At 53.5% G+C, this 88,934-nt stretch carries 80 protein-coding genes and 1 tRNA gene (1 of these 81 cut by a window edge); 34 read left to right on the top strand and 47 right to left on the bottom strand.

What is annotated here, in order from left to right:
• Window positions 1-254: 254 nt before the first annotated feature.
• Together LGT44_RS04620 and LGT44_RS04615 are read right to left on the bottom strand one after the other, a co-directional pair.
• Window positions 255-1,262, bottom strand: a complete 1,008-nt coding sequence (locus tag LGT44_RS04620) for a 2-dehydropantoate 2-reductase (protein ID WP_225693014.1) — start codon at window positions 1,260-1,262, stop codon at window positions 255-257.
• Between the two features lie 88 nt (window positions 1,263-1,350).
• Window positions 1,351-1,806 carry a YaiI/YqxD family protein gene (locus LGT44_RS04615; protein ID WP_145466465.1) on the bottom strand — a complete coding sequence of 152 codons (456 nt, stop codon included), beginning with the start codon at window positions 1,804-1,806 and terminating at the stop codon, window positions 1,351-1,353.
• 233 nt (window positions 1,807-2,039) lie between these two features.
• Between LGT44_RS04615 and LGT44_RS04610 the strand changes: the two genes are divergently transcribed.
• The 3 genes from LGT44_RS04610 (at window position 2,040) to LGT44_RS04600 (ending at window position 4,554) form a co-directional block, all read left to right on the top strand.
• Window positions 2,040-2,894: a metal-dependent hydrolase gene (locus tag LGT44_RS04610; RefSeq protein WP_145466464.1), complete on the top strand. Its 855-nt coding sequence runs from the start codon at window positions 2,040-2,042 to the stop codon at window positions 2,892-2,894.
• Between the two features lie 176 nt (window positions 2,895-3,070).
• The gene (locus tag LGT44_RS04605) at window positions 3,071-3,796 is read left to right on the top strand and encodes a substrate-binding periplasmic protein (protein WP_230331319.1); all 726 of its coding nucleotides are present in this window, start codon (window positions 3,071-3,073) and stop codon (window positions 3,794-3,796) included.
• A 104-nt stretch (window positions 3,797-3,900) separates the two neighbouring features.
• Window positions 3,901-4,554, top strand: a complete 654-nt coding sequence (locus LGT44_RS04600; RefSeq protein WP_230331318.1) for a DsbA family oxidoreductase — start codon at window positions 3,901-3,903, stop codon at window positions 4,552-4,554.
• A gap of 10 nt (window positions 4,555-4,564) precedes the next feature.
• Here the strand turns inward: LGT44_RS04600 and LGT44_RS04595 are convergent, their stop codons facing one another.
• A complete protein-coding gene (locus LGT44_RS04595) occupies window positions 4,565-5,425 on the bottom strand; it encodes an EamA family transporter (protein ID WP_230331317.1) in 861 nt (286 codons plus the stop codon).
• 37 nt (window positions 5,426-5,462) lie between these two features.
• Between LGT44_RS04595 and LGT44_RS04590 the strand changes: the two genes are divergently transcribed.
• Window positions 5,463-5,933, top strand: a complete 471-nt coding sequence (locus tag LGT44_RS04590; RefSeq protein WP_145466460.1) for a DUF6314 family protein — start codon at window positions 5,463-5,465, stop codon at window positions 5,931-5,933.
• An 85-nt stretch (window positions 5,934-6,018) separates the two neighbouring features.
• Window positions 6,019-7,650: a long-chain-fatty-acid--CoA ligase gene (locus tag LGT44_RS04585; protein ID WP_230331316.1), complete on the top strand. Its 1,632-nt coding sequence runs from the start codon at window positions 6,019-6,021 to the stop codon at window positions 7,648-7,650.
• Between the two features lie 72 nt (window positions 7,651-7,722).
• Here the strand turns inward: LGT44_RS04585 and LGT44_RS04580 are convergent, their stop codons facing one another.
• Entirely contained in the window at window positions 7,723-8,283 is a 561-nt protein-coding gene (locus LGT44_RS04580) for a CBS domain-containing protein (protein ID WP_145466458.1), read from the bottom strand.
• 61 nt (window positions 8,284-8,344) lie between these two features.
• A complete protein-coding gene (locus tag LGT44_RS04575) occupies window positions 8,345-8,632 on the bottom strand; it encodes a hypothetical protein (protein WP_230331315.1) in 288 nt (95 codons plus the stop codon).
• A gap of 195 nt (window positions 8,633-8,827) precedes the next feature.
• Between LGT44_RS04575 and LGT44_RS04570 the strand changes: the two genes are divergently transcribed.
• Both LGT44_RS04570 and LGT44_RS04565 read left to right on the top strand, forming a co-directional pair.
• Window positions 8,828-9,343, top strand: coding sequence for an MOSC domain-containing protein (locus LGT44_RS04570; protein ID WP_230331314.1), 516 nt, complete (start codon window positions 8,828-8,830; stop codon window positions 9,341-9,343).
• 130 nt (window positions 9,344-9,473) lie between these two features.
• Window positions 9,474-11,315: a GGDEF domain-containing protein gene (locus LGT44_RS04565; RefSeq protein ID WP_230331313.1), complete on the top strand. Its 1,842-nt coding sequence runs from the start codon at window positions 9,474-9,476 to the stop codon at window positions 11,313-11,315.
• 82 nt (window positions 11,316-11,397) lie between these two features.
• Here LGT44_RS04565 and LGT44_RS04560 read toward each other — a convergent pair whose 3' ends face one another.
• The 3 genes from LGT44_RS04560 to LGT44_RS04550 all read right to left on the bottom strand — a co-directional run bounded on the left by LGT44_RS04560 (window position 11,398) and on the right by LGT44_RS04550 (window position 13,811).
• On the bottom strand, window positions 11,398-12,459 hold the full coding sequence (locus LGT44_RS04560; protein WP_230331312.1) for a zinc-binding dehydrogenase: 1,062 nt from the start codon (window positions 12,457-12,459) through the stop codon (window positions 11,398-11,400).
• A 14-nt stretch (window positions 12,460-12,473) separates the two neighbouring features.
• Window positions 12,474-12,977, bottom strand: coding sequence for a 2,4'-dihydroxyacetophenone dioxygenase family protein (locus tag LGT44_RS04555; RefSeq protein WP_230331311.1), 504 nt, complete (start codon window positions 12,975-12,977; stop codon window positions 12,474-12,476).
• Between the two features lie 66 nt (window positions 12,978-13,043).
• Window positions 13,044-13,811 (bottom strand): SDR family NAD(P)-dependent oxidoreductase, encoded by a 768-nt coding sequence (locus LGT44_RS04550; protein ID WP_225693022.1) that lies wholly within the window; start codon window positions 13,809-13,811, stop codon window positions 13,044-13,046.
• Window positions 13,812-13,940: 129 nt separating this feature from the next.
• Here LGT44_RS04550 and LGT44_RS04545 point away from each other — a divergent pair, with 129 nt between their 5' ends.
• Window positions 13,941-14,942, top strand: a complete 1,002-nt coding sequence (locus LGT44_RS04545; RefSeq protein ID WP_230331310.1) for a helix-turn-helix transcriptional regulator — start codon at window positions 13,941-13,943, stop codon at window positions 14,940-14,942.
• Window positions 14,943-15,086: 144 nt separating this feature from the next.
• Here the strand turns inward: LGT44_RS04545 and LGT44_RS04540 are convergent, their stop codons facing one another.
• The 6 genes from LGT44_RS04540 to LGT44_RS04515 form a co-directional block, all read right to left on the bottom strand.
• Window positions 15,087-16,832, bottom strand: a complete 1,746-nt coding sequence (locus LGT44_RS04540; protein WP_230331309.1) for an AAA family ATPase — start codon at window positions 16,830-16,832, stop codon at window positions 15,087-15,089.
• A complete protein-coding gene (locus LGT44_RS04535) occupies window positions 16,825-17,901 on the bottom strand; it encodes a dsDNA nuclease domain-containing protein (RefSeq protein ID WP_230331308.1) in 1,077 nt (358 codons plus the stop codon). The genes LGT44_RS04540 and LGT44_RS04535 overlap by 8 nt, the downstream gene beginning before the upstream one ends.
• 500 nt (window positions 17,902-18,401) lie before the next feature.
• On the bottom strand, window positions 18,402-19,004 hold the full coding sequence (locus LGT44_RS04530) for a nucleotidyltransferase family protein (RefSeq protein WP_230331307.1): 603 nt from the start codon (window positions 19,002-19,004) through the stop codon (window positions 18,402-18,404).
• A gap of 71 nt (window positions 19,005-19,075) precedes the next feature.
• The gene (locus LGT44_RS04525) at window positions 19,076-20,044 is read right to left on the bottom strand and encodes an XdhC family protein (RefSeq protein WP_230331306.1); all 969 of its coding nucleotides are present in this window, start codon (window positions 20,042-20,044) and stop codon (window positions 19,076-19,078) included.
• Window positions 20,045-20,058: 14 nt separating this feature from the next.
• On the bottom strand, window positions 20,059-22,311 hold the full coding sequence (locus LGT44_RS04520; protein ID WP_230331305.1) for a xanthine dehydrogenase family protein molybdopterin-binding subunit: 2,253 nt from the start codon (window positions 22,309-22,311) through the stop codon (window positions 20,059-20,061).
• On the bottom strand, window positions 22,304-22,870 hold the full coding sequence (locus tag LGT44_RS04515) for a (2Fe-2S)-binding protein (protein ID WP_225693034.1): 567 nt from the start codon (window positions 22,868-22,870) through the stop codon (window positions 22,304-22,306). The genes LGT44_RS04520 and LGT44_RS04515 overlap by 8 nt, the downstream gene beginning before the upstream one ends.
• Window positions 22,871-23,042: 172 nt before the next feature.
• Here LGT44_RS04515 and LGT44_RS04510 point away from each other — a divergent pair, with 172 nt between their 5' ends.
• Window positions 23,043-23,744 carry a glutathione S-transferase family protein gene (locus tag LGT44_RS04510; protein ID WP_230331304.1) on the top strand — a complete coding sequence of 234 codons (702 nt, stop codon included), beginning with the start codon at window positions 23,043-23,045 and terminating at the stop codon, window positions 23,742-23,744.
• Between the two features lie 208 nt (window positions 23,745-23,952).
• Window positions 23,953-25,191 carry a phosphatidylinositol-specific phospholipase C domain-containing protein gene (locus LGT44_RS04505; RefSeq protein WP_230331303.1) on the top strand — a complete coding sequence of 413 codons (1,239 nt, stop codon included), beginning with the start codon at window positions 23,953-23,955 and terminating at the stop codon, window positions 25,189-25,191.
• 646 nt (window positions 25,192-25,837) lie between these two features.
• On the opposite strand, the gene LGT44_RS04500 is transcribed toward LGT44_RS04505, so the two are convergent.
• On the bottom strand, window positions 25,838-26,935 hold the full coding sequence (locus LGT44_RS04500; RefSeq protein WP_230331600.1) for a fatty acid desaturase: 1,098 nt from the start codon (window positions 26,933-26,935) through the stop codon (window positions 25,838-25,840).
• A gap of 194 nt (window positions 26,936-27,129) precedes the next feature.
• Between LGT44_RS04500 and LGT44_RS04495 the strand changes: the two genes are divergently transcribed.
• The gene (locus tag LGT44_RS04495) at window positions 27,130-28,149 is read left to right on the top strand and encodes an AraC family transcriptional regulator (RefSeq protein WP_230331601.1); all 1,020 of its coding nucleotides are present in this window, start codon (window positions 27,130-27,132) and stop codon (window positions 28,147-28,149) included.
• 25 nt (window positions 28,150-28,174) lie between these two features.
• Here the strand turns inward: LGT44_RS04495 and LGT44_RS04490 are convergent, their stop codons facing one another.
• The 5 genes from LGT44_RS04490 to LGT44_RS04470 form a co-directional block, all read right to left on the bottom strand.
• A complete protein-coding gene (locus tag LGT44_RS04490; RefSeq protein WP_225693039.1) occupies window positions 28,175-28,867 on the bottom strand; it encodes a response regulator in 693 nt (230 codons plus the stop codon).
• A complete protein-coding gene (locus LGT44_RS04485; RefSeq protein WP_230331602.1) occupies window positions 28,864-30,357 on the bottom strand; it encodes a sensor histidine kinase in 1,494 nt (497 codons plus the stop codon). Before LGT44_RS04485 ends, LGT44_RS04490 begins: the two co-directional genes overlap by 4 nt.
• Window positions 30,358-30,361: 4 nt before the next feature.
• Window positions 30,362-31,819: a TrkH family potassium uptake protein gene (locus LGT44_RS04480; RefSeq protein ID WP_408033926.1), complete on the bottom strand. Its 1,458-nt coding sequence runs from the start codon at window positions 31,817-31,819 to the stop codon at window positions 30,362-30,364.
• 239 nt (window positions 31,820-32,058) lie between these two features.
• Window positions 32,059-33,138, bottom strand: coding sequence for an ATP-binding protein (locus tag LGT44_RS04475; protein ID WP_230331604.1), 1,080 nt, complete (start codon window positions 33,136-33,138; stop codon window positions 32,059-32,061).
• Window positions 33,135-33,863, bottom strand: a complete 729-nt coding sequence (locus tag LGT44_RS04470; protein WP_145466438.1) for a response regulator — start codon at window positions 33,861-33,863, stop codon at window positions 33,135-33,137. Before LGT44_RS04470 ends, LGT44_RS04475 begins: the two co-directional genes overlap by 4 nt.
• Window positions 33,864-34,033: 170 nt before the next feature.
• Between LGT44_RS04470 and LGT44_RS04465 the strand changes: the two genes are divergently transcribed.
• Together LGT44_RS04465 and LGT44_RS04460 are read left to right on the top strand one after the other, a co-directional pair.
• The gene (locus tag LGT44_RS04465; RefSeq protein WP_230331605.1) at window positions 34,034-35,191 is read left to right on the top strand and encodes an efflux RND transporter periplasmic adaptor subunit; all 1,158 of its coding nucleotides are present in this window, start codon (window positions 34,034-34,036) and stop codon (window positions 35,189-35,191) included.
• Window positions 35,192-35,207: 16 nt separating this feature from the next.
• Window positions 35,208-38,345: a multidrug efflux RND transporter permease subunit gene (locus LGT44_RS04460; RefSeq protein WP_230331606.1), complete on the top strand. Its 3,138-nt coding sequence runs from the start codon at window positions 35,208-35,210 to the stop codon at window positions 38,343-38,345.
• 152 nt (window positions 38,346-38,497) lie between these two features.
• Here the strand turns inward: LGT44_RS04460 and LGT44_RS04455 are convergent.
• The 3 genes from LGT44_RS04455 to LGT44_RS04445 form a co-directional block, all read right to left on the bottom strand.
• A tRNA-Ile gene (locus tag LGT44_RS04455) sits at window positions 38,498-38,574 on the bottom strand.
• Window positions 38,575-38,807: 233 nt separating this feature from the next.
• Window positions 38,808-39,731 (bottom strand): AEC family transporter, encoded by a 924-nt coding sequence (locus LGT44_RS04450; protein ID WP_230331607.1) that lies wholly within the window; start codon window positions 39,729-39,731, stop codon window positions 38,808-38,810.
• A 156-nt stretch (window positions 39,732-39,887) separates the two neighbouring features.
• Window positions 39,888-40,775 carry a LysR family transcriptional regulator gene (locus LGT44_RS04445; protein WP_230331608.1) on the bottom strand — a complete coding sequence of 296 codons (888 nt, stop codon included), beginning with the start codon at window positions 40,773-40,775 and terminating at the stop codon, window positions 39,888-39,890.
• 88 nt (window positions 40,776-40,863) lie between these two features.
• Here LGT44_RS04445 and LGT44_RS04440 point away from each other — a divergent pair, with 88 nt between their 5' ends.
• The gene (locus tag LGT44_RS04440) at window positions 40,864-41,415 is read left to right on the top strand and encodes a multidrug/biocide efflux PACE transporter (RefSeq protein ID WP_230331609.1); all 552 of its coding nucleotides are present in this window, start codon (window positions 40,864-40,866) and stop codon (window positions 41,413-41,415) included.
• On the opposite strand, the gene rpoD is transcribed toward LGT44_RS04440, so the two are convergent.
• The 4 genes from rpoD to rpsU all read right to left on the bottom strand — a co-directional run bounded on the left by rpoD (window position 41,388) and on the right by rpsU (window position 46,281).
• On the bottom strand, window positions 41,388-43,220 hold the full coding sequence (gene rpoD, locus LGT44_RS04435; protein WP_230331610.1) for an RNA polymerase sigma factor RpoD: 1,833 nt from the start codon (window positions 43,218-43,220) through the stop codon (window positions 41,388-41,390). The two genes, LGT44_RS04440 and rpoD, sit on opposite strands and share 28 nt — an antisense overlap.
• Window positions 43,221-43,631: 411 nt before the next feature.
• The gene (gene dnaG, locus LGT44_RS04430; RefSeq protein ID WP_230331611.1) at window positions 43,632-45,485 is read right to left on the bottom strand and encodes a DNA primase; all 1,854 of its coding nucleotides are present in this window, start codon (window positions 45,483-45,485) and stop codon (window positions 43,632-43,634) included.
• 103 nt (window positions 45,486-45,588) lie between these two features.
• Complete coding sequence (locus tag LGT44_RS04425; RefSeq protein ID WP_145466430.1) at window positions 45,589-46,035, bottom strand: GatB/YqeY domain-containing protein; 447 nt, start codon at window positions 46,033-46,035, stop codon at window positions 45,589-45,591.
• 30 nt (window positions 46,036-46,065) lie between these two features.
• Window positions 46,066-46,281: a 30S ribosomal protein S21 gene (gene rpsU / locus LGT44_RS04420; RefSeq protein WP_145466429.1), complete on the bottom strand. Its 216-nt coding sequence runs from the start codon at window positions 46,279-46,281 to the stop codon at window positions 46,066-46,068.
• A gap of 295 nt (window positions 46,282-46,576) precedes the next feature.
• On the opposite strand from rpsU, the gene tsaD reads away from it, so the two are divergent.
• From tsaD to folK, 3 genes are read left to right on the top strand one after another with little or no spacing between them, the layout of a single operon-like run.
• On the top strand, window positions 46,577-47,650 hold the full coding sequence (gene tsaD, locus LGT44_RS04415; protein WP_145466428.1) for a tRNA (adenosine(37)-N6)-threonylcarbamoyltransferase complex transferase subunit TsaD: 1,074 nt from the start codon (window positions 46,577-46,579) through the stop codon (window positions 47,648-47,650).
• On the top strand, window positions 47,643-48,014 hold the full coding sequence (gene folB, locus LGT44_RS04410) for a dihydroneopterin aldolase (RefSeq protein ID WP_230331612.1): 372 nt from the start codon (window positions 47,643-47,645) through the stop codon (window positions 48,012-48,014). The genes tsaD and folB overlap by 8 nt, the downstream gene beginning before the upstream one ends.
• A complete protein-coding gene (gene folK / locus LGT44_RS04405; protein ID WP_230331613.1) occupies window positions 48,014-48,514 on the top strand; it encodes a 2-amino-4-hydroxy-6-hydroxymethyldihydropteridine diphosphokinase in 501 nt (166 codons plus the stop codon). Before folB ends, folK begins: the two co-directional genes overlap by 1 nt.
• A 20-nt stretch (window positions 48,515-48,534) precedes the next feature.
• Here the strand turns inward: folK and LGT44_RS04400 are convergent, their stop codons facing one another.
• Window positions 48,535-49,773 carry a multifunctional CCA addition/repair protein gene (locus LGT44_RS04400; RefSeq protein WP_230331614.1) on the bottom strand — a complete coding sequence of 413 codons (1,239 nt, stop codon included), beginning with the start codon at window positions 49,771-49,773 and terminating at the stop codon, window positions 48,535-48,537.
• Between the two features lie 107 nt (window positions 49,774-49,880).
• Window positions 49,881-51,533 carry a conjugal transfer protein TraF gene (gene traF / locus LGT44_RS04395; RefSeq protein WP_230331615.1) on the bottom strand — a complete coding sequence of 551 codons (1,653 nt, stop codon included), beginning with the start codon at window positions 51,531-51,533 and terminating at the stop codon, window positions 49,881-49,883.
• A gap of 449 nt (window positions 51,534-51,982) precedes the next feature.
• Between traF and LGT44_RS04390 the strand changes: the two genes are divergently transcribed.
• From LGT44_RS04390 to LGT44_RS04375, 4 genes are all read left to right on the top strand, one after another.
• On the top strand, window positions 51,983-52,897 hold the full coding sequence (locus LGT44_RS04390; protein ID WP_230331616.1) for a DMT family transporter: 915 nt from the start codon (window positions 51,983-51,985) through the stop codon (window positions 52,895-52,897).
• Between the two features lie 118 nt (window positions 52,898-53,015).
• Window positions 53,016-53,621, top strand: coding sequence for an LPP20 family lipoprotein (locus LGT44_RS04385; protein WP_145466422.1), 606 nt, complete (start codon window positions 53,016-53,018; stop codon window positions 53,619-53,621).
• Window positions 53,622-53,645: 24 nt separating this feature from the next.
• A complete protein-coding gene (locus LGT44_RS04380; RefSeq protein WP_225693052.1) occupies window positions 53,646-54,845 on the top strand; it encodes a flagellar assembly protein FlgT in 1,200 nt (399 codons plus the stop codon).
• Between the two features lie 100 nt (window positions 54,846-54,945).
• The gene (locus tag LGT44_RS04375) at window positions 54,946-55,809 is read left to right on the top strand and encodes a DMT family transporter (RefSeq protein WP_225693053.1); all 864 of its coding nucleotides are present in this window, start codon (window positions 54,946-54,948) and stop codon (window positions 55,807-55,809) included.
• Window positions 55,810-56,126: 317 nt separating this feature from the next.
• Here LGT44_RS04375 and LGT44_RS04370 read toward each other — a convergent pair whose 3' ends face one another.
• From LGT44_RS04370 to LGT44_RS04325, 10 genes are all read right to left on the bottom strand, one after another.
• Window positions 56,127-57,641 (bottom strand): SpoVR family protein, encoded by a 1,515-nt coding sequence (locus tag LGT44_RS04370; RefSeq protein WP_145466419.1) that lies wholly within the window; start codon window positions 57,639-57,641, stop codon window positions 56,127-56,129.
• Window positions 57,638-58,918 carry a YeaH/YhbH family protein gene (locus tag LGT44_RS04365; RefSeq protein WP_230331617.1) on the bottom strand — a complete coding sequence of 427 codons (1,281 nt, stop codon included), beginning with the start codon at window positions 58,916-58,918 and terminating at the stop codon, window positions 57,638-57,640. The genes LGT44_RS04370 and LGT44_RS04365 overlap by 4 nt, the downstream gene beginning before the upstream one ends.
• 42 nt (window positions 58,919-58,960) lie before the next feature.
• The gene (locus LGT44_RS04360) at window positions 58,961-60,883 is read right to left on the bottom strand and encodes a PrkA family serine protein kinase (protein WP_225693055.1); all 1,923 of its coding nucleotides are present in this window, start codon (window positions 60,881-60,883) and stop codon (window positions 58,961-58,963) included.
• Window positions 60,884-61,219: 336 nt separating this feature from the next.
• Window positions 61,220-61,543 carry a thiosulfate sulfurtransferase GlpE gene (glpE, locus tag LGT44_RS04355; RefSeq protein ID WP_230331618.1) on the bottom strand — a complete coding sequence of 108 codons (324 nt, stop codon included), beginning with the start codon at window positions 61,541-61,543 and terminating at the stop codon, window positions 61,220-61,222.
• A gap of 39 nt (window positions 61,544-61,582) precedes the next feature.
• Window positions 61,583-62,398 (bottom strand): symmetrical bis(5'-nucleosyl)-tetraphosphatase, encoded by an 816-nt coding sequence (locus LGT44_RS04350; RefSeq protein ID WP_230331619.1) that lies wholly within the window; start codon window positions 62,396-62,398, stop codon window positions 61,583-61,585.
• A 36-nt stretch (window positions 62,399-62,434) separates the two neighbouring features.
• Window positions 62,435-62,812 carry a Co2+/Mg2+ efflux protein ApaG gene (gene apaG, locus LGT44_RS04345; RefSeq protein ID WP_145466414.1) on the bottom strand — a complete coding sequence of 126 codons (378 nt, stop codon included), beginning with the start codon at window positions 62,810-62,812 and terminating at the stop codon, window positions 62,435-62,437.
• Entirely contained in the window at window positions 62,809-63,696 is an 888-nt protein-coding gene (gene rsmA, locus LGT44_RS04340; protein ID WP_230331620.1) for a 16S rRNA (adenine(1518)-N(6)/adenine(1519)-N(6))-dimethyltransferase RsmA, read from the bottom strand. The genes apaG and rsmA overlap by 4 nt, the downstream gene beginning before the upstream one ends.
• 1 nt (window position 63,697) lies before the next feature.
• The gene (gene pdxA / locus LGT44_RS04335; RefSeq protein ID WP_230331621.1) at window positions 63,698-64,672 is read right to left on the bottom strand and encodes a 4-hydroxythreonine-4-phosphate dehydrogenase PdxA; all 975 of its coding nucleotides are present in this window, start codon (window positions 64,670-64,672) and stop codon (window positions 63,698-63,700) included.
• A complete protein-coding gene (locus LGT44_RS04330) occupies window positions 64,669-65,949 on the bottom strand; it encodes a peptidylprolyl isomerase (protein WP_230331622.1) in 1,281 nt (426 codons plus the stop codon). The genes pdxA and LGT44_RS04330 overlap by 4 nt, the downstream gene beginning before the upstream one ends.
• Window positions 65,939-68,452, bottom strand: a complete 2,514-nt coding sequence (locus LGT44_RS04325) for an LPS-assembly protein LptD (protein ID WP_230331623.1) — start codon at window positions 68,450-68,452, stop codon at window positions 65,939-65,941. The genes LGT44_RS04330 and LGT44_RS04325 overlap by 11 nt, the downstream gene beginning before the upstream one ends.
• Window positions 68,453-68,569: 117 nt before the next feature.
• Here LGT44_RS04325 and LGT44_RS04320 point away from each other — a divergent pair, with 117 nt between their 5' ends.
• Genes LGT44_RS04320 through djlA form a run of 3 tightly spaced genes read left to right on the top strand, consistent with a single transcriptional unit; the run spans window position 68,570 to window position 71,135 of the window.
• The gene (locus tag LGT44_RS04320; RefSeq protein WP_230331624.1) at window positions 68,570-69,625 is read left to right on the top strand and encodes an aminoglycoside phosphotransferase family protein; all 1,056 of its coding nucleotides are present in this window, start codon (window positions 68,570-68,572) and stop codon (window positions 69,623-69,625) included.
• On the top strand, window positions 69,622-70,314 hold the full coding sequence (gene murU, locus LGT44_RS04315) for an N-acetylmuramate alpha-1-phosphate uridylyltransferase MurU (protein WP_225693063.1): 693 nt from the start codon (window positions 69,622-69,624) through the stop codon (window positions 70,312-70,314). Before LGT44_RS04320 ends, murU begins: the two co-directional genes overlap by 4 nt.
• Window positions 70,311-71,135 carry a co-chaperone DjlA gene (gene djlA / locus LGT44_RS04310; RefSeq protein WP_230331625.1) on the top strand — a complete coding sequence of 275 codons (825 nt, stop codon included), beginning with the start codon at window positions 70,311-70,313 and terminating at the stop codon, window positions 71,133-71,135. Before murU ends, djlA begins: the two co-directional genes overlap by 4 nt.
• Window positions 71,136-71,147: 12 nt before the next feature.
• On the opposite strand, the gene LGT44_RS04305 is transcribed toward djlA, so the two are convergent.
• The 3 genes from LGT44_RS04305 to trhA all read right to left on the bottom strand — a co-directional run bounded on the left by LGT44_RS04305 (window position 71,148) and on the right by trhA (window position 72,556).
• A complete protein-coding gene (locus tag LGT44_RS04305) occupies window positions 71,148-71,393 on the bottom strand; it encodes a hypothetical protein (protein ID WP_230331626.1) in 246 nt (81 codons plus the stop codon).
• A gap of 9 nt (window positions 71,394-71,402) precedes the next feature.
• Window positions 71,403-71,837, bottom strand: coding sequence for an alternative ribosome rescue aminoacyl-tRNA hydrolase ArfB (arfB, locus tag LGT44_RS04300; RefSeq protein WP_225693066.1), 435 nt, complete (start codon window positions 71,835-71,837; stop codon window positions 71,403-71,405).
• A gap of 65 nt (window positions 71,838-71,902) precedes the next feature.
• Complete coding sequence (gene trhA, locus LGT44_RS04295; RefSeq protein WP_145466404.1) at window positions 71,903-72,556, bottom strand: PAQR family membrane homeostasis protein TrhA; 654 nt, start codon at window positions 72,554-72,556, stop codon at window positions 71,903-71,905.
• A 106-nt stretch (window positions 72,557-72,662) separates the two neighbouring features.
• On the opposite strand from trhA, the gene LGT44_RS04290 reads away from it, so the two are divergent.
• Complete coding sequence (locus tag LGT44_RS04290; protein ID WP_230331627.1) at window positions 72,663-72,944, top strand: GIY-YIG nuclease family protein; 282 nt, start codon at window positions 72,663-72,665, stop codon at window positions 72,942-72,944.
• A 40-nt stretch (window positions 72,945-72,984) separates the two neighbouring features.
• On the opposite strand, the gene LGT44_RS04285 is transcribed toward LGT44_RS04290, so the two are convergent.
• Window positions 72,985-74,511 (bottom strand): hypothetical protein, encoded by a 1,527-nt coding sequence (locus LGT44_RS04285; protein ID WP_230331628.1) that lies wholly within the window; start codon window positions 74,509-74,511, stop codon window positions 72,985-72,987.
• A 229-nt stretch (window positions 74,512-74,740) separates the two neighbouring features.
• On the opposite strand from LGT44_RS04285, the gene LGT44_RS04280 reads away from it, so the two are divergent.
• The 4 genes from LGT44_RS04280 (at window position 74,741) to gspD (ending at window position 80,593) form a co-directional block, all read left to right on the top strand.
• Window positions 74,741-76,816, top strand: coding sequence for a neutral/alkaline non-lysosomal ceramidase N-terminal domain-containing protein (locus LGT44_RS04280; RefSeq protein WP_230331629.1), 2,076 nt, complete (start codon window positions 74,741-74,743; stop codon window positions 76,814-76,816).
• Window positions 76,817-76,999: 183 nt separating this feature from the next.
• Window positions 77,000-77,770, top strand: a complete 771-nt coding sequence (gene gspN, locus LGT44_RS04275) for a type II secretion system protein N (RefSeq protein ID WP_225693070.1) — start codon at window positions 77,000-77,002, stop codon at window positions 77,768-77,770.
• 33 nt (window positions 77,771-77,803) lie between these two features.
• Window positions 77,804-78,673, top strand: coding sequence for a type II secretion system protein N (locus LGT44_RS04270; RefSeq protein WP_230333526.1), 870 nt, complete (start codon window positions 77,804-77,806; stop codon window positions 78,671-78,673).
• Between the two features lie 12 nt (window positions 78,674-78,685).
• On the top strand, window positions 78,686-80,593 hold the full coding sequence (gene gspD / locus LGT44_RS04265) for a type II secretion system secretin GspD (protein WP_145466398.1): 1,908 nt from the start codon (window positions 78,686-78,688) through the stop codon (window positions 80,591-80,593).
• Between the two features lie 68 nt (window positions 80,594-80,661).
• On the opposite strand, the gene LGT44_RS04260 is transcribed toward gspD, so the two are convergent.
• Together LGT44_RS04260 and sodB are read right to left on the bottom strand one after the other, a co-directional pair.
• A complete protein-coding gene (locus LGT44_RS04260) occupies window positions 80,662-81,249 on the bottom strand; it encodes a Maf family protein (protein ID WP_230331630.1) in 588 nt (195 codons plus the stop codon).
• Window positions 81,250-81,327: 78 nt separating this feature from the next.
• Entirely contained in the window at window positions 81,328-81,909 is a 582-nt protein-coding gene (sodB, locus tag LGT44_RS04255; RefSeq protein WP_145466396.1) for a superoxide dismutase [Fe], read from the bottom strand.
• A gap of 311 nt (window positions 81,910-82,220) precedes the next feature.
• On the opposite strand from sodB, the gene LGT44_RS04250 reads away from it, so the two are divergent.
• Together LGT44_RS04250 and LGT44_RS04245 are read left to right on the top strand one after the other, a co-directional pair.
• Complete coding sequence (locus LGT44_RS04250) at window positions 82,221-83,039, top strand: hypothetical protein (protein WP_145466395.1); 819 nt, start codon at window positions 82,221-82,223, stop codon at window positions 83,037-83,039.
• Entirely contained in the window at window positions 83,039-83,911 is an 873-nt protein-coding gene (locus LGT44_RS04245; protein WP_230331631.1) for a hypothetical protein, read from the top strand. The genes LGT44_RS04250 and LGT44_RS04245 overlap by 1 nt, the downstream gene beginning before the upstream one ends.
• Here LGT44_RS04245 and LGT44_RS04240 read toward each other — a convergent pair.
• Together LGT44_RS04240 and LGT44_RS04235 are read right to left on the bottom strand one after the other, a co-directional pair.
• A complete protein-coding gene (locus LGT44_RS04240) occupies window positions 83,908-84,318 on the bottom strand; it encodes a hypothetical protein (protein WP_225693073.1) in 411 nt (136 codons plus the stop codon). The two genes, LGT44_RS04245 and LGT44_RS04240, sit on opposite strands and share 4 nt — an antisense overlap.
• Before the next feature lie 17 nt (window positions 84,319-84,335).
• Window positions 84,336-84,827 (bottom strand): hypothetical protein, encoded by a 492-nt coding sequence (locus LGT44_RS04235; RefSeq protein WP_145466393.1) that lies wholly within the window; start codon window positions 84,825-84,827, stop codon window positions 84,336-84,338.
• Window positions 84,828-85,020: 193 nt separating this feature from the next.
• Here LGT44_RS04235 and LGT44_RS04230 point away from each other — a divergent pair, with 193 nt between their 5' ends.
• The 3 genes from LGT44_RS04230 to LGT44_RS04220 all read left to right on the top strand — a co-directional run.
• Window positions 85,021-85,722, top strand: a complete 702-nt coding sequence (locus LGT44_RS04230; RefSeq protein WP_230331632.1) for a DUF2846 domain-containing protein — start codon at window positions 85,021-85,023, stop codon at window positions 85,720-85,722.
• Window positions 85,723-85,812: 90 nt separating this feature from the next.
• Entirely contained in the window at window positions 85,813-87,321 is a 1,509-nt protein-coding gene (locus tag LGT44_RS04225; protein ID WP_145466391.1) for a fumarate hydratase, read from the top strand.
• A gap of 320 nt (window positions 87,322-87,641) precedes the next feature.
• Window positions 87,642-88,934, top strand: partial view of an alkaline phosphatase gene (locus LGT44_RS04220; protein WP_230333524.1) — the 5' portion only. It continues 303 nt past the right edge of the window; the window shows 1,293 of its 1,596 coding nt (coding positions 1-1,293); the start codon lies at window positions 87,642-87,644; the stop codon falls past the right edge of the window.

Here is an 88,934-nt window from a genome sequence, read left to right as displayed (position 1 = left end):
TGCGCCTCTGGGGCCGCCGCAGAAACCGCTGATATGTCTGGTCTGTCCGCAGGGATGCGGACAAGCGGCTCCGGCCATGGATGGCCGATGAGGCGCGCGGCCAGTAAATATCAAGGTTTCGAGGGTGACGGCCCAGAAAGCGCGAAGCTGGGGTCGGCCCGCCGGCAAGGGGATAAGTTCCCCTGGGAGGCATTAGGCCTGGATGTTAAAAAATGCTGTTTTTGTTAGCTACGGTGCTGATCAAAAAAAACTCTTTACCCACCCCTGCGGATCTCCAGCTCCAGTTCGCGGGAGCTTAAGCCCTGCTGGCGTTTACCGCTTTCCACTTCGTGAATCAGGCGGCAAAGGGTGCGGTTTACCGGCGTAGACACGCCCAGCTTTTCACCTTCGGCGGCAACGGCGCCATTGAGGAAATAAATTTCGGTCAGACGCTTCTGCTGCAGGTCTTCCCACATCGATGAGCGCGCCTGAGGGTCAATTTCCAGCATCTTTTTCGCCAGCCGGTGAAAGATAAAATCCGGGCTGTTAATCAGGCCGGGTAATAATGCCGGTGGCAGTGCGGTCATGCGTGCCAGACGGATGCCTTTTTTGGCGGCGACGGCTGCCAGTTCTTTCATGGCACCACTCAGCACGCGGCGGTAACCACGCTGTTCCAGTTCCTGTTTCAGCGGAATATCGGCCAGCGCATTAATGGCATTGTTTAAATTAAGCTGCAGTTTGCCCCAGGCAACCGACTGGAAATCGCGTTCCAGCAGGCAGGGAATCTGCTGTTCGAGCAAGGCATCACGGATCGGCATAAAAGCATCGTCGTCGCTCAGATGAACTGCGCCGTCGGTACCGCGGTGAAAGTGGCCGTTGTCCTGATGCAGTACGTTGAAGCCAACAATCCCCTGAGACACCAGCAGTTGCGGACATTGTTCGCGCACCACGCGGTCGCTGCCGAGGCCATTCTGCAGACAGATAACCCGGGTACCGGGACGGCAATAGTGTGCCAGCGCGGCGGCGGCCTGTTCCATGGCCAGGCATTTGAGGGTAACCAGAACGATATCGGCCTGAGCCAGTGCCGCTTCTTTGTGCTCGAAGGAGATGCCGCTGACCAGCTGATCACCACCGATATAGTCGCTGATATGAATACCGCCGGCCTGTTTTATTTCTTCCTGAATACGGGGTCTGCCCAGCAGGGTAACCGACAGTCCTTCAAGATGCAGGGCTGCACCCAGATAGCAGCCGATGGAACCGGCACCATAAACAACAATGTGCATAAACGGATCTCTTCATCGCGGGAGTTGCAGTGTGCGTTGCTTTACTACTGTCTAACAAGTAATGAGTGTGTGAACTGGTTCGCACTTTTCAGGCTTTTTTCTGTTTTACCAGCCAGCGGTCGAGGGCATTGGCAAACTGGGCTTTATCGCGTTCGGAGAACGCTGCCGGGCCTCCGCTTTGTATGCCGCTGGAGCGCAGGGTTTCCATAAAATCGCGCATATTCAGGCGCTGGCGGATGGTTTCCGGAGTGTATGTTTCACCGCGGTTATTGAGAGCCAGTGCCTGTTTTTCAATAACCTCTGCGGCCAGTGGAATATCCTGGGTAATCACCAGATCGCCGGCACTGCAGCGCTGCACAATCAGGTTGTCGGCAACATCGAAACCGGCTTCTACCTGCACTGCTTTAAGAAAGGGAGATGGCGGCAGTGGCACGGCATGGTTGGCAACAAAATACGCCGTCATGCCGGTACGGACAGCGGCTTTGCAGATCACATCACGAACAGGGCGTGGTGTGGCGTCGGCATCAACCCAGATGGTGGGCATAAAGAGTGTCCTTTAGTCTGCGAATAGTCATTATTTTCTGATTGGGCCAATCATGCGGGAGTATTGTGCCAATCTGTGTGGGATCAGGCCAGGTTGGCGTTTATTCACCTGTGCGTTAAGCGGGTGAGGGCATAGTTTTAACCGCACACAACAAAACAGCAACGCGTAAATGCACCAGAGCTGCTTGTAAACATAACAATAAATGCTCTCACATTTCAGATGAGGATCCGCTGATGAATACATCTGTAACTACCCGTACTCCGGCCGATGTGGAAATTAAACCACGGCGCATGCATTTTCCTTTTGGCAATATCAAAGAGCGTTTTTTCTTTGCCGGAAACTCTCTCTTATCCGTATTTTTTGGTGCACTGTCTTCGACCTTTCCGCCGGGGGAGGCAGAATTTATTGCATCGGTGCGGCAGTATCGTGACCGTATTACCGATCCCTCATTAAAAGAACAGATCCGTGGATTTATCGGTCAGGAAGGCCACCACAGCCATCAGCACAAGCAGATTAATGAAGCGCTGCGGAACCTGGGGATTGAGGCGGTTAAGCTGGAGCATCATCTGGAGCGTGATCTTCAGCGTTTTACCCGGCGCAAATTCGCAACACCGAAATTCCGTTTGGCGATGACGGTGGGCATGGAACATATGACTGCGATTATGGCGGAATTCGTGCTGCAGAATCCGGAAGTACTGGAGCCACTGGAAGAGTCTGTACGAGATCTTCTGTACTGGCACGCCGTTGAAGAAATTGAACATAAAGCCGTGGCTTTTGATGTGTATATGCAGATGGAAGGCGACCGCAAATATCTGCGCCGTGTACTGAAACTGGCGACCTTTATGTTTAATGTGCGTATCGCGTTATACATGGTGGCATTGCTGTGGTGGGCGCGTAAATTTCCTTCATGGAGCGATATCAAAGGTTTCCGTCGCTTTATGTACGGTAACAAAGGAATGCTGACGAATATCCGCCAGCCATACCGTGATTTCTTTAAGGAAAGTTTTCACCCCTGGGATCACGACAACCGTGCTCTGATTGAAAAGTGGCAGAATGAACTGCGCCGCGAAGATCCTCAGCCGGCATAAGTTGCAGCCGGGGATTCTTTACAGGGCGTAATCACTTCAGGGTTACAAAATGGGTCATCGGGCGATAGTTTGACAGGCTACGCTGAGGGAGAACGGATCATGCCGTTCTCCTGCCTTCTCTCTGGCGGGTTGAATACGTGGTGCCGTGTTTTTTTTGGCTGCGCCGGAGGCCCGATATGAAATCTGCTTTTCTGCTGTTACTCAGTTTGTGCATTATCCCGACCGCTGCCGCCCGTGATTACGTGGTCGGCGTGGAGAACCTGGAATACAGCCCGATTTATGCCACCAATAATGGCAAATATGAGGGCTATGCCCGCGATCTTCTTGATGCGTTTGGCAAAGCTTCCGGGCATACCTTCAGCTATCGTCCGTTACCGGTAAAACGTCTTTTCGCTGATTTTTTAGGCGGTAAGCTCGACTTTAAATATCCGGATAACCCGCAATGGGCTGCGTCGGAACGCGGTGATAAAACGCTGTATTACAGCGATGTAACGCTGGTGGCCACTGATGGTGTCATGGTGGCTGCGGCACGCGAGCCGGGTAAAGCCCTGACCAGACTGGTCACCATACGTGGCTTTACACCCTGGGTGTATATGGATGCCATTGGTAAGGGCAGCATCGCCTTGCAGGAGGTTAATGATCTGGATGCAGCACTCAGCAGCGTGCTGGCTGGCCGTGCCGAAGGGGCTTATGGCAATGTGGTGGTTGCCGCCAAACGTCTGCAAGAAAATGGTCAGGCGGGGGCATTGGTGTTTGACCGTGAACTGCCTTATGCCGATGCCGATTTCAGTTTATCGACGATGGCCCATCCGCAGGTTATCGACGAATTTAACGCCTTTCTGCGTGACCAGGCGGATCTGGTCGCTGCGCTGAAAAAGCGTCATGGCGTCGATATTGATTAATGCCCGGAAAACAGCAGCCAGCAGGTAAAACTGTTGCACTGGCATGACTGGTCAGGCACAGAAGAGGCGGTCATACTGGCCGCTTTTCTGTGGCGGAATCCCGTATGAAAACCACTCTCCGTATTGATATTGTCTCCGATGTTATGTGTCCGTGGTGTGCGATTGGCTATGCCAGTCTGCGTCAGGCGCTGACGGCAATGGAGGACAAAATTGTCGCCGATATTCACTGGCAACCCTTTGAACTGAACCCGGATATGCCGGCCGAAGGGCAGAACCTGCGTGAACATCTGGCAGAAAAATACGGCAGCAGCGACGAGGAAAGCCGCGCTAACCGTGAGCGTATTACGCAGATGGGTGCCGGTTTGGGCTTTACCTTTAATTTCCGCGATGAACAGCGCATTCTCAACACTTTTGCCGCACATCAACTGTTGCACTGGGCGGCGGAGCAGGACAAACAAACCGAGCTGAAGATGGCGTTGTTTACGGCTTATTTCCGTGATGGACGCGATGTCAGTAACACTGAAGAATTATGTGCGATTGCGGCAGAAACCGGGCTGGATGCCGGAGAAGCGGCTGCCGTACTGGCGGAAGAGCGCTATGCCAACACCATCCGTGCCACCCAGCAGCAGTGGCAGGAGGTGGGTATCCGTTCGGTGCCGGCGGTTATTCTTAATCAGAAATATCTGATTTCCGGCGCTCAGCCACCGGAAAGTTACGTTAAAGCCTTAACCGAAATCCTGTTTGCCGCCGACGAATAGTCCGTCCGTGTCAGCCGTTATTTTTCTGATAACGGCTGACCAGCCACAGCGCCAGCATCATCACCGCAGCGCCCGCTGCCAGCCGTAATACATCGGTATCGCGGTTCCAGATCAGCAGATTAACAATCAAACCCGCCGGAATCAGCGCATTATTCATAATCGCCAGCTGACCGCTGCTGACTCTGGTCGCCCCCAGATTCCAGAAAAAATATCCCAGCCCCGAAGCGACAATTCCCAGCCATAACAGAATGCCCCACTGCAGTGGGCTGGCCGGATATTTATCCCCGCCCAGCAGCAGCCAGGCGGGCAGTACAACCAGCAATGCACCCAGATAAAACCAGCCAAAGCTCTGATGCTGAATCAGCGGTCGTGAAGAAGGCCAGGTTTCCAGCAGACGTTTGTACAGCACCTGACCGCTGGCAAAACAGAGGTTGGCGCCCTGCACCACAAAGAAACCCAGCCAGAAATCCTGACTGAGCTGGTTATAGCGCATGATCGCGGCGCCAAGAATGGCAATGATGGCACTGAACAGATAAGCCGCGCGGAAACGCCGCGCCAGCAGGTCATAAATCAGAGTCACGTACACCGGCGTAAAAATGGTGAAAACCAACACCTCGGGTACGCTGAGCAGCAGGAAAGACTGGTAATAAAACAGATACATCAGCCCCAGCTGGACGGCGCCGATTGCCATTAAACGCACGGCCAGAGCCGGGGCAACGGGATTTCTGACAAGCCAGGGAATAAATATCAGAGAAGCGAGCACAACCCGGGTTAATACGGCAAAATAACTGTCGACCTGACCGGCCAGATAAACCCCGATCAGCGAGAAGGAAAAGGCCCAAAGCAGGGTAACGGCCCACAGAATTGGCATACCCGAACATCCATACAGAAGCAGTAAAGGCGGCAGCATGCAGCAAACACCGGAGCGAATCCAGCACCTGTGGAACCGGTTGGCAACCATTGGTGGTTTTACATACGAATCCCGTCCCGGGCCACGCTCGCTGACCGGCTGGCAGGGAGAAGGGCGCGGTCAGGTGCAGATAGACGACAGCAACGCTGATGAGCGGCATTTTATCGAGCAGGGCGAGTTTCAGCTGCAGAATGGCCAGATTGTTGAGATGCATAATCGGTTTATCTGGCGTAAGACAACCAGCGGAATTGTCCTCTCTCATGGACGCCGTGGTGAGCCGGTCTTTTTGTTCGAACTCATTCCAACGACTGATGGATTATGGAAAAGTGCGCAAGATCACGTTTGTATTAATGACTTATATTCCGGAGAGTTGCGCGAAAGTGCTAATGGCTTTGAGCTGACCTGGCACATCACCGGCCCGAAAAAAGATGAACATCTGTTTTATCGTTATTTTCCTGACAATTCGTAACACGAAAGAACCTTGAGTCATTACTCTAATCCTCTTAATGTGTCGTATGTTGATATCCGATAAAAATAAATAACGAGGACTAATTATGCTTGGCCAGATTATGGATCGTCCGCTGCTGATTTCCGGTTTGCTGGAGCATGCCGAACAAACCCACCCCGGCAGCGAAATCGTCAGCCGTCGCTGTGAAGGCGATATTCACCGTTACACCATGCGCGATGCCGCACAGCGTGCACGTAAAGTGGCTAATTTATTAGCCCGTATGGGGATTCAGCAAGGTGACCGTGTTGCTACGCTGGCGTGGAATGGTTACCGCCATTTTGAACTGTATTTTGGTGTGTCGGGCTCAGGTGCCGTGCTGCATACAATCAACCCGCGGTTATTCGCCGAGCAGCTGTCATTTATTATTAATCATGCCGAAGACCGCTGGATTTTTGTTGATTTAACCTTTGTGCCACTGCTGGAAAGTATTAAAGACCAGATTACCGGCGTCGAAGGTTTTGTCGTGCTCTGTGATGAAGACAAAATGCCACAGACAGCACTGCCTAACGCGCAGTGTTATGAAACCCTGCTGGCGAAAGAATCGGATGTATTTACCTGGCCGGAGTTTGATGAGCGCAGTGCTGCGAGTATGTGTTACACCTCCGGCACCACCGGTAATCCGAAAGGTGTTGTGTACAGCCACCGTTCAACGGTTATTCATGCTATGGCATCCATCGGTGAAGAAGCGCTGGGTCTGGCTTCCACATCCTGCTTCCTGCCGGTTGTCCCAATGTTCCACGTTAACGCCTGGGGTACTCCGTATTCTGCTGCAATTACCGGTGCCAAACAGGTATTCCCGGGACCAGGTATGGATGGCGCATCCCTGTGGGAACTGATCGATGCAGAAAAACCGGATTTATTACTCGGCGTACCAACCGTGTGGCTGATGCTGCTGAATCATATGGACAGCATCGGTAAAAAACTCGAGTCGGTTAAAAACGTTGTTGTTGGTGGTTCTGCGGCACCACTGTCAATGATCCGTGCGTTCCAGGAAAAACACGATGCTTTCCTGATTCATGCCTGGGGCATGACCGAGATGAGCCCGATTGGTACCGTCAACGCGCATAACAACCATATGGAAAAGCTGCCGCTGGAAGAGCGCTATCTGCTGCAGGCCAAACAGGGCCGTCCTGTGTATGGTGTTGAGATGAAAATTGTTAACGACCAGAACGAAGAATTGCCACGGGATGGTGAAACTTTCGGTCGCCTGCTGGTGCGTGGTCCGTGGATTATCAGTGGTTATTATAAAAATGATGACCGCAGTAATTTCGTTGATGGCTGGTTTGATACCGGTGATGTGGCAACCATCAGTCCGGATAATTACCTCACCATTGTTGACCGCTCCAAAGACGTTATTAAATCCGGCGGTGAATGGATCAGCTCGATCGATCTGGAAAACGCCGCAGTTGGTCATCCGGAACTGGTTGAATGCTGTGTGATCGGCGCCCGTCATCCTAAGTGGGATGAGCGTCCGTTACTGCTGGCCATTCGTAAAGAGGGCAGCAACCTGACAGAACAGGATGTGATGGATTACCTCAGCGATAAAATTGCCAAATGGTGGATGCCGGATGCCATTATTTTCGTTGAATCCCTGCCACATACTGCGACCGGTAAATTACTGAAAGTGGATCTGCGCAAAGAGTATGAAAATCATCTTCTGACAACGGCAGATGTCTGATTCAGGTCCTGGCAGAACAATAAAAACCCCCGCATAGCGGGGTTTTTTATTATCTGCTGAACGGTCAAAGAATCAGGAGACTGCGTCAAATACCTTACTGAAGCTGGATTGCTCATTAATATCAATCGGCAACTGCAGTTTGCGTGAGATATCGCTGGCTGAAAAAATCCCGCGGATCTGATGCATCTGCTCATCCACCACCAGGCAATGCTGCTGGTGATTATCCTTCAGGAAGTTAACAACATCACTGATGCTGGCACGGTTAACCTCATCAATATTCAGTGCCAGTAAATCTTTTTTGCGGATCATCAGGTCGGTAACCTGAATATCTTCACGGCTGTGATGCAGTTGAGCGGCTTTGGCCATAATGTTCTGTTCCGATAACTCCCGTGAACTGATAACACCAACAAAGTGCTCATTCTCATCCACTACCAGCTTCATGCGCACATGGGTTTTAATCATCGTGTTGCGGGCTTCAATCGCTGATACGGTGGAATCAATTACCAGAGGTTCAATGGTATAAAAATCGGTAAAGAACTGCATGGCACGGCTTTCCAGTGTGTAGCGTGGGGACTGTTCCGGATATACCAGTTCATCCACACTGACAACCGGATAAAGAGTGAGTTTAGGCATAGTAATCTCCTGATCATTCAAGGGCAGCAAACGTGCGAAAATCTGAAAGGTTAAATTGCTATCAGGCTGTTGGTGGGGCACGTATGGGGGATAAAGGCAGGTAGTAAACATTGAATGACTGCCAGACCGGAGTCCGGCTGTAACCATCAGGGATAAATAATGCAGGTGAACCAGTGTGGGTCAGTTGTGGATCATCGCCGTGGCTGCTATCGGCGATGCTTTGCTGGCCGCTGCTGTCGATGTTCAGTAATGAATCCGGTGAACTGTTGCCGGCTGTTGCAGATACCCCGGCCAGCGGGCTGGAATCCGGGCTGAGCAACAGTAAACAACAGAGCAACGTACGCAACATCTGGGAGCCGTCTCCGGTACCTGACTGAGAAGATACTTTCAGTCTAGTTCGTATGATCCGTACCGGCCATGTGGGTTCCGTTAACTTATGTTATGAAATTGATGCCAGGCTTTTGTTTACGCAGGAATAATCCATGCTGCGGCGCAGACGTAGTACTATGCCCGCGTTCGGTCCTGTCATTTGTGAGTGATTTTTATGAGCCGTCAACACACATTATTTGATCGCTTCAGCGGCGCTCTGGATAAGGGCAGGCTTGACTGGATTGGTCTGCGCCCTGCGCGGCGAGCGGCACTGCTGAGTGTGGCGCAGACCTATGCTATTGCGGATCTCGGCCTTGAAGGCGACCGCCGTTGTCAGGGAACGCCGGGGTCGGCACGACAGGTAACACTGATTAATGCTGAGCATCTGGATGTTGTGGCAAAACTGCTTAAACGTGAGAGCATTGATCCGGCACTGCTACGGCGTAATCTGATGGTCAGTGGTATTAACCTGCAGGCCTTACGTTACCAGCAGTTCCGTATTGGTGATGCCATATTTCAGGCAACGGCATTGTGCCACCCCTGTTCGCGCATGGATGAAGTGCTTGGCCCTGGTGGTCATGCGGCGATGCTCGGGCACGGCGGTTTGTGCGCCAGAATATTACGTGCCGGAAAAATTCAGGTTGGTGATGAAGTGATCTGTCTGAGCGCGGACGAACAGCTGCCCGATTAACGTCCTCCTGTTCATCATCCTGTAACGGCTATACTGCCTGATATTTATTATCCGTGATTAAGAGCTTCAGCAGATCGTTGGCTGCGCGGCAATCTTGCGCGCCTGTCTCCTGAAAGAATGAGGAACATACTTGAATAACCATAAATCGCCGTTTGTTATGGCGTTCATCTTTTCTCTGCTGCTGTGTCTGTCGCAGACAGCGGCGGCGCTAACGGTAACAGACAATGATCAGGAAATTCTGCTTGATCAGCACAGCCGTTACCTGATTGATGAGGGAGCACAGGCAGGATTAGATGACATTCTGGCCCGCGCCGGCGGGTTTTCTGCCGTCAGTGACCGCCGTCAGCTGAATTTTGGTTATACCCATGATGCATATTGGCTGCATATTGAAATACAGCCACAGCTGCAGGAATCACAGGCGTGGATTCTGGAATTTGAATATGCCTATCTTGACGACGTTACCCTGTACATTGTCCGTGCAGATGGCCGCGAAACACTGCGTGCCGGGCGTTATATTCCTGTTGATCAATGGCCATTAGCCGGGCGTAAACCTGCTTTCCCGCTGCAGTTGAATCCAGGAGAAAAAACCGAACTTTATATACGCATTGTTAACCATGCGGGAATGGCACTTAATACCCGTTTATTATCAGCCCGTGAATATTCTCTGCATCATACCCAGACGGTCATTATTCTGGCGCTGTATTTTGGCATGCTGATCGCACTGGGTTGTTATAATTTTTTACTGTTTCTGGCGCTGCGTCAGAAAACCTTTATTTTATATTCGGCCTTTGTCTTTACCTTTGGCTTTGCCGCTTCCGGCATGAATGGCATAGGGTCGTTAATTTTCTGGCCGGATATGGCGCTGACAGGTTTGGCTGATCGTATTGTTCCGACCGGCTTCAGCGTGGCAACGGCACTGGCAATGATGTTTGCCCGCAGTTTTTTGCAGATGCAGACGCTGGCTCCGCGCTGGCATCGTTTTCTCGGTATGGCCATTCCGCTGTGGTGGGCCGGGGCGGCACTGACACTGATCAGCAGTGTTCAGCATGCCTTACAGATCATGTCGGTGATGGGCATTATGACAACCGTTACATTGCTGGTCACCGGAGGCGCGGCGGTGCGGCGTAAAATACCGGCGGCACGTATTTTTGTCACGGCCTGGGCATTATTGCTGATTGGCACGGCATTGTTATCGGTGCGCAACGCTGGCCTGATTCCGTCTAATTTTTTTACCGTGTATGGCATGCAGTTAGGTTCAGCAGCAGAAATGTTGCTGCTGTCGTTTGCACTTGCCGCACGCTTTAACGATTTAAAACGGCAAAAGGAAAAAGCTCAGCAGGCCTTGCTGGACACATTGCGGGAGCAGGAACGGATACTGGAAAGCCGGGTGTCGGAACGTACCGCTGAACTGGAAAAAGCCAAAAACCAGCTGGAGCGTCAGGCAACCGAAGATGCTTTAACCGGATTAAATAACCGTCATGGTCTGCGGCGTATTTTTGCGCAGATAAAAAAATACGCCCCGGATAATGAAAGTGCCGCGGTGATGCTGATTGATCTGGATGATTTCAAACCGGTAAATGATCGCTATGGGCATGGGGCTGGCGATGAGTTACTACAGGAAATTGCCCGTCGTCTTCGGGCTTCAATCAGCGAAAATGATGCAGCCGGGCGTTTAGGTGGTGATGAGTTTGTCGTTATTCTGCGCGATGTGAAAAGTTCGCAGGTGGTGTATGAGCATGCCAACCGGATACTGTTATCCGTCAGTGAACCTTTTCAGCTGAATAATGGTAAGACCGTTGCTGTCAGTGCCTGTATCGGCATTTGTCTGCGGCGCTTATCCGGCGAAACGATGAGTACACTGCTGCGTTGCGCGGATGAAGCTATGTATCAGGTTAAGCGTGGTGGTAAGCACGGTATCGCGCTGGACTATGATGGTGAACCTCATGTCGGCCAGTCACCGGGTATTCTCTAGCAGGTAGTTTAATTAGTGTTAACAGTCGCCTTTAAAGCGGGCAGTAGCTTATTAAAAATAAACCACCGCCATGGAACGATGCTCAGTGCGTGCTTTCCAGTGCACCGTTACGCCAGGGTTCAATCACCACTTTGATATGTGGGTTAGGCTGCAGTAATTGCTGGAATGCCTGCGCCACACCATCCATCCCAACCTTACCGGTCAGCAGCTTTTGCCAGGGCACTTTGCCTTCGGCAATAGTATTCAGGCATTCGCTGAATTCTTCCGGCTGGTAATAGTACGAGAAGCGCATATCCAGTTCTTTTACCGTGGCGTAAGCATAATTAATCGCCGACACCGCAGTATGCACGCCGGTAATAACCAGCGTGGCATTGGCCGGTGCGCGCTGCACAAAACCATCAATTAATGTGTGCAGGCCAACGCACTCAAAAATCACCAGACGCTGACCGGCGGCAATCTCTGTGGCCAGAGCCACTTCATCCTGCTGTGCCGGGTTGGCGCTGGCCGTGGCGCCAAATTCCTGCGCGATCTGCAGTTTGTCCTGCTGTAAATCGGCGGCAACAATATTTTTGATGCCACGTAATTTCAGCGCCGAAATAACCGCCAGACCAATAGGCCCGCAACCGACCACCAAAGCAGTATCCTCTGCGCCGATATTGCTGCGGTTAACCGAGTGCAAACCAACGGCAAGCGGTTCAGCCAGTGCGGCAGCTTCGGCCGGTACGTTATCGGGCACTGGGAGAAGCAGAGCTTCGTCGAGAATAAAATATTCAGAATAAGCACCGCTTAACCCCGGTGTTACACCAACACCGGCACCGTTCTGGCTGAGCAGAATCGGCACCGAGGTAACCCGGCTGCCGATGGGCAGATTCTTTTCCGTTGCCGGGCTGTAGCTGACGATTTCGGCACAGAATTCGTGGCCGAGTAACAGCGGGGTATGATTATCCAGACTGTCCGGCATCACACCGAGCTTGCGGTAAAAATCAAACACCTCACCGGTATGGCGGGTAATATGCAGATCAGAACCACAGATTCCACAGGCCAGACTGCGCACCAGTACCTGCCCGGCCTGCGGCTCGGGCAAAGGCATCTGCTGCACACTCAGCGCACCGTCCTGCATTACAACAGCATTCATGGTTGCCATAGTGTTGTTCCTGCTCAGTCGTTGCTGAAACCGGCAATCGCACCGGGTTTGATATAGCGCGGGGTTACACCCTGTGCTTTGGCGGCGGCAATAATCATCTGCTCGATCCAGCCGGCATCCATGATGTTCATGAAATTACCGTCGGCATCGAAATTAATATTGGCGCCGGAAATTACCATAAAGCCATCAGCACCACCGGATTCTTCCGGGCAATGGAAGGTATGAATCGAACCACCCGGCTCATATAAATAGCTGCCGGCGGTCTGTGGCTGATCGGGATATTCCAGATAATTCCAGCGGCCGCTCAATGTATAAAAATGCACTACGCCGGTATGGAAATGCTTAGGCAGGGTGACGCCGGCTTTGAATATTGCGCGGATAACCCAGGTGCCGTTTTCCGGATCGAGAAACAGCGGATACACATCAACACCGGGCAGGGCATCTTTAATTAAATTTTCTTCGTTGGTGTTCAGGGTCAGTAAAAAATTCTGATGCTGGATAACGTCGGGTAATGCCATGGTTAGTACCTCACGGTTTTATGTTTATTGTTGGTTACGGGGTTTTATGCCGGATTTTCCTGTTGCTTAAGCGGGGTCCAGCAGGGGGTATTTAAAGTTTTCGAAACCATCGGACGCGCTGATGGTGCAGCCGTTAATGCAGTTGGCTTCGTCGCTGGCGAGGAAGGCCACGACGTTGGCGATTTCGGCCGGTTGGGTAAAGGTCTGGCGCATCTGCTCTTTGCGGATATGGTCCCACAGGCCCAGTGCTTCGTACTGGCGCAGCATCGGCGTATCCACCCGTCCCGGTGCTACAGCACAGACGCGGATACCCAGGCCTGCAAGCTCCAGCGCTGCGCATTTGGTCATCATATCGACCGCAGCCTTGCTGACGTTGTAGGCAAAAGTCATTTCGGAGGCGATGCTGGCGTACACCGATGAGGTATTAATAATTACGCCATCGCTGCCCTGTGCCTGAAACTGACGGGCGGCGGCCAGAATGCCGTAATACACACCGTGCTGATTGACGCGCGTAACCGGGTCAAAATCGGTTTTCGGATCATGCTGCAGCAGAGGTTTGGCGAGGCCGATACCGGCGTTATTAATCACAATGTGCAGGCGGCCGAACTGCTCGGCGGCATGGCGCACCATCTTTTCAACCTGGGCGTAGTCGGTAACATCAACCGCCAGCGTACGTACGCGGTCGGTATTCAGATTTTTAAAAACCTCAAGGGCTTCGGCCGACAGATCCACAGCCAGAACCCGTGCACCTTCTTCCAGTAACTTGCTGACAATGGCCTGGCCAATGCCACCTGCGGCGCCGGTGACTACCGCGGTTTTACCTGTTAAGCGCATACGTTTTACCTTGCTTGTTATTGTTGTTAAGCACCAATGTAGGTGGTTAATTGCACAGGTTCTTGACCTTTTACGAGCTTAAGTTGATATATTGCGAGTATTGAAGGTGGGATAGCGGAAGGTCTGAGGATGTATCTGGTACGCAGTGGTGCAGCCGCCCAGTTCGAGCAACTGGTGCTGGAATACGGACAAAACCCGATAGAACTGATGCAGCAGGCAGGCCTGCGTCAGGCGCAGTTCCGCGATCCGAATACTTATATCGCCTATCCGCGCCTGGCCGGATTACTGGAAATAGCCGCCCAGCGCTGTGCCCAGCCGCTGTTTGGCGTTGTGCTGGCCCAGCGGCAGACGCTGCATGTGCTCGGCGACCTGCCGATGCTGGTATCGCGCGAGGCGACGGTGGCCGAAGCATTGGCGCGGGTGAATCAGAATCTGTATCTGCATGCGGCGGGCGTGGCGCTGGAGGTGCAGCCGCAGGGCGAGCAGGTGCGGCTGGCGCTGTCGATCAATGTGCAGTCCCCTCATGGAATGCAGCAACTGATGCAGCTGAGCGTGGCGCAGCTTGCGATGTTTGTCTGCAGCCTGCTCAATATCAGCAGCACCGCCCTGACGCTGCACCTGCGCCAGCCAGCCCCGGCCGGGCAGGCCGCAGATGCACGCAACAGTACGCTGCCAGCGCTGCGTTTTGCCGAACCTTTCGATGGTGTGGTGCTGAAAAGCTCCCAGCTGGCGAGCCGCAATCATCAGGACGAAGAAGCACTGAATCGCCATCTGCAGGAGCATCTGCACTATCTGCAAAGCCGCTATCCCGGCAATCTGGCCGATCAGGCACGGGACATCATTGGCCGCCTGCTGCCCACCGGCGAATGCTGTATCGAACGGGTGGCGACGGCGCTGGGCATGCATGAGCGCACGCTGCAAAGCCGGCTGCAGCAGAATGGTGAGAGTTACCGTGGCTTATTACAGCAGGTGCGACAGAGTCTGGCCGAGCAGCAACTGCGTTACGGCGCCCAGACCATCACCGAACTGGCGTTGCAGCTGGGCTATGCCGAGGTAGCGGTATTCAGCCGGCATTTCCGCCGCTGGACGGGAATATCGCCACGGGCGTGGCAGAAGCAACATCGGCCTTAGAGTTGGTGCCAGAAAGGTGTCAGGGGAGGTGCCTGGTTTTAAACGTATTTAAATACTGCCGGATCTTGACTGGCTGTTTAAATTGGAGCGTTGGACACCTGGTCAGTCTGACGTTGGTGTCCGTTAAAGCGCGGTAAGATTACATTAGACAACTTCCAACAAACTTATTGTATCGTTAATTAATTCACTATGTATAACAGCTGATTTGGATAGAAATGATCGTTTTGTTTTGCTATCCCCAATGCATATTAATTTTGTATCAGTAGTAAAATATTTGCTCTTAATGCCCTCGACATCAAAAAGTGGAGTTGATAAAGTTCCATCACCCTTGTATTCGGCGACAGAAAAAATAACCTGTCCACTAGTTTTGGTTTCATGGGAGAGGAAGTTGAATATATTACCTCGACTCTCTGTATCAATATCTTCTTTAAAAATAGCATCAAGAAGAAATGGAAAGCTATGAACACTCTGGTTTTTTATGACCATTTCATAAAACGAAAAATTATAAGCCATTAATAATTTATGAAGCTCAACACCTTGACAGGGAAATGCGTTTAAAGAATATAAGTGATGATATTTGTCTTCTTTTGGCAGTTGAGCGCCTAAAGCTAAGGCATTGCGTTTGAATATAGAAAAAAACTCTTTTTCCTTAGCTCTCCTCAGAACATCTATATCAACACCATTTCCAATTTGCTTTAGATCATCATCGATTTTATCAATTCTTTTTTGACAAAATGTCTTCTTGGTTGCGATGTTTTTTGACATTCGTAGATTTGTGTTATGATCCAGCCAAGAATCGAATGTAATATCGCTCGCTTTTAAATGCCGCAGCAAAGCATAATCGTTCGCTATTTTTTTTCTAAGCGTCGATATGGCATTTTCGATCGAATTTAATTTCGCAGCGATTTCTTTAATTTGTTCTTTTACCTTATTCTTTTCCTTTGTTGCGTCATTAATATCTTGGCTGTAGAGGTAGAATTCTTTCAAATCCCCAGGAAGGTTTTGATTGCATGTAGGGCATTGATCAATTTTTGGTTTTTGATTCTTTATATTGGATATTATTTGTGTTAATACCTTTTGCCGACCTCTCAGCATACTTAGCTTGTTGCATAATTTCGTATGATCAGATTCTTTTTCAGATAAGTCATTATTTAATAGTTGGTAGTCTTCTAAGTAGTTTTTAGCTTTGCCTTTAAAACGTTCATCAAGTAGTTTAGATACTCTAAAATCTTCATTTTTATCTTCATAAGCGTCAAGTTGACTCAGCTCAAATTTCAGCTCCCTTTTTTCTTTCTCAAGATTGTATTTGTTTATTCTTTTATGACCACTTGCAATGCCTAGATAATAATCCAAGTAATCGAATTTAAAATCCTTGTAAAACCTATAGTCTCCAATTGATTCGCGTATATAAACCCAGCCTACTGATTGAGATACATAATAGGGTAATAGCGCAGCTTCTAGTGGTGCGCTTATTAACTCTGATTGCTTTTGTAAGACCATATCAAAACCAATCAGTTTTGAAAAAATATCTTTATATCTGCCATATTCAAAAGAATTATTGCTATTGATACCATCAAACCTGATAGGTGGCTCAATACCTTTTTTTAAAACCAAGGTATCATCTGAACGAACAAGCACCAGATCAAAATATTCTTTGTTATTTTTTAGAACGCATTCAAGACGAAAAAAAACACCGTCACTATTAATGTCACTTAGATGATCTTTTGAATCATTTATCCCCATGGCATAAATAATTGACTGAATAAGAGTGCTTTTACCTGAAGTATTTCGACCATGAACGATATTTACTGATTCACTGAAGTCTGTGTAAAATCCTTTCTCATCATTTGGTGAGTAAACCAATAAATTTTTCAAAATTAAATTAGACATGCATCCCTCTTGTCTCAACATAAGCTGCAATTACTGCGAAAGAAACCATATGACTTTCTAGTCTAGGTTGAAATTCTTCTTGATAGAGGCGATATAAATCTACAATGCAATCAGCTTCACTCACATGTAACTCATCAATATCCGTTCTTTCTTCAACAAATTTATAAATTTTTCGATATTCAATTTGTTGGATGTCTTTAAAGTAATCAAAGCAATTTTCAAGTAATTCTTTGGCTCTTCGACGTATTGGGAGTTTCAAATTCAGTTGAGCTGAGATTTGCTCTGAATACTTTCTCCAAAAATCAAAAGATTTTCTACTTTCAGTGAACATTCTGAATGTTTCATTTAGTTTGTCTTTGGTGACTCTTTTGCTTCGATCAGACAAAAGAACTTTATTGTCATCATTATATGTTTGCGCTACATCTTCTAATAATTGCATTAATGTAGAAATCACAGCCTCGTGATCGTTCACCTCGTTACCAAAGTGCTCAATGGCCAAGCCTTTTAGTTCTCTTTGCCAGTTTTTGTGGCTTTGTGCAAAATCAATATATTGAAAATAAACGTGCTCTAGTTGAGTGGTTTCAAGTATCGATTGGCAAATACGAGGTTCAATGTTGCTCTTGATCTTATCCGATAAATCAGAATATTTTTTTCTTTTGTTTGAAACTTGGACTTTAATTTTATCTTGTTTCTCACCTTTTTCTTTCTTGCTTGTTAGCAATATGCTTCGATTGGTGAGAAAGTTCAGTGTGTGTCGATAATCATTAGATTTTTCAATAGGGTCGCTGACAAGCTCCTTTCCTACCATTGTCATTTTGCCAATAATTTCGCAAAGTTCGTCATCTGTTTTCCAGTCATCTCTTGACTTCTTTGCTTGGTATGTATCAACTTTCTTTAACTGTCCATTGTCATCCAGAAATGCGAATAAAAAATCTTCATGGTGTTCCAAGCATATAAAGTAATTATTTGAGTTGATATCTTCATAGTCTTCAAATAACAGAAAGACAACGCAGCAGCGCTGGAACGAATAGCCAGAGCCACCATCTACACCCGCATTACTATTTACCATAAATTACTTCCATGATTTTTTTCAATTTACCATGTTTTAAATATCGCGAAAGAAAGCTAAAAGCTTGTTAATGTGCATGCGCATTAATTCCGAAAAAGTCATTCGAGAACCCCATATAACTCGTTGACCAAGCGGAGAAATTTCCCACAATTCAACAATCCCTTCCAGAAAAACGCGCACACACAAATGCAAAACGTGCCGGATTTCGTATGGACTGAAAAATCTGCGCTTTGGGTGCTCAGCACCTCTTTACATCTGAGCGGGCAGACAACAGCGCTTGCCGTTTACCTTCACTCCCCGCCTTCACTGCTGCAGTCACCGCTGCCTTTACCCCAGTCTTCACCGGGCCAGATAGGCAGGTCGTATTAATAACAGAAAAATCAGCATTGCTGACTAGGTATAAAGTACTGGTTTTGCACGTAGGAGGCGGGGAGGGATTGAGATCGGGGGCCAGAGGTCGTGGGCCATAGCTCGTGGAATAGGAGGACAGAGATAGCAGCTCAGCAATCCTGCGGCCGATCAATATCCTGCACTATGCCTTTATCCGTCAGTGGCAGCAGGTATACATCCTGCGGGTTGTCGGTCAGCAGGCGGCGGGCGCCTTCGTCACCCTGACACTGAGTCAGTGCGCAGGCGTAGCTGCGGCTGAAGCCGACCGGGTGGCCGTTCAGGGTTTTGCCTGTGTCTGTGCGCTGCAGTATCGGGCGTACAATTTTGTGCTGGTTAAGGGCTGCGGCCACGCGCTGATAGGTGGCTGGCTGGATAAAGGGCATATCGGCCAGCGCAATCAGCCAGCCATTCCAGTGCTGGGTGGCGTGTACGCCAAAGGCCAGACTATGGCCCATGCCCTGTGCCGCTTCCGGGCAGATGCCCCAATCGATACTGAGTTTATCCAGAGCATCGCCCCATTGCTGGTCACCGGGGCGCAGCACCACAAACAGCGGTAAACCGCTGGCGCGGATCTGCTGTAATGTCGTGAGCAGCATCGGCTGCTGTGTACCCTGTGGCTGGCGGATTTCGGCCAGACGCTTGTCGCCGCCAAAGCGTTCGCTCTTACCGGCGGCTAACAGAATCACGCCAATCGGGGCATCGGTGTTGCTCATATTCAGACAGTGCTCCGCACAATCGAAGGCTGATGACAGTACCACAGCAGGCCCAAAGGGAATACGCCGTATTAGCTGCGCTGCGGACGTTCCGCCAGCAGGTGGGCAAGCACCGACAGGGCAATTTCGTACGGCGTTTTACTGCCGATATCCAGACCGATGGGCGCATGGAGGCGTTGCAGCTGAGCAGCGCTGACGCCCAGCCCGGTTAAGCGCTCACGGCGTTTAGCGGAGGTCGCCAGCGAGCCCATGGCGCCGATATAAAAGGCCTGGGTGTCGAAGGCGTCGAGCATGGCCATATCGTCGAGGCGCGGGTCGTGGGCCAGCGCGACAATAGCGCTGTGCGAATCGGCAAAGCGCTGGCTGATCAGGGTATCGGGCATGGCGCACAGCAGCTCGGCGCCGGGGGCGTCGAAGCCCTGCAGGAATTCCTCGCGGTGATCGCAGATGGTCACGGCAAAACCGGCCGGTTGTGCCAGTGCCGCCAGGTGACGGGCGACTTCGCCGGCACCGACAATCAACAGCTGATACGACGGCTGAAACGGTTGGATAAAGCATTCAGAGGTTAACCGACAGGTTTGCGGAGAATCATGTTGCAACAGTGTCAGGCGCTGCTCTGACGCATGCAAACTCACCTCGCGCACAAAGGGCGTGCGTGAACTCAGCCAGGCCAGCATCTGCTGAATACCGGCCAGATCGGCTTTACCCAAACGCTGCAGCAATATCTGCAGATGACCACCACAGGGCAGACGATAGCGCGCCTGCTCGGCGGCATTATCACCAAACAGCAGCAGCTGTGGCTGGCTGCCATCCACCTGACCGGCGCGCAGCCGGGCAATCAGATCTTCTTCGACGCAGCCACCGGACAGCGAACCGGCCATACCGAAGTCGGCCGACCAGGCCAGCAGCGAGCCCACCGGACGCGGGCTGCTGCCATAGGTGGCAACCACAGTGGCCAGCCAGACCGGGCTGCCGGCACTCAGCCATTGCGCGGCGGAGTGCAGTACATGCTGATCAGTGCCTGGAGCAGACGGCTGCATACGTGCTCTTAGCCTTACGCCAGCTGCAACGGCAGACGACGCAGACGCTGGCCGGTGGCGGCAAACAGCGCATTGGCCACCGCCGGTGCCAGTGGCGGCACGCCCGGTTCACCGACACCGGTCGGATCGTACTGGTTGTCGGCAATATCGACCACAATCTGCGGCGCTTCCGGCATACGCAGCAGGGCGTAGTCGTGGAAGTTGCTCTGCTGTACGGCGCCGTCTTTCAGCGTGATATTGCCGTACAGTGCGGCGGTGAGGGCAAAGTTAATGCCGCCTTCCATTTGCGCGCGGATCATATCCGGGTTAACCGCCTGACCGCAGTCGACGGCGCAGACCACACGCTTAACGCTGAAGGTTTTACCCTCAACCTGCACATCGGCAATCTGTGCGACCCAGGTGTTAAAGCTTTTATGAATCGCCACGCCCTGATGGCAGCCCGGCAGTGGCCGGCCCCAGTCGGCCAGTTGCGCAACGCGGCGCAGCAGGCTTTGCGCGCGCGGATGCTGTGCCAGCAGCTCAAGGCGGAAGTTCAGCGGGTCCTGCTTCTGCTGGTGGGCCAGTTCGTCGATAAAGCTCTCGGTCACAAAGCCATTGTGCGAGAAGCCCACCGAGCGCCAGTAACCAACGGGTACGCCGGGTTCGCTGTGGATAAAGCGCACGTCGATATTGCCCAGCGCGTAAGGTACGTCGTTGGCGCCTTCGTAGCCGGAGCTGTCTTTCGGCGCCAGAATGCCTTCGCCCAGCTTGCCGGCACCGGCCAGCATCGGGAACATCAGTTTCGGCATAAAGGGATACTGCGCCGGGGCGGCATCGCCGACAAACCACTCGAACACTTTCGGATGAGCAATGCGGTGCTGCCAGCCGCTGGCTTTGCCATCGGCGCCAATCGTTGCCTGCAGACGATGCAGGCTGGCCGGGCGATACCAGTCGTGGGCGGTGTCTTCTTCACGGTTCCAGATCAGCTTCACCGGCTGTTGCAGGCGGTCGGCAATCACTGCGCATTCGGCGACGTAATCCTGCAGGATACGGCGGCCAAAACCACCGCCAATCCAGGTGGTGTGAATCACAATGTCATCGAGGCTGTAGCGGCTGTGTTTACCGGCCGCGACCCGCGCCATGCTGGCCGACTGGGTTGGCGCCCAGACTTCCATACCATCGGCGTCGGCCTTCACCACGCAGTTCTGTGGTTCCAGCGTGGCGTGGGCCAGATAGGGCAGCTGATACTCGGCGGTTAAGGTGCTGGCGGCCTGTTCGGCGGCAGCGTCGAAGTCGCCGTCGTCGCGTACCTGTTCACCGTCTTCGTTATCCAGATCACGGGCGTACTGGGCAAAAATGGCGTCGCTGCTGGGCGCGACCTCCGGCGTTTGCCACTCGATCTGCAGTAACTGCTGTGCCTTACGGGCCTGCCAGTAAGAACGGGCAACCACGGCGACTCCTGAGCGCCCGGCGGCTTTCAGCGGGAATACATCAACCACACCGCTGGCGGCTTTGGCCGCGCTGCTGTCGAGGTTTTTTACCGTGCCACCAAAGGCCGGCGCGCGGCTGATTACGGCATAGAGCATGCCCGGCAGTTCAACGTCGACGCCATAGACAGCCTGGCCCGTTACTTTCTGCAGGGCATCCAGACGTTTGTTGTATTTACCGATATAGCGGTATTCATCCGGCGACTTCAGCGCGGTGTCTTCCGGTACGGCAAAGGTGGCGGCAATGCTCGCCAGTTCGCCGTAGCTGAGGGTTTTACCGTTGCTGTGAATCACCTGACCGTTGTCGCAGTGCAGGGTGCTGGTGTTCTCCAGCGCCCAGACCTGAGCGGCGGCCTGCTTCAGCATTTCACGCGCGCTGGCACCGGCCAGACGGATGCGTTTAAAGCTGCTGGCCACACTGGTGGAGCCACCGGTGATCTGCAGTTTGTACAGCGGGTTATCGTAGGCGCTGCCGACGCCGGCAAACTCGACCTGTACCAGCGCGGGGTCGACTTCCAGCTCTTCGGCCAGCAGGGTGACCAGACCGGTATAGGTGCCCTGACCCATTTCTACGCGGTCGAGGATAAAGGTAATGCGGTTATCGGTGTCGATGCGCAGCCAGGCATTGCTCTGCCATTCGCCGGCGCTGACCATGCCCTGATTTTTCATGCCGATGGCGGTACAGCCGGGCAGGGCAACACTGAGCAGCAGGCCACCGGATGACAGGGCGCTGGCTTTTAAGAAGGAGCGGCGGCTGAGACCGGTGTTGGTATAGGTGCTGGTGCGTAAGGACTTATCCATGGCTCAGCTCCTCTGAATTGGTCGCTTGCGGCAGAGTGACTTCACTGAACAGCTCGCCGTTGCGCGCTGCCTGCGGATGGCTGACGGCGGCGCTCATCATGCCCGCCGCTTTATGAATGGCAGAACGGATGCGCGGATAAGTACCGCAGCGGCAGATATTGCCGCTCATGGCGTTGTCTATATCGGCATCGCTGGGATTCGGGTTACTGGCCAGCAGGGCGGTGGCGGCCATGATCTGTCCGGACTGGCAGTAGCCACATTGCGGTACGTTCAGCTCCAGCCAGGCCTGTTGTACCGGCGTCAGCTGCTGTGGCGTGGCGTTGGCCGGGCTCAGCCCTTCGATGGTGGTGATGTTCTGCCCGGCAACCGCCGACAGCGGCATAATGCAGGTGCGGATTGGCTGACCATTCAGATGCATGGTACAGGCGCCACACAGGCCCGCACCGCAGCCGAACTTGCTGCCTTTTAAGCCCAGAACATCGCGTACCACCCACAACAGTGGGGTATCGCCCTCAACATCCAGTGTGTGTTCCACACCATTTACGGTCAGCCTGATCATGGTTGCCTGCCTGTCGCTTATTTTTCGGATGGGTAAAACTCTAAGTGACCCAAGGTTACCACTGAATTAAAATCAGTAAACAGTTGAAATGCACCGTTGCACTGACCAGCACTCAGCGCGCCGGATTGACGCGGCTGTGAGTCTCGCCATCGAATAAAAATAAGGTTAAGCCATGAACAATGCCGTGCTTTATCAGTACGAAATATCCCCATTCTGCGCCAAAGTCCGGCGCGTGCTGCAGCTCAAAGGGCTGGATTATCAGGTTCACAATATCGGCGCGCTGGGTTCACAACTGGGCGAGGTCAGGCGTCTGAGTCCGCAGGGTAAGTTGCCGGTACTGGAGCTGGATGGCGAGCGCATGGCGGATTCGAGCCTGATTGTGCGTGAACTGGAGCGGCGTTTTCCGGCGGTTGTGCCACTGATACCAGACGATGAACAGCAGCGTGCACAGGTGCATCTGTGGGAAGACTGGGCCGATGAGAGCCTGTATTTCCTTGAGGTGTACCTGCGCTTTGCGGTGAAAGAAAACCGCGGCTACTGGGCAGGGCGTGTCTGTGCCGCCGATCCGGCCTGGTTTGCCGCCATTGCCCGGCCGATAGTGCCGGCAACCATGATGAAACAGCTGAAAGCCCAGGGCATGGGGCGTAAATCATTGGCGCAGGTGTTAGCGGAACTCGATCAGCACCTGCAGATGCTGAATGCCCTGTTATATGGGCGCGACTGGCTGGTGGGGGAACAGCTAACGCTGGCCGACATTGCCGTGGCCGTACAGTTACAGGCGATAGCGGCGACGCCACAGGGGCAAAAGGCGCTGCAGGGCTATCCGCAAATCCAGCTGTGGCTGGCACGCAGCGGTGAGCCAGCCACTGAATAAACAGGACAGATCGGGTCATAACGGACCTGTGGTGGATCAATCCGGGCCAGTTGCGGCTCAGGCAGAGAAAGAGGGCTGACAGCAGAGAGCGACTGTTGTAAAAACAGGCCAGAAATATAGAACGATGGTTCTATATTGTTGGTAAAAATAATAATAACCTCTGACTTCTCTGAAGCGGAGGTCGCTCGTTCTCTGCACAGGTGACCCTATGAAAGCCCTTCTTAAAACACCCCTGAAAACACCCCTCGCATTCTCTTTTGGTCTGCTGGCTTCCGCCGGTGCGCTGGCCATGAGTTCAACCCCGCCAAGCGACCCTATTACCGATTTTCAGAACAGCTGGGCCGGCAAAGCACTGGCTCATCAGCGCAGTATCGATATGAATTCGCCGCTGGCGGATAACAGCATGCTTGGCTCGCACAATACCTATAATTCCTCGGTCTACAGCGACCCGACCCGTTATATTGATCCGCAGCAGAAGCACTCCATCTACGATCAGCTGCGTATCGGCGCGCGCTTTATCGAGCTGGATGCACACTGGACTGCGCATACCCACGGCTGGCCGTGGGAGTGGGGTACCGACCTGCTGCTGTGTCATTCCGGAATTGGTGCCGAATGGGGCGACCTGCATGTGGGTTGCAGCCTGACCGACCGCCGCGTCAGCGATGGTGTGCAGGAAGTGGCCAACTGGCTGAACGAAAACCCGCAGGAAGTGATCATTCTGTATTTTGAAGATCACACCGATGGTCATCATCAGGAACTGCTGAACATTCTGAACAGCAAACTGAACGGAAAAATCTACGCCAGCAATGGCTGTAAGAGCATCCCATCCAACCTGACCAAAGCTCAGGTACGTGCCGCCGGTAAACAGGTTGTGCTGTGGAAAGACGGTGGCTGCTCGGATAACAGCGGCATGAAAAACCTCGCCTTTACCGGGCTGGGTGACATTGGCCGTACCTGGGAAGACCGCACCGCCGTGGGTGCCATTGGTGCCTTCTTTACCGGTGGTGCTGTGAGCCGTATCGAAAGTGCCGACGTGGTGCAGGCGTTTAAAAACGGCGTGAATATCGTCAACCTCGACAAGCTGACCTATAACGACGGCCGTATGGCAGCCGGTGTCTGGTCATGGGATAACGGTGAGCCGAATAACTACAACGGCAATCAGGATTGCGCCGTGCAGTGGGGTAATGGCCGCTGGGATGACGCAGACTGTAACAGCAACCATCACTTTGCCTGTGAAGACAACAACGGCAACTGGGCGATCAGCGCCTGGGCTGGTCGCTGGACCGATGGTGCGCAAGCCTGTTCACAGTTAGGTGGCAGCTACCACTTTGCTGTACCGACCAACAGCAAGGCCAATGAAGCGCTGAAAGCGGTTAAAGGTGGTATGAGCCATGTGTGGCTGAATGCTTCTGACCGTGCGCAGGAAGGTAAGTGGGTGGCGAACTGAGTTTGCTGCCTGATTAAGTAAAAGCCCTGCAGAGGCAAAATACGGTTCACTAACCAGCCGGTTGATTGCATGTGAACAGCCTTTGCGGGGCAAGCCCCTGCGCCCCAATCCGGGGAACTTCTCCCCGGGCCCCTGCTTTGCGCTTTCTGGCCCGTGATCCTTATTCACTCGGTTTTTACTGACCACGCGTATATTGGCCATCCATGGCCACATACGCTTGTCTGGCATCCATGCCAGACAGATCTTAAAAACTATCGCTCATGGCGGCGGGCCCAGAGGCGCGGTTTATCTCAGCCGTAACGCCGTTTTTATCGAACAATAATGTCCGTTCTGAAAAGCCGCTTGGAGGAATAATCAATGCGCCTGCAGGACGCCGGAATGAAGAGCACTGAGCCGGTACGTCTCTGCATGGATGCAGAGCGAGCGGATAGGGCCATGGATGGCCCATTATCCGCGTTGCCGTGACCGAGGTGGTCTGAATGGAGGAAAAAGGCCTGCACAGCGCGAAGCTGGGGTCGGCCCGCCGGCAAGGGGATAAGTTCCCCTGGGAGGCATTGGGCGTTTCAAAATGATTTAAAACGTTGAGTGAACAGTATTACGTAAATGAAGATTTTTTATTGTTTGCAAGCTTCTCTAAAACTTGTTGTTAAACACCAGCATTAACCTGCTCGCCAACAACACGTTCAGCCGCTGGCTGATAACGGTTACGGCGTTTAAAGGTCGCCATATCATTAAACGGTACTCCATTCTCACGCATCACTTTATGCGCGGCTCTGGCCGTCAGCTGGCGGATATAAAAGGGCTCGCCAACCACAAAATGGTGAATGCCGTGGGTGCTGCCGAAATTAAAACAGAATACCTGCAGCGGCCAGAACAGCGGGTTGGTTAATACCTGTGTTTGCTGCAGTACGGAATTAACGTTGCCGTAGTAGTGCATATTCGAGCTGATAAAGTTAATGCTGAACGAGCGCAGATAAAACGGTGCAATTAATACCACCACCCATTTATCCAGCAGTTCAAAGCGTGTCAGGGTTTCGGCCGACCACGCCGGAATAACACCAAAATAAGGCGCAATCAGATTAATCGCATGGTAGCCCAGTACGCTGTACCAGATGCTGGCGGTGATCCATGGCAGGGGAAAGTTCGCGGCCAGCACACGGGCAGCGTGATACAGCTTTTTACCCTTCGGCGCTTCGACCAGCGCGCGGGTGAAATTACCAACAAAGGTATCCAGCATAATCAGCCAGCGCAGTGGTCCGAAGGTGCGGCCATTGCCGATACCGCGCTCTTCGATGTCGGCCTCGGTACCTGAGGTTTTATGATGGAGAAAATGCAGGTGGCGGCGAATCCAGGGGTTAATTGTTCCCGGACGGAAAATCCACACACCGGCCATCATTAAATGGTGAATCAGTTTGTTGTTTTTAAAGTATTGCCAGTGAATTAAATCGTGCTCCAGCTCATGCAGCAGCGAGGTTAAAAAGGCAACGGCGGGAATACACAGCCAAGCGCTGATCATGCCCTGCCAGTAAGCAAAGCCCGTCAGCAGAATAGCGCTGATGGCAAACAGAAAAACGCTCATACCAATAAGATTCTGATTAGCGAGAATCGGGTAGCGGCGGCGGGCATCATCACCGGCAGCACGGATAACGCTGCGGATGGTTTCAATACGCTGCGCATCGGACTGCTGCAGCGTATTTTTCCCGGACGCCGGTGAATCCGGGATATATTTTTTTATTATGCTCATAACCTGTTTCCTGTTGCGGATAATCCTGTCACTCCGGCGGCTGCGGTAAAACAGTGCAAATGGCCGCCGGTTCAGAATGTATTAGCCGCTAATCCGGTTGTTAAGGCTACCTTAAAAGCGTTAAATGGCCTTAAACCCTATGGTTTTTGTCCGAAAGACCCGGTTTATGGTCCGCACACCACTCAGGAAAGACGATGAGCCAGCTACAGCAACAGGCAATCTACCCCGGTGCAGAGTTGTTTCTGCTGAAGCAGTTTATGCGCCGCGAAGGTATTGTTCCGGCGCAGGCGCTGCTTGGTACCGGGCTGGATGAAGCACAGCTGAGCCGGGCCGGCTCGCTGGTATCGTCGGAGCAGTTCGACCGGATTTACCGCAATCTTTATCGCCTGGCGGCGCGTGCGGATTTTGGTCTGTCACTGGGGCAGGCGCTGAATCTGTCGCGCTGGGGGTTATTGTCGGCGGCGCTGTTCAGCAGTAAAACCCTGGGCGATGCACTGGCTACCGCCAATCAGCTGCGGGTGTTATTGCGCAGCCGTTTTACCCTGACGGCCGCGATGCGTGAGGGTAGTTATGATATTGAAGTGCGCAAACGCGAGGGCATGGAATATCCGCTGAATTCGGTGTTTGCCCATGAAATGCTGTTCACCAGCCTGCAGGTACAGATTGCTCAATTACTGGGCCGCGAATTTTATTTCACTGAAATTCGTCTGAATTATCCGCCACCACCTCACGCGGCAGACTATGAACGTTATTTTGCCGCTAAGGTGCAGTTTAATTCACCGGTCAGTGGTTTCTGCATCGACCGCGATACCATGCATCAGCCCCTGCCTCTGGCGAATCCGGCAGCCAAACAACAGGCCATGCTGGTGGCCGAGGCCGAACTGAAACGGGTGCTGCAGGTACAGAAGGGTGATATCGGCTGGCAGGTGCGGGCATTGATCCAGGGCAGCGAACAACGTCTGGCATTAGATGATGTTGCCGCCGGTTTAAATCTTTCGCCGCGCACATTAAGACGAAAATTACAGGAAGCGGGGCTGACCTTCCGCCAGATCAGCGATGAAGAATTACTGAAAAAATCCATGCTGCTGTTGGATGACCAGCAACAGAAAGTCAGCTCTGTGGCCAGGGCCTGTGGCTTTAAAGATCTGCTCAGTTTCCGCGAAGCCTTTAAACGCTGGAGCGGTATGACACCTCAGCAATACCGGCGGCGCTGATACGGCAGATTCAGCGTTGAGGTATTCAGAGGCTTTTTAATTCACCAATAAAACGATAGCCAACGCCGGCATCGGTTTCGATATAAGCAGGTCTGGTCGGGTCGTCACCGAGCTTATTTCGGATCTGGCGGATAAAAATACGCAGGTAATGGCTGTCTTCAATATGACTGTCACCCCAGTATTTGCGCAGCAGATATTGCTGCGTCAGTATTTGCCCCGGGTGCTGGATCAGCTCCAGCAATAATTCATATTCCCGCGGTGAAAAGCGGATGCGCTCACCATCAACGCTGACGGTGCGCGAGGGTAAATCCACTTTTAAATGACCGTCGTCGTAGCCCATGGGCGCCTGTTCTTTTCCACTGGTGCTGCGCAGTACCGCACGGATGCGGGCCAGTAATTCTTTTACGCCGAAGGGCTTTTCCACATAGTCGTTACAGCCGTTATCCAGTGCTTCGACTTTTTCCCGTTCGCTGTTGCGCACCGATAACACAATGACCGGCGTTTCGCAGAAAGTGCGTAATTCACGCAAAACCTGCTGGCCATCGATATCGGGTAAACCAAGATCAAGAATAATCAGATCCGGTTGCTCCAGCGCAATCTGTTCAAGCCCGCGGCGGCCGGTATCGGCTTCGCTCAGCTGATAGCCCTGCGATTCCAGACTGATGGTTAAAAAGCGGCGGATCTGCGGTTCATCATCAATGATCAGAATGCGCGTCATAGCGTTCCCCGGTTGGTGTTATCCATAGGCTCAGCATTGTTTCCAGGCACGGCATTATCCACAGGCAGGCTGAGGCGGAAACAGGTGCCCTGTTCTGCGGAGCTGTAAAGAATATTGGCGCTGCCACCATGGGCGGCGAGAATTCCCTGACAGATGGTCAGGCCGAGGCCGGTGCCGCCGGTCTGCTGATCGCCTTTGGCGAGGGTAAAAAACATATCAAAAATATGCGGCCAGTGTTCTGGCGGAATACCCGGCCCGGAGTCGGCAATATCAATCAGCAGACGGTTGCCGCTGGCATGGGCATTAATCTGAATATTTTTACCGGCCGGGGTGTAGCGCACGGCATTTTCCAGCACATTAAAGGTGGCCTGTTCCAGCAGTGCGGCATGGACGTAGAGCAGGGGTAATTCCGGGTCTATGTGGGTAATAATCTGCTGGCCGTCGAGTAATGGCTGCAGGCGTTTAAGAGAAACGCTGAGTATATCGTCGATGCCGGCCCAGTCGCGCTCCAGTTTTAATTCACCCTGACCGATCTTGGTCATATCCAGTAATTTCTGAATATAACGGTCGAGGCGGCGTGCTTCCGACAGTGTATTTTTTAACAGTTCATCCTGTTGTGCTTCGCTCAGGCTTGGGCGCAAATCACACAGGCTGCTGACCGATCCGATCATGGTGGCCAGTGGTGTGCGTAAATCGTGGGAAATGGATGACAACAGGGCCGAGCGTAATTGTTCGCGCTCTTTAATCACGGTTTCCTGCTGCAGATTTTCGACCAGTAATACCCGGCTCCAGGCGAGGCGCAGAATTTCGGCGGTGGCTTCAATACGGGTTTTCAGCCAGGCATTCACCGGCGTTTTCAGTGGTAACTGAATTTCGTGCAGATGCTGATCGTTGTCGCACAGCACGATATGAAAACAATGATTATTCCAGTGGCTGCTTAAACTGCCTTTCTTAACACCGTTGCGTTCGTTGCTGGCGCGGGTGTGGACAACGGACTGGGTGTCAGGTGCCAATAAATCGGGTCGGAACAGGGCCTGTACTTCCTGCAGAAAAATATTAATCAGTTCTCCGGCCTGCACACAGGAAGCCAGTGACTGTGCCAGCATCATCTGTTGTTTGGTCCAGCGTTCGCTGCTTTGCAGGGCATCGACTTTTTCCCGTAAACCCGCGGCCAGCTGGCCGGTAACCAGCGCGACCAGAATCAGCAAAGAGGCGGTGAGAATATCTTCGCGGTGCAGAATAAACAGGGTGAAATGGGGCGCGGTAAAAAAGAAGTTGTACGACAGAAAGGAGACAACCGCGCTCAGCAATGCCGGGCGGATGGCGGTGGAGACGGCCGTGAGCAGTACCGCTGCCAGATAAAATAAAGCAAGGCTGGCGGCCGGTAAAAGATCGGAAAAAAACCAGCATACCAGCGTGGCCAGTAACGGCGCCGCCAGCGCCAGTAGCCAGTGTGACCAGCGCCACCTGCTATTATCGTTCAGCAGCATACAATCATCCTCTCCAGAATACCGGGCTCAGCAGCACCATGACGGTAAGCAGCTCCAGACGTCCCAGAATCATGGCAAAACTGAGAATCCATTTTGCGCCATCCGTTACCTGAGCAAAGTTACCGGCCGGGCCAATCATATCACCTAAACCCGGGCCGACATTGCTCAGTGCGGTGGCGGCGCCGGTAAACGAGGTAACAAAATCCAGTCCGGTAGCCGCCAGCGCCAGACTGGTAATGGTCAGGGTCAGAAAGAATAAAAATGAGAACGCGACGGCCGACACCATAATATCGTCGGAGACGGTTTTCCCGTTGTAGCGGATAGAAAAGGTACCGCGCGGATGCACCAGTTTATTCATCTGATCACGCAGAAACAGCCATGACAGCTGAAAACGGAATATCTTCATGCCGCCACTGGTTGAACCAGAACAACCGCCAATAAAGGTGACAAAAAAGAACAGACAAACACTGAATACGCCCCACATGGTGTAATCCTGTGAGGCATAACCCGTGGTGGTAATTACCGACACAATATTAAAAGCTACATGGGTGAGCGTGGTAAAAAAATCACGTTCCTGTGTCAGCGATAATTGCAGGGTCAGCAAGGCAATCAGGGCGAATACGATCAGTAAAAATCCGTACACCTGCTGATCGCGCAGTGCGCTCAGACGCTTTTGTGACACAAAGCGGATAAACAGCGTAAACGGCATTCCCCCCAGCAACATAAACACCACCGAAATCCACAGAATGGTGCTGTTAAAACGTCCCATGGAACTGTCATCGGTGGCGTAACCACCGGTTGAAACGGTGGTCATGGCGTGGTTAATGGCATCAAAGGGAGTCATACCCGCCAGCCAGTAGCAAAATGCACAGAGCAGGGTAAAACCACAATAGACCGACAGCAGAGCCCGGGCGAGATCGTGGAAACGCGGCAGCGATTTATCCGACCAGTCGGAGGATTCAGTCTGGAACAGACGCATACCACCGACGCGCAGAAACGGCAGAATCGACACCGCCATACCAATCACACCAAAACCCCCAATCCACTGCAGCATTGAGCGCCACAACAGAATGGAGGGCGGCAGGGTATTAAGCTGCGACAACACCGTAGAACCCGTCGTGGTAATGCCTGACACCGCCTCAAATACGGCATCGGAAAAATTCAGCGGATGGTTGGCGAGAATCAGTGGCAGGGCGCTGTAAAGTGACAGCATCAGCCAGCTCAGGCTGGTCAGCAGATACAACTGGCGCGCGTTTAAGGCAAAGGGACGGTTCAGGCCCGGCACCACCAGCGTGCAGCCAATTAACGTAACGATGCAGGCAGCAAGAAAGAACGCGCGGTACTCACCGTCACCGCAGAATAAAGAATACAGGGCCGGTACCAGCAACAGAGCGGCTATCACAAAGGCCAGCAGACCACAGACAAATAAAACCGGACGAAAAAGCCTTAACACGCAGCACATCTCCCAGCGGACAGGCAACAACGCTATTGTCCGGCCGGAGGCTGTAAAAATTCGAGACAGCAAAGCGCGGGTTGCCGTAAAAATTCCGTAAGGGGAAATCCGTGAGCTAAGCCGAAGCGATGATGCGGCGGTAACCGGAGCAGGTTATCCGGATATTTATTTTTCAGAAGCGTTACTACAAAGCAGATGCGGTAACGCAGAGCATTTTGTTGCCCGTCATGGTAATAACTCTGTTTGAATTAGTGGCTCACCGGTGCGGCACTAACCGGCCAGGCAAGAGTGAAGGTTGTTCCTCCCTGAGCTGTGCGTTGGCAGAGCGCATGGCCGTTGTGGGCTTCTGTGATGGCTTTGACGACGGCAAGGCCAAGACCGCTGCCACCACTTTTCCGTGAGCGCGATGGTTCAACCCGGTGGAATGCTTCGAATATATGGTTTGCAGCGTCGTCGGGGATGCCCGGGCCTTCGTCTGTCACGCTCAGATAACATGTATTTTCTGCGTGATGAAGACGTATGGTCAGGGTTCCGGGGTCGGCATGCTGACAGGCATTTTCCAGCAGCGCCATGAGCGCCTGACGTATCCGTACGGCATCACACCAGACCTGCATTGTGCTATCGAGCAGCGGATTCAGCCTGAATCCTTTGGCGTGTAACTGGGGAGCGAAAGAATCAATAACCGCATTGATTTCCTCTGCCAGCTTCACTTCGGTCTGATGTAACTCCAGATGGCCGCTATCGTTGAGGCTCAGCACACGCAAATCTTCGATCAGGCGGTTCAGCCCTTCGACTTGCCGCAGCAGTCCCTGGAACAGGTCGCTGCTGGGAGTGAATACGCCTTCCGCCAAACCCTGCAGGCGACCACGCAGAATGGTAACCGGGGTGCGCAGCTCATGAGCCACGGCAGCATTCCAGAACTCGCGCTCGCGGGTCATATTCTGCAGGCGTTCGGCCATGGCATTGAAATCGCGCACCAGCTGAGCGGTTTCACCCATAGAATAACGCCCCATAAAAGCGCGGGCGTCCAGCTTGCCCTCCGCCAGTTCACGCAGACTTTCCGCCACCGAGTTCAGTGGCGTAAGAATCCGCCGTGACAAACGAACTGCGACGAACAACGCCATCACCAGAGCGGCAATGATGGTGCAGACGATCCAGATCATTTCCACCCGTGAAGGTACCCAGGTTTCGGAAATACTGTCCGGCAGGTAGGCCATTGCAATGGCATAGAATACGTAAGAACCAAACACCGACAGGAAAATGATGCCCAGTGCCATCAGCGCCAGCGACTGAATGATTTGTCTGCGTAACCCGGCCACTGGCTTCATACATCATCCCCCAGACGATAACCCACACCCCAGACACTGAGGGGAACTCCCTGAATCCCTGCGGCTTCAAGCTTCTTACGCAATTTGCTGATATGGCTGTCGACCGTGCGTTCCAGGCTGTCGCCTTCGGGCAGGCAGCTGACCAGCAGTTCTTCGCGGCTGAAAACACGTTTCGGCGCCCGCATCAGGCAGGCGAGCAGTTTGAATTCCGTGAGTGTCAGATCGAGTTTCTGCTGCTGATGATTAAGGAAGATGCTTGCTTCGTAGCTGTCCAGGTCGATCTGAAATTGCCCGACGCGCAACACCTGTGCCGTGGCAGGCGTATGATTCCGCGTACGCCGCAGCACGGCCTGTACTCTGGCGACCACTTCGGCCGGGTTGAATGGCTTAACCACATAGTCGTCTGCCCCTAGACGCAGTCCCATTAACTTATCGATATCCTGATCGAGGGCGGTGAGCATAATTACCGGTGTATCGCCCCGGGAGCGGATTTCGTTCAGAACATTCCAGCCATCCAGTTGCGGCATCTGCACATCAAGAAGCATGAGATCCGGCTTGCATGTCTGGTGCATGGCCAGCGCCTGATGACCATCGGTGGCGTGTTGCGTGCGCAGCCCGCTGCGTTGCAGATAAGCGATAAGGATATCGGCAATTTCGGTTTCATCTTCGGCAATCAACACGAGTGCCGGAGTTGCCGGGCCTGCAGGAGTATTAGTGTTGGACATGGATTGCTCTGACACTGAAACGGCCGAACATTATCACTCTCTCCATAAGTTCTCCACAAAGCCTCAAGTTCATCGCAACAGTTGCCCGTCATAATTCCGTTCTGGTTCTCAGGCGCGTGATAACGCGCCATTTGGGAGAGCGCTGTTCAGCGAGGCTGAGGAGAATATTTATGTATTTCAAGCAACGGCACTTAAGCATTGTGTCGGTAGCCGTAATTACCATGTGCGGACTGGCCGGTTGTGATGCGGCGGTACCGGCTCAGGAAACGCCTCCTCCGGTGGAGGTGTCGGTGATGACTCTGGAGCCCGGAGAACTGCTGCTATCCAAAGACCTGTCCGGCCGGGTAAAGGCTGTCCGTAATGCTGAAATACGGGCGCAGGTCAGCGGTATTGTACAACGTCGTCTGTTTGAACAGGGGGCTGAGGTTAAGGCGGGAGACGTACTGTTTCAAATCAACCCGGCGGTATTTCAGGCCGATGTTGATAGCGCAGCCGCTGCTTTAGAGCGTACCCGGGTCGTTCAGAAAAGGGCTCATCATGAAGTGAAGCGCCTTGCCCCGCTGATGCGTGCCGGTACGGTCAGCCGTCAGGTATATGATGATGCGGTGGCGCAACGTGATCAGGCTGTTGCTGACGTTTCCCAGGCTAAAGCAACGCTGGCACGGCATAAACTGAATTTGCAGTTTGCCCGTGTTGAAGCGCCTATCTCCGGGCGTATCGATCAGGCATTGGTCAGTGAAGGTGCTTTGGTTTCGCCGACGGACACCACCGCCATGGCAAGAATCCAGCAAATTGATCAGGTGTATGTGGACGTACGTCTGCCAGCTTCAATGCTGGAAGATATACGTCAGCAGGCTGCCTTTGACGGCCCGGAACCGGCCGTGGAAATCCTCAACAGCGATGGTAAGCCGCTTGGCATTCAGGGCCATATCCTGTTCTCCGGTATTGAAGTGGATGCCGGTACCGGCGACGTACTGCTGCGTGTGCTGGCCGAAAACCCGCAACATCGTTTACTGCCTGGTCTTTATGTCCGTGCCCGGGTTCCCCGTGCTTATTATCCTGCTGCGCTGACTGTTCCTCAGGAGGCCGTAACCCGTGCGGCGGGTGATGCCAGCGTGTGGGTGCTGGATGCTGAAGGACAGGTGCAGCCTGTCGCTATCGAGGTTGGCGAGCTGAGCGGGCGTTATTACCGCGTGGTATCCGGCTTGAGTGCAGGCCAGCAGGTGGTCATCGAGGGTATCGAACGCCTGAGCCCGGCCGCACAGGTTGTCGCACGCCCCTGGCAAAATGCCGCTGACAGTCAGCAGCTCAGCGCTGACGTGCACTGAATTTGGAGGCGTAGTTATGTCCCGGTTTTTTATTAATCGTCCGGTGTTTGCCTGGGTAATTGCCTTATTCATCATCCTGATTGGCGTGATCGCCATCCCGCAATTACCGGTCTCCCGCTATCCCCCGGTGGCGCCGGTGTCGGTCAGTATTTATGCCTCTTATCCGGGGGCTACACCGCGGACGCTCAACGACTCGGTAGTAAGCCTGATCGAGCGCGAGCTGTCGGGGGTAAAGAATCTGCTGTACTTCGAGTCATCCACTGATGCTTCAGGCAGTGCACAGATCACGGCAACGTTTAAACCGGGCACCGACGCCGAGCTGGCGCAGGTCGATGTGCAGAACCGCATCAAAGCTGTCGAGCCGCGACTGCCGCAAGCCGTGCGACAGAGTGGGCTGCAGGTCGAGTCGGCGTCTTCGGGCTTTCTGATGATGGTCGGCCTGACATCGCCCAGCGGCCAGTTCGATGAAGTCGCATTAAACGACTACATGGCGCGCAATATCGTCGAAGAGTTGCGCCGCATCGATGGTGTGGGGCGGGTACAGCTGTTCGGTGCCGAACAGGCCATGCGCGTCTGGGTCGACCCGGATAGGCTCAGCACCTATGGCCTGACCATGAACGAACTGGCTGCGGCCATTGAGCAGCAGAATGTGCAGATCGCTCCCGGACGCATTGGCGACGAACCCGCACTGCCGGGCCAGCGTCTGACCGTACCGCTGACCGTGCAGGGACAACTGACGGCCCCGGAGCAGTTCGCGGCTATTGTTCTGCGTGCCGGAAGCGATGGCTCAGCACTGCTGCTCGGTGACGTAGCACGGGTCGAGCTGGGGGCGCAGTCTTATGGGTTTTCTAACCGAGAAAACGGCGTAGTGGCGACCAGTGCGGCTATTCAGTTATCACCAGGTGCCAATGCCGTGCGTACCGCTGCAGCCGTGCGCGAACGTCTGGCTGAGCTGGCGCCGGGCATGCCGGCAGGCATGGCTTATTCGGTACCGTTCGATACTGCGCCTTTCGTCAAAGTGTCTATCGAAAAGGTGATCTATACCCTGTTCGAGGCCATGGTGCTGGTGTTTCTGGTGATGTTCCTGTTCCTGCAGAACCTGCGCTATACGCTGATTCCGGCCATCGTCGCGCCCATTGCGCTGCTCGGCACCTTCGCCGTGATGTTGCTGGCCGGGTTCTCGATCAACTCGCTGACCATGTTCGGTATGGTGCTGGCCATCGGCATCATCGTTGACGACGCCATCGTGGTGGTGGAGAACGTCGAGCGGCTGATGGCCACTCAGGGGCTGTCGCCGAAAGAGGCGACCATGCGGGCAATGAATGAAATCACCGGGGCAATCATCGGCATTACGCTGGTACTCACCGCTGTATTTATTCCCATGGCCTTCGGCAGCGGTTCGGTCGGCGTAATTTACCAGCAGTTCACCCTGTCGATGGCGGTGTCGATTCTGTTCTCGGCCTTCCTTGCACTGAGCCTAACACCAGCGTTATGCGCCACGCTATTGCGTCCGGTGAGCCCCGGCCACCATGAAAAACGCGGTTTCTTCGGCGCCTTTAACCGGGAATTCGGGCGTCTTACCGCAGGCTATGGTGCGCAGGTGGCGCGTCTGCTCGGGCGCAGCGGACGGATGATGGCGGCGTTCGCCGTGCTCTGTATGGTGTTGATTCTTGCCGCTCAGCAATTGCCCTCATCCTTTCTGCCGGATGAAGATCAGGGCTACTTCATGACCTCCATTCAGCTGCCCACCGGCGCTACCAGCGAACGTACGCTGGAGGTGGTGAAGGCCTATGAGGCACACGTCGCTTCACGTCCGGCGCTCGATGCCAACATGGTGGTGCTTGGTTTCAGCTTTGCCGGTTCCGGCCCCAATGCCGCGATGGCGTTCACCATGCTCAAAGACTGGGATCAGCGAGATGGTGCTGGCGCAGCGGAAGAAGCTGAACTGGCGCAGCAGGCTATGGCCGGTAGCGTCGAAGGTACGGTGATGAGCCTGATGCCACCGGCCATTGATGAGCTGGGTACCTCTTCCGGTTTCAGCCTGTTCCTGCAGGATCGGGCTAACCGTGGCGAGGCTGCCTTGCTGGCGGCGCAGGCACAGCTGCTGGAGCTGGCAGCACAGAGCGGGATCGTCAGTGACGTTTATCCGGATGGTCTGCCGCCCGGTGAAAGTATTCATCTTGAAATTGACCGGCAGAAAGCCGCGGCCATGGGTTTGTCTTTTATTGACGTGAGCAACACGCTGTCGGCGGCGATGGGCTCGCTGTACGTCAATGATTTCCCCAATGCCGGCCGTATGCAGCAGGTCATCCTGCAGGCTGATGCCCCGGCTCGTATGCAGCTGGACGATGTACTTGATCTGCGCGTGCGCAATACCAGTGGCGGTATGGTGGCGCTGCGCGAGGTGGTAACGCCGGTGTGGAGCGAGTCGGCGCAACAGTTGCTGCGCTTTCAGGGCTTTCCGGCAATGCGTATTTCAGGAGGTGCAGCGCCCGGTGTGTCCAGCGGTGCTGCGATGGCCGAAATGGAACGTCTGGTGGCGCAGCTGCCAAAAGGCTATGCCGCAGCCTGGACGGGGGCGTCATTGCAGGAACGCCAGTCGGCGGCGCAGGCTCCGCTGCTGATGCTGTTGTCGGCGCTGGTGGTTTTTCTGGTACTGGCGGCGCTGTACGAAAGCTGGTCGATTCCGTTGTCGGTGATGCTGGTGGTGCCGCTCGGCCTGCTGGGTGCCGTGGCCGCGGTGATGCTGCGTGGTATGCCCAACGACGTGTTCTTTAAGGTTGGCATGATCACCATCATCGGCCTGTCGGCGAAGAATGCGATCCTGATCGTCGAATTTGCCCGCCAGTTGCATGCAGAGGGAGCATCGCTGATCGAATCAGCGGTGACCGCCGCGCGCCTGCGCCTGCGTCCGATTCTGATGACCTCGCTGGCCTTTACCCTCGGTGTGCTGCCGCTGATGCTCGCCTCCGGCGCCAGTGCCGAAACCCAGCACGCCATCGGCACCGGAGTATTCGGTGGCATGCTCAGTGGCACTGTGCTGGCGGTGTTCTTTGTACCGGCTTTCTTTGTCTTTGTTATCGGTACACAGGAACGCTTCAGCGCCTGGCGCGTGCAACGCACTCAACGTGCGCAGACAGGGCGAAGCCTGTGATCTGTCGGTTGCTGATCCGGCCACTGTTTCAGGAATAAGTCTGGGATTTTCTGATCAGAGGCCTGCTCAGGTTATCTGGAAATGTGCTCATCAGGAGCATCACCGCACAATAGGGTGTATTAATCTTAAGTTTTTGATTGTAAAGGGAAAAATGGTGGGCCTTCCCGGGCTCGAACCGGGGACCTGGCGATTATGAGTCGCATGCTCTAACCAACTGAGCTAAAGGCCCTTGTGCGCTATCCGCTGCTTGTCTGCAGCAAATCCGGCAGTGGCTGCAGTCCTGCAGCTTTGAAAAGAGGCTGCATTATAAGCAGCTCTCAGTGTGAGTGCCACCTCTTTGATTTGCATAAGAAAAGTGTAGGGTGAGGCCACTGCTTGCCGGCTCTGGCCGGGTTGTTGTATTGATTGTTCTATTGATTGCTGTGCCGGCGGTTGTGTTGGTTGCTGTAGCCGCCGTCTGGCTTACAGCCAGATCAGCAGGGCGGATAACGTCAGTACGGAACCCAGGGTGCTGAGCAGAATGGTGCGCGACACCACCGCGGCATCCTGCTGATAAAACTCGGCCAGCATATAGGGGCCGGTACCCGTCGGCAGGGCGCTGAGCAATACTGCGGCACTGGCCCACAGCGGCGGCAGGGCAAACACGTAGGTGGCGAGCAGCCAGGTAAAAAGCGGATGAGCAATAAGCTTAATGCTGACCAGTGCGCCGGCGCCGCGGGTATTGCCGGGTTGTTTATGGGCGAGAAAAGCACCGAGTGAGATTAAGGCACAGGGCACAGTGGCGTCGCCGAGTAAGGTCAGCAGAGCACCGGCCACCGCCGGTACATCCAGATTCAGCAGGTTCCAGGCGATACCAATCAGTGGCGAAATCACCAGCGGGTTTTTCAGCAGGGCGATTCCTACTTTGAGCATCGCCTGACCGATTCCCCGGCCTTTCTGCAGGCTGACTTCGACACAGATAACGGCGATGGCAAACAACAGGCTGACCACCACCAGAGTGGCAATCAGGGCCGGTGCCAGGCCGTTGTCGCCGAGCACAAACAGGCATAGTGGAATACCAACGTAACCGGTGTTGGCATAGGAGGCGCCCAGTGCCTCCAGACTAGCGGCAGACAGCGGCGCACCTCGCCGGGAGCGCCACAGCAGGGTGAGTACAAAAGTGGCGAGGGTGGCGAGGGTAAAGGTGAGCACAAAACCGCTGTGCCAGATATCGGCCAGCTGAGCTTTGGCGGTGAGGTTAAACAGCAGCGCCGGCAGGCACAGCCAGACCACCAGACGGTTCAGTTCGGAAGCGGCACTTTCGCCCAGACGGTGAGTTTTGCGCAGAATAAAACCGAGCAGGATCAGGCCAAAAATAGGCGTCAGGGTATTGAGAATAAAAGACATTTTAGTGCTACGGCATTGAGTACGCTGTCAGCATAGTGGGGTGGCTGCGACGTCACAATCTGGATTTAGTCGTAGTCGCGCTGCACAGACTTGTTGTGCTGGGTTGATGTACAGAGTTGCTGTGCTGGGTTTATGTAGAGGTTGCTTTGTTGAGGTTCAGATTTTCCGCACCGGGTTCCGCTGCCCTTCGCGACGAACCTGCAGTTGTTCCAGCAGCCACTGCCCTGCTGGCCCAAGAGCTGTGCGGCGTGACCAGGCAACATCGATTTCCACGCCGCGCGGATAACCGCTGACAGACAGTTCCTGCAGCTGTTTGCCAAAGCGCTGCACCAGTGCTCTGGGCAATTCTGCCCAACCGAAACCGCGTTCAGCAAATTCCATTAAGGTCAGATAATCGGGGGCCGACCAGACCTGTCCATGGCTTGGCTGGCTGCCGGGAGCATAGGTACGGATCAGCAGCTGACGTTCATTTTCCAGATCCTGCCGGCGTGGGCTGGTCAGTCTGGCCAGCGGATGGTCGCGGTGCACATACAGGCTGAACTGTGCATTATCCGGCAGGCGGGCGGTGGCGACGTCGGCCGGGTACTGACTTTGCGCGGCGAGGATGCCCATATGCACCTGCCCCTTCTGAATCATATCGATGACATCGGCGCCTTCCGCCGGGCCACAGCGCAGCTCTGTGTGCGGAAAGCGTTCGGCAAAACTGGCCATCACTTCGCCATGAAAGACGACGCTGTAGATATCGGTCATCACCAGTGACAGTAAGGGTTCAATATTGGCTGCCAGCCGCTGGGCCAGGGCATCGAGTTGTTCGCTGGCGGCGAGAATGGCTTCCACCTGCACCAGCACCTGGCGTCCGGCTTCGTTCAGTTGCGGCTGACGGCCGCTGCGGTCGAACAGTGGGCAGCCAATATCCGTTTCCAGATTGGCAATGGCGATGCTGATGGTCGACTGGCTCTTGCCCAGACGCCGTGCGGCAGCGGAAAAGGAGCCGCTGGCGGCCGCTTCAACAAAGGCTTTCAGAGATTCCGGAGAGTAGCGCATGTATTGATAAAACCGATGGAAGCTATGTTTCAAGTATCTGTTTTATGAAAGATCATAGCAATCCGCTTTATTTGCCAGACAACAGATCATGAAGACCATCCTGAACAAAGAACGAATTATTCACGCCACCGGTTTCGAGGTGATTGCCATTCTGCTGTTTACTCCGTTAATGGCCTGGGTACTGAATGCTGAGGTCGCCACGACCGGTGCTCTGACGGTAATGATGTCGTTGCTGGCGATGCTGTGGAACATGGTTTACAACGGCCTGATTGACCGTTACTGGCCAACCGACCGGCAACAGTGGCGTTTCCGCGTGCGTTTGCTGCACGGCTTTGCGTTTGAAGCCGGATTGGTGGTGCTGTGTCTGCCGCTGGCCGCCTGGATGCTGGATCTGACACTGTGGCAGGCATTCTTTGTGGAGCTGGCATTCTTCGTCTTTATTCTGCCTTACACCGTGCTCTATAACTGGGTATTTGATAAGGCGTGGGGACGCTGGCAAAACAAAGCCGGCAGCTGTTGTTGTTTGATGTTCGGCTTTTGTTTGATGTGCGCCTGGCCAATAAAAGAACATAAAAAAACCCGCACGTGGCGGGTTTTTTTATGCGCGGACGATTACTCGTCGATAAAGCTGCGCAGGTGATCGGAGCGTGAAGGGTGACGCAGTTTGCGCAGAGCCTTGGCTTCGATCTGACGGATACGCTCACGGGTTACGTCGAACTGTTTGCCGACTTCTTCCAGCGTGTGGTCGGTATTCATGTCGATACCGAAGCGCATACGCAGTACTTTGGCTTCTCTTGCGGTCAGGCCGGCCAGCACGGAGCGGGTGGCTTCGGTCAGGCCGTCAGAGGTAGCAACATCGAGAGGAGACTCGGAGTGAGTATCTTCGATGAAGTCGCCCAGATGTGAATCTTCATCGTCACCAATCGGGGTTTCCATGGAGATTGGTTCTTTGGCGATCTTCAGTACTTTGCGGATTTTGTCTTCCGGCATTTCCATGCGCTCAGCCAGTTCTTCCGGCGTTGGCTCACGACCCATCTCCTGCAGCATCTGACGGGAGATGCGGTTCAGTTTGTTGATGGTTTCGATCATGTGCACCGGAATACGGATGGTGCGCGCCTGGTCAGCGATAGAACGGGTAATCGCCTGACGAATCCACCAGGTTGCATAGGTGGAGAATTTATAACCACGACGGTATTCGAATTTATCTACCGCTTTCATCAGACCAATGTTGCCTTCCTGAATCAGATCGAGGAACTGCAGGCCACGGTTGGTGTATTTTTTAGCGATGGAAATAACCAGACGCAGGTTAGCCTCAACCATTTCTTTCTTGGCACGACGGGCGCGGGCTTCACCGATGGATACGCGACGGTTAACTTCTTTAATTTCCGGAATGCTCAGACCAACGCGTTCTTCAACGGCGCGGATTTTCTTCTGCGAACGGAAAATTTCCAGACGGTAGGTGTCGAGTTTTTTCGAGTAGCTGTGACCGGCAGTGATCAGGCCGTCGATCCATTCGTTGCTGACTTCGTTACCCTGAAATTCTTTGATGAAGTCTTTACGGTCCATGCCGCACTTACGGGTCATCATCACCATGATCTGGCGTTCCTGGGTACGGATCAGATCCAGGGCATCGCGTGCACTGTTAACCAGTGAGTCGAAGTATTTTGGCGTCAGTTTAATGGGTGCGAACAGCTCGGCCAGTTTGGCGAGGGCTTCTTCAGTTTTCTTGTGCGCACGACCATTTTTGGCCAGGGATTTTTCCATGGCGTCATGGGCTGCACGGATTTCATCGAAACGACGGGTAACTTCGGCCATGTCGATGCCGCTGTCTTCGCTGTCATCGGTGCTGTCGTCGTCATCGGTGCTGTCATCGTCGGCTTCTTCTGCGGCAGCAGCGGCTTCCGGACCGGCTTGTGGGCCTGGCTCAGGATCAACATCGGACGGATCGATAAAGCCGGAGAAAATATCGCCAACGCGGTTCGGATCTTCTTCCGCTTCTCTGAATGCGTTCAGAATGGTTTCCGCAGCGCCCGGATAGTAAGCCAGGGCGGACATCACTTCGCGGATACCTTCTTCGATACGCTTGGCGATCACGATTTCGCCTTCGCGGGTCAGCAGTTCCACAGTACCCATTTCGCGCATATACATACGCACAGGGTCGGTGGTGCGGCCAACGTCGGATTCAACCAGAGCCAGGGCAGCGGCCGCTTCTTCTGCTGCGGCGTCATCGGCGGCATCAGACATAAACAGTGAGTCACCATCGGGCGCAACTTCAGATACCGGAATACCGATATCGTTGATCATGCGGATGATGTCTTCGACCTGATCCGGATTGGCAATATCGTCCGGCAGGTGGTCGTTTACCTGGGCATAAGTCAGGTAACCCTGCTCTTTGCCTTTGGCGATAAGTTCTTTAAGACGGGATTGTTGCGTGTTCGCTGACATAGAAGCCCTGTGTTCCGTTTTTTAAGGCGGAAGAAAAACGCCGAAGTATAACTTTTAACCGATCTTTAGGCCATAGGCACGACGTTAGGTTCCGCTGTTTTTGCGGATGCCGGTGCCTGTAACCGCAGGGTTCGGTTGCTTGCTTCACTATCTTCAGCAAGGTCAGTTAACGTGGGAAATCGGCCTGGCGAAAATATGCCCGGATGTGCCGATGCTGGCCTCTTGGCTCTGTCACGTTGGTTGCTGCGCTGCTGCAGTCGTTTATTGAATCCGGCAGCATTATAAAGCGGCTGTCGTCCGGATTCAGAAGTTCTTTGTATATAAGGGCTGTTGGTTAAATCTCAAGCCCCTGCGGCCGTTTTCTTTGCTGTTTTGCGGCCACTTTGTCTGTTTTTTGTTCAGTGTCTGTTTTCAGTGACGGGCGTAAATACGCGCACGCTTTTTGTTAATACTGTGCAGTTGCTGGTGCAGTTCGCGTTTACGGGCTTTTTCTTCGTCGCTGAGTTTCTCGCCGCGTTCAAATTTGCTGGTCAGAGTGCGCAGTTCGGCGCTGAGTTTGCGCGCGCTCATCTGTTTCAGCACCACGGCGATATCGGCCGCGGTCGGTTTCATCTGGCTGTTGGGGTTGTCGGCCAGTTGTTGCAGTTCTGTCTGATAGGGCGAGCCGATCCACTGAATAAGCAGACCAACACTGCTTTGCTGCGGTGCCTGTTTCAGTTTGCGCAGCACTTCAATCAGCAGACGTTCGTACTCACTCTCCGGCTCTGTGTCGGGGAGTTCGAGTTCGGCTGAAAGTGATGGCTGTTTGACCAGTGCGGTCAGCGCTTTATGCACCAGTGGCGCCAGGGTGTCGGCACTGTGATCCTGATGCGGCGGCTGCGGTTCGTGCCGCTCATCATCCAGATAAGAAGGCAGTTGCTCTTCGTATTGTGCCTGTTCCGCTACGGCGGCTGTTGCTGGTGGTGATGACTCAAGGCGGTCGAGGGCGACACTGTCGGCGCCCAGTTCGTCGCGCAGTTTATTGCGCATCAGACTGCGCAACATGCCTTTCGGCAGTTTATTAATTAATGGGGCGGCCAGCTGATCAAGGCGTGCTTTGCCGTCCAGGGTGTCGAAGTCGACCTGTTCTTTCAGGTGGTCGAACAGGAATTCCGGCAGATGCACGGCCTGATTCAGACGTTGTTCAAAGGCATCTTTGCCTTCCTGACGAACCAGTGTGTCCGGATCTTCGCCATCGGGCAGAAACAGAAAGCGTGCCTGCACGCCGTCTTCCAGTACCGGTAATACGGTTTCCATCGCCCGCGCTGCGGCGGTGCGTCCGGCCTGATCGCCGTCAAAGCAGAAAATGACTTCCGGCACGACTTTAAATAAGCGCCGCAGGTGGTGCTCGCTGGTAGCGGTGCCAAGGGTGGCCACGGCGTAATGAATGCCGAATTCGGCCAGTGCGACCACATCCATATAGCCTTCGACGATGACGATACGGGTCAGCTTCTGGCGGATTTTTCGTGCTTCGTACAGGCCATAAAGTTCGCGGCCTTTCTGGAAAATCGGGGTTTCCGGTGAGTTCAGGTATTTGGGTTTTTCGTCACCCAGTACGCGGCCGCCGAAAGCGATATAACGGCCGCGGGCGTCGCGTATCGGAAACATAATGCGGTCGCGGAAACGGTCGTATGTGCGGCCGTCTTCTTTTTCAATCAGCATACCGCAGCTGATCAGTTGCTTAATCAGCTCGCGCTCGCCATTGGCGGCGAGAAAATTCTGCAGGTTATCCCAGCCGGGCGGGGCGTAACCGATACCGAAGAATTTGGCTGCCTTGCCGGATAAACCACGGTTTTTTAAATAATCGACAGCTTTGCCGCGCTGTTCATGGCTGCGCAGCATTTTTTCAAAATAGTCACCGGCTTTCTGCATCAGGTCGAACAGTGGCTGGTGTTGTTGTTCCTGGCGGGCTTCGAAGCTGACTTGTTCTTTCGGTACTTCCATGCCGGCCTGGGTGGCCAGTTTCTCCACCGCATCGGGAAAACTCAGACCATCGAATTCCATCACGAATTTGAGCGCGCTGCCGGAAGCACCGCAGCCAAAGCAGTAATAAAACTGTTTGTCCGGGCTGACGGTAAACGACGGTGACTTTTCGTTATGGAAAGGGCAACAGGCGGAGTAGTTTTTGCCGGTCTTTTTCAGTTTGACACGACTGTCCACCACATCGATTACATCGACGCGGGCGAGCAGATCATCAATAAAAGACTGGGGTATGCGGCCTGCCATAAATGCGGTGCCTGTTGCTGAGCGTATATTTGATTAAGCCGTATAAACGACAAAAGCGCTACACACCGGGATGGGTAGCGCTTCTATTGCCTGCAGAGCAGAATCAGCCCAGTTGAGACTTCACCAGTTGACTGATCTGTGCCATATCGGCACGACCTTGCACTTGTGGTTTCAGGATGCCCATGACTTTGCCCATGTCCTGCATTGAAGCAGCACCGGACTGTGCAATCGCATCAGCCACCAGTTTGGCCAACTCTTCTTCGCTCAAGGCTTCCGGCAGAAATTCGCTCAGTACATCAATTTCGTACTGCTCGACCGCTGCCAGGTCGTCGCGTCCGGCGGCAGAATACTGCGCGATGGAGTCACGACGTTGTTTGGTCATTTTGTCGAGAATAGCCAGAGCACGCTCGTCGTCGATTTCAATTCGCTCATCGACTTCAACGCGTTTGAATTCTGCCTGCGCTAAACGCAGAGCATTCAGCCGCTCTTTTTCTTTGGCGCGCATTGCCGCTTTAACAGCGTCTTTAATGGTAGCAACCAGAGTACTCATGCGGTCTCCTTCCTTCCCGTAACCCGGCTCTTAGTAGAGGCGGGTCATTTTGCGCTGTTCGCGCTGCACTTTCTTCAAGTGACGCTTAACAGCGGCAGCCGCTTTGCGCTTACGGATCCAGGTTGGCTTCTCGTAGTGCTCACGACGACGTACTTCAGACAGTACGCCTGCTTTTTCGCAAGAACGCTTGAAGCGACGCAGTGCGACGTCAAACGGTTCGTTTTCTTTAACTTTTACAGCTGGCATCCAATCACCTACGTTTTAAATCAGTCTGTTTATGGGGAAACCACAGGCCCCAGTTAGAGGGCGGGCATTCTAAATCCTTTGTCCGTGGATTGCAAAGAGTAGTTTGCAGATTGACCCCGGGCAACCGGCAGCCCGCATATTTGCTGGGTTCTGGCCGATGAGTAGCGGAGATTATCCTGTCTTTCCTGCGCTCCCGGCGGGGCATCCTGGCCGATCGGGGAATTGCGGCTGGCGCAGGCTGGGGTGCGGCAGTATCATGCGCCCCTTCGTTAGATCGTGTGAGAAGAGATTATTTATGCGGGTTTTAGGTCTGGAAACATCCTGTGATGAAACCGGCATCGCCCTGTATGACAGCAAGCAGGGTTTGCTGGCGCACCGGGTTTACTCTCAGATTGCACTGCATGCCGAATATGGCGGCGTGGTGCCGGAACTGGCTTCCCGTGACCATGTGCGCAAAGCATTACCGCTGATCCGTGAAGTGATGGATGAAGCCGGCCTGACACTGAAAGATCTGGATGGTGTGGCCTACACCTCAGGCCCGGGTCTGGTGGGTGCTTTGCTGGTTGGTGCCTGTCTGGGCCGCAGCCTGGCCTGGGCACTCGATCTGCCGGCGATTGGTGTTCACCATATGGAAGGCCACCTGCTGGCACCCATGCTGGAAGATAATCCGCCACCATTCCCTTTTATTGCGTTGCTGGTTTCAGGTGGACACACTCAGCTGGTGCAGGTCGATGGTATTGGTCGTTACAGCCTGCTGGGCGAATCCCTTGACGATGCGGCCGGTGAAGCCTTCGATAAAGCTGCAAAAATGATGGGGCTGCCGTATCCCGGCGGTCCGGCGCTGAGTGCTCTGGCTGCTCAGGGCGATGATAAACGCTTTAAATTCCCGCGCCCGATGACCGACCGTCCTGGTCTGGATTTCAGCTTCAGTGGCTTAAAAACCCGGGTACGTACCACCATTCTTGAATGTGCGGTCGATGGTGTACTGGCTGATCAGGATAAAGCGGATATTTCTGCCTGTTTTCAGGCGGCGGTGGTCGATACGCTGGCGATTAAATGCAAACGGGCGATGCAGCAAACCGGTATTAACCGCCTGATTATTGCCGGTGGTGTCGGTGCTAATAAACGCCTGCGCGAAAAATTACGCACCACCGCAGAAGCTCTGGGCGGCGCGGTATTTTACCCGCGGCCGGAACTCTGTACCGACAACGGCGCCATGATTGCTTATGCCGGAACCCAGCGTTTAGTGGCTGGCGAGCAGTCGGATCTGGCGGTATCGGTGGTACCGCGCTGGCCGATGACCAGTCTGACGCCGGTTGATTGTGTTGCGCCTGACGCTAACGCAGAAAGTGGTGCTGAACATGGATAAGGTGTTTATCCGCGGTTTAAAAGTCGATGCCGTTATCGGCGTTTACGACTGGGAAAAACAGGTGCGCCAGCCGCTGATTTTCGATCTGGAAATGGCCTGGGATATTCGTCTGGCGGCTGCCACCGACGATTTAATGCACGCGTTAAATTATCAGGCCATCACCGAATTTATTGAGCGCTTTGTGCGCGAGCAGCATTTCCAGCTGCTGGAGTCATTGCTGGAGCGTCTGGCTGAGGCTCTGCGTAAAGAGTTTGGTATGCCCTGGCTGGGCATTCAGGTAGAAAAACCGGCGGTTGTGCCACAGGCACGTGCGGTTGGTCTGTATATCGAACGCGGTGACCAGCCGGCAGGAGACAAGCGCTGATGTCGCGGGTGTTCCTTGGTTTAGGTTCCAATATCGATGCTGAGCAGAATCTGGCGGCTGGTATTGCGCGCCTGAGTCTGGAGTATTCATTGCTGCGTGTGTCGCCCTGGTATCGTTCTCCGGCCATGGGGTTCGACGGCCCGGACTTTATTAATCTGGTGGTTGAAATTGAGTGCACCTGTTCTCTGGCGGAACTTGCGGCCGGTTTAAAACAGCTGGAATTTGATTTTGGCCGCAGCGCTGATGCTGTGAAATATTCATCCCGTGCGCTGGATATCGATATTTTATTGTTTGATGATCTGGCCGGCGAGTTTGCCGGGCTGCAATTGCCGCGCTCTGATATTCAGCAATTTGCTTTTGTTTTACGTCCGCTGCTGGATATTTTTCCTGACGGTGTTGATCCTGCCGACGGAACACCACTGACGCATTACTGGCCGGCATTAACCGACCAGCCGTTGTATCCGGTACGCGCCAGCCAGAATTCTGTTGCCCGCGGCTAGACGGGTTTTAACAGCGGTTTTTATTCAGCGCTTAGTTGCTGCTGTGTTTTCCAGTGTTGCAGATGTTTATCCCGCGCTTCGTTCAGTGCGGTTCTTATTGCCGCGCCCTGATGTCCCTGGGCGATCATATCCTGCGCATTGATACTCAGCGCTTCTTTGAGTGCCGCACGCATATAACCGGCCTGTGGATAAGGCTCATTTTCCAGCCCGGTACGGCCTTTGGCATCCGCCTCGCAGACCAGTAAAAACTGTTCAAAACGCTCACTTTTGCGCCAGGCATCAAGCTGATTAAAGACTTTATTCAGTGTGCTGCCTTTCAGTTCAAACGCACGGTGTACATGGGTATGAAATTCACTGCTGAGCACGGCTAATTCGGCTGCATCCCGTGGTGCTTTCAGGCGCTGATGCAGGGCTTTTAACGGCTTTTTACCGCGCGCTTCGTGGGCAATATGGCGTGGCCATTCTTCCTCTGGTGTCAGTGCTTTACCCAGATCATGACTTAAGGCTGCCCAGCGTACAGCCATGCTGTCGCTGAGTTGTGCTGCGGCTTTTAACGACAGTAATGCATGAATACCGCAATCAATTTCCGGATGATGTTTTTCCGGTTGCGGAATGCCGAACAGAGCATCGATCTCAGCGAACCAGACCTTTAATGCACCGCAGTCGCGCAGTACCTGAAAATACACTTCCGGCTGCTTTTCACCCAGTGCCCTTTGGGTCTCGTTCCAGACACGTTCAGCCACCAGATGGTCTAGTTCGCCAGCGTTTACCATATTACGCATCAGGGTCATTGTTTCGTCGGCAACACGGAACCCCAGAGGAGCAAAACGGGCGGCAAAACGGGCGACGCGTAACACCCGTAACGGGTCTTCAGCAAACGCCGGTGACACGTGGCGTAATAAGCGTTGTTGCAGATCGGACTGGCCATGGTAAGGGTCAATAATATTGCCATTATCGTCCTGTGCCATGGCATTAATGGTCAGGTCGCGGCGCAGTAAATCTTCTTCCAGCGTGATGTCCGGACTGAAGCGGCAGTCAAAACCCTGATAACCCTGACCGCTTTTCCGTTCGGTGCGGGCCAGGGCGTATTCTTCGTGGCTTTGCGGATGCAGAAATACCGGGAAGTCGGCACCGACCTGCTGAAAACCCTGAGCCAGCAGCTCGTCCGGTGTGCTGCCGACCACAACCCAGTCACGGTCTTTCAGCGGGAGATTCAGTAACTGGTCGCGTACTGCGCCGCCGACAAGGTAAATCTGCATAACGAATATTCCATCAATAAAAAAGCCGTCACAAAACTGTGACGGCTTTTAAGTTTAGCCTTTCGGGCATCAGAGCAGAACCTTTGCCGGGTTCTGCCTGACTGGAATCAGAAGTAGAAACCGGTTTCCAGCGCAACACCGGCTTCTTTTTCCGGATCGTTCGGATTGGCCATGGCGGCAATATCCAGATGCACACCAAAAGGTGACAGGCCAAAACCAACGGACACCATGTCTGCATCCGCCACGCTCATATTGGTGCGGTAACCCAGACGCAGCTGCAGAGTGCTGAAAATATCCAGCTCAGCACCGATAGCAGCGTATTGGGTTGGATTTTCGAAGGCGACAGGATCATTTTCTGTCAGGTCGATGTCGGCAGCGATATTGAACCAGTCGCTGTTGTAAGAAACACCGGCGCGGTATTGTGGATCCAGGGCAATGGAGCCACCTTTCAGATAAAGAGGAGTGGCAGGGGTGGCAGGGTTATTGTCGTAATCTCTTACCGGAGAACCTTTTACTTCGGCATCAGCGTAATCAAATTCGCCACCAAGCAGATTTTTACCCACCAGACCAATCATCCAGTTGCCTTCACTACCAAAACGATAGGATGCACCGATATCCAGGTTAACTTTGCTGTAGTCCTCGCGGGAGTCTTCGATATCGTCTGTTTCGATATCGTCTTCGTTATCCATCTCGGAGGCGTAGTGCAGGGTAGACACTTTCTGCAGTTTTGGTGTGATACCAATGGCAACGTTTTCGCCGTAAATTTCAAATTCGCGGGAGAAAGATAAGGCCAGCTCTGCAACGGCGACAGCAACAACCTGAACCTGAGAGTTAAGGTCGGCATCTTTAGCTTCTGCTGAAAGCTCACCATTGTTAAAAATCCGGATGTCCCCGGCTGCGGTTGTTACGGTATCCGGAGAGGTGTAATTGGCAACCTGATCGACACTGTTGGCAATCGCTGTAATCTGAGAGTTGTTGACCGGAGCACCATCTTCTACGTTTTGGGCAATCGTATTGATCTGATTGCTGATGTTCTCATCGAGCGCTGTCTGTACGTAGCCAGATGCTGCCTGTCCGTAAGCGTTGATCAGATTCTGATCTTCCTGGGTAAAGAAGGCCCGGCCAGAAAAAGTAACGTCACCACTCAGGCTCAATGCTGCGGCAAAAGACTTGCTTGGAATAGCCAGTGCGGCACCAATGCCAAGGCGGCCGCGTAATGGATCCCCGGAAATGCTGTTGAGTGATTTTGTCAGGTCGGAGGTTACGGTGTTTACTTCTGCCAGCCGGTCGTTCACAGCGTTCAGGTTTGTGTCAAAACTGTTGGCGGCAGCGCGCAGGTCTTCAGCTTTTTGCAGGGCTGTCCGTCCATCGTTGATGTTGGCGAGTTCTAAGGCCAGATCATCGGCGGCTTTTGCCAGGGCTTCTACATTGTCACTGAAGTTGTCAGCCTGGCTGTCATCAAACAAATCTTCGAACCGCGGCACGACATCGTCGTTAATATCCTGAGCACTGTCGACCAGCTCTTCTTCATCGGCCAAATTCACCCCGACCTGTGGAAAAATGAGGGCAAAGTCATCGTCCTCAGATGCCTGGGACAGCAGTGATGGGTTGTAGGCCGGAGCATGTGCGCGCTTGGCGCTGGCAACACCGGTGTTACCCATTGCCAGACCGCGTGCATCCATTGGCAGAAAAGGTGCTGCCTGGACTGACTGAATGCCGAGGGTTGCGATGGCGACTGCCAATAGTGAACGTTTGGTCATGGCTGGAATTCCTGAATTATTGTTAAACAGATGATCCTGGTTGGCTGCACATAAAAAATGCATTGCCGGGAATTATTCCCGATCTGTGATTGTCTTAGCAAATTTCACATGCAAGCCTGTTGATTGTCCACCAATGATAGTCATCTTTCGCCACGCTTGCATAACGAATATGGCAAGTCTATCCTGCCGATTGTGCTAGAGCCTGTTTGACTCGTATGAGCAGGCCCTGATTCATTAGCAGAATAAGTTGATCTGAATGTTAAACGTCATCTGTCCGAAACAAGCTTCCGCCATCATGGCCGCGCCGCAGCGAATCCGCCGCGCCATGGTTGTGCGTGCCCGTTTCCGACGGTCGTTTTAGTCAGTACATCTGTTCTGCATTAAAAGGCCGCTCCCGCGGCCTTTTTTGTGGGCCGCCGGCGGTGTTCTGCTTCTCCGGGGTCTGTGTTATGCCTGTTATTGTTGCTTATTTATTGGTGGTCTTTATCTGGTCCACCACACCGATCGCCATCCAGTTCAGTCAGGATGGTCTGGATTTTTTTACCGCGCTGACGCTGAGAATGTGGTTCAGCGCTCTGTTATCTTTGCCCATTCTTTTGCTATTACGTCAGCCTTTGCGCCTGAACCGGGCTGCATTAATGAGCTACCTGGCCGGCAGCCTTGGCGTATATGGCGCGATGATGTCGGTGTACTGGGGGTCACTCTATATTCCATCCGGGCTGATTTCTGTGCTCTACGGGCTTAGTCCGATGTTGTCCGGTGCATTAGCCTGGTTCTGGCTGAATGAGCGGGAGCTGACACCGGTTCGGGTGCTGGCTTTGCTGTTGGCTTTGCTGGGTCTGGCTTTTGTTGTGGCCGGCCGGCTGGCGCTGGATGCCGGTGCCTGGCGTGGCATTCTCGGTACGCTGGTGTCGGTACTTTGTTTCGCTGCCAGTGCGGTATGGGTAAAGCAGGTGAATGCCGGCCTGCATCCTATGGTTCAGACCAGCGGTACGCTGTGGCTGTCATCCTTTGCTTATCTGCTGACTCTGCCATTATTCGGGGTGCATTTGCCGGATGAATGGCCGCTGGTGAGCCAGCTGGGGTTGGGCTATCTGGTAGTGTTCGGTTCGCTGCTTGGGTTCATGCTGTATTATCTGGTGCTGCAGCATCTGCCAGCATCGCGAGTTACCCTGATTACGCTTATCGCACCTGTATTGGCGGTGTTCTGGGGATTCTGGCTTAAGGACGAACGACTCGCCGCGAGTTCGGTATTAGGCGCCGCGTTGTTGCTTGCAGGGCTTGCTTTGTATCAGTGGCATGTCTGGCCTGACTGTAAACTGCGTGGCTTACTGGCTTTCTCCCGGGGGATAAAAAAAGCTTAATTTTTTATTGCTGCGGCCGATAAGTGCATCAAGGGGAATCTCTGTCTGTAAACAATGCTGCTTAGCGTGGCAATGATTCAGAGCAGATTCCTGCGCCTCAGTTGTCCGGGAGATTGTTATGAAGTGGCCTTTTATTGTGGCAGGCACTGCCATTACGTCGTTGATGTTGCAGGGATGTTCCAGCGCCCTGATTGAAGACAGTAATCTGAACGAAGAACCCGAGGCTTATTTTCAGCCGGTAGAGCAGGAAATTGATCCGATTGCGCCGATGGTGCTGCGTGTAGTTGGTTATGGCGCTATGGACACGGACAAAAAGAAAAGCGACGTACAGCGCCGCCTGATGGCGATCCGCGCATCGAAGATGGATGCTTACCGCTCGATGGCTGAGCGGGTGTATGGCACCTCGATTCAGGGCAGTACCACGGTGCGCGATATGGTTGTGCTGAATGACCGTTTCCGCAGCTACGTCGAAACCTATATGCACGGTGCGCGGGTAGTGTCATCCGATGTTATGCCGGATGGCAGCGTGGAAACGGTGCTGGAAATGGTGATCGATCAAGGCTTCCGTAACTGTCTGCAGACCGCCGACAGTCAGCGCTTTAATGTTGATTGCCGCGCATCATTAGGCAGCCCTTCCGGCAGCAATAACTTTGCATCCAGCCAGCGCCAGCGTGTGCAGGGTGAAGCCAGTGTTCCGGAAACCGGCTTTTACTTTATTGAGTAACGGCCAGTCTGGCGAGGAGGCTGTATGCGTATCCTGAACATTTTAATGATGACTCTGTGTTCTCTGCCGGTTTCTGCTCTGACGGTGGAAGTAACCGGAGAAGCGCCACTGAGCGGTGCCATTTCCCACGCCCGTGAGCAGGCGCTGCAGGATGCTATGCGTCAGGCCAGTCTGCGCGCCGGTGCCCAGGTCAGCAGTACCCAGCTGATGAGTCAGGGGGTTGTGCAACAGGATGATGTGCAGGTGCGTTCGAACGCGCAGCTGAAAAATATTGAAGTGCTGTGGGAAGATCAGGCTGGTGGCTTATATCAGGTCGCGATACGCGCTGATGTTACCCCGCAGGCGATGTGTCCGGCCAGCACTCAGCGTTATCGTAAAGCGGTGGCGGTGGCTGGTTTTGGTCTGGCCCGTCCACAGCAGGCAACGCTTGGGCAGTTGCAGAATATCGAACAGGATCTGCCCCGCGTGCTGGTAAACACGCTCAACAACCGCGGTGCCATTCATGCACTGGATGCGACCCGTACCAGTCTGTATCAGGACCCACGCCGTGCGCCATCAATGGAAACCGCACAGCAGCGTTTAACCACCTCCGTGGCTCTGGCTACCCAGCTGGGGGCGCAGTATGTGGTGTCCGGTGTGGTGCGTGATCTTTCGATGATGGGTGAAGCCGGTAACGACAGTCGCCGTGCATCGGGTGCGGACAGCTGGCTGGATTTGCTAGGGCTGGAAGATAACAACCGTGACCGGCAGTTTGTAATGGATGTGTTTGTGCACGATGGGTTAAGCGGTGCCATGCTATTCCAGCGCAGTTATTCTGCTCATGGTGCCTGGGACCGTCCGGCGCGGGAGCGGGTGCCTTTTGCCTCGCCACATTTCTGGCAGACGCCGTATGGCGCGGAAGTGCGTGAGTTACTCAGTGGCGTGGTGGATGATGTGGATGAAGTTTTGCGCTGCCAGCCGTTTATGGCCCGTATTGTAAAAGCCAAAGGTAACCGTCTGCATATTGAAGCCAGCGCAGGAGCCGGTATTCGCCCGGGTGATAAGTTTCAGGTTTATCGTACCGGCACCTTCTATAACCTCGATCTTGAACCGCGCACCGAGCTCAGCGATATGGCCACTGAAGTGGTGATCAAACAGGTGCAGCCACAGTTTGTGGTTGCAGAGATGAAGCTGACGGCAGAGCATCTGGCGATTCAGCGTGACGATATGGTCATCGCCTGGTAGTTGTTTATAAGAGCGGGGCGAATTGTATTCGCCTTTGCTCTTATTTATACCTGTGTCAGCTGTGTTACCCTGCCGCCTTTCTCCCTGAGCGGAAATCTTCATGCTGACCAATCGTCACCCAGCCTTCCTCGCTGCACTCTGGATGTCGGGTGCGCTGCTCTCTTTTATGCTGATGGCTATATCCGGGCGTGAATTGTCACACTCGCTGACCACTTATCAGATCCTGTTCTTCCGCAGTGTGATTGGCGTGTTGGTTATCTCCATTCTGCTCAGTCGCAGTGGCTGGCAACAGATCCGTACCCAACGTCTCAAAACTCACTGGCTGAGAAATATTGCCCATTATGCTGGCCAGTACGGCTGGTTTTACGGACTGGCTTTTATTCCACTGGCAGAAGTGATCGCCATTGAATTTACCACGCCGGTCTGGACCGCGTTGCTGGCTTTTTTCCTGTTAAAAGAGCGTCTGACCGGAGCACGCCTGCAGGCGTTGGTATTGGGTATTGCCGGGCTGTTATTAATTCTTCGGCCCGGCGCCGGTGTTCTGCAGCCTGCGGCTTTTGCGGTACTGGGCGGCGCGCTGGGTTATGCCTTTTCTTATATTCAGACCAAGTCCCTGACCCGCACCGATACTCCACTGTGCATTCTGTTTTATATGACGCTGATGCAACTGCCGTTCGGGCTGGTGCCGTCAGTGCTGAACTGGACAACGCCTGCGGCTGAGACTCTGCCCTGGATTTTACTGGTGGGTATTACTGCAATGAGTGCGCACTTCTGCATGGCGCATGCATTCCGGCTGGCGGATGCAACCGTGGTTGTGCCCATGGATTTTCTGCGTTTGCCATTAATTGCTGTGGTGGGCTATCTGTTTTATCAGGAAAGTATTGATCTGTTTGTGCTGGCAGGTGCCGTCTTAATGTTCAGCGGCAACCTGCTGAACCTACGGGCGGAATACCGGCGTAACTGAGGTAAAAATACCTGCCAGTTACGCCGGATGGTAATTACTATAGGCACCTCTGAATAATTCAGTGCCCGCTTCGGCTTACTGAAAACGTTCAGATCAAGGCGCCACGTTGAAGGCATAGCGGGTTACGTCAAAACGTGGCAACACCGAGCTGGATTTTTTCAGCAAGCCCCGAAGGGCGTGGGCTGCAGAGCGTTTTGACGGTGTTGTCGATTTTATAAAGGACTCGCCATTCACTGCAATCGACGCCTTGTCAAAAGCACTCTGCAGCACTCACGCGAAGCTGTGCAGAATTATTCAGAGGTGCCTATACCTCTGGTTTATTCTTCGATAGCTACGGATGGGCAGCTCTGGCGCTTTACCATTCGTTCATCCTTGTAGGTTTCCAGATGAATATCAAAACCCCAGAGAAAATGCAGGTGTTTAAGCACTTCGTGAGTGTCGGTCGACAGCGGCGTACCATTTTGCATGGTATGACGCAGGGTCAGTGAGCGATCGCCTTCAAGATCAACCGACCAGATCTGAATATTCGGCTCACGCACCGACAGGTCATACTGGCGGGCCAGCATTTCCCGCAGAGTACGGTAGCCACGCTCATCATGGATGGCTTCAATCAGGTATTTATTTTTCTCGTCATCGTCATAAATGCTGAAAAGATGGAAGTCACGCATCATTTTCGGTGACAAAAACTGCTGGATAAAACTCTCATCCTTGAAGTTGTTCATGGCGAAGTGCAGGGTCTCCAGCCAGTCTGATCCGGCAATATCAGGAAACCACTCTCGGTCTTCATCCGTCGGATTTTCGCAAATACGTTTAATATCCTGAAACATATTGAAGCCAAGCGCGTAAGGGTTTATGCCACTGAAGTAAGGTGAGTCGAAGCCCGGCTGCAGAACAACGTTGGTATGTGAGGTGAGAAACTCCATCATAAAGCCATCGGTAACCTTGCCCTCATCATAAAGATGATTGAGCAGGGTGTAGTGCCAGAAGGTTGCCCAGCCTTCGTTCATTACCTGGGTCTGACGCTGTGGATAAAAGTACTGAGATATTTTACGTACAATACGGATAATTTCGCGCTGCCAGGGCGCGAGCAGCGGCGCATTTTTCTCCAGAAAATACAGAATGTTCTCCTGCGGCTCGCTGGGGAATTTCCGTTTCTTATTATTCTTCTCTGCTTTCAGTGAAGCTGGCAGTGTCCGCCAGAGATCGTTCACCTGCTGCTGCAGGATATTCTCCCGCTCCTTCTGCCGTGTTTTTTCTTCTGCCGCAGAAATAGGTTTTGGCCGGCGATAACGGTCGACGCCGTAATTCTGCAACGCGTGGCAGGCATCCAGCACCTGTTCAACTTCTTCCTGGCCATAGCGCTCTTCGCAATGGCGTACATAATTTTTGGCAAACAGCAGGTAATCGATAATTGAGCTGGCGTCTGTCCAGGTGCGGAATAAATAATTGCCTTTAAAAAAGGAATTATGGCCGTAGCAGGCATGGGCGATTACCAGTGCCTGCATCGGCATGGTGTTTTCTTCCATCAGGTAAGCAATGCAGGGGTCGGAATTAATAACGATTTCATAAGCCAGCCCCATCTGGCCGCGCTTATAACCCTTTTGCGTAGCCAGGAACTGTTTGCCGTAAGACCAGTGGTTGTAGCCGATGGGCATACCAACCGATGAGTAAGCATCCATCATCTGCTCGGCGCTGATGATTTCTATCTGATTCGGATAGGTATCCAGCTTATACAGTTTGGCGATGCGGGCGATTTCGCGGTCGTAAACTTCAAGCAGTTCGAACGTCCAGTCGGAGTCGGTCGACAGATATTCTCTGGCCTTTTCGCTCATACAGCCTCCTGGTAACGATCCTTGGCAAACAGCTCGCGGAACACCGGATAAATATCACCGGGATTACGGATCTGAGCCATGGCAAAGCGTGAAGCAAACTGACGGCTCAGGCCGGTATAGGCCTCCCAGAGTGCCTGATGCTGATTAGGCGTAATTTCGATATAGGCAAAGTACTGCACCATCGACAGCAGGGAGTCCCCGAGAATTTTGGCGCACAGCGGAGAGTCATCGTCCCAGTTATCACCGTCTGAAGCCTGGGCGGCATAAATATTCCAGTCGGTGTTCTGGTAGCGTTCTTCGACAATTTGCTGCATCAGTTTCAGGGCGCTGGAAACAATGGTGCCACCCGTTTCACGTGAGTAGAAAAAGTCTTCCTCACTGACTTCCCGCGCACTGGTGTGGTGGCGGATAAATACCAGTTCAATATGCTCATAGTTTTTCTGCAGAAACAGGTACAGCAGAATATAAAAGCGCTTGGCGATATCTTTAATGTCCTGAGTCATAGAACCTGATACGTCCATAATGCAGAACATAACGGCCTTGCTGCTGGGTGTCGGAACTTTGACCTGACTGCGATAGCGAAGATCGAGATCATCAAGAAACGGGATGGTTTTCAGGCGCCGTTCCAGTTCCGTGATCTGTTCTTTCAGAGCCAGAACTTCGGCAGTATCGTCAGCGTTTTTCGCCAGATGCTCAGCAAGTTCCGCCTGCAGTTCTTTTAATTTCTTGCGTTTGCCTACGCTCATGCCAATACGCCGGGCATGGGCGTTACGCAGTGAGCGGACAACCGAGAGGTTATTGGGCGTACCTTCGGAGACAAAGCTGGCACGCCGGGTTTTGAATTCTTTGGACTGGCTCAGCGTTTTTTTGATCATGTTAGGCAGAGCCAGATCATCAAACAGATAATTCAGAAACTCGTCGCGGGTGATATAAAAGGAAAACTCATCTTCCCCCTCACCCTGATTACTGGCCTTGCCCGAGCCGCTGCCGCCCCCTCCCTGCTGGGGTTTGTCCAGCTGATCTCCGGCATGAAATTCTTTATTGCCAGGAAATACTCTGTGCTGCTTCCCCCCGGAACCATGACTGATGCTGGGCTCATGGGTATTACGTGTCGGAATGCTGATCTGTTCGCCGCGCTCCATATCGGTAATGGAACGGCGATTGATGGATTCCGACACGGCTTCTTTTATGTGTTGCCGGTAGCGGCGTAAAAACCGCTCCCGGTTGACCATGCTTTTGTTTTTACCGTTCAGGCGACGGTCAATAATATAAGACATGGTTCACTCCTTATCAGCCGACAGGATTGCTGTTGTCGTTGCCTACTGCGATTTACGCACGCGCAGATACCACTCAGACAGCAGCCGTACTTGTTTCTCTGTGTATCCTCTCTCGGTCATACGGGCGACAAAGTCGTCGTGTTTCTTCTGGTCGTCGGATGACGATTTTGCCGAGAAAGAAATAACAGGTAACAGATCCTCGGTGTTGGAGAACATTTTTTTCTCGATAACGGAGCGCATTTTTTCGTACGACTGCCAGGACGGATTATTGCCATTGTTATTGGCACGTGCGCGCAGTACGAAGTTGACGATCTCGTTACGGAAGTCTTTAGGATTGCTGATGCCGGCGGCTTTTTCGATTTTTTCGAGTTCTTCGTTAATCGAAGCGCGGTCAAGCATTTCCCCGGTTTCCGGATCGCGGTATTCCTGATCCTGAATCCAGAAGTCGGCATAGGTTACGTAGCGGTCAAAAATATTCTGACCGTATTCAGCATAGGATTCGAGGTAAGCTGTCTGAATCTCTTTACCGATAAAGCCAACGTATTCGGTCGCCAGATATTCTTTAATAAAATTCAGGTAGCGGTTATGTACTTCTTCCGGGAATTGCTCCTGTTCTATGGCCTGTTCCAGAACGTAGAGAAGATGAACCGGGTTGGCTGCCACTTCGGTTGAATCGAAGTTAAAGACTTTGGACAGAATTTTGAAAGCAAAGCGGGTGGAAATCCCACTCATACCTTCATCAACGCCAGCGGCGTCACGGTATTCCTGAAGCGATTTTGCTTTCGGATCGGTGTCTTTCAGATTTTCACCGTTATAGACCCGCATTTTTGAATAAATACTGGAATTTTCCGGTACTTTTAAACGTGAAAGTACGGTGAACTGAGCCAGCATTTTCAGCGTATCGGGGGCGCAATGGGCGTTGGCTAATGAGCTGCCGGAAAGCAGTTTTTCGTAGATTTTGACTTCTTCATTAACACGTACGCAGTAAGGCACTTTGACGATATAAACCCGGTCAAGAAAGGCCTCATTGTTTTTGTTGTTTTTAAAGGTCTGCCATTCCGACTCATTGGAGTGAGCGAGAATAATTCCCTGATAAGGAATGGCGCCCATGCCTTCGGTGCCGTTGTAGTTACCTTCCTGCGTAGCGGTCAGCAGCGGATGCAGCACTTTAATAGGTGCTTTGAACATCTCAACAAATTCCATCAGGCCTTGGTTGGCGCGGTTCAGCGCTCCGGAATAGGCGTAAGCGTCGGGGTCATCCTGGGAGTAATCTTCCAGCTTGCGGATATCAACTTTACCCACCAGAGCAGAAATATCCTGGTTGTTTTCATCGCCGGGTTCGGTCTTGGCAACGGCAATCTGATCCAGAATGGATGGGTAGAGTTTAACGACTTCAAATTTACTGATGTCGCCGCCCATTTCATGCAGGCGTTTGACCGCCCAGGGTGACATCACATGGCCGAGATAATGGCGCGGAATTCCGTAATCTTCCTGCAGAATCTGAGCGTCTTCTTCCGGGTCGAATAAGCCCAGAGGTGATTCAAAAACCGGAGAGCCTTTAATGGCATAAAACGGAATATGTTCGATCAGATGCTTGAGGCGTTCGGCCAGAGAAGATTTACCGCCGCCTACGGGGCCAAGCAGGTAGAGAATCTGTTTGCGTTCTTCCAGACCCTGAGCGGCGTGGCGGAAATAAGAGACGATATTTTCCACTGCTTCTTCCATGCCGTAGAACTCGGAGAAGGCCGGATAGCGTTTGAGTACTTTGTTGGAAAATATGCGGCTTAAGCGCAGGTCTTTGGCGGTGTCGATTAATTCCGGTTCGCCGATGGCCATCAGCATGCGTTCAGCGGCTGTGGCGTATACGCTTTTGTCCTGTTTGCACAATTCGAGGTATTCCTGCAGGCTCATGACTTCTTCCTGCGTGGCGGAGTACCTGTCTTTGTATCGGCTGAATACGCTCATAGTTCACCTCTCCGGTAGCAACTGTTCGGTCTTGTAATTTTTTTCGGTTACATAAAATTCCGTTAATTAATGCCTGTTTCTCTCAGACCAGTATGGTTCAGTTTGGTTGAGTCGTGCCACTAAATAATTTTATTACACGCTTTTTTAAGGCTGGATTTCAGATCCGGGGTGACTGTTTTTTGTCGCCCTGATCAACCTGAATTTAATTATGCATTGAGCGTGCCGCTTATTACTGAACGGAATAGAAGAGCTGCTTCAGTAACGCCGGGTATGGCTCAGTTTCAAGGGAGGGGGAAAGGAGAGGGGAGACCACAGCGTTTGCTGTGGCCGGTGTTATCAGCTGTGCTCGCACCATTCCGGGAATGCCAGCTTCCACATTTCGTAGCCGCCATCCAGGCTGTAGACATGGGTGTAGCCCTGCTCGCCAAAGAACTGTGCAGCGCCCTGACTGGAGTTGCCATGGTAGCAGCAGACTATCAGTGGCTGATCTTTGGCTGTGGCCGCCATAAATTCTGTCAGATTCTGGTTATCGACCCGCTTTGCCGCGCGGATATGGCCGGCGGAATAGCTCATGGCATCACGGATATCGGCGATGGCAGCATTGCCCTGCTCAAACAGGGCTTTGGCATCACCGGCTGTAATATGTTTAAACGCACTCATGTATTACCTCGCTTAGCCCCGCTGTTGTATGGGGCGGTGTTATACGGTCTGAGCCGGCACCCGGAACCATTGCTGGTCGTCGAGACGCAGGGCTGATAATTCTCCACCCCAGACACAACCGGTATCCAGGGCATAAACATTGGTGCCATTCGCTTTGCCTTCCAGTGCCGCCCAGTGGCCAAACAGCAGGCGGGTGGTTGCTGCGGCGCGGTTTTCCGCTTCAAACCAGGGCAGGTAACCCGGCGGTGCCTGATCCAGACCTTCTTTGCTGAGCAGATCGAGCTGTCCGGCCGGGCTGATAAAGCGCATCCGGGTCAGATAATTGACGATCAGGCGCAGGCGCTCCATGCCCTGCAGACCTTTCTGCCACTGGTCGGGCAGGTTGCCGTACATCTGGCGGAAGAACTCAGTGCAATCTTCGCTCTGCAGCACGGCTTCGACTTCCTGTGCCCGTTTGCGTGCCTTGCGTGCACTCCAGGCGGGCGGAATACCGGCGTGGCTCATGCACCAGTTACGCGCTTCATCCAGTACGACCAGAGGCTGAAAGCGCAGCCAGTCGAGCAACTCATCGCGGTCCGGGGCATTGAGCACCGGTGTTAGGGTATCGCTGCTGCGACTGCTGTGGCCGCCGTAATGCATGGCCAGCAGATGCAGATCATGATTACCCAGCACGCAGCGCACGCGGTGGCCCAGGCTTTTGGCAAAACGCAGGACCTCGAGCGATTGCGGACCCCGGTTAACCAGGTCGCCGGCCAGCCACAGCTGATCTTTGTGCGGATCAAACTGCACCAGTGCCAGCAGGCGCTGCAGGGGTTCGTAACAACCTTGAATATCACCAATTGCGTATATTGCCATTTAGTAATTTTCTCGTCGAGGCGTTGTGGGCGAATGTCAGTTCAGGGCGTTGGGTGTCGCCAGGGTAAACACCGGAATGGTGGCGTGAAACAGGGTGCCGTCATCCGCTTCCATCACATAGTAACCGCGCATGCTGCCAACCCGGGTGGCGAGTACGGCGCCGGAGGAATAGCGATAGCTTTCATGCGGCTCGATGGTCGGCTGTTCGCCGACCACGCCTTCGCCTTTGACTTCCTGCACATCGTTGTTGCCATCGGCAATAAACCAGTGGCGTGAGCGCAGGGTTGCGGCCTGCTCGCCGCGGTTATGAATATCGATATGGTAGGCGAAGACAAAGCGCTTCTCGTCCGGCACCGACTGCTGCTCGAGGTATTCACACTGCACGCTGACCACAATGCTGTCGTCGAGGCTCATGCCTGTTCTCCGCTGTCGTCCGCGTTTGCATCAGGCGCAGCATCGGCGTCAGCCTGCTGCAGTTCGTAAACGGCATCGGCGATGCGCACGTATTCTTCCAGCGTCAGACGCTCCGGGCGCAGCGTGGTATCAATACCAATGGCTTCCAGCTGTTCGGCGCTGATCAGGTTTTTCAGGGTATTACGCAGGGTTTTACGGCGCATGCTGAAGGCTTCGCGCACCACGCGTTCCAGCGTTTTGGTGTCTTTCGCCGGGAAAGGCAGCACATCGTAAGGGCTCATGCGCACGATGGCGGAATCGACCTTGGGCGGCGGATTAAACGAGCCAGGGCCAACGATAAACAGCGGCTCCACCTTGCAGTAGTACTGCGCCATGATGCCCAGGCGGCCATAGTCGGAAGTACCGGGGCCGGACGCCAGGCGATCAACCACTTCTTTCTGCAGCATAAAGTGCATGTCCTGCACGATGGTGTGATGGGAAAGGAAGTGGAAAATCAGCGGTGTGGAAATGTTGTACGGCAGGTTGCCGACAATCCGCAGCTGCTGACCCGGTTGCAGCAATTGGCGGAAATCGAACTTCAGCGCGTCGCCTTCGTGGATGCGGAATTCCGGAAAGTTAAAAAACTTGGTGCGCAGAATCGGGATCAGGTCGCGGTCGAGTTCAACCACGTCGAGCTTACCGCAGGCGTCTAACAATGGTTCGGTCAGGGCGCCCATACCGGGGCCGATTTCGACCAGCGCATCGCTGTGCTTCGGGTTGATAGCACGCACGATCTTATCAATCACATGATGGTCGTGCAGGAAGTTCTGACCAAAGCGCTTACGGGCTTTATGGCCCTGGGCTTTCGGAACGTGACCCTGAGCTTTGGAGTTGTGTCTTGTCATGTCAGTTTGCCATTTGCAGTGCGACTTCGATGGCGGTCAGCAGGCTGCCGCTGTCAGCCTGTCCGGTAGCGGCAAGATCGAGCGCCGTACCATGATCGACCGAAGTCCGGATTACGGGAAGTCCCAGGGTTATATTGGCGGCGCGGCCGAAGCCGTGAAACTTGAGCACCGGCAGGCCCTGATCGTGATACATGGCCAGGGTTGCGTCCGCCTGTTGCAGATGCTTGGGAGTATAGAGGGTATCGGCGGGCAGTGGGCCAATCAGATCCATGCCTTCATCGCGCAGCTGCTCAAGGGTCGGAATAATAATATCCAGCTCTTCACGGCCAAGATGGCCATCTTCTCCGGCATGCGGATTCAGACCAGCAACCAGAATGCGCGGTTTGGCGACACCAAAGAAGGTTTGCAGATCGTGATGCAGAATACGGGTTACGCGTTTGATGCGATCCGGGGTAATGGCATCGGCGACAGCGCGCAGCGGTAAGTGAGTGGTTACCAGGGCCACACGCAGATCGCTGGTGGCCAGCATCATCACCACTTCTTCAACGCCACAGTAGTCGCGGAAGTATTCGGTATGACCACTGAAGGCGATGCCGGCGTCATTGATAATGCCTTTGTGCACCGGGGCGGTCACCATACCGGCCCAGTGTTTATCCAGTGCGCCCTGTACGGCGACGCGCAGGGTTTCCAGCACATAGGCGCTGTTGGCTTTGTCGAGCTGTCCGGCACGTACCGGAGCACGCAGACTGACCGGACAGACGGTCAGCTCGCCGGCGGCGCTGGCAATGGCTTCAGCAGCCGGGTCAAACTCACGCAGGCGCAGTGGCAGGCCAAGCTGCTCTGCGCGCTGCATTAACAGATCCGGGTCGGCAATAACGACGCGTTCGCAGCTATGCGGCTGTTGTGCAATCTGAATACACAGATCCGGACCAATGCCTGCAGGCTCTCCGGAGGTAATGGCCAGGCGCAGCGTCATGGACGCTCCTTGATATCAACATAGGCTTCGGAGCGGATCTTACGCAGCCAGATTGGCAGTTCTTCTTCAAAGCGGCGGCCGTACAGCATCTGGCGCACCTGATTGCGCTGGTTTTCGGCGCCGACATCGGTCTGGCGACGGTCTTCAACCTGCAGAATGTGCCAGCCGAACTGGCTCTCGAACGGCGCGCTGATTTTTCCGGCACCGGTCTGCTGCATGGTGGCATCGAATTCCGGCACCATGTCGCCCGGATTCACCCAGCCCAGATCACCGCCACTGGCGCCGCTGCCCGGGTCATCGCTGAATTCCTGTGCCAGAGCGGCAAAGTCTTCACCGGCCTGCAGGCGCTGATACAGCTGATTAATCAGCTCTTCTGCCTGCTGCTGGTCACGTACTTCGTTGGTGCGGATCAGGATATGGCGGGTTTTGGTCTGGGTAATCAGCTGGGTGTTGCCACCGCGTTTATCTTTAAGCTTGATGATGTGATAACCGCTGGCGCTTTTGATCGGCTCGGAAATGCCACCCACCTGCAGCTTAGGTGCCACCGGGGCGAAGATGCCCGGCAGCTGGGCTTCTTTACGCCAGCCCAGATCGCCACCATCGAGGGCGGTACGGCCACTGGATTCAGCAATGGCCATCTGCCGGAAATCGGCGCCATTACGCAGTTTCTTCACCAGCATTTCGGCTTTTTTAGCGGCGGCCTGCAGATCGGCCGGTGAGGCCTCAGAAGGCACGGCAATCAGGATATGGCCCAGATTGTATTCCGCGGCAGAAGCCATTTTGCCCAGATCGGAGGCGAGGAAGTAATCGACGTCCTGATCGGTGATCTGAATACGCTCACCGACCTGAAAGCGTTGTACGCGGGATATGCGCATTTCATTCAGAATCTGCTGGCGGGCGCTGGCAAAGGACACACCTTCTTTTTCCATCGCTTTCTGGAATTGCGGCAGCGTCATATTGTTCTGTGCAGCAATGCGCCCCAACGCTTCGTTCAGCTGAGCATCGCTGATACGGATACCGCCGCGGTCAGCCATCTGCAGCTGAATGCTTTCCAGAATCATGCGCTCCAGCACCTGAGCACGCAGCACATCGGCCGGCGGCAGAGCGCCACCGGCATTCTGGCGTTTTACGCTGTCAATGCGTTCAGTCAGTTCACTGGCCATCAGGATGTCGTCATCGACAACGGCGACCACTTCATCAATGGGTACCGGAGCAGCCAGCGCGTGCTGACTTGCCAGGGCAAAAATACTGCTGAGCAGGAGGGTTTTAATAGTCATGGTATTGTCGTCTTGAGTATCCGGTTATGCCTTCACTGATAATTTCGTCGGTGCCACTGCCGAAGCTGCCGAGACCTTTGAGCTGAATGCTGAGCATAAAGCCGTAGCGTTTGTCGGTGCTGAATTCGGCATCAGCATCGGTATCTTTGGGCGATGTTTCGCGGTACAGCATCTGTACCCGCCAGCAGCAGTTCTGGTACTCGATACCGGCCAGGGATTCGAGTACCGGGCTGACCGGCTTTTTCTCGGTGCTGTTGCTGTCATAAGAGCGCAAATCGCGCAGCTGGCGTCCAACCAGTGCCCAGCGGTCGGTCAGCGACCAGAAGAAGCCCGCATCCAGCTGCTTGGTGCTGGTCAGCACTTTGTCGGTTGTGTTGTTGTAACTTTGCACCGTGTTGGTGGCAACGTTCAGGAAGCGGTTATTCAACCCTTCAAAGCGCACACCATAACGACGCTGACGGGCAAAGTCTTCGTAGGTGTCCCATTCCAGCGTGTGGTACAGCGACCACTTTTCATCCGGGTTCCATTCCACTTCGCCCAGCGTACTGGATGTGGCCTGAGTATCCGCGTCAGGCACGGTGCTGCCGTTCAGCTGCACCAGACGGTCCTGGTTGTACCAGATACGACCGACGCTGGCGCGGAATTGTTCCAGACCGTCATCGCGGATAAAACGCGTGGTCAGACCGGCGCTGACCTGATCAAGGTCGGCCAGACGGTCGCCACCGGTAAAACGGTCGCCGTTAAACAGGCTGGCGTAGGTGACGGTGGTTTTGGTGCTGTCGAAATTAGGAATCTGATCCTGCCCGGCCAGATACGGGCTTTTCACCCAGAACAGACGTGGCTCCAGCGTCTGCTGATAGTCGCTGCCAAACCAGTCGAATTCGCGCTCAAAAAACAGACCGGCATCGACACTGTAGCGGCCGGTTCCCTGGCTGACGTCCAGCTCGGTGTCGGTGAGCGTGTCGTCGGCGTTGGTCAGTTTATAGTTGCGTTGGCGGAATTCGGCCTTGGGGAGGAGAAAACCAAATGGCCATTCCAGCGGGTAGGCAATGCTGGTGTCGGACAGCAGGCGGTCACCGTTGAGGGCAGCAAAGCCGCTGAGGGTTTGTTCAATGTCGTTAATAATGGCTTCGTCTTCGCGGGTAAAACGGGTGGCCTGCAGGCGTTGCTGAATCTGCAGGGCATTGATCACCAGTGGCTGATAACTCAGGTTCAGCTGTGGCAGACGGCGGTAGGGACGGTTACCGAGGGCGATGGTTTCGTCGATGGTCTGGAAACTCTCGGCGGTAATATCAAAATGCCAGCTGTTCTGATCCCAGAGAATCTCACCGCGGCGTGGCAGGTGGGTGGTGCGGTCGATGGCCGCAGTCGGACGCATATCGCTGAGGTAATCTTTGTCGCTGATGTTGTTGTATACCCAGCGGTGCTGCCAGCCAGCGCCCAGTTCACCGGATTGCTGATAATTCACCAGCCAGCGTTCTTCGCCTTCGGTAGCGTCTTTATTGAGATAGCCGTAGTTCAGTTCGCCGTCACCAAACCAGCGGGTTTTGTGTCTGAACTGGCTTTCCCACAGCATGCCGCGGTCGAGAATATGATGCGGCACGATGGTGGCGTCGGCATTGGCGGCAATGTTCCAGTAAAACGGCAACTGAATATCTTCCGCCTGAGCATATTCATTCAGGGTGAATTTCGGATCGAGAAAACCGGTCATGCGCTGGTCGCCGATCGGGAAGCGGTAATAAGGAATATACAGCACCGGTACTTCGGCCACGCGTACACGGGTATGCCAGGCGCTGCCGATGCCTTTGTTCTGGTCGAGGTGCAGTTCACTGGCGGCCAGATCCCAGTCGTTCTGTCCGGGCTCACAGAAAGTGAAGGTGGCGTCGGTTAAATTAATCTGGCCGGCTTCGAGGGTTTCGATATGATCGGCGGAGCCACGGAAATGACGCTCCGGTACGGAATATTCGGCTTCGTAAAAATGCACTTCGCCATCACTCTGGCTGATGCTGGCCGATTCCCCCTGCAGCACAACCTGAGGTGCCTGCAGTGACACATTGCCATGAAATTCACCATAGCCACGGCTCTGATACCAGCTGGCGCGGTTGGCACGTAACATACGATCCTGCTGCTGCAGCAGCACATCACCGCTCATCTCGGTGTCGCCGTTTTTATTCAGGGTGGAGCTGTCGGCTTCCGCTTCGATCCGTTCTGAGTCCAGTGGCGTAATAGCGGGAATACGGTAATTACCACTGCAGAATTCCGGCAGAGCCTGTTGCTCTTCTGCTGTCAGTTCGGCGCGGTCGTACCAGCTCAGTGGATGCGTGCTGGTGTTAATGACCGGCGCGGCGCTGGCCTGTTCTTCTGCCTGTGCGGGCATAATGGCCAGAGCACTGAGTACAGATCCTGCCAGCAGCGGAGCAGGCAGCAGAGCTTTGCTGAAGCGGGCGGCGGGGCGCAGGAAAAAGGGAACCAGGCGCTGAATGTAAGGACAAATCTGAGTCATGAGCGGCTGTAGCGCCTATCCATATTGAGTATGTTATCTTAACGCGCACAGTAACTTATTAACCGGGGTGCCGCGCAAGGCGCCCAATTCTAGAACGACTAACCCTGAGAGGCCAGCATGGATCAGCGGCGGGACAATCTCGCTCAATGGGCGGTGGCGATGATTCGCCAGCATTCCGATTTTGATGTGACCGCAGAAATGGACATGGTATCCGGAGACGCAAGCTTCCGGCGCTATTTTCGTCTGCGCTGTTTGAACCACAGCTGGATTGCAGTTGATGCGCCGGCCGATAAAGAAGACAACCCGCGTTTTGTGCGTATCGCGCAGGCCTGGTACAAACACGATGTGGCCGTACCTAAGGTGCTGGCATACGACTTTGACCAGGGCTTTATGCTGCTGGAAGACTTCGGCGACCAGATGCTGTGGCCGGCGCTGCATGCTGACGGTGTCAGCAGCGCGACGATACAGGGGCTGTATGAACAGGCCATTACCCAGTTGCTGCATATTCAGGATTTACCGGCCGATAATCTGCCACCTTACGATGCGGCACTGCTCGATCAGGAAATGGCGCTGTTCCGCGACTGGCTCTGTGTGCAACAGCTGGGAATGACGCTGAGCAGTGCTGAAGAACAGCTGCTGGCCGACACCTTTGCCTTATTAAAAGCCAATGCGCTGGCGCAACCGGTGGTGGCTGTGCACCGCGATTATCATTCACGCAATCTGATGCTGCGCGCTGACGGTTCACTCGGTGTAATTGACTTCCAGGATGCGGTGGCTGGTCCGGCCACCTACGACCTGGTGTCTCTGCTGCGTGATTGTTATGTGCGCTGGCCGGCGGCGCTGGTTGATGAACTGGCAGCTTCTTACTGGCAGCAGGCACGGCCGCGCGGTATTTATCTGGGCGAATGGAACCAGTTCCAGCGCGATTTTGATTTTATGGGAATGCAGCGTCATTTAAAGGCCGCCGGTATTTTTGCGCGGCTGAATCTGCGTGACGGTAAGAGCGGTTATCTGGCGGATATTCCTAACACCTGTCAGTACCTGCTGGAAATCAGTGGCCGTTATGAAGAATGTGCCGCCTTCCATCAGTGGCTGGCTGAGGTCTTTATCCCGCAGCTGGATAAACTGCCGGCTGCGGGTACTGACCAGCGTCGTGACAGCAGCGCTGAATGAAAGCCATGATTCTCGCCGCCGGTCGCGGCACCCGGATGGCGCCGCTGACCGATAACTGCCCCAAACCGCTGTTGCCACTGGCGGGTAAAGCGCTGATTGTTCACCATATCGAAAAACTGGTGGCTGCCGGTATTACCGAGCTGGTGATCAATCACGCCTGGCTTGGCCATATGCTGGAGCAACAGTTGGGTGATGGCTCGGCCTTTGGTGCGCAGATTCAGTATTCGCCGGAGGCCAGTGCGCTGGAAACCGGCGGCGGTATTCTGCAGGCGTTACCCTTATTAACTGCAACAGGGCAGGAGCCGTTTTTGCTGGTTAATGGTGATGTCTGGACCGACTGGGATTACCAGCAGGCGCTGCAGGTTTCACTGGCGAATGATCTGGCGCATTTATGGCTGGTGGATAACCCGGATCATAATCCCGCCGGTGATTTTGCTCTGCGTGATGGCAGGGTTCTGAGTGGCGGGAATATTCACCACGATCGCCTGACCTTCAGTGGTCTGAGTGTGTTGCGGCCGCAATTGTTTGACGCTCAGGAAGCGGGGGCTTTTCCGCTGGCACCGTTACTGCGCCGGGCAATGGACGCCGGCCGTGTGGGCGGCACTCATTTGCGCCAGCGCTGGGTGGATGTCGGTACGCCACAGCGACTGGCAGAACTGGATGATTATCTGCGGACGACGGCTTTATGAATTTCTGGTTTGGTAAAGCCATGGGCGCGGTGATTGGTCTGTTCAGCGGCGGCCCTTTTGGTTTGCTGGTCGGCGCCTTTGCCGGGCATCTGTTTGATCAGACACTGGGGAAGGTGTTGCTCGGCCACGAGCCTTCAGCGGCTTCTGGCAGCCGCAACGAACGGGCACAGGTGCAGCAGGTGTTCTTCCGCGCGACTTTCCGTGTGATGGGACGGCTGGCCAAGGCCGATGGCCGGGTCAGTGAGCAGGAAATTGATGCCGCCAGCCATATCATGGATCAGATGGGGCTGACCGGGCCGCAGCGTAATAATGCGATTCAGTTTTTTACCGAAGGCAAAGACCCGGATGTGGATTTAATGCCGGATCTGAACCGGCTGCGTGAGCTGTTCGCCCAGCGTGCCGGACTGGCGCAGATGTTTCTCGAAATTCAGCTCAGCGTGGCTTATGCCGATGGTCGCCTGTCGATTGAAGAGCGGCGTCTGTTTGACCGCATCTGCCGCGCGCTGGATATCGGTGCTTTTCAGTTTGAATGGATTAATGGCCGGGTGCAGGCGGCGATGCGCGGTGCCGGTCAGCGCCAGCAGCAGTCGCGGCCGGGTGCGCAGCCACAAAGTCAGTTACGCGATGCCTACACCGTGCTGGGCGTTACCCCCGAGGCAACGGACGATGAACTGAAAAAAGCCTATCGCCGTTTAATGAGTCAGCATCATCCCGACAAGCTGGTGGCCAAAGGTTTACCGGAAGAAATGATGAAACTGGCGAAAGAAAAAACCCAGGAAATTCAGACCGCTTACGATCTGGTGCGCAAAGCGCGGGCTTAATCTTTATGCCGGCTAGCGACCAGGGCGGGTGAAGCGCTCGCTGGCTTTTTTATCCAGCCAGCGTCCGAACCGGAGCAGCTCCTGATGGGCAATAATCAGGCTGACCAGCAGCAGGGCAAAGCCGATCACCGGCCAGCGGCTGGAAATAATCCAGGATGCTGCATAAATTGCGATAACCGATAGCAGCACTTTGCCAACAATATTGAGCAGGAACTCCCAGGGACCTTTGCCTGGCGGCAGTGTTTTTCTGATGGGCATGCGTAATTCTCAGAAATCCTTCACCTTACCGCGCATATTTTTAATCGCACCGCGTTTGGTTTTACTGTCGACCCGTTTCTTTTTCGCAGAACGGGTCGGACGGGTGGCAATGCGTTTGGCCTGAACTTTACTCACACTCTGAATTAATTGCTGTAAGCGGGTCAGGGCATCCAGCCGGTTCTGTTCCTGAGTGCGGTATTGCTGCGCCTTGATAATAATAACGCCGTCCTGAGTGATGCGCTGATCACGCAGGGCGAGCAGTTTTTCTTTATAAAATTCAGGCAGGTTGGATGCCTGAACGTTAAAACGCAGATGAATAGCGCTGGACACTTTATTCACGTTCTGACCGCCGGCGCCCTGAGCGCGTATCGCGGTCATATCGATGTCAGACCAGGGAATGCTGACGCTGTGGCTGATAAACAGCGGGTCGGTAATATCGTTCATGCGTTGTTTTAACGTCGCCTTTCTTTAATGGCTGGTTTTAATCCGGCGCCTGTAAATCAGTGTCTTCAAACAGGAACTTTGGCCAGATGAAAGGCAATGGCCCAGAAGTGACAGAAGCCACCGCCAATCACAAATAAATGCCAGATTTCGTGGAAGCCAAACCATTTCGGCCAGGGGTTTGGCCATTTGGTGGCGTAGACCACCGCACCAATGGTGTAGCTCAGGCCGCCGTACGTAATCCATTCCAGTGCGCCAGCGGGAATCTGATCTAGCAGCGGATAAACAAACACCACCAGCCAGCCCATCAGCACATAAATGACGGTGGAGAACCAGCGTGGTGCGCTGATCCATACCAGTTTAAGAATGACACCGGTCAGTGCCAGTCCCCAGACCACGCCAAATAACCACCAGCCGCTGCTGCCGTGCAGTGGCACCAGACAAATCGGTGTGTAAGTACCGGCAATCAGCAGAAAAATCGCCATATGATCGATACGCTTCAGCCACTGAATGACTTCTTCTGAAGCATGGATCATGTGATACACCGTACTGCTGGCAAACATCAGCAGCAGCGTGGCACCAAAAATCATAAAGGACACCATATGCCAGACACCGCCGTACATAGCGGCCTGAGCGGCGAGAATACAGAGGGCAACAATGGCAAAAACAGCGCCGGCGAGATGGGTCAGGCCACTGATGGGATCACGGAAAACAGCATGCATAGCGTTACAACTTATTTATGGTTTGGGTGAGAGCTGCGTATGATACGGGTTTTTATCCGGGCCTGTTAAATCAGACTGTACAGGCTCTGTCTGTCTGAGGATTAACGTGCCCGCGGAGTCTTCCCCTTGCTGGAGCCTGTATCTGGTCCGTATGGCCAGTGGTCAGCTGTATTGTGGTATCAGTACCGATGTTGAACGGCGCTTCGCTGAACATTGCGCCAATGGTGCTAAAACCGCGCGCGCGCTGCGTGGCCGCGGCCCTCTGGCGCTAGTTTATCAGACGGCGGTGGGCGCCCATGGCGATGCACTGCGGGCAGAAATACGGGTAAAAAAACTGCCTAAGGTTGAAAAAGAGAAGCTGATACGCGGTGAGCGTCCCTTGCCCTGAGGCCTATCTGGGCAAGGGAGTTGTGACTGCCTGGCAATAATCAACGGCGACGATGAACAACTGCAGCCAGTGCCAGCAACCAGATCAGAGCGCCACCGGAAGAGCCGGATTTTTTGCCTGGCTCTGTTGGATCAGGATCGGTTGGATCAGGATCGGTCGGGATAACAATCTCTGGCCAGCTATCGGCCTGACCATCAGCATCGGCATCCATTAAAGAAGCCTGCGATAGTTTCAATCCCGGTACTTGTTCCTGAGTGCCAAACACCCACAGTGTTTCATTCTTATTGTTTTTACTGCTATCCCAATCGCTGAACTGCAGGCCGTCACAGGCATCAGCGGCGCTGGCGCACTGGATATGAGCCAGATCGAAGTTCTGGTTCGGAATCAGGGAGCCGTATCCTTTACCTTTGGCACGCTTTGCCAGATCGCGGGCTGCGTGGGTGTTTGTTACATCAGTCAGCGTCATTCCACCGCTTTCACCGGTCAGCGCGCCTATAAAGCGGGTGGTATCGCTGTCCTCTGGTAAGCGCACGGTGCTGATAATCCGTAACAGCGAGCTGTCTTCCATTGAGCCTGCAATGCCACCGGCACGGGCATAAATCTGCTCGTCGAGATTAACTGTACCGCTGACCAGAGAGTCACTGATTTCAGTTTTATTAATGGAGCCTGCAAGAGCACCGATTTGGGTCCGGCCACTGGCGGTAACGGCGACAAAGCTGCGTTTAACCGTACTGCTGATGGTCGGGTCTGTGGACGAGGTCGCTGTCATTCTTCCAACCAGGCCGCCGATATTTTTATCACCGCTGATGTTGCCCTGTACGCCTGCTTCATCAACATTGCTGTCGCTGAGATAGCCGGCCAGACCACCGCTGCTCTCTTCACCGCTGACGGTGGTTTTCAGCAGAATGCGGTTGATCATCAGCTCTTCACCTGAACCGATCAGGCCGCCGTTATCACGGGCATCGCAGAACGGTTGGCAGTTTTGTTCTTCACTGGCGGTAGCCGTTACTTTTGTCTCGGCCTGAATTTTCTGGAACAGGCTGTGCCAGGCGTAGCCTGCCAATGCCCCGGAGTTACCACCACCTTTAACATCGGCGGTCAGTATCAGGTCATGAATACTGGCGAGTTCCAGGTAGCCGAACAGTCCGGTGAAGTACTCGCCGGGACGATTAATCGTGAGATTGAGTAACGCATGGCCCTGACCGTGAAATTCCGTGGCGAACTTCAGATTGAAGTTACCAATCGGCTCAAAGCCTTTGCCTTCATTCCAGAACTGATCCCCCTCATCGAAGAGGCCATTGCTGTTGGTATCGAAATTCAGGTTGCGGGTCAGCTCGTAGCCATTACAGCCCCTGGCCGGACAACCGCCATTGGCACCGTACAGGTGGGTGCCCTGAATTTCTGTTGGGCGTTCGGCCGATGTGTTATTGCGGATCTCGTTCAGATCCTGCAGGTCTTCGATTTCAATCAGACCATTGTGGTCGCTGTCATAGATATCTCGGGGGGCAGCAATGCTGAGTGCCGAGGCAAAGGCCAGCAGGGCGGGAATGAAGGGGGTTAAACGCATAACGGCTCCGGACGTCCTGTTCTCAAAAACGGAATGATAATGGATACAATCTGATACAAAAATCAAAAATGTACCGATTTCACTGTTCCTCTGATGAAACAGCTCAGGTCATGGGTTGTACCCTGCATAAGCCACCGATCGACTCTGGCGGATTTGGATAGTGACCACTTAAAGCGGGTGTGGTACAAAAGTACACAATTGCCAGACAATAACAATAAAGGTCGTTCTCATGCGTGTTCTTCTCTCGCTGTTGGTGTTCGTCTCGCTGACGGGCTGCGCAGCTACTCAGGAAATTTTTGTTCAGCAACCTTCAGCTCATAGCATCGCGGCAGAAAAAGTGCCGACGGCAGGTGCGGTATCGGTCGATATTACGCCGCCGCCGGGTATGCCGATGGGTGGCTATTCGGTGATGGCTAACCGTGGCCAGGGCTTCCGTACCCGGATCAAGGCGCGGGTGGTGTATATCAATGATGGTAAAGGGCAGTCAGTGGCGCTGGTGCAGACCGACCTGACGGCTGCTTCGCTGTTGTTGCAGCATGAAGTAGCCGCGCGGGTGGCGGAAAAAACCGGGCTCAAGCCGGGTGATATTGCCATTACGGCTTCCCACAGCCACTCGGCGCCGGTGAATTTCTTTGATAACGATTTTTATAACAAGCATATGTCCAGCGGCCAGTGGCTCGAACCGGATTTTCTGGAATTTGCCGCCAGTCGTATCAGTGCCGGCATTATTCAGGCTTATGAGTCGCGTCGTCCGGCTAAAATCGCCACCGGCAAAAAAGACATTTACGGCTACAACCGTAACCGCTCCCTTGATTCTTATGTGCTGAACAGCGATGTGCAGGGGGTGGATCTGGATGACCCGCAGGCTAAGTTTGAAGCTGTTAACCCATCGCTGTATATGGTGCGGGTGGATGTGCGCGATGATGACGGAAAATATAAACCACTGGGTGCTTTCTCCAGTTTTTCAGTACACGCCACGGCGCTGAGCGTACCGGTTGAAGTGTATAACGCAGACCTGTTTGCCTACGCGCAGAAAGATCTGGAATGGAAAATCCGCGACCGCTACAAAACCTCCTGGCCAGTCGTGCATGCGCTGAGCACCGGTACTCAGGGCGATATGGCACCGGCACTGGAAGAACATGGTGATAACTACTTCGGTCATTTCGATGTCGACTGGAAGGCCGCGAAAAAACTGGGTCAGGGCATCGGTGGTGAAGCCATCAGTCTGTTTGAAGCACTGGGCTCAGAGCTGAGCAGCGATATTCAGCTGGCCAGTGCCGCGCGCGAGCTGAATATCCGCGAGCATACCAAGGCTGGTGACGTAGAAATCTGTCATGACGCGGCGGTAGGCAATACCGTAGCGGCCGGTGCTTATGAACGCCGTACGCCATGGCTGAGCGCGATTCCGTTCTTCCATGGTGGCAATGTGATGGCGCGTCGCTGGTGGTTCTTTAAAGATGGTTGTCAGGGTAACAAGCGCCATCTGGGGTTCTCTTTCCTGCAGCCGCTGCTGGAGCCCAAAGACAGCTTCCCGAATACCGTGATGTTCCAGCTGCTGCGCATTAATGACATGGTGGTTCTGCCGCTGCCGTTTGAAACCACGACTGAATCCGGTCGTCGGATTTCGGCCGCCGTCAATAACACTTTTGCTGCTGCCGGTGAGGATGTGAAATACGTCTGGGTGGCCAGCAACGCCAACGGTTATTTTGGCTACACCACCACGCCGGAAGAATACTCCCGCCAGAATTACGAAGGCGGGCATACCCTGTACGGTCAGTACACTACACCTTATCTGGCAGCACAGCTGGGTACGCTGGCGCAGGATTTTCTGCAGAATGGCCGCGTGCAGGAATTAAAACCGGAATGGCGTTATGAACTGAAGGTTAACCACTTCCTGCCGGAGGCTGTTGTCAGCAACGGCAAGCGCGAGTGGCTGCAGCTTCCGCATGAGGTAAGTGCTGAAGAGCCCAATGAAGAAAGCTACGTAGCAGTACAATGGCTGGATCTCGGCCCGGATCAGATAGCCTTTGATCAGCGTCTGGTGCGTGTTGAACATAAAGTCGGTGATCAGTGGCAACAGCTGGTGATCAATGGCGAACCCGTGCACGATGACGGCTACGATATCGAAGTGCGTTATCTCGATGACAGCGACAACGGTATGGCGGAATACGAAAGCCGCTGGTATAACCCGGTGGTTGGGGGAGAATACCGTTTTATCATCGAAGCGCGGGACAATCAGCCGCAGATAACATCGGCCAGCTTTACCTACGGGAGTGGCAGTGCAGGTGTTGCCTTAGCTGAATAACGTCTGAATTGGGCTGTGGCGTGGTGGAATAACCCCGTCGCAGCGCCGGAATTGACGCCTGATGCCGGAGTTTCTGCAAGAATCTCCGGCTTTTTTACAGTAATGTCACATTGCTCCTTTAGATTTGGCGCCCCCGTTGAGTAGAATGACCCGCTGATATTTCCAGGGATAACAACAAATACCATGTTCAAAGCCATTTGGGCGGCCCGCTGGTTTGTAGTGCTGGGCGTTTTAACCTTCATTTTTGTTCTTGTCATCAATACACCGCTGCATTTTGTCTGGCGCTATGTTGAGCCACAGGCAGGACGTCTGCCGTTAAAAATTGAGCAGGTGTCCGGCACGTTATGGGATGGACGTCTGCGTTTTGCTGTTCCGCAACTGCGGGATCTGGGCAGTCTCGATGCCCGCTGGCAGCTTAGCCCTCTGGCGCTGCTGGCTGGTCGCGCTGATTTTGATTTAAGCGTGCTGGGCGATGGTGTGCGTTTAAAGAGCGCCGCCCGCATTGGCCTGGATCAGCAATTGCAGATTCTCGGTGCCGATGGTTATCTCAATGCTGATAAAATCCAGCCGCTGCTGACCCGCAACCGGGTGTCGGTTGCCGGCGAGTTTGAGCTGAACCGCCTGCTGGCCAGTGTGAATCTGCAGACCCGGCAATTCTCCGATGTCTCCGGCCGACTGGTGTACAGCGGAGGAGAGGTTGGCTTCCCGGTAGATAACAAGCCTATCCGCGCAACCATGCCAATGCTGATCGGCACGCTGGGAATGGAACCGGAAAAAGCCGTGCTGAATATTGAAACAACGGAAGGCCAGGCATTAATCCAGGGCTTTATGCAGCAGGACGGTTGGGGCGGGATCGCTATCCGCCGGCGCTTTCTGGATGTGTTAGGGCAGAAGTGGCCAGCCGAAGCCACAGAAGAAACAGTAATTTTTGAAGTGTCTCATAAGGTTCTGTAACCTTGGGCGCTTCGTTTACGGAGTAAGAACGTTTTGGCAGACAAGGTGGCTGAGTTAATGAGCTGGCAGCGCTGGACGCTGGTGCTGGGGAAGACAGCCCTGACCGTCCTGTTATCCTGGCAGCTTGCGCATCTGACCTGGCTGATTGTGGCGCCGGAACCGCTGCTGCTGAAGGCGCCATCGCAGTCCCGCGGTGATGCTCAGAACGGCGGGACAGTGGCAGGGACAGGCCAATATCATTTGTTCGGGGATGTTACCGCACAACCTGTTGAGGCTGTTGCCAAAGAGGTAGATGCTCCGGATACACGCCTGCGACTGCAGTTGCTGGGTGTGACCCGCAGCACCAGCAATGAAGCATCCAGTGCCATCATTGCGCCGAAAGGTGGTCAGGGAGAGTTTTACCGCATCGGTGATGCGGTGCAGGGACGTACACGTCTGGCCGGTGTCTATGACGATAAAGTCATTCTCGACACTAACGGCAAGCTGGAAACCCTGAAATTTGACGAAGAATCCACCGCCGGCATCACGGCCAGAGCGGTTGCAGCGCCACGCCCGGAGGTTAACCGCAGTGGTTCTTTGCGCGAGCGTTTTAAGCAGGTTCGCAGTCCGTCAGAATTTATGAATATGGTTACCGAAGAGGTTGCCGGAGATGCGGAAGGCGCCATGCAGGAAATGGGGCTGGAAGCTATAGGCTCAGGTCAGGGATACCGTGTGCAGCCCGGATCGGTGCTGACAGCCTTGCAGATGCAACCCGGTGATATCGTGTTGTCAGTTAATGGCCAGGCGCTGGGTGATCCGCAAAGCGATCAGCAGTTATTGCAACAGGTAAGCAGTGAAGGCAACGCGCGCATTGAAGTGCAGCGTGGCAACAGCCGTTTTGTTGTTAATCACAAGATTAATTAAAGGATATTGAGTGTGTTAAAGCAGTGGGCATTCGTCATCATGCTGTTGGTCAGCGCCGTAACACAGGCCGCGCAGGACAGCTGGCAGATTAATCTGAAGGAAGCGGATATCGGTGCCTTTATCAGTCAGGTCGCTGATATTACCGGCAAAAGTTTTGTCATTGATCCGCGGGTTAAAGGCAAAGTAAACGTGCTTTCCAGCGAAGCGATGAACAAAGAAGGCGTTTACGAGCTGTTTTTATCGGTATTGCAGGTTCAGGGCTATGTGGCTGTACCGGCCGGCGATGTCATTCTGATTGTGCAACAGAACGATGTTAAACAGCAGGGACGTGATCTGGATGAAAGCGTCGCAGTCGACAGTCAGGAACTGCTGACCAAAGTCATCATGATTAAAAATACCCCGGCGCTGGATCTGGTGCCGATTCTGCGTCCGCTGGTGGCTAAGTATGGTCATCTGGCTGGGGTGAAATCTGCCAATGCCCTTATTATTTCTGATCATGCGGCCAATATTCAGCGTATTGAGCAAATCATTGACCGTCTGGATAAATCCGGTAGTGAAGAGCTGGAAGTGATCCAGCTGAAAGAAGCCTGGGTTGGTAACGTGGTTACCATGCTGCAGAGCCTCGATCCGGCCAAGGTATCACAGGGTACGGCTGCCAATGCTAACGAAAATACCGCCGGCTCTATCCGTGTGGTGGCGGATGAGCGCAGCAATCGTCTGATTATTAAAGGTGAGAAAAGCGCCCGCGAACGTATCCGCAAACTGATTGAAGAGCTTGATCAGCCATCCTATTTCTCCGGCAGCGCCAAGGTTATCCGCCTGCAGTATGCCGATGCGAAAAAACTGTCTGAGCTGCTGAAAAATCTGCTGTCGGACGCATCTTCTGCCGCTGATAAAGATGCCTCGCAAGCTAAAGGAAAAGCCGGTATTCATGCCGATGAAGAGCTGAACGCACTGGTGGTTCGCGCTGAGCCATCACTGATGAAAGAAATTGAAGAGCTGGTGGCAGCGCTGGATGTACGCCGTGCACAGGTGCTGATTGAATCGGCCATCGTCGAAGTTACCGGTGATATCACCGATGCGCTGGGCGTGCAGTGGGCAACCGGTAACCTGGATGCGCCGGTGGCTGGCACCAACTTCTCTAATTCCGGCCCGTCACTGAGTACGATTGCTACCGGCATTGCTACCGGCAATCCGGCTTCGGCCCTGGGCAGCGGCCTGACCATTGGTGGTTATCATGAAGTAAACGGCGAAGTGGATTTTGGTGTGATTTTGCAGGCGCTGGCCAGCAACAGCCTGACCAACCTGCTGTCGACGCCGAGCATCATGACGCTGGATAACCAGGAAGCAGAAATTATTGTCGGCCAGACCGTTCCTTTCCGTACCGGTTCTACGGCTTCAAGCAGCAACACCAACCCCTTTACCACGATTGATCGTAAAGACGTCGGTATTTCTCTTAAAGTTAAGCCGCATATTCATAATGGCGAAGCTATTCGCCTGGAAGTGGAAGCGACGGCTGAGTCGGTATCGCAGACCACTATTGATGGCAGTGCGGACCTGATTACTAACAAGCGCTCTATCAAGACTATGATTTTGTCAGAGAACGAAGAAACCATCGTACTGGGTGGTCTGATCCGTGACGATATCCGTGAAGTGGAAAGTAAAGTACCACTACTGGGCGATATTCCCCTGCTGGGCTGGTTGTTTAAATCGAAGTCGGTGACACAGGTGAAGAGCAACCTGATGGTGTTCCTGCGTCCGACCATTGTGAACAATACCGGCGTTGCGCGTAAGCTGACGGAAGATAAATACAACGGCATCTGGGAATTCAGCCTGTCGGATAAACTGGGCCGGGAAGATGTTGATGCCCAGCTGGAAAAACTGTTCCAGGGATTACCGGGTAATCGTAAGAAAGATTAACAACACCTGCAGTGTTACCGATAAAAAAGCCCCGTTTTACGGGGCTTTTTATTTATCGCTCTTTTAAATTATTGAGCAAGTTCCAGTGGGTTGATTCCGGCTTTGCGCATTAAATCAATCAGGCCGATTAATGGCAGACCGATCAGGCTGGTGCCATCACGGCCTTCCAGTTTTTCAAATAAATTAATGCCCAGCCCTTCCACTTTAAAACTGCCGGCGCAGTCATAAGGCTGCTCGAGTGCGACATAACGTTCGATCTCTGCCTCGCTGAGATTGCGGAAATGCACATGGAAAGGCTCGGTCAGCGAATAATATTCGCCACTGTCACTGTTCAGCAGGCACAGACCGGTATAAAAACTGACGCGCTGGCCATTGGCGCGTTGCAGTTGTGCAACGGCGTTGTCGTGGTTGCCGGGCTTGCCGCAGATCTGGTTATTCAATACGCAGGTCTGATCACTGCCAATAATCCAGTGCTGCGGATATTGTGCGGCCAGTGCCCGGGCTTTTTCGTACGCCAGACGGGCGACGTAATCCTGCGGCGATTCGTTTGTTGATGGTGTTTCGTCAATATCCGGGCTGGCGCAGTCAAAAGGAATACGTAAGCGGGTCAGTAATTCGCGGCGGTAGGGTGAACCGGAGGCAAGCAGTAGCTTCATAGTTTTACCGTTTTCACAGATATGCGGATATAAAAAAACCGGGTAAAAACCCGGTTTTCTTTTTACCACAAAGGCCGATTAAGCAGCGAAGTTCGCGTTGGCGAATTCCCAGTTAACCAGAGCCCAGAAACCTTTCAGGTAATCAGGACGTACATTGCGGTAATCGATGTAGTAAGCGTGTTCCCACAGGTCAACAGTGATCAGTGGAGTCAGGCCTTCAGTGATCGGAGTGGCGGCGTTGGAAGTGTTAACAATATCCAGAGTACCGTCAGCTTTTTTCACCAGCCAGGTCCAGCTTGAACCGAAGTTGTTAACAGCCATATCGTTGAACTTGGCCTGGAAATCAGCAAAAGAACCGAATGCTGCGTTGATAGCATCTGCTACTGCGCCAGTAGGCTCGCCACCGCCGTTAGGGCTCAGGCTGTTCCAGTAGAAAGTGTGGTTCCAGATCTGGGCTGCGTTGTTGAATACGCCACCGGAAGAGGTTTTGATGATTTCTTCCAGAGTTTTGCCTTCAAACTCAGTGCCACCGATCAGACCATTCAGCTTAACCACGTAGGTGTTGTGGTGCTTACCGTGGTGGAAATCCAGGGTTTCGGCAGAAATGTGCGGTTCCAGTGCGTCTTTTGCGTACGGCAGGGCAGGTAATTCAAATGCCATGGTGTCTCTCCATTCATTACTGAGTCGGGTTGCATATCTTGCGGGATTATCAAAGCTCTGTAAGGATCGGCCATTACAATGCTAAACCGGCAGAACTTCTTTAGAGCCCGAATCATAGCACCACTGTATTTGGGGTGCTATTCATGCGGTTTGTAGGGGTATTGAACAGACTGTCTCTGTTACATGCTATAAGCCTTTGGCAAGGCGTATGACAGCCAGAACAGAATAACAGCGTTCAGAATTTATACTGACGGCAGATGCCGTTATACTGGGCGCAATAATAATGACGACGTTTTCGTGGGGGCAAAAAAATGGATAAAGAAAAAGAACCGCTGGTGCCGGATATGAAGCCATCGCAGGAAGATATTGCTCTGCGCCAGAAACAATTGCAGGCCCGCCGTATTGCCGCTCAGCGTGCTGCAGCAGCAAAAGCAGGCCCATCGGCAGCAGCGCTTGCAGCAGCTCCGGCGCAGAAACAGACGCTGGCTGTTGTGGCATTGGTGGTCGCTCTGGGAATGGGAGGGCTGGCAGGCTTTCTGTTTATGCAGCTGCAGACTCTGCAGGGACAGTTTGCCAACGCTGAAACCCTGCTGAAAAGTCAGGCTGCCAATATTAATGTGCTGAATGAAAAGCTGTCGGTTACTGGTGAGAATGCCAACCTGTCGCTGGATGCTCTGAAAGTGATTATCAAAGAGCACGATGCCGAAATCCGTAAGCTGTGGGATGTGGCGAATAAGCGCAATAAGGCTGATATCGCCAGCAATGAAAAAGCCATTACGGCGTTAAAAGGATCGCTGGCCGGTCTGGATAAAGAGCTGAAGGCCAGTAATGACAAACAGCAGAAAGCTCTGGCGGCAAACGATGCTGCGTTGCAGAAAAAACTGGATGCCAGTCTCGCCGATATGAAGAAGAAGATTGCCAAAGTCGAAGCTCAGGTTCTGGCAATGCCGGCGGAAACCGAGCTGCGGGTGGCGCAGAACACTGAGTCCATTCAGTCTCTGGAAGCGGCAATGACCAAGATGCGTCAGAGTGGTGCCGGCGGTAACCTGGCCGATATGAAGCTGGAAATTGAAGATATTCAGATCCGTCTGGATCGTATCCAGAACGCCCTGGGTGGCAGCGCACAGTAATGTCGCTGTCCGCGTTATGTCAGCGTGGTGCCACGGCACCACGTCTGTCTCTTGAGCAGGATGCGGCGCTGCTGCGTCGTGAACTTGCCACTTCTTTTCGTACCCTGACATCCGTTGAAGTCGCCTGGCAGCATGGTCAGCGTGCGGCTACGCCGGGAACGGCATTTTTCTGTGGTTATCAGGCGGCAATGCGCCAGCTCGATCCACAACTTGCGGCCGACGCCTGGGCGGCATTCTGTATCTCTGAAGCCGGGTTACGTTCTTTGCGGCAGATGCAGACCCGTTTTGATGAACGAACTTCCTGCCTGAATGGCGAAAAATCCCATGTCATGCTGGCCCGCCGTGGGCTCGACCTGTTGTATGTGGTTGCTGTCTGCGATGATGATCTGGTGTGTGTGCAGGTAACGGCGGATGCCGCAGGGGTTGAACCTCTGGAGGCGCGTAAAGAACAGCCCTTTCTGCCGGATGTTCCCCATACGCCGGTGCACTTCAGTAATGTAACTGTTACCTCTGCTTATCGTTGCCATCATGCCCATCAGCAGCTGAACAAGCCCTTCCGTTACTGGGAAGATGTGCACGTGGCACTGGCATTCAGTGGTTGGCTAATGGTTAATGCCGATGCTGACAACACGCATTCGCTGGTCGCTGCGGCGGGGCGGTTGGCAGATATCTTCTCTGCCCGGCCACAGGATTATTCTCTGGCGGCTCTGGATGCGCTGGAGGATGTGCTGGCTTGTCAGGATGAGCTGCTGCCGCTGTTAGCCGATGATGCCAGAGCATTGTGGTTACGTGACCGTATTTTGCTGCAGCTTGCAGTGCCTTTGCGGGGAAAGATCCGTGCGTCTCTGATGGCCGCGCAAGCCAGCGTTTAACGGACGGTAATGGTTACTGATGCGGCGCCGGTGCTGACGTTGGTTGGCAGGGACAGGGGAGCGGTTTCTATTGCCGGCATCTTCTCGCTGTCGCGGGCAGTCAGTGTTTCGCTGTCCAGATTGTCAGTGTTCTGGGTATGCGGATCGACGTCAATGCTGTCAGGGGTTTTGACAATCGTTTGCGCCATCTCCTTATTCAGCAGTCGTGAAAACTGAATGCTTTGCGAGGTTGAGCGGTTATAGCGCTGTGCATGACTGTAATCGTAATGGTGGGTGCGCTGCCTGGCTTCTTCTATGGCGGTGAATATATCGTTTGAGTAATACTCGTCATGAGGATTAACCGCCGCCGCGCAGAAACTCAGCGTGGCAGCAAGAATACCTGACAGGCCCGTCATCACTGTTTTCATTATCACCTCCGTTACGCTCAGGGCTTGTAACTGGCCTTGATGGTCACGGTTGCGCGGATGTCTGTGACACGGCTGTTTTCTGAGCGGGCTTCGCGTACGTAGATTTCCTGAGAGCGTTCAACGACGGTCTCATCGTCAGGCTTGTCCTGCTTTTTCTTGGCTTCGGCCAGGGTTTCCTGCTTGCTTTTGCGTCCCTGAGCGATATCGCGCACAGGTTGCTGAGCTTCCAGCGCGGCCGCTTCACCAGCAGCGGTCGGACCCATCGCACCTTCAACCACTTCAGCATCCATTTCGGTGTTGAGTAATTTAGGCAGAGGGAAGCTTTTTGATGTGGTGCGGTTATACCAGGAGCGGCCAACATACTCGCTGTTAACCGGATTGCGTTTGGCATCTGCGACCGCATCTTCCAGGTCCGTGGAATAATAGGATTCATTCACTGGTGCAGCCTGTGTGTGGGCAGCAGTCAGTGTCAGCAGAATACAGGCGGTGATGTAACAGGATCTTTCCATGAGTTGACCCCTTTTGTTTTTGTTATTTTTTGTAATTATGTCATCATAGCAAGCTGAGTTTTTTATGTACACTGGCCAGCCGGTTTTGTGGTGTAAATTTTGTCGGGCACGAGGCTCCGGCAGACAGCATCGCAGAGTGGGCGCCGCATGTCGTCAGGTACTGCTTTTACCCAACACGGGCAGGAAAATAATAATGATAAGAATCGTGTCACTTGGTCTTTCTTCTGTGCTGCTTTCATTGCTGCTGGGCGGATGCACCATCCATCAATCCGTCGGCGACAGCTTCGGCTCGTATGTATCCGAACCGGATGGCCAGAATTTCAAAGCCGTTGGTTACCGTTGGGATTACGAAAATACGGCCCTGATCTATGTTTACCGCCCGGCGACCCAATGGTCGATGGATGAGCTGGAAACCCCAAGTTTCAATGTTGACGGTGAGCGTCTGTTCAATATCAAAGGCGGCGGTTACACCTGGTATGAAATGGAGCCAGGTGAGTACGATATTATTATTCGCCGTGGCCTGTTGGGCTTGGAAGGGGTTGGTGAGTTTGTTATCAAACGCGTGGCGCAGCTCAGGCTCGATGTTAAGCCAGGCAAAGTATATTACCTGCGCTATTCCGAAATTGACCCGCCAGCGCTGAAGCCGGATCTGGAAGATATTCCTCTCGGGGATGGCCCTTTACAACTGGTGGCGCCAAGTATTGCCCTGTCAGAGTTGCCGGTAACCAAAATGATTCACCATGGTCGTGATCGTCTGAAGCCGCGTCCGGTGGCAGAAGAAGAAATGGCCGATAAGGTTTTCGATGGTTCTTCCGCTGATGATGACGGTACCGTCGATGAATCCGGCGCCAAAGCCAAGCCTAGAACTAAAGCCGAGGAATGGTGGCCGTTCTAGACCGGCAGTAGTTGGGGTACAATAGGCCGACTGTAACGCCCACCGACGTGGGCGTTTTTACACCCGCGAGCCTATGAGAGAGAACCCGTCATGACTGTGATCAAGCAAGAAGACCTGATCCAGAGCGTCGCTGATGCACTGCAGTACATCTCGTACTATCACCCGAAAGACTTCATTGATGCCGTGCATGCGGCCTATGAGCGCGAAGAGTCCAAGGCTGCGAAAGACGCCATGGCGCAGATTCTGATCAACTCCCGTATGTGTGCCATGGGCCACCGTCCGATCTGTCAGGACACCGGTATTGTTACCGTATTCCTGACCATTGGTATGGACGTGAAATTCGAAGGCGACATGAGCGTTGAAGATATGTGTAACGAAGGCGTACGCCGTGCTTACACCCATCCTGACAACGTGTTGCGCGCCTCTGTTCTGGCTGATCCGGATGGCAAACGTGCCAACACCAAAGACAACACACCGGCCATCATCCATATGAAACTGGTTCCGGGTAACACCGTGGACGTGCATGTGGCTGCGAAGGGCGGTGGCTCCGAAGCCAAATCCAAGTTCGCCATGCTGAACCCGTCTGACTCCATCGTTGATTGGGTACTGGAACAGGTGCCTAAAATGGGTGCTGGCTGGTGTCCGCCGGGTATGCTGGGTATTGGTATCGGTGGTACCGCAGAAAAAGCCATGATGCTGGCTAAAGAAGCGCTGCTGGAGCCAATCAACATTCAGGAACTGCAGGCCCGTGGCGCGCAGAACCGCGCTGAAGAACTGCGTCTGGAACTGTTCGAAAAAGTGAACAAACTGGGCATTGGTGCGCAGGGTCTGGGTGGTCTGACCACCGTACTGGACATCAAAGTGGCCGATTACCCGACTCACGCGGCGAACAAGCCGGTGGCGATTATTCCTAACTGTGCGGCAACCCGTCACACTCACTTTGTGCTGGATGGTTCCGGCCCGGCAGTTCTCAAAGCGCCGAAAGTGGAAGACTGGCCACAGATCACCTGGGAAGTGGGTGATTCTGTACGCCGTGTGAATCTGGACACCATCACTCCGGAAGACGTAAAAGACTGGAAAACCGGTGAAACCGTATTGCTGTCCGGCAAGATGCTGACCGGCCGTGATGCGGCGCATAAGCGTATGGTCGATATGATCGCTAAAGGTGAAGAGCTGCCGGTCGATCTGAAAGGCCGCTTTATCTATTACGTAGGCCCGGTTGATCCGGTACGCGAAGAAGTGGTTGGTCCGGCTGGCCCGACGACTGCGACCCGTATGGATAAGTTTACCCGTACCGTGCTGGAAAAAACCGGTCTGCTGGGCATGATCGGTAAATCTGAGCGTGGCGATATCGCCATCGAAGCCATTAAAGATAACGAAGCCGTGTATCTGATGGCCGTTGGTGGTGCTGCTTATCTGGTATCTCAGGCAATCAAAGGCGCTAAGGTTGTTGGCTTTGATGATCTGGGCATGGAAGCTATCTACGAATTTGAAGTCGAAGATATGCCGGTAACCGTGGCCGTGGATACCAAAGGTGAGTCGGTACATAAGACCGGCCCGCAAACCTGGTACGCCAAGATTAACGCAACCGAAGTCTGACCAAAGACGGGTAAGCGTTAAACCGCGATGAATAAAAAAGGAGCTTCGGCTCCTTTTTTATTGCCTGAAAACCAGAGTATGCCGTAATCCAAAGTCGTTATCGGCTTTGTACAGCGTTTTTTTTGAGTGTCATCCTATTGTCATTTCTCATAGTTACTTTGATTGCGCTTTTAAAACCGGAGTATTGAACCGGGCAAATAATAAGAGCAGTGAAATGCTGTCTTTGTCTGGACTTAAGATGTCGCTGAATTCCATTTCTTTCCGGATTCTGGTGGTTTCTTAAATATAAGCCGGCTGTCATTAATAATCGGGAGCACACTATGAAACTGGAACGTCTTAAACTGCCGGTGGCTCTTCTGCTGAGCCTTTCGGCGACTGCGGAAGCCGCACCGTTAAACAACAGTCAGCTTGAAAATGCCTGGTATAAAGATGCGCAGGCTCGCCTGAACCAGCGGTTAGAAGCTGCACAGAAAAGTCCGAATGCCAAAAATGTAATTCTTTTTGTTGGCGATGGTATGGGTGTGTCAACATTGACTGCCGCCCGTATCCTTGAGGGGCAGAAGGCAGGAAAATCAGGAGAAGAAGGATACTTAAGCTTCGAGTCATTTCCCTATACTGCTCTGGTAAAAACCTACAACGTCGATGCGCAGACACCGGATTCCGCCGGAACGATGACCGCCATGATGTCAGGCATCAAGACTGATGCCGGAGTTATTGGTGTTGATGAAGATGTTGTTCGTAGTGATTGCAGTACCGTAGCCGGTAATGAAGTAGTAACAGCGCTTGAGCTGGCAGAAATAAAAGGTTTATCAACCGGCGTCGTTTCAACCGCACGAATTACCCATGCCACACCTGCGGCAACCTATGCGCATGCGGCTGACCGGAACTGGGAAGACAATTCAGATATGCCTGCTGCAGCCCAGAACGATTGTGAAGACATTGCCTCACAATTGATTAATTTTGAAAAAAATCTGGAGCAGCGCTACAGCGGTATTGATGTTAATGGCATTGAAGTTACCTTCGGCGGCGGCCGTCGCCACTTTTTGCCAAAAGATTCAGCCTATAATTCCGGTGATCAGGTCAGCAGTACAGAAGGTGACCGCACAGATGGCCGCCATCTGATTAATGAATGGAAAACGCAATACAACAATGGCGTTTATGTTTATAACCAAAGTGAGTTTGACGGCATAAATACCGAAACTACAGAACGGGTTCTTGGTCTTTTTAATGAATCCCATATGCGCTATGAAGCGGATCGCAGCAATGATACCGCTGGCGAACCATCCCTGAGCGAAATGACCCAAAAAGCCATTAATATTCTTAATAATAATGACAAAGGTTTTTTTCTGATGGTTGAATCCGGACGCATTGATCATGCCCATCATGCGGGTAATGCCTATGGTGCGTTAAATGAAACCATTGAGTTGGCCAGAGCCGTTAAAACAGCAACAGAAAATACCAACCCGGAAGAAACCCTGATTCTGGTTACAGCAGATCACGGCCACGTATTCACCATTGCCGGTTATCCGAAACGTGGTAATCCGATTCTGGGCAAGGTTGTGGGTGTCAATTCCGGAACACCGGCCCTGGCTAATGATGGCCAGCCGTACACC

It is taken from the genome of Thalassolituus alkanivorans (assembly GCF_020447205.1).
In the GTDB taxonomy this organism is placed as follows: Bacteria; Pseudomonadota; Gammaproteobacteria; order Pseudomonadales; family Oceanobacteraceae; genus Venatoribacter; species Venatoribacter alkanivorans.
Note: the sequence above shows the minus strand (reverse complement) of the source record. Positions and strands in the feature narration are given on the sequence as shown.

Excerpts from the sequence above, each read along its gene's own strand:
- LGT44_RS04595 (WP_230331317.1), bottom strand. The coding sequence starts at position 5,425 with ATGCCAATTCTGTGGGCCGTTACCCTGCTTTGGGCCTTTTCCTTCTCG.
- murU (WP_225693063.1), top strand. The coding sequence starts at position 69,622 with ATGAAAGCCATGATTCTCGCCGCCGGTCGCGGCACCCGGATGGCGCCG.
- LGT44_RS04535 (WP_230331308.1), bottom strand. The coding sequence starts at position 17,901 with ATGGTAAATAGTAATGCGGGTGTAGATGGTGGCTCTGGCTATTCGTTC.
- LGT44_RS04250 (WP_145466395.1), top strand. The coding sequence starts at position 82,221 with ATGGATAAAGAAAAAGAACCGCTGGTGCCGGATATGAAGCCATCGCAG.
- LGT44_RS04480 (WP_408033926.1), bottom strand. The coding sequence starts at position 31,819 with ATGTGCTGCGTGTTAAGGCTTTTTCGTCCGGTTTTATTTGTCTGTGGT.
- LGT44_RS04305 (WP_230331626.1), bottom strand. The coding sequence starts at position 71,393 with ATGCCCATCAGAAAAACACTGCCGCCAGGCAAAGGTCCCTGGGAGTTC.
- LGT44_RS04610 (WP_145466464.1), top strand. The coding sequence starts at position 2,040 with ATGAATACATCTGTAACTACCCGTACTCCGGCCGATGTGGAAATTAAA.
- LGT44_RS04545 (WP_230331310.1), top strand. The coding sequence starts at position 13,941 with ATGTATCTGGTACGCAGTGGTGCAGCCGCCCAGTTCGAGCAACTGGTG.
- LGT44_RS04540 (WP_230331309.1), bottom strand. The coding sequence starts at position 16,832 with ATGTCTAATTTAATTTTGAAAAATTTATTGGTTTACTCACCAAATGAT.
- LGT44_RS04285 (WP_230331628.1), bottom strand. The coding sequence starts at position 74,511 with ATGCGTTTAACCCCCTTCATTCCCGCCCTGCTGGCCTTTGCCTCGGCA.
- LGT44_RS04260 (WP_230331630.1), bottom strand. The coding sequence starts at position 81,249 with ATGAAGCTACTGCTTGCCTCCGGTTCACCCTACCGCCGCGAATTACTG.
- LGT44_RS04605 (WP_230331319.1), top strand. The coding sequence starts at position 3,071 with ATGAAATCTGCTTTTCTGCTGTTACTCAGTTTGTGCATTATCCCGACC.
- LGT44_RS04280 (WP_230331629.1), top strand. The coding sequence starts at position 74,741 with ATGCGTGTTCTTCTCTCGCTGTTGGTGTTCGTCTCGCTGACGGGCTGC.
- LGT44_RS04370 (WP_145466419.1), bottom strand. The coding sequence starts at position 57,641 with ATGAGCGAAAAGGCCAGAGAATATCTGTCGACCGACTCCGACTGGACG.
- folB (WP_230331612.1), top strand. The coding sequence starts at position 47,643 with ATGGATAAGGTGTTTATCCGCGGTTTAAAAGTCGATGCCGTTATCGGC.
- LGT44_RS04465 (WP_230331605.1), top strand. The coding sequence starts at position 34,034 with ATGTATTTCAAGCAACGGCACTTAAGCATTGTGTCGGTAGCCGTAATT.
- LGT44_RS04580 (WP_145466458.1), bottom strand. The coding sequence starts at position 8,283 with ATGCCTAAACTCACTCTTTATCCGGTTGTCAGTGTGGATGAACTGGTA.
- LGT44_RS04325 (WP_230331623.1), bottom strand. The coding sequence starts at position 68,452 with ATGACTCAGATTTGTCCTTACATTCAGCGCCTGGTTCCCTTTTTCCTG.
- LGT44_RS04485 (WP_230331602.1), bottom strand. The coding sequence starts at position 30,357 with ATGCTGCTGAACGATAATAGCAGGTGGCGCTGGTCACACTGGCTACTG.
- LGT44_RS04365 (WP_230331617.1), bottom strand. The coding sequence starts at position 58,918 with ATGTCTTATATTATTGACCGTCGCCTGAACGGTAAAAACAAAAGCATG.
- LGT44_RS04380 (WP_225693052.1), top strand. The coding sequence starts at position 53,646 with ATGCGTATCCTGAACATTTTAATGATGACTCTGTGTTCTCTGCCGGTT.
- LGT44_RS04560 (WP_230331312.1), bottom strand. The coding sequence starts at position 12,459 with ATGGCAACCATGAATGCTGTTGTAATGCAGGACGGTGCGCTGAGTGTG.
- LGT44_RS04575 (WP_230331315.1), bottom strand. The coding sequence starts at position 8,632 with ATGTTGCGTACGTTGCTCTGTTGTTTACTGTTGCTCAGCCCGGATTCC.
- LGT44_RS04390 (WP_230331616.1), top strand. The coding sequence starts at position 51,983 with ATGCCTGTTATTGTTGCTTATTTATTGGTGGTCTTTATCTGGTCCACC.
- arfB (WP_225693066.1), bottom strand. The coding sequence starts at position 71,837 with ATGAACGATATTACCGACCCGCTGTTTATCAGCCACAGCGTCAGCATT.
- LGT44_RS04475 (WP_230331604.1), bottom strand. The coding sequence starts at position 33,138 with ATGAAGCCAGTGGCCGGGTTACGCAGACAAATCATTCAGTCGCTGGCG.
- tsaD (WP_145466428.1), top strand. The coding sequence starts at position 46,577 with ATGCGGGTTTTAGGTCTGGAAACATCCTGTGATGAAACCGGCATCGCC.
- LGT44_RS04385 (WP_145466422.1), top strand. The coding sequence starts at position 53,016 with ATGAAGTGGCCTTTTATTGTGGCAGGCACTGCCATTACGTCGTTGATG.
- gspN (WP_225693070.1), top strand. The coding sequence starts at position 77,000 with ATGTTCAAAGCCATTTGGGCGGCCCGCTGGTTTGTAGTGCTGGGCGTT.
- glpE (WP_230331618.1), bottom strand. The coding sequence starts at position 61,543 with ATGAGTGCGTTTAAACATATTACAGCCGGTGATGCCAAAGCCCTGTTT.
- LGT44_RS04440 (WP_230331609.1), top strand. The coding sequence starts at position 40,864 with ATGAAGACCATCCTGAACAAAGAACGAATTATTCACGCCACCGGTTTC.
- LGT44_RS04520 (WP_230331305.1), bottom strand. The coding sequence starts at position 22,311 with ATGGATAAGTCCTTACGCACCAGCACCTATACCAACACCGGTCTCAGC.
- LGT44_RS04450 (WP_230331607.1), bottom strand. The coding sequence starts at position 39,731 with ATGTCTTTTATTCTCAATACCCTGACGCCTATTTTTGGCCTGATCCTG.
- LGT44_RS04225 (WP_145466391.1), top strand. The coding sequence starts at position 85,813 with ATGACTGTGATCAAGCAAGAAGACCTGATCCAGAGCGTCGCTGATGCA.
- rpsU (WP_145466429.1), bottom strand. The coding sequence starts at position 46,281 with ATGCCAGCTGTAAAAGTTAAAGAAAACGAACCGTTTGACGTCGCACTG.
- folK (WP_230331613.1), top strand. The coding sequence starts at position 48,014 with ATGTCGCGGGTGTTCCTTGGTTTAGGTTCCAATATCGATGCTGAGCAG.
- LGT44_RS04500 (WP_230331600.1), bottom strand. The coding sequence starts at position 26,935 with ATGAGCATAATAAAAAAATATATCCCGGATTCACCGGCGTCCGGGAAA.
- LGT44_RS04460 (WP_230331606.1), top strand. The coding sequence starts at position 35,208 with ATGTCCCGGTTTTTTATTAATCGTCCGGTGTTTGCCTGGGTAATTGCC.
- LGT44_RS04555 (WP_230331311.1), bottom strand. The coding sequence starts at position 12,977 with ATGGCATTACCCGACGTTATCCAGCATCAGAATTTTTTACTGACCCTG.
- LGT44_RS04375 (WP_225693053.1), top strand. The coding sequence starts at position 54,946 with ATGCTGACCAATCGTCACCCAGCCTTCCTCGCTGCACTCTGGATGTCG.
- LGT44_RS04490 (WP_225693039.1), bottom strand. The coding sequence starts at position 28,867 with ATGACGCGCATTCTGATCATTGATGATGAACCGCAGATCCGCCGCTTT.
- LGT44_RS04600 (WP_230331318.1), top strand. The coding sequence starts at position 3,901 with ATGAAAACCACTCTCCGTATTGATATTGTCTCCGATGTTATGTGTCCG.
- trhA (WP_145466404.1), bottom strand. The coding sequence starts at position 72,556 with ATGCATGCTGTTTTCCGTGATCCCATCAGTGGCCTGACCCATCTCGCC.
- LGT44_RS04570 (WP_230331314.1), top strand. The coding sequence starts at position 8,828 with ATGAGCCGTCAACACACATTATTTGATCGCTTCAGCGGCGCTCTGGAT.
- LGT44_RS04235 (WP_145466393.1), bottom strand. The coding sequence starts at position 84,827 with ATGGAAAGATCCTGTTACATCACCGCCTGTATTCTGCTGACACTGACT.
- LGT44_RS04470 (WP_145466438.1), bottom strand. The coding sequence starts at position 33,863 with ATGTCCAACACTAATACTCCTGCAGGCCCGGCAACTCCGGCACTCGTG.
- djlA (WP_230331625.1), top strand. The coding sequence starts at position 70,311 with ATGAATTTCTGGTTTGGTAAAGCCATGGGCGCGGTGATTGGTCTGTTC.
- LGT44_RS04525 (WP_230331306.1), bottom strand. The coding sequence starts at position 20,044 with ATGCAGCCGTCTGCTCCAGGCACTGATCAGCATGTACTGCACTCCGCC.
- LGT44_RS04620 (WP_225693014.1), bottom strand. The coding sequence starts at position 1,262 with ATGCACATTGTTGTTTATGGTGCCGGTTCCATCGGCTGCTATCTGGGT.
- LGT44_RS04330 (WP_230331622.1), bottom strand. The coding sequence starts at position 65,949 with ATGACTATTAAAACCCTCCTGCTCAGCAGTATTTTTGCCCTGGCAAGT.
- LGT44_RS04350 (WP_230331619.1), bottom strand. The coding sequence starts at position 62,398 with ATGGCAATATACGCAATTGGTGATATTCAAGGTTGTTACGAACCCCTG.
- LGT44_RS04230 (WP_230331632.1), top strand. The coding sequence starts at position 85,021 with ATGATAAGAATCGTGTCACTTGGTCTTTCTTCTGTGCTGCTTTCATTG.
- LGT44_RS04585 (WP_230331316.1), top strand. The coding sequence starts at position 6,019 with ATGCTTGGCCAGATTATGGATCGTCCGCTGCTGATTTCCGGTTTGCTG.
- LGT44_RS04550 (WP_225693022.1), bottom strand. The coding sequence starts at position 13,811 with ATGCGCTTAACAGGTAAAACCGCGGTAGTCACCGGCGCCGCAGGTGGC.
- sodB (WP_145466396.1), bottom strand. The coding sequence starts at position 81,909 with ATGGCATTTGAATTACCTGCCCTGCCGTACGCAAAAGACGCACTGGAA.
- LGT44_RS04400 (WP_230331614.1), bottom strand. The coding sequence starts at position 49,773 with ATGCAGATTTACCTTGTCGGCGGCGCAGTACGCGACCAGTTACTGAAT.
- LGT44_RS04245 (WP_230331631.1), top strand. The coding sequence starts at position 83,039 with ATGTCGCTGTCCGCGTTATGTCAGCGTGGTGCCACGGCACCACGTCTG.
- apaG (WP_145466414.1), bottom strand. The coding sequence starts at position 62,812 with ATGAGCCTCGACGACAGCATTGTGGTCAGCGTGCAGTGTGAATACCTC.
- LGT44_RS04320 (WP_230331624.1), top strand. The coding sequence starts at position 68,570 with ATGGATCAGCGGCGGGACAATCTCGCTCAATGGGCGGTGGCGATGATT.
- rsmA (WP_230331620.1), bottom strand. The coding sequence starts at position 63,696 with ATGACAAGACACAACTCCAAAGCTCAGGGTCACGTTCCGAAAGCCCAG.
- LGT44_RS04505 (WP_230331303.1), top strand. The coding sequence starts at position 23,953 with ATGAAAGCCCTTCTTAAAACACCCCTGAAAACACCCCTCGCATTCTCT.
- LGT44_RS04515 (WP_225693034.1), bottom strand. The coding sequence starts at position 22,870 with ATGATCAGGCTGACCGTAAATGGTGTGGAACACACACTGGATGTTGAG.
- LGT44_RS04530 (WP_230331307.1), bottom strand. The coding sequence starts at position 19,004 with ATGAGCAACACCGATGCCCCGATTGGCGTGATTCTGTTAGCCGCCGGT.
- LGT44_RS04590 (WP_145466460.1), top strand. The coding sequence starts at position 5,463 with ATGCAGCAAACACCGGAGCGAATCCAGCACCTGTGGAACCGGTTGGCA.
- LGT44_RS04360 (WP_225693055.1), bottom strand. The coding sequence starts at position 60,883 with ATGAGCGTATTCAGCCGATACAAAGACAGGTACTCCGCCACGCAGGAA.
- rpoD (WP_230331610.1), bottom strand. The coding sequence starts at position 43,220 with ATGTCAGCGAACACGCAACAATCCCGTCTTAAAGAACTTATCGCCAAA.
- dnaG (WP_230331611.1), bottom strand. The coding sequence starts at position 45,485 with ATGGCAGGCCGCATACCCCAGTCTTTTATTGATGATCTGCTCGCCCGC.
- LGT44_RS04495 (WP_230331601.1), top strand. The coding sequence starts at position 27,130 with ATGAGCCAGCTACAGCAACAGGCAATCTACCCCGGTGCAGAGTTGTTT.
- LGT44_RS04425 (WP_145466430.1), bottom strand. The coding sequence starts at position 46,035 with ATGAGTACTCTGGTTGCTACCATTAAAGACGCTGTTAAAGCGGCAATG.
- traF (WP_230331615.1), bottom strand. The coding sequence starts at position 51,533 with ATGACCAAACGTTCACTATTGGCAGTCGCCATCGCAACCCTCGGCATT.
- pdxA (WP_230331621.1), bottom strand. The coding sequence starts at position 64,672 with ATGACGCTGCGCCTGGCCATTACCTCCGGAGAGCCTGCAGGCATTGGT.
- LGT44_RS04615 (WP_145466465.1), bottom strand. The coding sequence starts at position 1,806 with ATGCCCACCATCTGGGTTGATGCCGACGCCACACCACGCCCTGTTCGT.
- LGT44_RS04510 (WP_230331304.1), top strand. The coding sequence starts at position 23,043 with ATGAACAATGCCGTGCTTTATCAGTACGAAATATCCCCATTCTGCGCC.
- LGT44_RS04240 (WP_225693073.1), bottom strand. The coding sequence starts at position 84,318 with ATGAAAACAGTGATGACGGGCCTGTCAGGTATTCTTGCTGCCACGCTG.
- LGT44_RS04445 (WP_230331608.1), bottom strand. The coding sequence starts at position 40,775 with ATGCGCTACTCTCCGGAATCTCTGAAAGCCTTTGTTGAAGCGGCCGCC.